This is a genomic window from Heyndrickxia sp. NPDC080065, from assembly GCF_050281185.1.
Taxonomy (GTDB): Bacteria; Bacillota; Bacilli; order Bacillales; family Bacillaceae_C; genus Heyndrickxia.
On record NZ_JBNNWS010000001.1, the window covers coordinates 202763 to 318105 of the forward strand.

The 115343-nt window shown below is 35.5% G+C and carries 91 protein-coding genes, 2 pseudogenes and 1 riboswitch (1 of these 94 cut by a window edge); of the genes and pseudogenes, 26 read left to right on the forward strand and 67 right to left on the reverse strand.

Annotated elements, in window-relative coordinates; translation table 11 throughout:
* Positions 1–361 precede the first annotated feature (361 nt).
* The 3 genes from ACQKP0_RS00975 to ACQKP0_RS00985 are packed head-to-tail and all read left to right on the forward strand — an operon-like array spanning position 362 to position 4060.
* On the forward strand, positions 362–1525 hold the full coding sequence (locus tag ACQKP0_RS00975; protein ID WP_427403938.1) for an NAD(P)/FAD-dependent oxidoreductase: 1164 nt from the start codon (positions 362–364) through the stop codon (positions 1523–1525).
* 58 nt (positions 1526–1583) lie between these two features.
* On the forward strand, positions 1584–2549 hold the full coding sequence (locus tag ACQKP0_RS00980) for an ornithine cyclodeaminase family protein (protein ID WP_427403939.1): 966 nt from the start codon (positions 1584–1586) through the stop codon (positions 2547–2549).
* 41 nt (positions 2550–2590) lie between these two features.
* A complete protein-coding gene (locus ACQKP0_RS00985) occupies positions 2591–4060 on the forward strand; it encodes a sodium/proline symporter (RefSeq protein ID WP_427403940.1) in 1470 nt (489 codons plus the stop codon).
* Positions 4061–4147: 87 nt separating this feature from the next.
* Here ACQKP0_RS00985 and ACQKP0_RS00990 read toward each other — a convergent pair whose 3' ends face one another.
* Both ACQKP0_RS00990 and ACQKP0_RS00995 read right to left on the reverse strand, forming a co-directional pair.
* A complete protein-coding gene (locus ACQKP0_RS00990) occupies positions 4148–5737 on the reverse strand; it encodes a Na+/H+ antiporter NhaC family protein (protein WP_427403941.1) in 1590 nt (529 codons plus the stop codon).
* Positions 5738–6235: 498 nt separating this feature from the next.
* Positions 6236–7564, reverse strand: coding sequence for a polysaccharide biosynthesis protein (locus ACQKP0_RS00995; protein ID WP_427403942.1), 1329 nt, complete (start codon positions 7562–7564; stop codon positions 6236–6238).
* 193 nt (positions 7565–7757) lie between these two features.
* Between ACQKP0_RS00995 and ACQKP0_RS01000 the strand changes: the two genes are divergently transcribed.
* Entirely contained in the window at positions 7758–8342 is a 585-nt protein-coding gene (locus ACQKP0_RS01000) for a biotin transporter BioY (protein ID WP_427403943.1), read from the forward strand.
* Between the two features lie 105 nt (positions 8343–8447).
* Here the strand turns inward: ACQKP0_RS01000 and map are convergent, their stop codons facing one another.
* Positions 8448–9191 carry a type I methionyl aminopeptidase gene (map, locus tag ACQKP0_RS01005; RefSeq protein ID WP_427403944.1) on the reverse strand — a complete coding sequence of 248 codons (744 nt, stop codon included), beginning with the start codon at positions 9189–9191 and terminating at the stop codon, positions 8448–8450.
* 377 nt (positions 9192–9568) lie between these two features.
* On the opposite strand from map, the gene ACQKP0_RS01010 reads away from it, so the two are divergent.
* Positions 9569–10015: a C40 family peptidase gene (locus ACQKP0_RS01010; protein WP_427403945.1), complete on the forward strand. Its 447-nt coding sequence runs from the start codon at positions 9569–9571 to the stop codon at positions 10013–10015.
* Positions 10016–10075: 60 nt separating this feature from the next.
* Here ACQKP0_RS01010 and abc-f read toward each other — a convergent pair whose 3' ends face one another.
* The 4 genes from abc-f to ACQKP0_RS01030 all read right to left on the reverse strand — a co-directional run bounded on the left by abc-f (position 10076) and on the right by ACQKP0_RS01030 (position 14104).
* Entirely contained in the window at positions 10076–11956 is a 1881-nt protein-coding gene (gene abc-f / locus ACQKP0_RS01015; protein ID WP_427403946.1) for a ribosomal protection-like ABC-F family protein, read from the reverse strand.
* 368 nt (positions 11957–12324) lie between these two features.
* Positions 12325–12459, reverse strand: coding sequence for an RAxF-45 family protein (locus ACQKP0_RS01020; protein ID WP_427403947.1), 135 nt, complete (start codon positions 12457–12459; stop codon positions 12325–12327).
* A gap of 102 nt (positions 12460–12561) precedes the next feature.
* Entirely contained in the window at positions 12562–13512 is a 951-nt protein-coding gene (locus ACQKP0_RS01025; protein WP_427403948.1) for a Gfo/Idh/MocA family protein, read from the reverse strand.
* A gap of 58 nt (positions 13513–13570) precedes the next feature.
* Positions 13571–14104 carry an RNA polymerase sigma factor gene (locus ACQKP0_RS01030; RefSeq protein ID WP_427403949.1) on the reverse strand — a complete coding sequence of 178 codons (534 nt, stop codon included), beginning with the start codon at positions 14102–14104 and terminating at the stop codon, positions 13571–13573.
* Between the two features lie 429 nt (positions 14105–14533).
* On the opposite strand from ACQKP0_RS01030, the gene ACQKP0_RS01035 reads away from it, so the two are divergent.
* Positions 14534–16090, forward strand: a complete 1557-nt coding sequence (locus ACQKP0_RS01035; RefSeq protein ID WP_427403950.1) for an ABC-F family ATP-binding cassette domain-containing protein — start codon at positions 14534–14536, stop codon at positions 16088–16090.
* Between the two features lie 350 nt (positions 16091–16440).
* Here the strand turns inward: ACQKP0_RS01035 and ACQKP0_RS01040 are convergent, their stop codons facing one another.
* The 7 genes from ACQKP0_RS01040 to galU all read right to left on the reverse strand — a co-directional run bounded on the left by ACQKP0_RS01040 (position 16441) and on the right by galU (position 23364).
* Positions 16441–17502, reverse strand: coding sequence for a DUF4097 family beta strand repeat-containing protein (locus ACQKP0_RS01040; protein WP_427403951.1), 1062 nt, complete (start codon positions 17500–17502; stop codon positions 16441–16443).
* Positions 17499–18056 carry a DUF1700 domain-containing protein gene (locus ACQKP0_RS01045; RefSeq protein ID WP_427403952.1) on the reverse strand — a complete coding sequence of 186 codons (558 nt, stop codon included), beginning with the start codon at positions 18054–18056 and terminating at the stop codon, positions 17499–17501. The genes ACQKP0_RS01040 and ACQKP0_RS01045 overlap by 4 nt, the downstream gene beginning before the upstream one ends.
* On the reverse strand, positions 18043–18372 hold the full coding sequence (locus ACQKP0_RS01050) for a PadR family transcriptional regulator (protein ID WP_427403953.1): 330 nt from the start codon (positions 18370–18372) through the stop codon (positions 18043–18045). Before ACQKP0_RS01050 ends, ACQKP0_RS01045 begins: the two co-directional genes overlap by 14 nt.
* A 329-nt stretch (positions 18373–18701) precedes the next feature.
* Entirely contained in the window at positions 18702–19841 is a 1140-nt protein-coding gene (locus ACQKP0_RS01055) for a DEAD/DEAH box helicase (RefSeq protein WP_427403954.1), read from the reverse strand.
* 108 nt (positions 19842–19949) lie between these two features.
* Positions 19950–20939 (reverse strand): NAD-dependent epimerase, encoded by a 990-nt coding sequence (locus ACQKP0_RS01060; protein WP_427403955.1) that lies wholly within the window; start codon positions 20937–20939, stop codon positions 19950–19952.
* 26 nt (positions 20940–20965) lie between these two features.
* Positions 20966–22276: a UDP-glucose dehydrogenase family protein gene (locus ACQKP0_RS01065; protein ID WP_427403956.1), complete on the reverse strand. Its 1311-nt coding sequence runs from the start codon at positions 22274–22276 to the stop codon at positions 20966–20968.
* Between the two features lie 197 nt (positions 22277–22473).
* Positions 22474–23364: a UTP--glucose-1-phosphate uridylyltransferase GalU gene (galU, locus tag ACQKP0_RS01070; RefSeq protein WP_427403957.1), complete on the reverse strand. Its 891-nt coding sequence runs from the start codon at positions 23362–23364 to the stop codon at positions 22474–22476.
* 248 nt (positions 23365–23612) lie between these two features.
* Here galU and ACQKP0_RS01075 point away from each other — a divergent pair, with 248 nt between their 5' ends.
* Together ACQKP0_RS01075 and ACQKP0_RS01080 are read left to right on the forward strand one after the other, a co-directional pair.
* Positions 23613–24704: a CotS family spore coat protein gene (locus ACQKP0_RS01075; RefSeq protein WP_427403958.1), complete on the forward strand. Its 1092-nt coding sequence runs from the start codon at positions 23613–23615 to the stop codon at positions 24702–24704.
* A 2-nt stretch (positions 24705–24706) separates the two neighbouring features.
* A complete protein-coding gene (locus ACQKP0_RS01080) occupies positions 24707–26473 on the forward strand; it encodes a glycosyltransferase family 4 protein (protein ID WP_427403959.1) in 1767 nt (588 codons plus the stop codon).
* A 672-nt stretch (positions 26474–27145) separates the two neighbouring features.
* On the opposite strand, the gene ACQKP0_RS01085 is transcribed toward ACQKP0_RS01080, so the two are convergent.
* Entirely contained in the window at positions 27146–27742 is a 597-nt protein-coding gene (locus ACQKP0_RS01085) for a hypothetical protein (protein WP_427403960.1), read from the reverse strand.
* Positions 27743–28435: 693 nt separating this feature from the next.
* The gene (locus tag ACQKP0_RS01090) at positions 28436–29527 is read right to left on the reverse strand and encodes a CotH kinase family protein (RefSeq protein ID WP_427403961.1); all 1092 of its coding nucleotides are present in this window, start codon (positions 29525–29527) and stop codon (positions 28436–28438) included.
* A gap of 188 nt (positions 29528–29715) precedes the next feature.
* Here ACQKP0_RS01090 and ACQKP0_RS01095 point away from each other — a divergent pair.
* A pseudogene (locus ACQKP0_RS01095) lies at positions 29716–29790 on the forward strand (hypothetical protein); the annotation flags it as partial.
* A 163-nt stretch (positions 29791–29953) separates the two neighbouring features.
* On the opposite strand, the gene ACQKP0_RS01100 reads toward ACQKP0_RS01095, so the two are convergent.
* Positions 29954–30409 carry a hypothetical protein gene (locus ACQKP0_RS01100; protein WP_427403962.1) on the reverse strand — a complete coding sequence of 152 codons (456 nt, stop codon included), beginning with the start codon at positions 30407–30409 and terminating at the stop codon, positions 29954–29956.
* A gap of 247 nt (positions 30410–30656) precedes the next feature.
* Here ACQKP0_RS01100 and ACQKP0_RS01105 point away from each other — a divergent pair, with 247 nt between their 5' ends.
* Positions 30657–31145 (forward strand): GNAT family N-acetyltransferase, encoded by a 489-nt coding sequence (locus tag ACQKP0_RS01105; protein WP_427403963.1) that lies wholly within the window; start codon positions 30657–30659, stop codon positions 31143–31145.
* A gap of 50 nt (positions 31146–31195) precedes the next feature.
* Here the strand turns inward: ACQKP0_RS01105 and helD are convergent, their stop codons facing one another.
* Positions 31196–33505, reverse strand: coding sequence for an RNA polymerase recycling motor HelD (helD, locus tag ACQKP0_RS01110; protein ID WP_427403964.1), 2310 nt, complete (start codon positions 33503–33505; stop codon positions 31196–31198).
* Between the two features lie 322 nt (positions 33506–33827).
* Here helD and ACQKP0_RS01115 point away from each other — a divergent pair, with 322 nt between their 5' ends.
* Positions 33828–34028 (forward strand): cold-shock protein, encoded by a 201-nt coding sequence (locus ACQKP0_RS01115; RefSeq protein WP_427403965.1) that lies wholly within the window; start codon positions 33828–33830, stop codon positions 34026–34028.
* A gap of 318 nt (positions 34029–34346) precedes the next feature.
* On the opposite strand, the gene ACQKP0_RS01120 is transcribed toward ACQKP0_RS01115, so the two are convergent.
* On the reverse strand, positions 34347–37394 hold the full coding sequence (locus ACQKP0_RS01120) for an ATP-binding protein (protein WP_427403966.1): 3048 nt from the start codon (positions 37392–37394) through the stop codon (positions 34347–34349).
* 273 nt (positions 37395–37667) lie between these two features.
* Here ACQKP0_RS01120 and ACQKP0_RS01125 point away from each other — a divergent pair, with 273 nt between their 5' ends.
* Positions 37668–38219: a 3D domain-containing protein gene (locus ACQKP0_RS01125; RefSeq protein ID WP_427403967.1), complete on the forward strand. Its 552-nt coding sequence runs from the start codon at positions 37668–37670 to the stop codon at positions 38217–38219.
* A gap of 135 nt (positions 38220–38354) precedes the next feature.
* Positions 38355–39317, forward strand: coding sequence for a D-2-hydroxyacid dehydrogenase (locus tag ACQKP0_RS01130; protein ID WP_427403968.1), 963 nt, complete (start codon positions 38355–38357; stop codon positions 39315–39317).
* Between the two features lie 300 nt (positions 39318–39617).
* On the opposite strand, the gene ACQKP0_RS01135 is transcribed toward ACQKP0_RS01130, so the two are convergent.
* The 18 genes and pseudogenes from ACQKP0_RS01135 to ACQKP0_RS01220 form a co-directional block, all read right to left on the reverse strand.
* Positions 39618–40982 carry an aspartate kinase gene (locus ACQKP0_RS01135; protein WP_427403969.1) on the reverse strand — a complete coding sequence of 455 codons (1365 nt, stop codon included), beginning with the start codon at positions 40980–40982 and terminating at the stop codon, positions 39618–39620.
* A 438-nt stretch (positions 40983–41420) separates the two neighbouring features.
* On the reverse strand, positions 41421–42434 hold the full coding sequence (locus ACQKP0_RS01140; RefSeq protein ID WP_427403970.1) for a 3-oxoacyl-ACP synthase: 1014 nt from the start codon (positions 42432–42434) through the stop codon (positions 41421–41423).
* Positions 42431–42847: a MaoC family dehydratase gene (locus ACQKP0_RS01145; protein WP_427403971.1), complete on the reverse strand. Its 417-nt coding sequence runs from the start codon at positions 42845–42847 to the stop codon at positions 42431–42433. Before ACQKP0_RS01145 ends, ACQKP0_RS01140 begins: the two co-directional genes overlap by 4 nt.
* A 15-nt stretch (positions 42848–42862) precedes the next feature.
* Positions 42863–44341 (reverse strand): o-succinylbenzoate--CoA ligase, encoded by a 1479-nt coding sequence (locus ACQKP0_RS01150; protein ID WP_427403972.1) that lies wholly within the window; start codon positions 44339–44341, stop codon positions 42863–42865.
* A 13-nt stretch (positions 44342–44354) separates the two neighbouring features.
* The gene (locus ACQKP0_RS01155; RefSeq protein ID WP_427403973.1) at positions 44355–44960 is read right to left on the reverse strand and encodes a TetR/AcrR family transcriptional regulator; all 606 of its coding nucleotides are present in this window, start codon (positions 44958–44960) and stop codon (positions 44355–44357) included.
* 140 nt (positions 44961–45100) lie between these two features.
* The gene (locus ACQKP0_RS01160; protein WP_427403974.1) at positions 45101–47812 is read right to left on the reverse strand and encodes a tetratricopeptide repeat protein; all 2712 of its coding nucleotides are present in this window, start codon (positions 47810–47812) and stop codon (positions 45101–45103) included.
* A gap of 370 nt (positions 47813–48182) precedes the next feature.
* A complete protein-coding gene (locus ACQKP0_RS01165) occupies positions 48183–49238 on the reverse strand; it encodes an ABC transporter permease (RefSeq protein ID WP_427403975.1) in 1056 nt (351 codons plus the stop codon).
* Positions 49235–49960, reverse strand: coding sequence for an ABC transporter ATP-binding protein (locus ACQKP0_RS01170; protein WP_427403976.1), 726 nt, complete (start codon positions 49958–49960; stop codon positions 49235–49237). The genes ACQKP0_RS01165 and ACQKP0_RS01170 overlap by 4 nt, the downstream gene beginning before the upstream one ends.
* Positions 49961–50277: 317 nt before the next feature.
* The gene (locus ACQKP0_RS01175) at positions 50278–50673 is read right to left on the reverse strand and encodes a VOC family protein (protein WP_427403977.1); all 396 of its coding nucleotides are present in this window, start codon (positions 50671–50673) and stop codon (positions 50278–50280) included.
* 192 nt (positions 50674–50865) lie between these two features.
* On the reverse strand, positions 50866–51096 hold the full coding sequence (locus tag ACQKP0_RS01180) for an excisionase family DNA-binding protein (RefSeq protein ID WP_427404162.1): 231 nt from the start codon (positions 51094–51096) through the stop codon (positions 50866–50868).
* 29 nt (positions 51097–51125) lie between these two features.
* A complete protein-coding gene (locus tag ACQKP0_RS01185; RefSeq protein WP_427403978.1) occupies positions 51126–52982 on the reverse strand; it encodes an ABC transporter ATP-binding protein in 1857 nt (618 codons plus the stop codon).
* 1 nt (position 52983) lies between these two features.
* Complete coding sequence (locus ACQKP0_RS01190) at positions 52984–54708, reverse strand: ABC transporter ATP-binding protein (protein WP_427403979.1); 1725 nt, start codon at positions 54706–54708, stop codon at positions 52984–52986.
* Between the two features lie 335 nt (positions 54709–55043).
* Positions 55044–55676 (reverse strand): NUDIX hydrolase, encoded by a 633-nt coding sequence (locus ACQKP0_RS01195; protein WP_427403980.1) that lies wholly within the window; start codon positions 55674–55676, stop codon positions 55044–55046.
* A gap of 241 nt (positions 55677–55917) precedes the next feature.
* Positions 55918–56085: pseudogene (locus ACQKP0_RS01200) on the reverse strand (twin-arginine translocase TatA/TatE family subunit); the annotation flags it as partial.
* A gap of 179 nt (positions 56086–56264) precedes the next feature.
* Complete coding sequence (locus ACQKP0_RS01205) at positions 56265–56858, reverse strand: histidine phosphatase family protein (RefSeq protein ID WP_427404163.1); 594 nt, start codon at positions 56856–56858, stop codon at positions 56265–56267.
* Between the two features lie 184 nt (positions 56859–57042).
* A complete protein-coding gene (locus ACQKP0_RS01210; RefSeq protein WP_427403981.1) occupies positions 57043–58701 on the reverse strand; it encodes a hypothetical protein in 1659 nt (552 codons plus the stop codon).
* The gene (locus ACQKP0_RS01215) at positions 58701–59483 is read right to left on the reverse strand and encodes an ABC transporter ATP-binding protein (protein ID WP_427404164.1); all 783 of its coding nucleotides are present in this window, start codon (positions 59481–59483) and stop codon (positions 58701–58703) included. The genes ACQKP0_RS01210 and ACQKP0_RS01215 overlap by 1 nt, the downstream gene beginning before the upstream one ends.
* Positions 59484–59766: 283 nt before the next feature.
* The gene (locus tag ACQKP0_RS01220) at positions 59767–60081 is read right to left on the reverse strand and encodes an MGMT family protein (RefSeq protein WP_427404165.1); all 315 of its coding nucleotides are present in this window, start codon (positions 60079–60081) and stop codon (positions 59767–59769) included.
* Positions 60082–60199: 118 nt separating this feature from the next.
* Positions 60200–60244, forward strand: a riboswitch (PreQ1 riboswitch).
* A gap of 8 nt (positions 60245–60252) precedes the next feature.
* Here ACQKP0_RS01220 and ACQKP0_RS01225 point away from each other — a divergent pair.
* The gene (locus tag ACQKP0_RS01225) at positions 60253–60738 is read left to right on the forward strand and encodes a QueT transporter family protein (protein ID WP_427403982.1); all 486 of its coding nucleotides are present in this window, start codon (positions 60253–60255) and stop codon (positions 60736–60738) included.
* Positions 60739–60850: 112 nt separating this feature from the next.
* On the opposite strand, the gene ACQKP0_RS01230 is transcribed toward ACQKP0_RS01225, so the two are convergent.
* From ACQKP0_RS01230 to ACQKP0_RS01260, 7 genes are all read right to left on the reverse strand, one after another.
* Positions 60851–62221 (reverse strand): MATE family efflux transporter, encoded by a 1371-nt coding sequence (locus ACQKP0_RS01230; protein ID WP_427403983.1) that lies wholly within the window; start codon positions 62219–62221, stop codon positions 60851–60853.
* Between the two features lie 35 nt (positions 62222–62256).
* Positions 62257–64437, reverse strand: coding sequence for an ATP-dependent helicase (locus ACQKP0_RS01235; protein ID WP_427403984.1), 2181 nt, complete (start codon positions 64435–64437; stop codon positions 62257–62259).
* Between the two features lie 256 nt (positions 64438–64693).
* Entirely contained in the window at positions 64694–65644 is a 951-nt protein-coding gene (locus ACQKP0_RS01240) for a phosphotransferase enzyme family protein (RefSeq protein WP_427403985.1), read from the reverse strand.
* A 44-nt stretch (positions 65645–65688) separates the two neighbouring features.
* Positions 65689–66276, reverse strand: a complete 588-nt coding sequence (locus tag ACQKP0_RS01245; protein ID WP_427403986.1) for a histidine phosphatase family protein — start codon at positions 66274–66276, stop codon at positions 65689–65691.
* 356 nt (positions 66277–66632) lie between these two features.
* Entirely contained in the window at positions 66633–67892 is a 1260-nt protein-coding gene (locus tag ACQKP0_RS01250; RefSeq protein ID WP_427403987.1) for an exo-beta-N-acetylmuramidase NamZ family protein, read from the reverse strand.
* A gap of 60 nt (positions 67893–67952) precedes the next feature.
* Positions 67953–69626, reverse strand: coding sequence for a serine hydrolase (locus tag ACQKP0_RS01255; RefSeq protein ID WP_427404166.1), 1674 nt, complete (start codon positions 69624–69626; stop codon positions 67953–67955).
* 24 nt (positions 69627–69650) lie between these two features.
* Positions 69651–71426 carry a glycoside hydrolase family 3 protein gene (locus ACQKP0_RS01260; protein WP_427403988.1) on the reverse strand — a complete coding sequence of 592 codons (1776 nt, stop codon included), beginning with the start codon at positions 71424–71426 and terminating at the stop codon, positions 69651–69653.
* 398 nt (positions 71427–71824) lie between these two features.
* Here ACQKP0_RS01260 and ACQKP0_RS01265 point away from each other — a divergent pair, with 398 nt between their 5' ends.
* Positions 71825–73519: a M4 family metallopeptidase gene (locus ACQKP0_RS01265; protein ID WP_427403989.1), complete on the forward strand. Its 1695-nt coding sequence runs from the start codon at positions 71825–71827 to the stop codon at positions 73517–73519.
* 66 nt (positions 73520–73585) lie between these two features.
* On the opposite strand, the gene ACQKP0_RS01270 is transcribed toward ACQKP0_RS01265, so the two are convergent.
* On the reverse strand, positions 73586–74542 hold the full coding sequence (locus tag ACQKP0_RS01270; RefSeq protein WP_427403990.1) for a c-type cytochrome: 957 nt from the start codon (positions 74540–74542) through the stop codon (positions 73586–73588).
* A 302-nt stretch (positions 74543–74844) separates the two neighbouring features.
* On the opposite strand from ACQKP0_RS01270, the gene ACQKP0_RS01275 reads away from it, so the two are divergent.
* The 3 genes from ACQKP0_RS01275 (at position 74845) to ACQKP0_RS01285 (ending at position 78274) form a co-directional block, all read left to right on the forward strand.
* Entirely contained in the window at positions 74845–75192 is a 348-nt protein-coding gene (locus ACQKP0_RS01275; RefSeq protein ID WP_427403991.1) for an ASCH domain-containing protein, read from the forward strand.
* Positions 75193–75970: 778 nt separating this feature from the next.
* Positions 75971–77161: a chromate transporter gene (locus ACQKP0_RS01280; RefSeq protein ID WP_427403992.1), complete on the forward strand. Its 1191-nt coding sequence runs from the start codon at positions 75971–75973 to the stop codon at positions 77159–77161.
* Between the two features lie 168 nt (positions 77162–77329).
* Positions 77330–78274: an aldo/keto reductase family protein gene (locus ACQKP0_RS01285; protein ID WP_427403993.1), complete on the forward strand. Its 945-nt coding sequence runs from the start codon at positions 77330–77332 to the stop codon at positions 78272–78274.
* 99 nt (positions 78275–78373) lie between these two features.
* Here ACQKP0_RS01285 and ytaF (ACQKP0_RS01290) read toward each other — a convergent pair whose 3' ends face one another.
* The 8 genes from ytaF (ACQKP0_RS01290) to ACQKP0_RS01325 form a co-directional block, all read right to left on the reverse strand.
* Positions 78374–79006, reverse strand: a complete 633-nt coding sequence (gene ytaF / locus ACQKP0_RS01290; protein ID WP_427403994.1) for a sporulation membrane protein YtaF — start codon at positions 79004–79006, stop codon at positions 78374–78376.
* Between the two features lie 263 nt (positions 79007–79269).
* Positions 79270–80235: an LCP family protein gene (locus tag ACQKP0_RS01295; protein ID WP_427403995.1), complete on the reverse strand. Its 966-nt coding sequence runs from the start codon at positions 80233–80235 to the stop codon at positions 79270–79272.
* Between the two features lie 125 nt (positions 80236–80360).
* Positions 80361–81005 carry a DUF1232 domain-containing protein gene (locus ACQKP0_RS01300; RefSeq protein WP_427403996.1) on the reverse strand — a complete coding sequence of 215 codons (645 nt, stop codon included), beginning with the start codon at positions 81003–81005 and terminating at the stop codon, positions 80361–80363.
* A gap of 314 nt (positions 81006–81319) precedes the next feature.
* Positions 81320–81928: a sporulation membrane protein YtaF gene (gene ytaF / locus ACQKP0_RS01305; RefSeq protein WP_427403997.1), complete on the reverse strand. Its 609-nt coding sequence runs from the start codon at positions 81926–81928 to the stop codon at positions 81320–81322.
* A gap of 58 nt (positions 81929–81986) precedes the next feature.
* Positions 81987–82220 (reverse strand): hypothetical protein, encoded by a 234-nt coding sequence (locus ACQKP0_RS01310; RefSeq protein WP_427403998.1) that lies wholly within the window; start codon positions 82218–82220, stop codon positions 81987–81989.
* Positions 82201–82755 carry a hypothetical protein gene (locus ACQKP0_RS01315; protein ID WP_427403999.1) on the reverse strand — a complete coding sequence of 185 codons (555 nt, stop codon included), beginning with the start codon at positions 82753–82755 and terminating at the stop codon, positions 82201–82203. Before ACQKP0_RS01315 ends, ACQKP0_RS01310 begins: the two co-directional genes overlap by 20 nt.
* Before the next feature lie 12 nt (positions 82756–82767).
* Entirely contained in the window at positions 82768–87492 is a 4725-nt protein-coding gene (locus ACQKP0_RS01320) for an HAD-IC family P-type ATPase (protein WP_427404000.1), read from the reverse strand.
* Between the two features lie 54 nt (positions 87493–87546).
* Positions 87547–87909 carry a YtxH domain-containing protein gene (locus tag ACQKP0_RS01325; protein WP_427404001.1) on the reverse strand — a complete coding sequence of 121 codons (363 nt, stop codon included), beginning with the start codon at positions 87907–87909 and terminating at the stop codon, positions 87547–87549.
* A 306-nt stretch (positions 87910–88215) separates the two neighbouring features.
* Here ACQKP0_RS01325 and ACQKP0_RS01330 point away from each other — a divergent pair, with 306 nt between their 5' ends.
* A complete protein-coding gene (locus ACQKP0_RS01330; RefSeq protein ID WP_427404002.1) occupies positions 88216–88395 on the forward strand; it encodes a hypothetical protein in 180 nt (59 codons plus the stop codon).
* A gap of 454 nt (positions 88396–88849) precedes the next feature.
* Entirely contained in the window at positions 88850–89512 is a 663-nt protein-coding gene (locus tag ACQKP0_RS01335) for a DUF1232 domain-containing protein (RefSeq protein WP_427404003.1), read from the forward strand.
* 47 nt (positions 89513–89559) lie between these two features.
* On the opposite strand, the gene ACQKP0_RS01340 is transcribed toward ACQKP0_RS01335, so the two are convergent.
* The 8 genes from ACQKP0_RS01340 to ACQKP0_RS01375 form a co-directional block, all read right to left on the reverse strand.
* A complete protein-coding gene (locus tag ACQKP0_RS01340) occupies positions 89560–90318 on the reverse strand; it encodes an ABC transporter permease (RefSeq protein ID WP_427404004.1) in 759 nt (252 codons plus the stop codon).
* Positions 90315–91085, reverse strand: coding sequence for a phosphate ABC transporter ATP-binding protein (locus tag ACQKP0_RS01345; protein WP_427404005.1), 771 nt, complete (start codon positions 91083–91085; stop codon positions 90315–90317). Before ACQKP0_RS01345 ends, ACQKP0_RS01340 begins: the two co-directional genes overlap by 4 nt.
* A 248-nt stretch (positions 91086–91333) precedes the next feature.
* Positions 91334–94453: an efflux RND transporter permease subunit gene (locus ACQKP0_RS01350; RefSeq protein WP_427404006.1), complete on the reverse strand. Its 3120-nt coding sequence runs from the start codon at positions 94451–94453 to the stop codon at positions 91334–91336.
* Between the two features lie 63 nt (positions 94454–94516).
* Entirely contained in the window at positions 94517–96892 is a 2376-nt protein-coding gene (locus ACQKP0_RS01355) for a beta-propeller fold lactonase family protein (RefSeq protein ID WP_427404007.1), read from the reverse strand.
* A 228-nt stretch (positions 96893–97120) separates the two neighbouring features.
* A complete protein-coding gene (nfsA, locus tag ACQKP0_RS01360; RefSeq protein ID WP_427404008.1) occupies positions 97121–97870 on the reverse strand; it encodes an oxygen-insensitive NADPH nitroreductase in 750 nt (249 codons plus the stop codon).
* 253 nt (positions 97871–98123) lie between these two features.
* The gene (locus ACQKP0_RS01365; protein ID WP_427404009.1) at positions 98124–99119 is read right to left on the reverse strand and encodes a S8 family peptidase; all 996 of its coding nucleotides are present in this window, start codon (positions 99117–99119) and stop codon (positions 98124–98126) included.
* Between the two features lie 226 nt (positions 99120–99345).
* Positions 99346–100845 carry a D-alanyl-D-alanine carboxypeptidase/D-alanyl-D-alanine endopeptidase gene (dacB, locus tag ACQKP0_RS01370; protein ID WP_427404010.1) on the reverse strand — a complete coding sequence of 500 codons (1500 nt, stop codon included), beginning with the start codon at positions 100843–100845 and terminating at the stop codon, positions 99346–99348.
* Positions 100846–101232: 387 nt separating this feature from the next.
* Positions 101233–101457 (reverse strand): hypothetical protein, encoded by a 225-nt coding sequence (locus ACQKP0_RS01375; RefSeq protein WP_427404011.1) that lies wholly within the window; start codon positions 101455–101457, stop codon positions 101233–101235.
* A 237-nt stretch (positions 101458–101694) separates the two neighbouring features.
* On the opposite strand from ACQKP0_RS01375, the gene ACQKP0_RS01380 reads away from it, so the two are divergent.
* The 4 genes from ACQKP0_RS01380 to ACQKP0_RS01395 are packed head-to-tail and all read left to right on the forward strand — an operon-like array spanning position 101695 to position 106849.
* Positions 101695–103323: a spore germination protein gene (locus ACQKP0_RS01380; protein WP_427404012.1), complete on the forward strand. Its 1629-nt coding sequence runs from the start codon at positions 101695–101697 to the stop codon at positions 103321–103323.
* Complete coding sequence (locus ACQKP0_RS01385; protein WP_427404013.1) at positions 103320–104546, forward strand: Ger(x)C family spore germination protein; 1227 nt, start codon at positions 103320–103322, stop codon at positions 104544–104546. The genes ACQKP0_RS01380 and ACQKP0_RS01385 overlap by 4 nt, the downstream gene beginning before the upstream one ends.
* A 16-nt stretch (positions 104547–104562) precedes the next feature.
* Entirely contained in the window at positions 104563–105672 is a 1110-nt protein-coding gene (locus ACQKP0_RS01390) for a GerAB/ArcD/ProY family transporter (protein ID WP_427404014.1), read from the forward strand.
* A gap of 55 nt (positions 105673–105727) precedes the next feature.
* Complete coding sequence (locus tag ACQKP0_RS01395) at positions 105728–106849, forward strand: GerAB/ArcD/ProY family transporter (protein ID WP_427404015.1); 1122 nt, start codon at positions 105728–105730, stop codon at positions 106847–106849.
* A 223-nt stretch (positions 106850–107072) separates the two neighbouring features.
* Here the strand turns inward: ACQKP0_RS01395 and ACQKP0_RS01400 are convergent, their stop codons facing one another.
* The 3 genes from ACQKP0_RS01400 to ACQKP0_RS01410 form a co-directional block, all read right to left on the reverse strand.
* Entirely contained in the window at positions 107073–107975 is a 903-nt protein-coding gene (locus ACQKP0_RS01400; protein WP_427404016.1) for a MerR family transcriptional regulator, read from the reverse strand.
* A 236-nt stretch (positions 107976–108211) separates the two neighbouring features.
* Positions 108212–108442: a hypothetical protein gene (locus ACQKP0_RS01405; protein WP_427404017.1), complete on the reverse strand. Its 231-nt coding sequence runs from the start codon at positions 108440–108442 to the stop codon at positions 108212–108214.
* Between the two features lie 204 nt (positions 108443–108646).
* On the reverse strand, positions 108647–109924 hold the full coding sequence (locus tag ACQKP0_RS01410) for an ATP-binding protein (RefSeq protein WP_427404018.1): 1278 nt from the start codon (positions 109922–109924) through the stop codon (positions 108647–108649).
* Positions 109925–110416: 492 nt separating this feature from the next.
* Here ACQKP0_RS01410 and ACQKP0_RS01415 point away from each other — a divergent pair, with 492 nt between their 5' ends.
* Entirely contained in the window at positions 110417–111394 is a 978-nt protein-coding gene (locus tag ACQKP0_RS01415) for an aldo/keto reductase (RefSeq protein WP_427404019.1), read from the forward strand.
* Positions 111395–111592: 198 nt separating this feature from the next.
* Here the strand turns inward: ACQKP0_RS01415 and lhgO are convergent, their stop codons facing one another.
* Entirely contained in the window at positions 111593–112798 is a 1206-nt protein-coding gene (lhgO, locus tag ACQKP0_RS01420; protein WP_427404020.1) for an L-2-hydroxyglutarate oxidase, read from the reverse strand.
* 201 nt (positions 112799–112999) lie between these two features.
* Between lhgO and ACQKP0_RS01425 the strand changes: the two genes are divergently transcribed.
* Positions 113000–113707, forward strand: coding sequence for a FadR/GntR family transcriptional regulator (locus ACQKP0_RS01425; RefSeq protein WP_427404021.1), 708 nt, complete (start codon positions 113000–113002; stop codon positions 113705–113707).
* A 116-nt stretch (positions 113708–113823) separates the two neighbouring features.
* Here the strand turns inward: ACQKP0_RS01425 and ACQKP0_RS01430 are convergent, their stop codons facing one another.
* Together ACQKP0_RS01430 and ACQKP0_RS01435 are read right to left on the reverse strand one after the other, a co-directional pair.
* A complete protein-coding gene (locus ACQKP0_RS01430) occupies positions 113824–114882 on the reverse strand; it encodes a lactonase family protein (RefSeq protein ID WP_427404022.1) in 1059 nt (352 codons plus the stop codon).
* A gap of 43 nt (positions 114883–114925) precedes the next feature.
* Positions 114926–115343, reverse strand: the 3' portion of a protein-coding gene (locus ACQKP0_RS01435) for a 3'-5' exonuclease (RefSeq protein ID WP_427404023.1). The gene runs 200 nt beyond the window's last position; only the last 418 of its 618 coding nucleotides appear in the window; the start codon falls outside the window, past its right edge; it ends in the stop codon at positions 114926–114928.

Sequence of the window (115343 nt, forward strand, 5' to 3'; positions counted from 1 at the left end):
TCGGCGTACGGATTTTGTAGTCTTCGACTGAGATAAAGGAAACACGGTGAGGGACGAGACGATGTTGACTTATCGTAGGGAGGAGACGGAGAAATTCGCTAGCCGATAGGCGCTGAAGCTAGACACTACGAAAAGCGGAAGCGCCTTGATCATCGGCGTACGGATTTTGTAGTCTTCGACTGAGATAAAGGAAACACGGTGAGGGACGAGCCGATGTTGACTTATCGTAGGGAGGAGACGGAGAAATTCGCTAGCCGATAGGCGCTGAAGCTAGACACAGAAGACACTTTTCATGTCTAATATCCTTAGTAAATTTTATGCTTTCTTACCTTTTAAAAAATTTTTTTCGAGGGGGATTCTTGTGAAAAGCGCTGATATTATCATTGTCGGTGGTGGAGTGATGGGTTCTAGTACAGCCTACTCACTTAGAAAAATAGGTTATAACGGAAAAATACTTGTTTTCGAAAAAGATCCAATTTACGAATTTTCCTCCACTTCTCGTAGTGCAGGAGGAATTCGACAATTATATACAACAGACATTAATATTCAGATAAGCCGTTACAGTTTGCAAGTATATAAAAGCTTCCCCACAACTATGGCAATAGATGGAGAACCTGCAGAGATCAACTTCCGCCAACGTGGCTATTTATTCTTAGGAACAAACGATATGATGACTTCACTAGCAAAACAAAAAACTCTTCAAAACAAATATGGTGTTCCATCTGAAGTATTAACCGCACAGGAATTAATCGACATTATCCCTGAACTTAATATCCAAGACTTAGCAGGTGGATTATACTGCCATGAAGATGGATATTTAGATCCCTACTCTGTGATGCAAGGTTATAGAAAAAATGCTCAAAAACTTGGAGTTGAATACATTTCGGAAGAAGTAGAAACCATTTTAACAGAGCAAAACAAAGTAACCGGTATTCGTTTAGTTAATGGGGAAATTTATCAAGCTCCGTTGGTGATTAATTGTGCTGGTGCATGGGGTGTTTATTTAAGTGATAAAATCGGAATACCATTACCGGTTTACCCTTTGAAACGACAAATTTTTCAATTTGATACATCCATTCCTTTAAAAAAACAATTACCACTTACAGTTGATCCGACAGGAGTTTATTTCCGCCATGAAGGTGATAAAATATTAACCGGGTTCTCTGAAGAAACAGAACCTGGCATTGATTTCACTGTCAAGCGTTCACTATTTTATGATGATATGTGGCCTATTTTAGCAAGTCGGATTCAAAATTTCGAAAGTGTTAAACTAACATCTGGATGGGCAGGATTATACAGCTTTAATTCCGCTGATCATAATGCAATCATCGGAGGCCACCCATATATGAAAGGTTATTATATGGCATTAGGATTTAGTGGTCATGGTATGCAGCAAGCACCTGGAGTCGGACAAGGTTTAGCAGAATTAATCTATTACGGAAAATATGAAAATATCGATTTCACCCCACTTCGTTACGAAAGATTTGCAGAGAATGATCTAGTTTTAGAAGATGCAATCGTTTAAATATAGTTAATGGCGCTTCTCCTAAGCGCCTAATTCTAAACAAGGAGGCCTGATCTCTGTGCTAGTATTAAATGAACAAGATATTCTTCGCACTATTTCAATGGAAGATATGATTGACACAATTGAACATGCTTATATGCTTTATGAAAACGAACAATATGAGATGCCTTTAAGAAGTCACATTTCTGATCACGAAAATACGTATTTATTAATGCCTTGTGTAGCTGACCATACTATTGGGATAAAAATTGTAAGCGTTTTCCCTAATAATTACGAATTCCCTGTCACCCAAGGTATCATCATTTTGACTGATCGAAAGAATGGTGCAACAAAAGCAATACTAAATGGGACACTCTTAACGGGTCTGAAAACAGGTGCAGTAAGTGGAGCAGCTATCAAATACTTATCTACGAAAAGCGCAAAAACTGTTGGCCTAATCGGTACCGGTTACCAAGGACTTTATCAATTAATCGCTACATGTACCGTTCGTGATATACAAGATATTTACTTGTATAATCGAACTTCATCTAAACTACCATCATTTATTGATACACTAAAAAATCATCTTAAACCAAATGTGCAAATTCATATTACAGATAATACATTGGAGTTAGTTAAACAATCTGAAATCATTATTACATCTACATCCGCTCATGATCCTGTTTTACCGAATATAAGCAATATTTATAATGGCAAGCTTATTGTTGGAATCGGTTCATATCAACCTCATATGCGAGAATTCCCTGAAAGCCTCTATATGAATCTAGAAAATTTATTCATTGATACTCATGATGCAAAACACGAAACGGGTGATATCATCGATCCTATAAATAACCAATGGCTGAATGAATCACAAGTTATCTCTTTTTCTAAAGTTGTCACTCAAAGAGTAAAGCCAGTATTAACGAATAGTTGTCCTACAGTGTTTAAGTCAACAGGCATGGCTCTATTTGATCTTACTTGTGCTAATGCTATATATACAAAAGCAATTGAACAACAAATTGGAACATTTATTAAGCTATAAATTTTAAATATTCTTTTATTGTTCAAAAGGGGATGAATCATTTGCACACTATTATAATGGTCGAATTTATTCTTTATATCGTATTCATGCTAGTAATAGGGTATTTATTTAGTAGACGGGATATGGGGCATTCAGATTTCCTTCTTGGTGGTAAAAAACTGCCTGGTTGGGCATTGGCTTTTTCAGAAAGAGCAACTGGTGAATCTGCCTGGCTGCTATTAGGATATACCGGATTTGTTTTCGCAACTGGCTTATCAGGGATTTGGGTAGCAATGGGGATTTCCTTAGGAATTATCTTCTCCTGGTTATTTTTAGCCAAACGATTTATGAATGATGCAAATGAATATAAAGTTCTAACCCTACCCGGTTATTTAGCAAAGAGGTTTGGAATTCACGGTAAAATTATTCTGTGGATATCAACGATTCTCATTTTAAGTTTCATGATGTTCTATTTTGGTGCGCAAATAGCAGGTGCTGGAAAAACTCTTTACACAGTTTTCAATATCAATACAACTATTGGAATGATTATTAGTATTACGATTGTAATTATTTTATCGTACGCTGGCGGATTCATTAGTGTCGTTTGGACAGATATGATTCAAAGCATTATGATGCTAATTACACTTGTTGTCCTACCAATTGTTGCACTTTTCCATATATACACAGGGGATTTGTCAATAAGTCATGCGCTACGTACTTCAAGCCCAACCATAAATTCCTGGACAGGGGGAGTAACTGGCTTTGCTCTAGGATTGTTATTATTTAATAATTTCGCCTGGTTTTTTGGCTTTCTTGGAGGACAGCCGCAGCTTAGCTCGCGATTCATGGCTTTAAAAAATAAGAAAGAAGCAAAAACAGGCAGTATCGTCGCAATCGTTTGGACGTTTATGGCATATAGTGGTGCCTTCTTAATTGGCATAACCGCTCTCACCCTTTACCAAAATCATCATTTTGCAGATGTTGAAACCATTTTGCCATATATGGTGATCGATCTCCTTCCACCCTGGATTGCAGGTATATTACTTGCTGGGATACTTGCAGCCATCATATCAACAGCGGATTCACAGCTTCTAGTCATCACGAGCTCTGTCAGCGAGGATATTGTTCGTCATGCATTGGGTAGAAATTTAACTGAAAAACAACTTGTCAAAATATCCAGAATTACAATTATCCTTGCCGGATTATTAGGGCTTTTCATTGCCCTCACCTCAAAATCGTTAGTATATCTCGTTGTCAGTTGGGCATGGGCCGGTGTTGGATGTACATTATCACCAGCCATCATACTTACATTTATTTGGAAACGATATTCAGGGGTAGGTGTTATTGCCACCATTATTTCTGGTTTTATCAGCACGGTAATCTGGATATCAACACCACTAGATGCTATCATTAGTTCTCGATTCACGACATTCTTCATCGCCGCTACTTTCGGAATTGTATTCAGCCTTTTGTTCCCTGAGAAAAAGAAAATCCGTAAAAGCGTAGATCAGATTGAAGAGGTAATTGTGTGAGAGGAAATAAATCATCATACAACTGAAATAGTTTATTAATAAAAACTGACCCAAATTTAGACTGGGTCAGTTTTTCATTATCTATCCCTATACTTTGCCAACAATATCATTTTCGTCTATTGGAATTTTCGCTTTCTTTTTCATGAGTATTGTGAACATTAAAAGGAGTACAATTACCGACACAAAGCCTGCAATGGTACTGCTCGTTATCCCAATAACTAAATAGCCAATACCTGCCATTCCTGCAGCTAATAGAGCATAAGGTAACTGAGTCATAACATGGTCAATATGATTGCTTCCTGCTCCTGTTGAGGAAAGAATAGTTGTATCAGATATTGGTGAACAATGGTCTCCAAACACAGCTCCAGCTAAAACCGCTGCCATTGTTGGGAGTATGATTGACACATCAGTCACTGCAGAAATTTCTCCTGCGATAGGCAAAAGAATTCCAAATGATCCCCATGAGGTTCCCGTAGCAAATGCGATTATACCTGCAATGACAAACATGGCAAATGGCAAAAATGCTACATTCATATTCGAGTTTTTGACGAGTCTAGCTAAATATTTACCAGTTTCTAGTTGTCCAATTAAATCAACGATAATCCAAGCAAATATAAGAATTAATATTGCAGGAACCATTGATTTAACTCCTTCTTTTATCCCTGTAAAAAAGAGCTTAGGCTCCACCGTCTTTTTCTTTAAGCTATGGTGAAAAAAGAAAGCAAGAGTAACAACTAGACCAACTATCCCTCCATAAAATAGTGATTTCGCTACATCCGCATTTTCAAAGATTGTCATTAAATTTTTACTACCGTCTGATGCAGAAGATCCCGTCCAAAGCATCATAATAACTGTTGCAATAATTAATGTAATAAGCGGCCAGATTAAACTTCCAACTGTACCTTTATCGCTAATCGGAATTTTCCCTTTTAACTCCCCAGGGGCAGTTTTATTTGGATCATAGACATGTCCAGTAGTAATAGCACGTTCCTCATGAGTTTTCATTGGGCCAAAATCAACCCCGCGTATAGCTATGATAAACACAAGCGCCAATGCAGCCCAAACATAGAGATTCATAGGAATCATTTGCAAAAATGCAGATAATGGAGCAATATCTGATATCCCATGTGAGATCAGTACTGAGCCTATGATTCCAATAATGTAAGCACCCCAACTCGATATAGGTGCTATTACACATACAGGTGCGGACGTTGAATCAATGATATAGGCTAACTTTGCTCTTGATACACGATGTAAATCTGTTATTGGCCTTGATACCTGACCAACCGCTAATGCATTAAAATAATCATCGATGAAAATAACAATTCCAAAAATTGCAGCCATGATTTGAGCTCCTGCCCTTGTTTTCACACGTTTCATTGCCCATTCACCAAAAGCACGAGTTCCACCAATAATCGTTATGAAGGCGGTTACAACACCTAGTATAATGACAAACAATTCCATGAAAATATTCCAATCATTTAGTTTTCCGTCTGCCCAAAAAATTACTTTTACCGCTTCCCATAAAATAGAGAGTGTATCTAAAATATTTCCTTGCGCCAACAATAAAGCTGCGGCAACGATCCCTACTCCAAGTGATAATAGCACCTTTCTAGTAATAATAACCATCAATATAGCTAATAGTGGCGGCAATAGCGAATAAATCGTATTCTCCATTTTCTCCTCCTTCACAGAAAAGCGCAAGCGCCTTGCTCATCAACGTACGGACTGGGAAAATTGGCAGTAAAATTTTCCTTGGAGGGACTTCGACTGAGATAAAGGAAACTCTTTGGGAGCCCTAGAGAGGGCGAATCGATGTTGACTTATCGTAGGGAGGAGTCCTGAAGTACGCTAGTCGATAGGCGCTGGAGCTAGACACAGCAGACACTTTTCATGTCTAATATCCTTAGTAAATTTTATGCTTTCTTACCTTTAAACAGAGTATTACTGCTTATATCTTTTCAACCTCCCTTTTTCATAATTTTTACCATTAATATTTTCGGATTATTCCATATAATCTGAATTTATTATAATTATCCTTTGTACAGTCTGTCAAATTCATTCTGAGTTTCTAATATTTTTTGTACTTGTATATAGACGTTGTTAAAGTGATTGATTTACTGATAAAGTTCTATATTTTCAACCTATGATTTAGCAAATTCTAAAGCACCATTTTTAGTACAACTCTTTAACCGGCTTTCTAAATATTAATGTCACACCTATTTTCCTGCATACCGTTACATAATGCATCAACATAATCAAAAGGGCTCCCGTATTCATGCCGAGAATAATTCCAATCATATTAAAATGCTGGTTAGATCCTAAAATGTACATCATGACAAACATAACAATCGTTGACCATACAAAATGGAGAAGTGTGTCCTTGATTAATCCAATTCCAATTAAAAAAGCTTGCAACGGAATGGTAAAGAAATGAAATAAGAAATAAGGCCAGAGCATTTGTAAATAAAGCGGTGCTATATCAGAAGCAAAAAACATATGGGTCAATGGCTCGGCAAATACATGAAAAATTATGATGGCAGGAATTCCGTAAATAAATGTCATCAGAATAATTTGCTGCAACAGGCTGCGTAATTTTCCAAAATCCTTTTTTGCATAGGCTTCTGATACAGTCGGTATTAATACAGTGGAAAGGGAATGAGCAATAAATGCGGGAAAAAAGCCGATACTGAAGGCCACACCTGTTAAAAGTCCAAAATGTTCAATCGCCATTGTGCCAGAGAATCCCGCTTTCATTAAGGCGGCTTTTATTAGAAAAGGCTGTATTGCATGGGTAACCGAATGAGATATTCGCATTCCAGTTGTAGGCAGGGATACAGCCATCAAACTTTTCCGAACCGATTTGCCTGTTAGCTTCACATTATTTTTATTTTTAATATATCTAAATTGAAGAAAGAATGTATGTATTAAAAATAAGAAAACAATCAATTCACTCCCAACAAATGTACATAGTGCAATAAATATTGCCTTGTCCATTTCGAACTGAAATAATCTATAAACAATAACAAGTAAGCCTAATTGAACTATCCTTCTTAAAAAGTTAGCCGTTGCAATTTTTCCCATTTGCTGCACACCCATGAAGTATCCTCTCGCAACTGAAGAGAAGGAAATGAGTGGAATTAACACAATGACCAGTCCCCGTATATAAGGATGATAATGATTAAAAACTGGTAGAATAGGCAGGATTATAAGTGATAATACAACTAATACAATGGTAAATAACACGGCAAACCGAATTGCATGCTGGAGCATACTAAAATGATATTTATCTTCCTTTTCAGCAATAAATTTTGAGATCGATACGGGCAATTCCATACTCGCCAAAACAACAATGAAGAAAATAACTGGCAGGATAGACATGTACAAACCCATCCCAACTTCACCAAGCTCATTCGCCAGCACCATATTTATAAAAAATTCAACACATTCACCAACAAATGCCACAATAGCTAACAGAAACGTCCCCTTAAAAAACGTAGTCATACTGTCTCTCCTATTCAAGTAAAACTCGATCAATAATAAAAGATATGAGACAAGTCTAGAAAATATTTTTAAAGTGGGGAAATCTTTAGGAAAAAATATCTCCCCTTATTAATGTTAACTAAAAATAAAATCAGGTTGACATTTCTTCTTAATTTCTATTATTCTGTTACTATAAACTTGAAAGGGGATTTTTATGAAATTTAGGGCAATCGATATTTGTTATGTAGGTTTGTTTACTGCTTTTATGATGATTGGTGCTAATATAACTTCACTAGTTCCGTTTATGGTCATAGGCGGGGTACCAATTACGTTACAAACCTTCTTCGCAATTCTTGCAGGGGCAGTTCTTGGCAGTCGATTAGGAGCAATATCGATGCTTGTTTATGCCATTGTCGGATTAGCAGGCGCTCCAGTTTTTGCTAGATTCAGTGGTGGGATTGGTGAATTTTTAAGTCCATCATTCGGATTTATTATTTCATTTATTTTTACGAGCTATTTCGTTGGGAAAATTATTGAAAAAAATCAGCATTTATATGTATATTTTATCGCTTCGATTGTAGGGTTAATCACCAATTATTTTATCGGTACGAATTGGATGTTCTTTGCTTATAAAGTTTGGGCTGCTGCCCCTGAAGGATTTACATATAAAATGGCGTGGCTATGGATGGCTTTGCCGCTTCCTAAAGATATTATTCTTTCCTTATTTGCAGGATGGATGGCCTATCGACTTCATAAAACAGTGAAGATTAATAGCTTTGTAAATCAGCCAAAAGTATAAATTAAGGAAGTACAGGCTTCTTGATTACTCAAGAGGAAAACATGTAAAAAGGGAACACATCTATTTTGAATGTGTTCCCTTTTGCATTATCTCTATTCCTAACTTTTACAGGGTTAATATAATCGGTTTGTCCTTCGTTACAACAACTGTATGTTCTACCTGGGCTACCAAACTGCCATCCGATGTTTTATATGTCCATCCATCCCCCATTTCAACTACTTCTTCTGCACCAGTAGAAATAAATGGTTCAAAGGCAATGACCATACCTTCCTTAAGTAAATCATTGTCCCAAGGCTCATAATAATTCATAATATAATCAGGCTTTTCATGAAGTGCCCGTCCAACTCCATGCCCAGTTAAGTTCATAATCACCGTGAAGCCGCTTCTTTTTGCCTCGTTCATAACTGCTTTCCCTATTTGATTTTGCTTTGTACCTGCTTTTATTTTTTCTAATCCTTTTTGGAATGCTCTCTCGGCACAATCACATAACTCTTTTATTTCAGGAGTAGACTCACCAACGACAAAGGATATACCGGTGTCCGCATAATATCCATTCAAGGATCCTGATACATCAATATTAACAAGATCCCCTTTCTGGATCACTCGATCCCCTGGAATGCCATGGGCGACTTCATCATTCACACTTATGCATGTATATCCCGGAAAGTCATACTCACCTTTTGGCCCAGATATGGCTCCATGACTTTTAAATAATTCGCCTGCTCGTTCATCTAATTCCTTTGTTGTAACGCCAGGCTTTGTTTGGCTTTTGAGTTCATCTCGAATCAACGCTACTATTTTCCCTATTTTTTTTAAACCATCCAAGTCTTTTTCATCTTTAACAATCATGCTATCTTCCCTTTCAAAAATTGACATAGTCTTATTTTATTATACATTTTTGTTTTCTCAAAGATTGTTGAAATTTCTTACAGTATGAATACTAATCGACCTTTGGTTTTATATTTTTCCCCAAATGAAGTATTTCTTCGAAAAGTGCATGATTAAGAAAAAAGCCTCATAAAGAAAAAAGTATTTATAATCCAAAATTACTCCACTATCTTTCAAAATATCCTCGTAATTACCACAAAAATACAAAAAAATCCGTTCGAAAGGATTAGTTTTGTAATATTTCTGTAATATTTGTTTAAAGTAACTGTAAAAAATATTTCGACAATTATCTGTTATATTATCATTAATAGACAATAAATGACTGAGGTGGCCTATTAATGAAACGTATCGCATCCCTAATTTTAGTAATGATTTTTGGAATCACTCTATTTCTACCAGTTCAATCTGCAAGTGCTGCTTATTCAGCTACAAATGTTGTTAAAGAAGCAAAAAAACATATTGGAACACCGTATAAATGGGGTGGCGTTACTCCAAGTGGGTTTGACTGCTCAGGGTTTGTCTACTATTCTTTTAAACAAAATGGAACAAGCTTGCCTCACTCATCATCTGCTATGTATCAGAAGGGTAAAAAGGTAAGCAAAACAAAATTACAACCTGGTGATCTAGTATTCTTCAATACTGATAATAAAGGTAAAGGTATTACCCACGTTGCGATTTACATAGGTCAGAACCAAGTTATTCATTCAGTAGGTCGGGGAGTTAAAATAGACAGCCTTAATAGTTCGTATTGGAAATCGAACTATGTAGGGGCAAAAAGATTATAGGAAATTAAAGCAGCGATATTCGCTGCTTTTTTTGTTTCTATATATATTGACGATATATCATTAAAAAAGTTTCACCTCAGAGTTCAGTATTTGTTCGAGTAATTCGTATTTTTTATTTCGCTGTATTTCAAAGTCCTTTTTTTCAACTTGTAATGCTTGGATTTTTTCAGAGTCAATAGCTTCTTTTTCTAACGCTTGAATTACCCATTCTAGTTTTGCTTCGATTTCTTCAATTTTTGCTTCTAAATCCTCAATTTTCACATCATCAGTTTTCTTCATGGATAGTTTTTCTACCTTTATTGGAATATCCTTTGATTTGTTTTGTCTCAATTCTTTCATTTTATCCTTTGCCCAATTATAATCACCGTTAAACATGTACACAGATTGATCTTCAATCCAATATATTTTTTTGAAAAGTCGATTGAGGAAATAACGGTCATGGGATACTGCCAGAATCGTTCCATTAAATTCCTCGAGTGCCTCTTCTAATACTTCTCTTGAATCTATATCTAAATGGTTGGTTGGTTCATCTAAAATAAGAAAATTAATATCCTGGTGCATAAGCTGCGCTAATCGTAGACGCATCCTTTCCCCTCCGCTTAACTGATTAACTTTCCTAAACACAGAATGTCCATAGAAAAGGAACTTGGCTAATATATGTCTAGCATCTCCTTCTGTTACACTAATTTCATTACGGAACGTATCAATAACTGTTTCGACGGAAGAGTCATCAAATGTATGCTGTGATAAATAACCTATCTTTAAATTACTCCCTAGAACTGCCTCTCCATTATCTGGCTCTGTTTGATTTAACATTATCTTCAACAAAGTTGATTTTCCGGTTCCATTTTCCCCAATAATCGCTGCACGTTCAAGATATTGAATATGCATATTTACATGTTTAAATAGATTCTTGTTAGAAAACCCTTTGGATACATCGATTAACTTCACCACATCTTTTCCACTTCGATCACCTGCTTCGAAGTCAACATTTATTTTTTTTCGTTCCAAAATCGGTCGATCGATTTTATTCATTCTTTCCAATGCTCTTTCCATATTTCTTGCCCGCTTATGCAGTCCTTCATTCGGTGGATTCGCTCGATTCGCCCATTCCTTCAATCGTTTAATAGCTTCCTTCATTTTCTTGATTTTTTTCTGCTGCTCCTGATATGCTTGAAACTCCTGTAAAAGTCTTTCTTCTTTTTCTTTTACAAAACCTGTAAAATTCGTTTTGTATACTTGAACCTCTCCATCTTCTAAATCGACAACCTGATTTACGACTTCATCTAAGAAATATCGATCATGTGAAATCACTACAACAGTACCTTGATACTCTTTTAAATACATACCAAGCCATTCAATTGCTTGTAAATCAAGATGATTGGTCGGTTCATCAAGCAATAATAACTGAGGATTTTGTAATAAAATCTTACCCAATCCTACCTTCGTTTTTTCACCACCACTTAATGAGGAAAAGGGCTGCTGTAATAATGTAGAAATTTGCAAGCCATTCGCAACACGTTCGAGGCCAGAATCTATTTCATAACCACCCAGTCGTAAAAATTGTTCCTGTAACTCCCCATACTTTTGAATATCACTTTCATTACTATCTATTGCCATTTTCTCCTCAAGTTCTTTCATTTGCACTTCAATATCTAATAAAATTTGAAATGCTGATCTTAACACTTCCCTCACTGTTTGATCATTTTGATTGTCTGGAATCTGTGATAAATAACCGACTATATATCCTTTTTTCCAATGTATTTGACCAGTATCTGGAGTGTCTATTCCAGATAAAAGCTTCATTAATGTTGATTTTCCACAACCATTTCTACCAACCAGACCAATCCGATCTTTATCCTGGATTTCAAGACTTAAATCTTTAAAAATTACATTTCCACCATAAGATTTACCTATTTTATTTACGCTACAAATAATCATCAACAACCATTCCCTTCAAAAAGATAGAAAAGCGCGGGGCGCCGCAGCTCTAGCGTACGGATGAGTGAAATTTGAAGTGCCAATTTCACCTTCGTAGTCTTCGACTGAGATAAAGGAAACACGGCGAGGTAGCTCATGAGCCGATGCCCGCTTATCGTAGGGAGAAGACGAAGAAATCCGCTAGTCGATAGGCGCCTGTAGCTAGACAAATGAAAAAAGCCATAGGAAATAAAATCTCCTATGGCTTAAAAAATTGTAAATTCGAATTCAGGACAAAAAGCTTATTTCCTTTTTAGTCCATAAAAAAAGAGAGCTAGAGCCCTCCCTTAATAAACCGAACTTATATTATAAGTGGGTATAGAGATTTCTCACCGTTTTTCTTTCCATATGAAGTTGCTAAAAATGGGCAGACCTGTCCCGTTAGCAGCTCCAACATGAAAAATCGCACGGCAAATGTAAATGTATTCCATCCATTGCCCGCGAACTAAAACGGCATTATTCATCTCTTCCCCACCTCCTTTAATAATATGTAATTATATTCTAAAATTTTTCAGAATCATTTGCAAGTATTATTTATAAAGTAGATTTTCCAAAACTGGTTTATTTTATTCAGATTGTAACAGCTGTTCTAATACTTTTTGAATATTAAAGCCTTCTTTGAATGTGACAAGACGAGCTGCTTGACCATTCATTCCCTTTATGATTTCACTGATTAAATCTCGATGCTCATTATTTTCTGGAACTTCAATTGCAAAAGGAGCTTTGTCATACATCTCACCTTCGAGTTGACTCCAGTTTTTTAATGCAATTGTTCCTTTGTCACCATAGATTTTAAATGAAATCTCTTCCTTTTTGCCGATACCGCTTAGCCCATCAATTAATAAAGGGACTCCATTTTGCAATTCCATTCTTGCAATAATGCTCGTTTCACAATCGGTTAGATTACTAGGATAGTTAATGTATGTTTTTATATTTTTAGCATCGCCGAATATATCAAGGATTAGCTGTAAATAGTGCGGTGTTATTTCTCGAATAAAACCTCCTTGCTCTCTTCCGGCGATCCATGGGTTCTGCTGCCACGCACGCGGCCATGTTGGGAAATGCATTTTTAATTCAATTCTTTTTACTTCACCGATTGTCTTGCCTGTTACTCGATTCTTTAATTCATTTACGGCATCACTATAGGCTAGTGGAAGATTGATTGCATGTACGACTCCAGCATGTTCAACTGCTTCCAACATTTCTTTCGCTTCATGATATGAATTAGCCAACGGCTTTTCACATAGCACATGCTTCCCAGCATTTGCCGCATCTAATACAATTTGATGATGGAATTTTGGCGGAACAGCAACATATACTAGATCAATAGATGGATTTGCTAGTAAATCTTTATACTCATCGTATAATTCTACCTCTTCTAATTCAGCTTTGATCTTGCTCAAGCGATCAGTATTTGAGTCACAAATGGCCGCGACCATTGTTTTTGGATGAAGAATAAATTGTTTTAATAAACGTTCTCCAATAGCACCTAATCCGATGATTCCTACACTTACCATTCATTACACCTACTTTGAATATTTTTTCTATTCAAAGCATATAGTCAAATCTCATAAATTACAATACCCCAGCTACTTTTCTGCGCAAACGTTCCTTTCCTCTTTTTAAATGGGTCTTTACAGTAGATAATGGCATAGAGGTCCGTTTCGAGATGTCCTTCATGCTGCAATCATGGAAATAATATAATAATAATGACTGTTGGTACCTGCTTGGAAGTTCATCAATCTTTTTTAACAGCTCTTCCTGTAAGCTTTTCTCAAGTACTTTTTTTTCGGTATCGTCTTGAATATCAATTTGTTCAAATGTATCTTTTTTCTCTTCGATATATCGTTGTTGCACGTTTTGTTTTTTCCACTCGTCTTTACACTTATTTAAAGCGATCTTGTATAACCAGTTTTTAAATGAAGAACGATACTCAAAGGAGTCGTAGCCGATAAATGCAGATAGTAGCGTTTCTTGATAAATATCCTCTGCAATCTCCCATTGCTTCATCAATGAATAAATATAGTTTAGTAGTGCCTTTCCATGATTTTTCACGAATAATTCTATATCTACTATTTTTTGTTGTTCTTTATTTAAAACTATTTCCATTTTAGTTGTCTCTCCCTAATAATTTACTTAACTTTTTTTCATTATATAGATCCTTTTTTAAAAGAAACGAAATAGTTTCTTAAATTTACCTTAAATTTTTTCTTAGAAACCTTTAATTTAAATTTTTTTCCCTATTTTAATTAACGAAAAAAAACTTTTTATCCCTACAGTTCGTTACATAATTTATATTTTTCACTTTTAACTATTTTCTAAAGACAAATCATACTCCTTAAATGGAAGAATAGACTCCGTCTTAAGTCTTAAAACCGTTTAAGGCTGGAGGTCGTTTTTGGGTTTTGACGTTATCAGATACGATTAACGACAATTTTTTCTAATGATATTATTTGAAAAACTACTTCATTCTTACTTTTGGATTAGTTATAATTTTTATATGTGTGTAAAGAATATTACTGAAAAAGGTGTATATAAATGAGTATTTTATCGGTTAAAGGTCTCAGTCACGGTTTTGGTGACCGCGCAATTTTTAATGATGTATCATTTCGATTATTAAAAGGGGAACATATTGGTCTTATCGGTGCAAATGGTGAAGGAAAATCTACATTTATGAATATCATTACCCGTAAACTTCAGCCTGATGAAGGAAAAGTAGAGTGGGCAAAAAAAGTACGAGTTGGGTATTTGGATCAGCATGCCGTTCTGAAAAAAGGGATGAGTATGCGAGACGTACTCAAAGGCGCCTTCCAATATTTATTCGATCTTGAAACAGAGATGAATGGTCTTTATGAGAAAATGGGAGATGCAACACCTGAGGAACTAGAAAAAATGTTAGAAGATGTCGGGACTATTCAAGACATTTTAACAAATAATGATTTCTACGTGATCGATGCAAAGGTTGAGGAGATTGCACGCGGGCTTGGACTTGATGATATCGGGCTTGAACGCGATGTTCAGGATCTAAGTGGTGGTCAGAGAACGAAGGTCCTCCTAGCAAAGCTCTTACTTGAGAAGCCTGATATTTTGCTTCTTGATGAGCCGACAAACTATTTGGATGAACAGCATATCGAATGGCTAAAGCGTTATTTACAGGAATATGAAAATGCCTTTATCTTAATTTCTCATGATATTCCATTTTTAAATAGTGTAATCAATTTAATTTATCATATGGAAAATCAAGAGCTTAATCGCTATGTCGGTGACTATGATGATTTCATGAAAGTGTATGAAATGAAGAAGCAGCAATTAGAATCCGCCTATAAAAAGCAGCAGCAAGAGATATCTGAGCTTAAAGATTTTGTTGCAAGAAATAAAGCTAGGGTCTCTACCAGAAATATGGCGATGTCCCGCCAGAAAAAGCTTGATAAGATGGAAGTTATTGAACTTGCACAAGAAAAACCGAAGCCAGAGTTCCGTTTTAAAGAAGGACGTACATCTGGAAAAGTTATTTTTGAAGCAACCGATTTAGTAATTGGATATGATGAACCACTATCAAAACCGCTCAATCTTCGAATGGAACGCGGTCAAAAAATTGCTTTAGTCGGTGCAAACGGAATTGGAAAAACAACATTACTAAAAAGTATCTTAGGGGAAATTAAACCAATTTCAGGTTCTGTTGAGCTCGGTGATTATCTATTAACTGGTTATTTCGAACAAGAAGTGAAACAATCAAACTATAATACTTGCATTGAAGAGGTATGGAATGAGTTTCCATCGTATACACAATATGAAGTTCGTGCCGCACTTGCAAAATGTGGATTAACAACAAAACATATTGAAAGTAAGGTTGAAGTCCTTAGTGGTGGGGAAAAAGCAAAAGTCCGTCTTTGTAAATTAATTAACAAAGATACCAATATCCTTGTTCTCGATGAGCCGACCAACCATCTTGACGTCGATGCGAAAGATGAATTGAAACTTGCCCTTCAATCCTATAAAGGCAGTGTACTGATCATCTGCCATGAGCCGGAATTCTACCAAGATGTAGTAACCGACGTGTGGAATTGTGAAAACTGGACAACGAAAGTCTTTTAATAAGGCTCTTTTCGTATAAATTGTTGTTTTTAGACTATAAACTTAGTCCGTTGATTTCCGCTCCAGACACTTGCTTTCCGCGGGGAGGGATGGGAGCCTCCTCGGCGTTACCGCCTGCGGGGTCTCCCACTTCCCTCTTTTTCCCGCAGGAGTCAAGTGCCCTCCGCTACAATCAACTCAGATTGTTAATAAAATATCACTAAAAAAGCAACAAACTTTACGAAAACTGCCTTTATTAAACAGCTGACTCTTTGAGGGTCAGCTGTATTTTTTTAGTGGATCAAGTTTATAATTATATGCATGAAAAAGCAGCAAGTACCTACTTGTTGCTTTTTCAATAAATTTCAATTTCACCTAAGTTCAAAATCACCTGATGAAGTTCTTACTTTCAGTTGAATTTTACCTGATCCTATTTTTCCAACCATATCATGCTCAGATTTTTCTGTATAGGTAGCCCCGATAACATTAACATCCCCCACTCCAGAACTACCTTTAAAATCAAATGTAAACGGAATTGATTTTTGCTTAGTCTTTATTTTTACTCCCCCGCTAGTCGTTTCTATATCCGTATTTCCAATTTGTTCATTTGGTCCAATTTCAATATCGCCTGAGCTCGCATTCGCGATGATTGTTCCACTTATGTCATCAATATCTATTGTTCCTGATGTAGCTGAAATTTTAGAGTCCTTTGCAGATAATTGCTGAATATTAATATCACCGCTAGTAGATTTCATTGTTACTTTTTCAGCTTCGTTGTTTGTAGCTTGAACTTTCCCACTTGTTACATGAATAGAAAAATTCTTCGCTGCTCTTCCATTATCAGAAGTGATATCTCCACTAGTTGCTTTAAGTGACATATTATTAGCTCGATTTTTTATAGCCTTAATTTGGCCGCTTGTCGCTTCAATAGATAAATCATTGTTTACTTCGCCATCTTCAATTTTTATATCCCCAGAAGTTGATTGGATAGTAGCATTATCCGCTTGAAAATCTGTAATAGTTAATTTCCCTGAAGATGTTTTAACATTCAATGTCTGATACATTTTTTCAGGTAACTTAACATTCAATTTAATACTTTTATAAAATGTAAGTCCCCAGTTAATTTTTTGTTCAACCTTAATTAGCAGTACGCCATTATCTTTTTCAACCTTAAGCTTGTATTCACCCTTTTTCCTTTTTGTTTCTTTCCCCATTAATTCGATTTGAACATCCTTGCCATTTGTTTTTTCTACCACTAAATCCGTAGAGGCAGAATTTATTTTAATGTCATTTATTTCATTACTACTGATCGATTTTTTTTCTGACCATTCAACAGGATTGAACAAAGACCCTTTATAAAAATAAAGAGTTGAAACTGTGCCAATCAGCCCTATTACTAGCAGTATCAAAGCTCCAGTAACCATTTTTTTCATGAGGATTTCCCACCTTTAATTATTTTCAAATTGAATTTAATGTAACGAAGAATAATATTATAAAAGAATTTTCCGACAGTGATCATGGCAATACTTAGTAGTAATCCAAGAGCACATAAAACAATTGAGATAAAGAATTGAAGCATAAAATCTTCAAACCCTGAAAAGAAAATTGATATTACAGCTAATAGCGGTGATATAGTTAGAACAAATGCAGTCACACATAGTCCAAAATATACCCCTATCAGTCCAATAATTGGCCCTAGAAGAAAAACGATATTGAAGAAGCTTAGGCTTATCGTAGCAAGCATTGCTCGAGTAATATTTGGTAAAGAGTGATTTGCTTCTGCCGCATTGATTCGGTAGTCGGCAATTAAATCTTTAGCAATCATTTGTGGATCACCTAATTCCAATACCACTTCTTCTTCACTTTTTCCACTTTCTAACCCTATCGTAAAATGCTCTTCAAAATCATAAAGCATATCTTTACGGTCACGTTCTGGAACTTTTGAGAGATTGCTCTCTAATTCTTTTAAGAACTCAGTTCTCCCCATTTTCCATCCCCTCCTTTATAAATTGATCAACAGCTTCGGAAAATTGCCGCCATTCACTAATTAATCTAAACATATAATCGAAACCTTTCTTTGTAATCGAATAATATTTTCTCGGTGGACCTTCTGTCGATTCCAATAGATAGGTTGTTAAGAGGTCATCCTTGGTTAACCTCCTTAACAATGGATAAAGTGTGCCTTCCGCTACAGTAATTTTACTGGAAATATTTTGCGCCAACTCGTATCCATATTGATCCTTCTTTGAAATTAATATTAAAACGCAAAGCTCCAAAACACCTTTTTTAAATTGAACATTCAAGGAACCCACCTCCTATAAATCAATACTAACTACTATACATTATTCAGTACTGTTGGCTATATCATACCTTACACTACTGAACATTGCAAGGTACTGATTAAAAAAAGGCTGTTTTCCCAAAAAATGTTGCATTTTCGTACAAGATGTAAAAATCCTATCACCAATTGGCTTCGGGGAATCTTATCTTAGAAAGGTGCTTCTTCCTAAATGTTTTGATACAGGTGATTAAGATTTTCACTTTAAAAGCAACAAGGAGGAAATGTACTTTTTTCCTCAAAAAGTTTAAGAAAAGAGCCTAAAAAAAATAGCAGCACCCATAAGAGTGCCTGCTATTCTCGACTATCTACTATTTCCCCTGCAAATAAATACTTTTGAGTAACTGGAACTTCAATTTCTCGGCAAAATTGCTTTAGTTTCCGTTCTTCTCTTTGTGTTACTATGGATATTACTGTTCCCGATGTTGAACCTAGTCTGCCAGTTCTGCCTGAACGGTGAGTATATTGTGAAACATTTTCAGGTAAGTCAAAATGGATCACAAATGGCAGGTTTGCAATGTCTAAGCCTCTTGCTGCTACCTCAGTTGTTAATAGTAATGAGTGTTCTCCTGTCTGAAGCCGATTAATCGCTTTTGCTCTAGCTTCCTTTTTTAGCTCGCTATGTAATTCTCCTACCGAATGTCCTTTAAATTTCATTTTTTCTGTTAGTACATTCAGCTTTCCGATATCATTCAAAAATACAAGGGCTTTCATCGAATTTACTCTATCTAGCTTACTTAAAATATCAATTTTTTCTCTTTCCTCACACACAAAATATATATGCTCAACTTTCCCGCTGTTTTCGGAAGTTTTTACCTGAATCGTTTCTGGATTCTTCATTAATTTTTGAGCCGTTTGAATTGTATGATCCTGAAGTGTTGCAGAAAATAAAATTAATTGTCGTTCACTCAATGTCGATTTGATAATTCCTGAGATCGTTTGCATATATTCTGGTGTAATAAGTTGATCCCCTTCATCTAGAACGATAGATTTTACCTCATGCATTTTTACTTTTTTTTGCTTAATTAACTCGAATATTCTGCCAGGTGTTCCGACAATAATTTGTGGTCTCTTTTTTAATTTTTCCAGCTGCCGCTTCACATTTGCTCCACCAATAAAGGAGGCTGCCTGAATACTGCTGCCAACTGCCCAGGTTTGAATTTCCTGCAGAATTTGCATGACTAATTCCCTTGAAGGTGCAATGATGACTGCTTGTATATTTTTATTTCCTTCATTAATTTTTTCTAATAAAGGGAGTACATATGCTAAAGTTTTTCCGGTACCAGTCGGTGAGCTAGCCACCACATCCTTGCCTTCTAAAATAAGAGAAGCAGTCTCCTTTTGTATGGCAGTTGGATCTTCAAATCCTGCTTTACTCCATGCTTCTTGAAAATGAGGTTTTAACCCTGATAAAAATGGCCATTTACTAGTCATAATACACTCCTTATACCTATTTGAGGCGTCCCATTGATTGAGTTTCACCTTATCATACACTAGATAAGCTTTACATGACAAACTTGTGTTCAATGGGACTTTGTGAATTTAAGAAATATTATAGTACTCTTTAAACCATTCACTAAATTTATTTAATCCATCTTCAATTTTTGTCGTTGGTCTATAATTAATATCCTTTACTAATTCTTCAATATCTGCAAATGTTTCTGGAACATCTCCTGGCTGCATTGGCAGGAATTTCTTTATTGCCTCCTTCCCTAATTGTTCTTCTAGTATCTGGATAAAGTAATGCAGCTGAACTGGTTGATGATTCCCTATGTTATAAATTTTATATGGAGTCGGAGTTTTTGTGTGAGGGCCTTTCTTTATTAAGCGAAATATCGATTCTATTACATCATCAATATAGGTAAAATCCCTTTTCATATTCCCATAGTTATAGACTTGTATAGGCTGCTGGTTAATAATTGCATTCGAAAAAGTAAAATATGCCATATCCGGTCTGCCCCAAGGACCATAAACTGTAAAGAACCGCAACCCAGTTGTAGGAAGTTTATATAAGTGACAATACGTGTAAGCCATTAGCTCATTCGCTTTTTTTGTAGCTGCATATAAGCTAATCGGTTGGTCTACACGATCACTAACCGAAAAAGGAATTTGCTTGTTTTCACCATATACAGAGCTTGATGATGCATAAATTAAATGACTGATTTGATGCATTTTACAGCATTCTAATATATTTGCAAAACCAACAACATTTGCTTGAATATACACATGGGGATTTTCCAAGCTATATCTAACACCTGCTTGGGCAGCTAAATGTATAACTAACTCGAAATCATATTGGTCAAAAATACTTTCCAATAATTCAAGATTTTCGATAGACCCTTTTATAAAAAGGAAATTCTGATATTTTTTCAGCAAACTTAATCGATCGTCCTTTAGGGTTGTGCTATAATAATCATTTATATTATCAATGCCGATCACACTATAGCCTTCATCTAATAATCGCTTTGATAAATGATAGCCTATGAAACCCGCACACCCAGTGACTAATACATATTTTTTAAACTGCTGCACCTCTCCCGTGCTCCTTTTTAATTATTTTATTCAAAATTTGTGTTTCCCACTCCAAAATAACGGTATCCTAATTTAAGCATTTTAAATGGATCAAGTGTATTTCTACCATCAAAAACAAAAGGCTGAGATACTAGATTTATTGCACTCTGCCAATCAATATTAATGATCTCATTCCATTCTGTTACAATTAATAAAGCGTCTGCCCCTTTTAATGCATCTAATGGAGTGGATGCATAATTTATGTTAGGAAATAATTTTTTTACATGTTCTGCCCCTTTTGGATCGTATGCTGTAATAGAGGCTTGGTTTTTTAGGAGAAATTCAATTATTTTAAGGGAGGATGCTTCTCTAATATCATCTGTTTGGGGTTTGAATGTAAGGCCAAGAATAGCAATATGTCTGCCTGAAAGTGTACCAAATACTTGACTCACTTTTTCCATAAACCATTCTGCTTGAGTTTGGTTCACATATGATACAGCCTGTAGTATATGCATCGGATTCTGATTTTCTGCGGCTAGTGTCAATAAAGCTTTAATATCTTTTGGAAAACATGAACCGCCATATCCTATTCCTGCTTGGAGGAAATGAGGACCAATTCGGCTATCCATTCCCATTCCCTTTGCAACTTGATTCACATTCACGCCAATTTGATCGCATAGTCTTGCCAATTCATTTATAAATGAAATTTTCGTGGCTAAAAATGCGTTGGATGCGTACTTAATCATTTCAGCATTTTTAACAGTCGTAAAAATAATCTTTGAGTCTACCTCTTTATATAATTCTTCCATTATTTTCTGTGCTTTCTCAGAATCTGTGCCGATAACAACCCTTTCCGGGTACAAAGCATCATGTAACGCTTTTCCTTCTCTTAGGAATTCTGGATTTGAAACAAGATCGAATGAAATTTCAAGTTTTCTTTTTGATAGTTCATTCAAAATAATGCCTTTTAACTTATCACCTGTTCCTATCGGTACTGTACTCTTAGTGACGATCACTTTATAATCATTTATCAATCTTCCAATTTCTCTTGCCACTTCTTCCACATAAGTTAAATCAGCTTCTCCATTCTCTAAAGAGGGGGTTCCTACTGTAATAAATATTAAATCGCATGGTTCAATACTTTCTTCCAAATTACTTGTAAATGAAATTTTTGCGTCCAATATAAACTCTTTTAGTAATTCTTCTACTCCCTCCTCATAAAAAGGAAGGATTGATTGGTTAAATTGTTTTATTTTTTCTTGATCTTTATCAATGACAGTTACCTTATGTCCATTTTTTGCAAAGATGACACTTGTTGTGGCACCTACATAACCCGCACCGATAACTGCTATTTTCATAAGGGTCACCCATTTCCATCCATTTTCAATACTGTTTACCTAATGGTTTTTGCTATTTCGTACAATGTGTAAAAACCAACTATCATTTGGTTTCGGGGCATCTTTTCTTAGAATATACTTTACATAGAAGCGTTTGCTTATATTATTTAGATTTTCGATTCAACAACATCATCATTTAAGAAAAGAGCGTTATCACTTTAACTTTTATCTTTTAATTCCTCCTGCTTAATAACCTCTTTTAAATATTTTAAAACTTCTTCGTGTAAGTCTTGCCGCTTTAGAGCAAAATCTATAGTTGCTCGTATAAAACCTACTTTATTTCCAATATCATAGCGTTGACCTTGAAAATTATAAGCTAACACTGCTTGAGAAAGGTTCAATATTTTAATTGCATCTGTCAATTGTACTTCTCCTCCAGCACCGGGAGGTAAGTCTTTTAAAATATCAAAAATTTCTGGCCGTAAAATATATCTTCCTAGAATAGCAAAACGAGAAGGGGCTTCTTCCACTTTTGGTTTTTCCACTAAGGTATCAATATTAATGACATTCTCATCAATTTCATTGCCCTTTGGTTTAATAATTCCATAATTCGAAACTTCATCGATTGCTACCTGTTGCACACCTACTACCGTTGAATGATAGCGGTTAAAGACCTCGATCAATTGTTTCAGACAAGGTTTCGAAGATTTGATGATATCATCGCCTAGTAAGACAGCAAATGGTTCATTTCCAACAAAACTTCTTGCACAATAAATGGCATTTCCTAACCCTTTAGGCTCCTTCTGACGGATATAATGAATGTTCGCTAAACTCGATATATATTGAATATCTTTAAGAATTCCATATTTATTTTTCTTTAAAAGAGTTTCTTCTAACTCATAGGATTTATCAAAATGATCTTCAATTGAACGTTTGCTGCGTCCGCTTATAATAATGATATCCTCAATTCCAGATGCGACTGCTTCTTCAATAATATATTGAATCGTTGGCTTATCAACAATAGGAAGCATTTCTTTAGGTAATGCCTTTGTGGCAGGGAGAAACCTTGTACCCAAGCCCGCTGCTGGGATAATAGCTTTGCGAATCATTCCCCTCCCCCTCTCTTCAAGTAGCCCTTTATATTTTCTATGTTAAACAGACTATTAGTGTATGTGGGTTTACCTAGTAATGAGAAATTTATTTAAAAAGACTATTCAAGTTCTTTGCTGCTCGGGCTGAATAATTATCAATAATTGATTAAACTGCCCTATACAATTATTTTCCACAGACATAAGTTAATAAAAAATGGACTAATTCCCTTAAAAATCGATTTATGAATAAGACTAGGAGGAATAGTATGGAGAAAAGCCTAATTGAACCTTGGGTAGAAGATGAACTTACTTATGAATTTTTTGTACCTGATTATATTAAAAAGCTAGCGCAAGAGGTACTTAAAAATTACGATTTTTCTGTTAAGAGAATTCAAATAGTTACAACAAAACCCGATAAAGGCGGTGCTATTTGGAAACTCGAAACAAATTCAGGCCCTAAAAGTTTAAAACTATTACACCGTAGGCCAACTAGAAGTATGTTTAGCTTGGGAGCTCAGGAGTATTTAGTTGATGTTCAAAAGTCAAGAGTTCCCGCAATTATAAAAACAAAAGACGAAAAAAATTATGTTGAGGCGGGAGGAAAACTTTGGTTTGTTGCTGAGTGGATAGAACCTCTAAAACCGGTTACAAAAGATTTGAATGGGGCTAAACAGCTATGCTATGCCCTAGGTGAATTTCATCGGTTAAGCAAAGGTTATGTCCCTCCTAATCAAGCTGAAATCTCTTCAAGATTGCATAAATGGCCCAAATCCTATGAAAAAATGATCAGAAAACTAGACTGGTTTCGAAACCTTGCGAAAGCCTATAATGAAAAGCCTGCAAGTTCATACTTATTAACTGTGATAGATGAATTTGAAGAACAGGCAAAAAAGGGATTAGAATTTCTTAACCAATCAAGCTATTTAGACTTAGTAAAACTGGGAAATGAAAATTGGGGATTAGTTCACCAGGATTACGGCTGGTCAAACGGACAAATGGGACCTAATGGAATGTGGATCATTGACCTTGATGGTGTTGCCTACGACCTTCCAATTCGTGACTTAAGAAAACTAATTAGCGGTACAATGGCAGATTCCTATAAATGGGATGTAACATGGGTTAGAGAAATGATTAAATCCTACCATGAAGCAAACCCATTAAATGCTGAGCTATATGAGATTTTAATGATTGATTTGTCACTTCCTAATGAATTTTATAAAAATATTAAAGAAGTCGTATATGATCCCGAATTATTTTTAAATGAAGAAACAAAGAGATTAATGCAAAGGATTGTTATAACTGAACGGTCAAAATGGCCTGTTCTAAAACAAATCCAAGATGATTGGAAGGGAGAATAATAATGAAAGTATTAATGATTTGTACTGAAAAGCTACCTGTCCCTCCCATATTAGGAGGAGCCATTCAAACTTATATATCTGGTATCCTTCCACATTTAAGTAAACATCATGAAATTACAGTACTTGGCGTTAATGATGAATCTCTCCCTGATAAAGAGACCGTAGATGGAATTCAGTATGTACGTATTCCTGGTAAAGTTTTTGATATATATAAAGAAGGCGTTATTTCTTATGTTGAATCAAATCAATTCGATCTTATTCATATCTTTAATCGCCCTCGCCTTGTCATGCCGGTTAGAAAATTAGCACCTCATTCAAAGATTACATTAAGCATGCACAATGATATGTTTAAACTCGAAAAAATTGATTCTCCAGAGGCAGAAGCTGTAATAGATGAAGTATCAAATATTGTAACGATTAGTAATTATATCGGAGACGTAATAAAGCAACAATACCCACAAGCCGCTTCCAAACTACACACTATTTATTCTGGGGTAGATTCTGAGCGATTTTTACCTGGCAGCCATCCAAAAATGAGAAATATAAGAAATGAACTTCGTAAGAAACATGGATTAGAAGGGAAAACTGTCCTTTTATTTACAGGAAGACTTTCACATAACAAAGGGGTAGACAAATTAGTCAGGGCTCTACCTAAGCTTTCAAGAAGATTTAGAAATTTAGCTTTAGTAATAGTTGGAAGTAATTGGTTTAGTCAAAATGATGTTACTGATTATGTCGCTTATGTAAGAGCGTTGGCAAAAAAGGCGCCTATACCTATTGTTACTACAGGTTTCGTCGCACCAAGTGAAATACAAAATTGGTACGCTGCAAGTGATTTATTTGTATGTACCTCTCAATGGCAAGAACCACTTGCTAGGGTGCATTACGAAGCAATGGCAGCAGGTCTTCCAATCATCACTACAGCAAGAGGCGGTAATCCAGAAGTAATCCTTTTAAGAGAAAATGGTCTTGTTGTGGAACGCCCAGGGGATCCAGATGATTTTGTAGAAAAGATTACAGAAATCCTTTCGAGTACGTCCTTAATGAAAAAAATGGGGGAAAAAGGAAGAGAACTTGCAGTATCTCGATACCAATGGGACAGAGTAGCTTCTGACTTGCTTGCCGTTTGGGAACTGTCTATGCAAGCACCGCTCTCAACTATTGCTCAAGATGCTCCTAATGGAAATATTATTGACTTTGAAGAAGCAAAAGAGATGAAACTTGAGCAAGAGAGAGAGGCAGAGCATAATTCGATACCTGAGCAGGAGAAAGTCTCAGAGCACTATTCACATCGTGAGTATGAAAAAGAGGCAGAACGCTATTCAAGACATGAACGTGAAAGAGAAGAAGCACGTCGTGAGAGACGGGAACGTGAAAGAGAAGAAGCACGTCGTGAGAGACGGGAACGTGAAAGAGAAGAAGCACGTCGTGAGAGACGGGAACGCGAAAGAGAAGAAGCACGTCGTGAGAGACGGGAACGCGAAAGAGAAGAAGCACGTCGTGAGAGACGGGAACGCGGAAGAGAAGAAACTCATCACGAGAGACGGGAACGTAAAAAAGAGCATGCACGTTATACGAGACATGAACGTAAAAGAGATACAAAACGTAATGCGAGTCGGGAACGTGAAAGAGAGGCACAACACCATAGAAGTAGCCATCATCATATAAGAAAGGATCGACGCACAGCCATTAAGAAGGAAAAAATCGTAAAGTCGATTAATTATATTTGGAAGCCAAACAATAATAAGTCAACTTACGTATCCAAATAATAAGAAAAGCGCAAGCGCCGTAGGTCTTGCGTACGGATTTTGTAGTCATCGACTGAGAAAAAGGAGACACGACGAGGGACGAGTCGATGTTGACTTATCGTAGGGAGAAGACGTAGAAATCCGCTAGCCGATAGGCGCTGGAGCTAGACACAGCAGACACTTTTTATGCCTAATATCCTTAGTAAATTTTATACTTTCTTACCTTTTCAGAAAGGAAGAATTTACTTATCTATGCTCCAAAAGATTTTCACAAAACAGGGGCTGTCTGAAAAGTAAGTATCAGACAGTCCCTTTTAAGCTTTATTTTTGGAATACTTCCGTCACTATTGAACATTCGTTTTTTATTCTTATCACACAACCGAAAATGCATATCCCATTTATCAAAAGGCTTGTCCCTTCGCATAATTGATGAAGGAAACTTCTTTCGGGAATACATAAAAAAATGAGCTCGTTTCAGCAGCGTTTCTTCATAAATGTTTCTGCTAAATAGTTTTGTGCTGATATTTAAGATTTACGATTAAAGTGTTAATAAAGTTTAAGAAAGGAGCCTTCGTTAAATAATAAGTTAGGTGCACTAGCTGCCCACCAATGCACCATCTATTTTCGATATGATGGGATTAGTCTGAAAAATAAATTATTCTTCTCCTGTTTTCCATACATAATTAACAGACTTCACAACATTTTCATCTGATCTATTTGAAATTCTTCTTTCTCTTCCACCTGATCCTCGAAATCCATCGGTGCTTCTGTTTCGGCATGTGCTCCTTCTTCGATTGGTACTTCTGCTCCGAGTAGTGCTTCTTCTTCGATCGGTACTTCTACTCCGTCTAGTGCTTCTTCTTCGATTAGTACTTCTTCTCCGTCTAGTGCTTCTTCTTCGATCGGTACTTCTACTCCGTCTAGTGCTTCTTCTTCGATCGGTACTTCTACTTCCTCTAGTGCTTCTTCTCCAACCAGTGCTTCTGCTTCGTCTAGTACTTCTTCTCCAACCGGTACTTCTACTTCGTCTAGTACTTCTTCTCCAACCGGTACTTCTACTTCGTCTAGTACTTCTACTTCGTCTAGTACTTCTTCTCCAACCTGTGCTTCTACTTCGTCTAGTACTTCTTCTCCAACCTGTGCTTCTGCTTCGTCTAGTACTTCTTCTCCAACCGGTACTTCTACTTCCTCTAGTGCTTCTTCTACGATCGGTACTTCTACTTCCTCTAGTGCTTCTTCTCCAACCTGTGCTTCTATTTTGGTCAGTACTTCTTCTCCAATCGGTATCATTATTTTGGTCACCGTTTTCGTTACTATTATTTCCTATATTCTCTTCAGTTTTTGTTCCGGTTATAACTGCTTCATTTTCTTCTTTTATAATGTTGTTTTCCATTATACTTTGTATATGGTCTATATTATAGAAAACCTCTCCATCATCCTCTGTGAGTAAAACTAAATAATTTTGGATGACCTCTAACAATGTGCCCTGTTTAGAATCTTGTTCACCTTCATTGATCTGGATGGATTGATTGGTGAAATTTTTTATTAATCTTATAAAACTATCAGCTTTATGAAATTCTACTTCATCCTGTTCCTCGGAAATAGTTGAGGTAGGATTAGAGTTAGAATTCTCACTTATTCTTCTTATGTGTTCTTCTTTATAATAAACTACTGTATCTTCTATTTTGAGTGCTACATAATCAGATTGAACATCAATCAATTTTCCTGTCTTAGGTTCAGGCTCCCCTTTGTATAATGTTACGTTTTTACCTAAAAGTGAATATGGAAATCTATTAGTTGGACTTTTATTAGATAAATGGGGATTAAGTCGATTTCGATTCTGATAAATTACTTTGCTTTTCTTCATTTTTATCCTCCTTGTTATTTATCCACTAGGGGTATTCATACTGCATATATACGTACCATATATGTTGTTTGTACTAGGATAAATAACCATTTTAATCGAATTCCGACTATCGCCTATTAATCCAACTTATACAGCCTAGATCTTAAATACTCACTCCTCAATTCAATAAAACGATAAATAAAGCTTGGTTCCCTTTCGAAACGTTCCATATTGTCTTTTTCATAAGGATCTTTTGCTACCCAAGGTTTGATTAGGGAATGTAAGTGCTCCACTTTTGGTTTCATATATTCAACAGTATATTGATTATTTAATATTTCCTTTAGAATATTTTGATACCTTTTGCGGAATCCATCTACACTTAATAACCGTGCTGATAACGTATTAAATCCTTGTATTCTTACATAATCCTCTGACATTGTTCTGCCATTTACGTCCCTGCCCCAAGTAGCATCATAATCCCATGGAATCATTTCAAAAATTCCTGTTTCTCCATTACGATACAATGCATAATTATGAACAAATCCATCATAGTTTTGCGTGAATATAACTCCTGCAAGCCAACGTAAATATTTTTCTACATCTAAATAATGAACAATTTGTTTTTCAAATTCTTCCTTTAATAAAGTATTAATTTTAAAAATCATTTCTTGTAAATAAATATCATCCTTGTCCTCCCCACATTTCTTCTCGTACCCTAACTCTAAAGACTTCTTTGTTTCCTTATCCAAATCACTTAATAAAGAAAAGTTGGCATCCCCATCTACAGCATAAAAAATCGATCCATTTGGAAGATTTCTTTTCGCTAAAAATTTTTCATCAACCGACTCTAATTCCAGATAAACTCCTTCCTTACGACCATTTAAATGTAAGAATACATGTCTAGATTGGGGAGAAAGAACTCCTATATCAGAGAAAAAGTCTAAGCTTAGTTTATTTCTAATTAATGAAGGGTCTTTGTATTCAGCATTCAAGTGAATTTCCTTACTTCCTTTATAAAGACTGGGTTTATAAAAAGAAATGTGGTAAGACTTTTTCTGAAGTTTGCGTATATGTGACCCGCGATAAACGATATCAATATCATATTTTTTTTTATTAATGGTTAATGACCCAGACACTGGGTCATCATTCCATAAATCTTTTTTTAAATCCTGAATATCCATCGGATGAATATATAAATGATAAATTAATAGACCGGTATCACCCATCATCTAAGCTCCTTTCTTTTTACTTATTCGTATGAAAAAAAAGGAGGAATGACACATGATACATCTATCTATTTTTTTGAAAATAAACATTTGTCCCATTCATTCCTTAACTTGTGTACGTATGATATATCACTGAAAGGCATTCATAACGTTTGATGATGTTCTTTCAATAAAATAAGGAGGTTATTTTTGTGAGTCAATATACTTCAGATGATATCCAAAAAGCAGTAGCATATGCAGATATGTCAGGGTTAAGCGGCTTTATGGATCAGGAACCTAGCTCCAGCCGAAGATCTAGACGAACTTCGCGCCGAAGGACTTCAAGGAGACGCTCATCTCGCCGTCGTCTATCTTGCTCTTGCAGAGTTACTCGAATTTCACGCCGTAGTACGCGAAGGACTTCAAGAAGACGTACATCTCGCCGTCGTCTCACTTGTAATTGCAGAGTTTCTCGTCGTACTTCGCGTAGAAGAACTTCTCGTCGTACTTCACGCAGAAGATCTTCTCGCCGTACTTCGCGCAGAAGATCTTCTCGTCGCACTTCACGCAGAAGATCTTCTCGCCGTACTTCGCGCAGAAGATCTTCTCGTCGCACTTCACGCAGAAGAACTTCTCGCCGTACTTCGCGCAGAAGATCTTCTCGTCGTACTTCACGCAGAAGATCTTCTCGTCGCACTTCACGCAGAAGATCTTCTCGTCGTACTTCTCGTAGAAGAACTTCTCGTCGTACTTCACGCAGAAGATCTTCTCGTCGTACTTCACGCAGAAGAACTTCTCGTCGTACTTCTCGTAGAAGAACTTCTCGTCGTACTTCACGCAGAAGAACTTCTCGTCGTACTTCGCGCAGAAGAACTTCTCGTCGTACTTCGCGCAGAAGATCTTCACGTAGAACTTCGCGTAGAAGTGAATTTAGGCAGGTCAATAGTGTATTTAGAGACGGAAATATGTGGTCCCTCACATTATCCAACAGAGAATAAGAATAACGAATGCGCCTTCACTATCTTTAGGCACCTGTTCGACATGTTAGGGGGTAATTTCCCCCTATTCTCTTTTTTTATTTTCCTTTAAAATAAACTTAGTACTGATTCTATTTCTAATGTGGGAATCATCTTTTGAAAGGAGATAAAAGAAATTGTCAGTTGAATTAATAGAAGTTGAATTAAATAAAAAAAGTATATTGGAAAATATGCTTCATTTCTATTTAGATGATCTTTCAAAGTATACAAACCAGTTAAAAACAAATATTCATGGAATTTTTGAATACGAAAACTTGGATTCCTTGTTTACAAACCCGAACATAATACCCTTTTTCATTAAATTTAGTCAGGAGATAGTAGGATTTCTCTTGTTCTTTAAAGCTGCTGAAAATGAACATATCGATTATTGTGTAAATGATATCTTTATTTTTTCTCAATATAGAGAAAGAGGTTTCGCTGGACAAGCTGTCAAAAAATTAATCTCTTCCTATCCTGGTACATATTATGTAAAACAGTTAGAAAAAAATCAAAAATCCATTCAATTTTGGAAATCACTCTATGAAGAATTTCAATTAACATATACAGAAGAAGCTATTATTGACTGTGGTGAAAGATGCTGTGCTCAAACATTTATTGCACCATAACAGATAGAATATGTATGTTCAAAAATAAAGGAAGCTAGAAACGAGAGGTTCTAACTTCCAACTATTTCTTTATTTAGAGTCAATAATTCTTGATTTACACGATCCAATAGAAAATTAGATTGTTCTCTACCATAAAATGATAAACGATGGAGTGGTCTTGTCATGGATACATAGAGAAGTTTTATATCAATTTCGTTTTCAATAAAAGTATCTTCCAAAGAACAGATGATCACTGCATCAAATTCAAGACCTTTTGAAAGATGGGAGCTCACGATTACAACTTCACCTTTTTGAATTTCTTCATTCTCTTTTAGAAATTGAATGGGAAGTGTAGAATGCTTTTTAAATAGCTTTGCTAAGTTTTTACATTCTTCAGTTGTTTTACCGATAACCGCAACTGTTTTCATTCCGTCCTTATATAATTCCTTGATCTCTTTTTCAATAGACTGGATAGCGTCTATCTTCGAATCTATTTTATAAAAATAAGGTTTGTTCCCATGACGTACAACTGGCTCAACAATTGGTAAATCTAAATTTAATAGCTGAAGAATTTGATTTGCTGTATTCATTATTTCAATAGTTGTTCGATAACTTTTTTGAAGAGTTTTGTAGCTAGCTCTTGGGAAAATTTCATTCTGAACGAGATTCCAATCCTTAATACCCCGATATGAGTGGATGCCTTGTGCTAAATCGCCGACAATAGTAAACATATCCGTCTCTAGGACACTTTTTAATGCATAAAACTGAAAATAACTATAATCCTGAGCCTCATCCACGACAATATTTTTTACACGTAAAAGCTTATCAATCCCGAATATTTTCCCCTGTAAATAAAGTAATGAAGCCAAATCCTCAATTTCGAACGACCCTTCCGCATCTAATCTAATTTGATAATCAATAAAAAAGTCAATTTCTTGTGGATCAAGTAAATCCTTTGCATACATAGTAAAAAGCTCTTTATTTGTCACTAGCTGCTTATAGTAATAAAACAGGTCGTGCTTAGGAAGCTTTTTAATGTAATTGTTAACTGCAACCCTTACTTCTTTTTTTATTTCATTTAGTGCTTCATCTTTTTTTTCCAATGCCTTTGATATATATTTACGTCGTTTTTCTGGTTCTACCTTACTATATAATGCCTTTTCAAGTTTGTTATCATAAAATGTTGTAATCTTTTCAATCATTCTTTTCTTTTCGGTTCGGACATGGTTTTGGAGCACACGCTTCACTTTGTCTATTCGGTGGTAATATGGTAAATAGCGATATTCATATTCAATCAACTGTCTTAACCTTTTTGCACTATACAATCGAAACTTTGATAAATAAAAATCTTCAGTAGGAAGCAATGTTTTTAAAATATCCTCTAAATATCGATCAATAATATCCCTGAATATTAATGACCCTTTAAAATCAGACACCCGTTTGACTAATTCCGGGTCATCCAGCTCCTGATTAATAAACCGAAGTAGTTTTTCTTCTGGATGCTTAATTTTTATTTTTTTTCCAATACACGAAATAACATAGTCGACAAAGGTTGTTTGTAATATATTTTCAACACCAAGTTCTGGGAGGACTTCTGAAATGTAGTCGATAAATAAGCGGTTGGGAGCTAAGATCATTAATTGGTCGGGTGTGAATTTTTCGGCATATGTATAAATAAAGTAAGAAATACGATGTAAGGCAATCGTCGTTTTTCCACTACCTGCTGCACCTTGCACAATAATCGGTTTGTTTAAATCAGCACGAATGATATTATTTTGTTCCTCTTGAATGGTAGAAACAATCTCTGTAAGACGGTTACTCGCACTTTCTGATAAGGACATTTGCAGCAATTCATCATTTGTCGTTAAATCAATATCACGAATTTCCCGCAATTCCCCTTCTTCAATAATGAATTGGCGCTTCAAAGATAAATTCCCATAGTAGGTATCACCTTCTGATTCATAAGAAACATCTCCCAGCCGGCCATCGTAATATAGATTAGCTATTGGTGACCGCCAATCAACAATAATTGGCTGCTGGGTTTCTTTATCAAAGAGAGAGACTTTCCCTAAATATAAAATTTCCTCTTTTTCAACATTTTCCTGTAAAAAATTAATTCTTGCAAAATAAGGCTTTTCTTTAAACTTTTTAAGTCTTTTTAGTTCATCCCCAGTTCTTTGAAGAAGATTTGCATTTGTTAACATACTCATATAGCTAAAGCTGCTATCTTTTATATCCATTCCTTCTAAAGATTGCTTAAGATTTTCTTTAAATGTTTCTTCATTGGATTCTGAAGCTTTAATGACAACATTCATATACTTTTTCGTAAAATTGAGCCTTTCAACCTCAATTTGAAAATCAGGATGCTGTTTATTTGACATTGTCTAACCCCCTTTTAATGAAATAATCATTAGATAGTCAGCAAGCTAACATCCTACCTCTAAACTGGACAGGAAAAAGTCATGAATTTAAATTGAATTCATGACTTTATTTTTCAATTTATGCAAAAATTCTTGAGACGTAATTGTGATTATATAATATTCAAAATAAATTGTCTAATGTTTTCATTAAATTTTTCTTTTCATGTATACTTTTAATAATTGTGCCAAAAATATAATGTGTATTTACTTATTTATTGGATATTTCCCTAAATTATTTTCGATGTTCGAAAAGAGTGAATATCCGAACTCTGGAGGTATATGAATGGTAACAGGTAAAGTTAAGTGGTTCAATGCAGAAAAAGGCTTCGGTTTTATCGAAGTTGAAGGACAGGATGATGTATTCGTTCACTTCTCTGCAATTCAAGGTGAAGGTTTCAAAACTCTTGAAGAAGGTCAAACCGTCACATTTGAAATCGAGGATGGCGCTCGCGGACCACAAGCAACAAATGTTCAAAAACAGTAAGAAAAGCGCAAGCGCCTTGCCCATCGGCGTACGGATTTCGTAGTCTTCGACTGAGATAAAGGAAACACGGCGAGGGACGAGTCGATGTTGACTTATCGTAGGAAGAAGACGGAGAAATCCGCTAGCCGATAGGCGCTGGAGCTAGACACAGCAGACACTTTTCAACTCTAATATCCTTAGTAAATTTTATACTTTCTACTTTTAATAAAGAGACCCCACTGTGTTGGGGTCTTTTTTATTCAATATATACTCAATAATATTACTCAAAATGCGAGGATTCACAATCAATGAGAGAGCTTATTATATCTTTATTTACTTTTAAAGTGGAATATTAAACGAAACCTCCGTCCCTCCATTTGGGGTGCTGCTAATATGAAGTCCGTGTCCAAAAAGCTGTTTTAATCTTTTATCTGTATTAACAATTCCAATTCCTTGAGTATGCTTTCCTTGTTGAATGAACAGTGCTTTCTGAGTATCTACGCTCATTCCTACTCCATTATCAACAATTTTTATTTCTACCGATTCATCTTGTTTCCTAATTTGAATTTTAATTGTTCCGCCATTAGATCGTTTTAATATCCCATGTTTAAGCGCGTTTTCTACAATGGTTTGAATAGAAAGCGGTGGAACTTGAATGTCTATATTTTTTTCTATCTCCCATTCCACTTTTAGTCGATCCATAAACCTCTCCTTTTGAATATATAGATATGAACGAACTAACTCTAATTCACTTTCTATAGGAACTAATTGATTTAAATTAGAAAGATCAAAGCTTGCATGCAAATAGTTTCCAAATTCATTTAATAAATCAATCATTTTTGGAGGATTTACCTCACTTAATGCTGCAATTGTATTTAATGTATTAAAGAGAAAATGAGGCTTAATTTGTGCCTGCAGCCAAGCAGCTTCCATTCTTATCCTTTCGTTAATAGAAGCCTTCAATTCAGTTAAAGCTTTAATCCTAGCTGTTAATTCCAACTTTTCAACCGGTTTTGTTACATAATCATTTGCACCGAAATAAAAAGCAGTTTGAACGTCCACTAATTGGCTTCTCGCTGTTAAGAGTAAAACAGGTAATTCTGAGATAGAATATCTTTCTCTAATTTTTCGAGTCAACTCATATCCAGACATTTTAGGCATCATGACATCTGATATGACCAAATCCCAATTGCTTTCATTTAATAATGTAAGTGCTTCATTTCCACTTGTACAGGTAACGACATCATATTGTGATGTTAGAATACTTTCTAAAATAGATAAATTGACAGGATCATCGTCAACGATTAATAAGCGTTGATATCCTTTATTATTAGTTATTGATTTTCGATCATTTCTTTGTATTTCTTTATCAATTGTCATAACTGTTGAGGCAACAGACATTAGTGCTTGGCTATAAGCTACAGGAAGTGTGAATGTAAAGGTAGAGCCCTTTCCTAAAGACGATTTCACAAATATTCTACCTCCATGCAAATTAACTAATTGCTCACAAATACTTAACCCGAGTCCAATTCCTCCTGCGATCGCAGTCATACTTGAATCAGCTTGCTCATATGGCTGAAAAATGAATTTTAATGTTTCATCATCAATTCCGATACCATTATCCTCTACATTAATTTCAATCCATCCTTTTTTCTCATATGCAGAAACAATAATATTCCCCTCATTTGAATATTTCACAGCATTATGAACTAAGTTAAATAAGATTTGAAATAATCGATTTTCATCAGCTAATACATATGGGAGTTCATTTGGAATCTTCATTTTAAACGTAATATTTTTACCTTCAACCATAAATTGAAGCATGTCAAACACAGAAGAAACAACGGATGAGAGATTAACTCTTTCCTTATGCAATAAAATTCTTCCTTCCTTCAATCTTGAAATATCCAGAAGATCATTAAGCACCAGTGACATACGCTTACTAACAGATATTAAAACGCGTAAATTCTTTTTATTTTCATCGTTTAGTGGATTTTTTTCATTTTCATAGATCGTCTGAGCAATATTAATTATCCCATGTAGTGGATTTCTTAATTCATGAGAGGTATTGGCCAAGAACTCATCTTTCCTTTTATCAATCTGTTGTAATTTTATAGCTAAATTTCTACTATCATCTGTTGCTTTGAAAAAGCGTTTAAACCAGAATGCTGCAAGACAAATCACACCTATAATGTAATCAAACGGGTAATAGGGAATGTCATAATAATGTTTTTTGAAAACTGCCCAAAGAATATTTAAAGTAATACTAATGGCACCAAGAAGCATATAAATAAAACCTGATTCCTTATTAGTAGCAACTTTCCATAAAATAACCGGTATTAAAATCACTGCTAAATACATAATCAATGCAAAAAATAAGGTGTTTAACAGTGTCTCTGGTAAACTATTAAGACAAAAAAGAAGAAAAATATATATGGTACATAGCCCAGTAAAAATGTGAATGAGTATAGATAGTTTACGTCCTATACTCTCCAATCCATTTTTTTTTAAAAATAAGACTAGAAATAAAACACTTGCTACATATGAAAAATAAATTAATTTAAACCACCAATGAAAATTAATAGATGGAAATAAATAGAGAAGTAGTCTATTATCATCTACTAATACTGATAGTGTTGCACAAAAAAATGTTATAGCAAGATAGATAATTTCTTTTGTCTTACTATATAAAATAAATATGATGATTGCGTAAACACCATGTAAAAATAAGACGACAGAAACCATAAACTGCATAAGGAAAGACATAGTTCTCTCTTTATTAATAGCTGCTGCCGTTCCTAAATGAATCGGTTTATTAATTCCACCAGAATGAAAGGAATAAAAATTAGAAACATGAATAACCAAGTCAATTTTCTTCAACTTATCATTTAAATTTAGCTCAAATGGGCTATAATCTGCGACAGATTCATCTCTATGCTTGGATACTTTCCCCTTTTCAAATACCTTTTTACCATTTATATATACAGATGCGCTTGAGCGAATTTCTTTAAAATACAAGCTTAATTGCTGTTGTGCTTTTTGATTTAATAATATCTGAAGACGATATGTTCCATATCCAAAAGGGGAATCTCCTTGTTTCGTTACTGCTCCTCTCCAATCAGTCGGAACGATAATCCATGAATGTTGAATTTCTGATTCACTACTTTTCGGATCAATAAATTGCTCTGGATAAAATAACCATTCTCCATTGAGTGAGACTGTGCTCACTTCTTGAAGGTCGAGCCCACGTAAATCAAGTACACCTTTTTTGACCTGGGGATTATCCAGCTTCATATTCATTCCTATCCAGCACAAGCGAAAACTTATTAAAATAAAGACAAATATTCCTACTATTATTATTAATTTTTTCTTAGTCATCATAATCATTTATTTCGCCTTCCATAAGGCAAATTCCTTTTCAATAGTCAGATAACGACCTAATCCCATCGAACTTAGTTTCCTTGCAAGGGATCATACTTCTTATTTCGTATATCACTTTATCAATACTTATACTTCTTTTAACAGTATTTTGATATAGTTAAGCTTCCTCTATTTACGTTTGAAAAGAAGTTGTAATAGAATTAGTACACCTCTGAAACATACTTGTTACATTTCCATGTTAAGGTATTACTATCAAAAATATAAAAGGGGAACGCTATTTTGAAAAAGTTCATTTTATCAATTAGTACAGTACTCTGTCTAAGTATTGGAATATCAAGTGCTGCATCCGCAAGTTCAAATACATACATAGTAAAAAGTGGAGATTCATTATGGAAAATTGCACAGAAGAATAAAATTTCTGTCAGTCAGCTTAAGAAATGGAATCATCTCACCTCAGATAAAATTCATCCAAAGCAAAAGCTTGTTATTTCTCAAACAAAACAAGCTTCAACAAAAAAGAAAACTACTACAACTAAAAAGGTAAAGGAATTTACCGTAACGGCTACAGCTTACACTGGTAACTGCAAAGGTTGTAGTGGAATAACTGCTACAGGAATTAACCTCAAAAAGAATCCAAAAATGAAAGTAATCTCCGTTGATCCAAAAGTAATTCCACTAGGATCCAAAGTTTACGTAGAAGGCTACGGTAATGCAATAGCTGGAGATACAGGCGGAGCCATGAAAGGTAAAAATATAGATGTTTTCATTCCTTCTGAAAAAAAATGTCTTCAATGGGGACGCAAAAAAGTTAAAGTGAAAATATTAAAATAGGCTTCAAAGAAAACCAAGTGTTGTTTATATAACACTTGGTTTTTATTATTTCAATAAAGCAGAGTCACTAGTGACTTCTGCTTCTTTTTTTAAGTATAATAGAAATAACATTAATTTTCGGAAAAGAGGGATAGTATGACACAAAGAAAGCTTGTGATTACGCAAAATATTCAATCAGATTTATTCGAAAAGATTAAAGAAATAATCCCGAATTGGGAGATTATAGTAGGGAAAGATCCGGAAATTTGGAAAGAACATTTATACAGTGCTGAAATCATTGTCGGCTGGAAGAAGGAAGTCAAAGATTATTGTATTGATCAAGAATCTAAGCTTCAGTGGATACAAAGCTGGAGTGCTGGTGTAAACAGCTATCCATTGAAAGAAATGAAAGAAAAAAATATTACTTTAACAACAGCCAGTGGTGTCCATGCGTATCCAATTTCAGAAACGATTTTCACCTTAATGCTTGCCTTAACGAGAAAAATCCATACATATGTAAGAAATCAACTAACTAAAACATGGCACCATGCAAACTTAAGTTTAGAAATTCATGGTAAAACGATTGGTATTATTGGGGTAGGCGCAATTGGAAAAGAAACCGCAAAAATAGCCAAAGCCTTTGGTATGAAGGTGATTGGCATTCGTCATTCAGATAATAAAGAAGAGTTCTTTGATGAAATGTATACTTCTGAATATTTAAATACCATTCTTCCACAATGTGACTATGTAATTGTCACAACACCACTTACTAATGACACGTATTATATGTTTGGTGAAAAACAGTTTCAATTAATGAAGGAAACCGCATTTTTCATTAATATTGGCCGTGGAGAGATTGTCGTAGAGAAAGATCTTATTAAAGCGCTTGAAAACAAAGAGATTGCAGGTGCAGGACTAGATGTATTTGAAAAAGAACCATTGTCCGAACAAAGTCCGCTTTGGGATTATGAAAATGTTATTATTACACCTCATACAGCTGGTTCAACGGAACATTACGAATCAAGGGTCATTGAAGACATCTTTATCCCAAATCTGAAACATTATCTTCAAGATAGAACACCTAATTTTAATATTGTTAATTATGAAAAAGGGTATTAATTATTCCTAATGCTCACTATCTCTGGCGCCTGGTTACTAAGGATCCTAAATCATTAGTAACCAGGCGCACATGAGGGAAAATTATCGACCTAAAGAACAAAAGCGCAAGCGCCTTGCTCATCGGCGTACGGATTTCGTAGTCTTCGACTGAGATAAAGGAAACACGGTGAGGTAGTTCAGAGCCGATGTTGACTTATCGTAGGGAGGAGACGGAGAAATCCGCTAGCCGATAGGCGCTGGAGCTAGACGTAAACCTCGCTCTTTATAAAGTTATCCACAGTGCGAATATATTATAATTTCCTAAACGACAAGAACACCTGCAAAAAATTCATGATAAAGTGCTTGAACGGCTTTCCTTTCATTTATCTCTTTCACTCCAAACATCATACTGACCTCTGAAGAACCTTGATTAATCATTTCAATATTTATTTCAGCTTTCGCCAATGCTTGAGAAGCCCTTGCTGCTGTCCCTACGTTTTTTCTCATTCCTTCTCCGACAAGCATGATTAAGGCTAAACCATGTTCTACTTTAACCTCGTCTGCACCTAGTTCATGCATAATATAATCGATAATTCTTTTTTCTATTGATTCATCCAATTGACTTTCCCTAATTATGATGGATATATCGTCTATCCCAGATGGAGAATGCTCATAAGAAATGCCGTAGCTTTCTAAAATTTGCAGCAGCTTTCTGCCAAAACCGATTTCCCTATTCATGAGATACTTACTGACATATATGCTGCAAAAACCTTTATCACTTGCAATCCCAACAACTGGGCCATTAAGTTGTTCTCTTTCATTGACAATTCTCGTTCCGGGAGCAAAAGGATTATTGGTGTTTTTTACATGAACAGGAATACCTGCGCGATAGGCTGGAATCAGTGCCTCATCATGAAATACAGAAAATCCGGCATAGGATAATTCCCGCATTTCACGATATGTAAGCTCGCGTATTTCTTTCGGCCGTGTCACAATGTACGGATTAACCGAATAAACAGCATCAACATCGGTAAAGTTTTCATATAATGTGGCTTTTACGCCATTTGCCAAAACTGAACCTGTGATATCAGAACCGCTTCTTGAAAAGGTTAACACTTCCCCATTTTCGTTATAGCCAAAAAATCCAGGAAAAATTAATACACCTGAACGGGATCTTAAGTGAAACAAACGATTATAACTTTCAGACAAAACTTGTGCATTTCCTGGTTCATCACTGACCAGTAAACCAGCTTCATTAGGATTGATATAACGGGCTTCAATTCCACGTAGTTGGAAATACTCTGCTATTAGCTTAGCGTTTATGTCCTCCCCACTTGCTTTTATCGCCTCTAAAAACATTTCAGGATTTCTTTTATTCCCATTAAACAATTGAATAAAGTCACTCTTTATTTTATTGGAAAATGTTATTGGGAGGTTTAATTCCTGGGCAATGAGTATGTATCGATTAATAATTTCGTTCAATAATTCTGTTGCAGATCCAAACTCCAAATATTTTTTGCCACAAGCAATTAATAGATCCGTTATTTTTTCATCTGTTGGATATCGCTTTCCTGGTGCAGAAACGACAACAATCTTTCTTTCCGGATCTGATATAACAATGTCGAAAACTTTTTTGATTTGTTCACCTGTTGATAACGAGGAACCACCAAATTTCACAACCTTCATCTTCACATCTCCCGTTGTATAAAATATTCAAATAAAATTTAGTTAATATTATCTCTCCTATTGATAAAATAATCAAGACATTTTCTACCCACAGAGGACAAATGTCTTTTTCATGTGTATTCATCTGATCTTATTTCTAATTGAATTTAGTAATTAATGGGGGAAATCGATATGTGATTTCATATTAAAAGCCCCAAGATTTTTTGAAAATGCAGTGATAGAGGGGCTTTCATTTACCTCAAGAGCGGGCTTTCCCTTAGTTCAGGCAATGAAACGCTCTTACATTTACCCTAGAGTGTATCTTTTTGCTTTCTCTGGTTAAAGAAACGCTCTTTCATTCAAATTACCAACAAAAAAAGGTTCAAATCATATACGATTTGAACCAAAATTGATTACCTATTTTAAAACGGGTCAATTATTCTATGAAATTAGTTTTTATTACTCTTTTTCTCCTTTCCATTCAATCACAGTAGCTGCCCAAGTATATCCCGTACCTGCACTAACGGCTACAGCAATATCTCCTGATTGTAATTTGCCTTGTTCACTAGCAAAATGGAGACCTATACAAGGATCTAAGGCAGACATATGTCCGTAATGATCTAAATAGATTGCTTGATCCTCTATTAGATTCAAGGATGATAACAACTCTTTAAACATTGAACGCTTTGTATGGAGCGGCAGTAGAACTTTAATGTCTTGAGGAGACAGTCCGCTTTTTTGCAAAGCTTGACGAATCACTTTCTCAAAATTAGGAACGGAAACAGGATCTAATCTTTCTTTCATACTAGCTGGGTCAACCACATCAATATAGTGCTGACGTTTTTCAACTGTTTCTATACTTGCAAAATGCTTAGACCCTCCTGCAGGAATGAGGACATCGTGATGAAAAGATCCGTCTGTTATAAAGGAGCTTTCTAAAATACGACTCATCCGTGCACCCCTTTTTACCAATGCTGCGGTTCCTCCATCAGCAAAATTAAACATAAATCGTGATCGTGGATTGTGGTAATCAATAATTTGTGATTCCTTACAGCCACCGACAAGCAATATATTTTCAATTGATTCATCCGATTTCAGCATATCTTTAGCAACTTTTAAAGCAATGGGAAAACAGGAACTTACATTCATTATTTCAAAAGCATAAGCATTTTTTGCCCCAAGCTCATACTGAATTTTCGGAGCACATGACCAGACATTGTAGTCTTTATGCGGACTGCCAAAATAAATAACAACATCAATGGTTAAAGGATCGATTTTTTCTAAAATAGGCCTTGCCGCAGCAACTGCTAGATCGGACGCTTGCATTGTATCATCTGCTACATGCTTTTCATAAAGTCCAAATTTCTCGATAATGATATGTTCAGGAATTCCCGTCTTCACAGATAATATCGCTGCCGTTTCTATATTTCTAGGAAAATAGGTGCTTGTTGCTTCAACTCCAATATAGCTCATATCGCTTCTCCTTCCTTTGGAACCATCATAACGGCTGAGCCTGTAAGAACAAGTGTATTTTCTTGATTATGACATTCAGTTAATAGCTTTAAAATTCTTTTTTCTTCAATAAACTCTAGTACAGTAGCTTTCGCAGTAACGGTATCTCCGATAAAAACAGGAGAAGTGAATCGCATCGTTTGTTCCTTATAGACAGAACCTTTACCTGGTAAATGAACGCCTAATAGCTGTGAAAGTAGGCTTGAAGTCAATAAACCATGTGCAATACGCTGATTAAACCTCGTTTTTTTAGCATACTCTTTATCTAAATGAATGGGGTTAAAGTCCCCACTTAGCCCCGCAAACAGAACAATGTCGGATTCTGTTATAGTCTTACTGCATGAAGCTTGCTGACCAATCGTAAATGTTGTCACTCCTTCACCTTCTTTCTATTTAGTTACCAGTTGATTCTTTTGAATTTTTCCTGTTGCATTTTTGGGCAGTTCATCTAAAAATATAACCTTTTTGGGAATTTTGTATTTTGCTAGCATCCGTATACAGTGATTCATAACATCCTCATGAGTGATCATGCTTCCTTTATTTTTCACCACAAAAGCAGTAGGTACTTCTCCCCACTTTGAATCAGGTACACCGATGACTGCAACTTCGTTTACATCAATAAGTTGACTAATGACCTGTTCTACTTCGAGTGGATAAATGTTTTCTCCACCTGAAATAATCATCTCTTTTCTTCTTCCAACAATATATAAAAAACCCTCATCATCTACTTTTGCTAGGTCCCCTGTAAATAACCATCCATCTTTAATCGCTTCGTTCGTTGCTTCTGGTCTTTTCCAATATTCCTTCATAATATTTGGACCTCTTACAATTAACTCTCCAACTTCACCGTCTTGAACTAAATTTCCTTGTGAATCGACAAGTTTATATTCACTAAAAAGGACGGGCTTTCCAATAGAACCCCTTTTTCTGTTCGCATCTTCTTTACTTAACATAAATAATGATGGAGATGTCTCTGTCATGCCAAATCCTTGGCCAAATTGTAGCCCATGATCGTAAAAGGCTTTGATAATTTCATAACGACAAGGAGCGCCACCATTATAAAACCAACGAACCGATCGTAAATTTGTTGTTTGAAAGGAAGGACAATTTAACAAGGCCTGATGAATAGTAGGAACACCCATTACAACAGAAACTTGATGTTCTTCAATCATAGAAAGAGCTTTTTCAGGTTCAAATTTTCCTGGGATGACAATAGTTCCTCCAACAAATAATGTCGGGAAAGCAAATAAACCAATACCTCCAATATGAAATAACGGTAGGAGTATAATCGAACGATCATCTGAGGTTAAATCAATTGCCAGCATATTATTAATTGCATTCCAAAACATATTTTTCTGAGTCAAAACTGCCCCTTTCGGCTTTCCTGTCGTTCCAGATGTATAGCAAATAATAAAGGAAGCGTTTTCATACACTGGATGAAATGAACATGTTGAATCCAGATCTACGGATGCAAAATGCTCTATGTCAACTACATTTTCTACATTAGTAACATCCTGAAGCGATTTTGCCATTTCTAGAAATGGTTCTTCAGCAATTAATAGAGTCGTTTCGCTATCATTTAATTGGAAAATAAGTTCATTAGCTGTTAAGCGAATATTCAACGGAACAGCAATACATTCAATTTTTGCTATTGCAAATAATAAAATGACATACTCTTTTCGATTTTGGGACAATATCGCAATACGATCTCCCTTTTTTACAGCTAAATGATTTTTAAGAAAGGAGGCAGTCCCCCTTATCAATTTCTCCAGTTCGTCATAAGTTATCTGTTCATGTTCTGTGATGATGGCAATGCGATCTGGATTTATATATGCCCGTTTTTCTATCCAATAGGCAATACCCTCCATACATTTCACCTCACTATTGTTTTCTTAATCCTTCAAAAATAAGTGTCATTGCAGATTCAAATACTTCTTCTGGAACATCTTGTTTTTCCCAATAAACCCATCGCATTCCTAAAAATTGGCCAATGGACATTAAGCAATAAGCGATAGTTTCCTGATCAATTGTTTTAAATTCACCTGCTTGGATACCTTCTGATAAGCTTTTAATAAATCCGGTTGCCAGCTTATCGTAATACCATCGATACAATTCTTGATCTACGACAATTGCTTGCTGTACAATGCTGTATAAATTGCTGCGGTTTTTCACCCAATTGAAAAAGGCCTGAAACCCTTTACGTTGTGCATCCTCATAATTATTAGCGGTTTTCATTTCTTCTTTAATAGTTAAACGTAGCTCACGACTATAATGACGTATTAATTCATCAAAGATATCCTTTTTTGAAGGAAAGTAATTGTAAAATGTTCCATGAGACACATCTGCTTCCTGGGTAATATTCACAATAGATGCATCATAATAACCTTTTTTCCCAAACACCTCTTCTGCTGCTCTCAAAAGCTTATCTCTCGTTTCCCACCCTTTCTGCGTAAAGTTTTTTTCATCATAAACCATTTTTTCTGACACCTGAATCACCTCTTAATTTTGATTATAGATTTTTATAAAAAAATAAGTCAATAGATTTTGCGTAAAATATTTCGACATTTCTAAAAATAAAAATTGAAGAATAAAAAAACGCTAGGATTTTTTATTCCTAGCGTTTTTTATTAATTTACTTGATAAGTTTCCTTACTTGCATCTACAATCCATTCGTATTGACGCAGTTTCACCTCGAACAGTGATAATGGATCACGGAAGAGTTCAGGATTTGATTTGATTTTGTTTAACATATTCTCATTTTCTTCACGTTCTGCTAAGGTGAGCTTCACTGTCTTTTCAATTTCTGCTAATGGATTTTGAAAAAACATTGAAATATCCCTGTCTAAAGACGTTTCGAATAATTCAAATTGCATAAGGAACTTATTTGCAATAGAATCAACTACCGCTTGGTAATCCTCATTTTCTACAAATTTTTTATATCTGTTATAAAGCATTGTTTTGTTTTGCTGAAGAGCTCCAAACAGTTTTCCTGCACTCTTTAATAAAACCTGAGATGGTGTATGTCTTAGTAATATATTTACTTTCTCAAATCGGATACCATTCTTCATTCGTTCTGCATCCCGGCGCCAATCATCGAGCACTCGATCATCGCCACACAGCTTTAATCGTTCTTCTCCATACAAAGTATTAAAGCCTTCTCGCATTTCCTCAAGATAGGTCTTGCTTTGGTAAAATTCCTCCTCGGCAATCGTAATCCAATTTTGGATAGAAGTGTAGAATTTCGGTAATGTATTTTTTTGCAAATGATCCTGGATACGTGTATTCATTTTTTCATTAAGTTCCAAATGAATTTTCCGGAAATCACTGTCTTCCTTAATTAAATCGGAACAACTTCTTAGTATATTTGGTATTGATTGGGCTAAATCCTGTTTTATATCATCCTTGATAGAGTGATAGGCGCTTGTAATACTTCGAACTTTTTCCTTTTCCATATCTTGAAGCTGATGTATAGCACCGCCTAGTTTATTAGCCATTTCTTCATCCCATTTAATGGATTCTATTAGATTGTTTTCTAATTGCACCCGTTGATCTAATATATTTGCCATGAATGCTCGTATAAACGATAACATTTTTGAGGTTCGTATTTCTTCCAATTTTAAATCTTTTGTTATTGCTTGAATGAATTTATTCAGTTCATTGATTTCAGTTTGTTTATTGTACGTAATCACACTGGCATATGGAAATTGGGAATGAACTTCTTCAATTAGCATTTTCAATTCTTGATCATTAGAAGAGGTTTCCATTTGATTGATCACAAAATAGAATGGAACATTCTGTACTTTATTTTGCAATTCGATTAAATAACTCAGATTATATTCTTCTGGACTAATCACAACTAGTACAGCATCTGATAAATGTGGATCAGGATTCACTTGATCCCTTTTACTATTGTTCCAACCATTGATCGGTGAATCTAGTAATGTAATCGAATTTTCATTAAGAAATTCAGATGGCAGCTTAAAATCAATAATCGTTTTTTTCGGTGCAATTTCGCGATATTCTTCAGCATTTTCAATCATTCTGATGCCTGTTTGAGTGATTTCAGCGATTTCAAAATCATCATGATCCTTATACATAACGAATGATTCAGAAGGTGAGCCAAATACATGTCCACCTAAAACAGAGTGAATAAAGTCAACTTTTCCCTTTTCGTCAGAACTAGCAACTAATAAATTGTGAGCTCGTAAATCCAATAGCTCACGGATGATCCATTTCAATGAATAACCGACAAGAACCTCTTGATTTTTAGCCCATCCGAGCATAGTTTCGAATAATTTTAAGCTTTCCTCTAAAACATCAATCTCATTTCTTGAATGACAAATTAAATTTTCAGCTTCATGTATTACTGATGTGTTAAAGCTGGAAGGAAAAATTTCTTCCCATGATAGCATAGCAGCGGATGCTGCCAATGCATGTGTGGAATCAGTTATTTTAATCCAGTTTTCCAAATGATATGGAATAATCTTGGATAAATCCTTTAATAGAAGTTTTCCATTTATTAATTCTGCATAAGATTCTTGGTACAAGGAAGATAATTCATGCCATTCTACGTTTCGATCATCCTCAATATTCATAAGAAGATGATTGATTTCTTTAAGCCAAGTTAAATATATTTCCTTCTTTTCATTTCTATAACTTTTCCATAGTGATGAGACTAACTTTTCAAATAGTACCTGATTTTCTATATATAAGGAAATTAATGTTTTACTAAAATAGCTTGGGTCAAATTTACTTGTTTTTCCTTCTTCACTATACATCCTTAATATTTCAAACCATCTTGGTGAAACTGTTCGCGTCGATTCGTTAACTGCTAATTCTACTGCATTTTTCCAGTCTTGATGCTCCTCAAAGAATAAACGGGCGATTTCCGTTATATCGAGATAATCGGGATTGTAGGAAACAGCTTCCTTAATGGTTTCCACTGCTTTGTCCAATTTCCCTTGTTCCTTGTAAACAGAAAACAATTTAAGTAATAATTCTGTTGTTAGAACAGTAGAATCAGAGGTGATTGAACGATATAGATCCTCGGCAGCAGAGAATAAACCCAGCTCGAAATAGGCATCCGCCATATTCATTTGCGCCCATGGTTGTAATTCGTTTTCGATATTTTCCCATTTAAAAATAGCTGTTTCATAATCTTTGTTATGAAAATAAACTTCACCTTGTGCAAATCGAATGAAGGATAAATCGGAAATTTCATTCCTATGCTCAGCTAAATAAGCCTCTCCCAGAACATGAACAGGATGTTCGTACTGTTCATCTTTCATAAATGTGTTTTTATAATATAACTTATCAATTAATAACTCTTCTAAAGTCATTTTATATCCCCCGATATCACATATTTACATAATCATTTAATGCTATTGCTGCTATAAATATGCTTCACTTTTGTAATACTATCTGAAACTTCTATAATAGTTAATTTAGAGTATATTCTTGTACTCTTGTATTCTAACAAATGAATATTTGCAATAAATTTCATTTTACTTTCAATTTTGCTACAGAAACAAGAGACTTAAGTAATACTTTTAATAAACCTGAATATTCAAATCCATACCAATAAAATAGCCAATGAACTCTAATAGTTTAAGGTTACATTGGCGAAATTGTTATATGAAATTAATGGAAAATTTTTCACTTTATTGAACTTAAGGAAATCTAAACCGAGAGTAAAATCAATCAAAGCGGTTATAATGTTCGATACTTTTTCAATGCAAATACATTAAGGGTAATAAAGATTACTGCAAAGATTATCAATGCAAGAATATCGCTGCCAATCTCACTTAAACTAAATCCTTTATACATGACTCCCATTAATGCATCGGCTGCATAGTACATAGGAAGTATTTTACCTATAGCTTGTAACCAATCAGCCATCCCTTCAAGTGGAAAAATCCCTGAAAAAAATACTTGTGGAATAACAGCTATCGGAATAAATTGGATCATTTGAAATTCAGAAGCAGCAAAGGCAGATAATAATGTTCCTAAAGATAGGGCAACAAGTGCAAGCAGCAAGTTAACTAGAATCACATTCCATATAGAACCTACAAGTACCACGTCTAATACATTTATTGAATATAGTATGACAATAATGGTTTGAATAACAGCAAAGATTCCATAACCCACCAAATATGAAAATACAATTTCTCCTCTACGAATTGGAGTAGACATTAGCCTTTCCAATGTACCAGTAGTCCGCTCTTTTAATAAACCAATTCCTGAGATAAGGAAAACGAAAAAGAAAACAAAGAAACCAACTAAAATAGGGCTTAATACATCAAAAAAATCAGTGTCACTACTTCCATAAACATAATGAATATCAATATTCTTTTTCATCAAATCTAGTGACACCATATTTTTATCGATTAATTTTGATTGAGCTTGTGCTGCGACTGCTTGGTTTACCTTCATTTGCAGGGCTTTCGCTGAAGATGGATCACTATTTTTCAATGTTAATTTTAATTTTCCGTCATCTATCTGCAGTAAGCCATCAAGATTGTCATTAACAACTGTATTATCTGATACTTTCTCATAATGTTTTGTATTTATCTTTGAATCTTTTAATACTTTTACAAGTTCTTTATCAACATTAGCTACACCTAATTTAGGTTCAACATCCTTCCCATTAAACAAAAAATACATAAGTGATAATATTAATAATGGAGCAAAAAATAGTAAAGCCAAGGTTCTTTTATCACGTAGCATTTGCTGATAAATTCTTTTGATTAATGCCCATATTCTCATAAGGATGTACCCCCAGCTTTTAAAAATACCTCATCAAAATTGTCTACTTTATATAGAGCTTTCAATTGCTTCGGTGTACCGCTAGTTAAGATACTGCCATCCCTTACCATGGCAACAACATCGCATTTTTCAGCTTCATCCATTACATGTGTAGTCACGATAATCGTTTTTTCTTCTTCATTTTTTAAACGTTTTAATTCATTCCAAACCGACAACCTTAGTTCAGGATCAATCCCAACGGTTGGTTCATCTAAGATTAGAATAGGTGGATCTGGAATTAAGGCGATCGCAAGAGATAACCTACGCTTCATTCCCCCGGAATAAGCAGATACTTTTTTCTTTAGTTCGTTTGTCAGGTTTACTAAGCCAGCTGCATAAGCAATTCGCTTCTTCTGTTCCGTTTTGTTCAACTTGTAAAGAGAAGCAAAGAATCTAAGATTCTCTTCACCTGTCAGCTCTGAGTACAACGCATCTGATTGTGCCATGTAACCAATGTTTTGCAATAATGCTAGATTAGGAACTTTTTCATTTAATACATGAATGCTTCCTTTATCAGCCTTATCCATTCCGACGATCAATTTTACGAGTGTTGTTTTACCTGCTCCTGAAGGACCAATTAATCCGTAAATTTGACCTTTTTCCATGTTCAGATTGATATCGTTCAAGACCACTTTTTTGCCGAAGCTTTTACTGACTTGTTCGATTTTAACGGTGGGGTTCATTAAAAAATCTCCTTTTGTTTTATAACTTTATCTTCAGTTTTCCAGAAGTTTGGTTTCATTTAACTCTTTTAAGGTACATCTTTATCCGAATTTTCGGTTGATGTGGTTCATGCTTCACTTATGAGGTACATCTATACTCAATTTACATGATCATATACTTCATACTGCACTTTTGAGATACATCCATACCAAATGTTCCTGTCGATGTGGTTCATACCTCTTTTGTGAGGTACTCTAAAAAAAGAGGTAATAACTTAAAAAAATAAGGAGCAAAACCACATGATTTCACTCCTTCAATTGTGTTATTTAATTCTATTTCATTTTTGGTAATTCAATTCCCAAGTAATTCCGAATTTATCCGTTACCTTTCCATATCTTGCATTCCAGAACGTATCTTGAAGCTCCATTTTCACTTGTCCATCTTTTGATAGGGCATTATAAATTTTGTTTATTTCCTCGTTGCTTTCAAGATCCAGACCAATTTCAATGTTATTTCCCTTTATTGGCTCGTTCCCAAATACATCATTAAAATAGATCGCAAACCCATTAGGGAAATGCAATTCGGCATGTATGTATTTTCCTTCATGGCCTTTGAACATTTCAATTCCGTCAGCTAGTTTGGTGTTTTGGATTTCCCCATGTAAGACCTCTTGATAAAATTCAATTGCTTCTTTGCAGTTTTCAATAGTAATATGAGGGACAATTTTTTTCATTCTAATTCCTCCGTTTCTTTTTTGTAAAACTTTCGCTATACAAAGTGAAAATTCCTTTTAATTTTGGTTTGTGTTTAAAAAAGCCAAGAACAGGAGAATTAGCACTCATTTTGATTTATCTATAACAAACTAGTTCTTTGGTGACCGTAATCCTAGTAAAAATCCAAGGACAGAACCATAGGCAATCTGAACCTAGTCTTCATCCTTTATATCAGGATCTTCAGGTATTGGTTCATTATTCCATTCCTCTAATAGTTTTTTATGTTTTTCCAGTTGTTTTAGATGATCATTAAATTGTTCTTTATTAATTAAGTATTGCTCCCCATCATAAAGATAACGAATCTTCTTTTGCAGAATCAGCGTTTCGATAAAGGATTCTGGGAGTGATAAATATTCTGCTGTTTCCTTTACTGTTAAATACATATTTGGCACCTCATTTATCCGCCAGGGTTTTAAATTCCACCCTCAACATTTTTAAACTGATTGAAAAACATATTATAGTAAATACCTTGCTTACCCATTAACTCTTCATGATTTCCTTTTTCAACTATTTCTCCGTGGTCGATCACCATAATTGTATCTGCTTCACGAATCGTGTTTAAGCGGTGAGCGATGATAAAACTTGTACGTCCTTCCATTACTTTTAACAAAGCATCTTGAATATGAAGCTCTGTCCGGGTGTCAATGCTGCTTGTTGCTTCATCGAGTATAAGCAATGATGGTTTCGCTAAAATAACGCGGGCAATTGCAAGAAGCTGTCTTTGACCTTGACTTAGATTTCCGCCGTTTTCGGATAGCAATGTGTCATATTGCTTTGGCAGCCGTTTGATAAAAACGTCTGCATTCGCCATAGCAGCCGCTGCTTCTACTTCCTGATCTGTTGCATCAGGTTTTCCGTATTTTATATTCTCCATAATCGTACCAGAGAACAAATACGTATCTTGCAATACAATACCAAAGCATTTCCGTAAACTGTCCCTTGTATACTCACGAATATCTTTGCCATCGAGATAAATCTTTCCACTTGTTACATCATAGAAGCGGGTTAAAAGGTTCACGATTGTTGTTTTACCAGCTCCTGTTGGACCAACAAGAGCAGTACTGCTCCCAATTTTCGATTCAAAGCTGACATTTTTTAATATTGGTACGTCCTGTCGATAGCCAAAGCTAACATTTTCAAAAACAACATGACCTTTAGGATTTGTTAATGTGACTGCTCCTTTTTTATCGGAAGGCTCCTCTTGTTCATCAAGAATTTCAAACACTCTCTCAGCACCAGCAACACCTGATTGCAGTACATTAAATATATTTGCAAGGTCGTTTAAAGGTCTAACAAACTGCCTTGAATAGCTGAGAAAACTCGCAATAACCCCTATTGTTATTAAGCTTTTGACTGCAAGAATTCCACCAACAATTGCGACAATAGCAAAGCCTAAGTTATTTATTACATTCATGATTGGCATTAAGAATCCTGACCAAATTTGCGCCTTTAAACCAACCTGTCTTAGCTTAGCATTAACCTCTTCAAACTCTTCAATCGCTTTTTCTTCATAGTTAAAAGCTTTCACAACCTGGATTCCTGAAATTGTTTCTTCGATATGACCGTTTAATTTTCCAAGCTGGACTTGTTGATTTTTAAATAACACCTTCGTTTTACTCGCAATCGTTCTTGTTAGTAAAAAGACTAAAGGAACGGTAACTAAGCTTGCCAATGTTAAAATTGGACTTAAATAAAGCATCATGATCAATGATCCGATAAGGACAATTGCACCAGACATTAATTGTGTCGTTGATTGTGAAATCGTATTACTCACATTATCGATATCGTTAGAAAGTCTGCTCATTAATTCCCCATGTGTACGTGTATCGAAAAATGAAACAGGCAGTTTCTGCAATTTTTTAAATAAGGAGCTGCGCAAGTTCTTTACAATTCTCTGTGACACGCCTGCCATTAACCAGCCTTGTAAAAAAGTTAGAAGTGCATCAGCTATATAGGCAATCAAAAGTACAAGAATTGTACTTTCCAGCAGACCAAAATCAACTTTTCCTCCTACTGCCATTGCATCAATCGATCGACCAATAAGATAAGGCGCTGACAAAGTGATGATTGAATCTATTAAAATAAATAGGAAAATAGTAGTTAGGAGCTTTCGTTCTTTTCCAAAATAATGCCATAATCGTTTTAACGTGCCTTTAAAGTTCTTCGGCTTAACAACAGGTCCGCCTCTTCCGCCATGACCTCTCATGCCTCCACCAGGTCTTACCATTACACTGGCTTGCCCAGCCCTGTTTTCTTTTTCCCCCGGCATCCTATTCCACCTCTTTTCCTATCTGAGAGTGATAAATTTCTTGGTAAACTCTACAATCTTTTATTAACTCATCATGTGTCCCCGCCCCAGCTATTTCACCATCATCTAAAACAATAATTTTATCTGCATCTATAATAGAGGTGATTCTTTGGGCAATCAAAAGACAGGTTAAATTACTTGCATATTTTTTAAGTGATTCCTTTAATTTCGATTCTGTTACCATATCCAGGGCACTTGTACTATCATCCAAAATAAGGATTTCAGGCTGCTTTACTAATGCTCGAGCAATCGATAAACGCTGCTTTTGCCCTCCTGAAAAATTGACCCCTCCTTGCCCTAATCTCGTATGATATCCTTCAGGTGACTCCATAATAAAATCATGTGCTTGGGACATCATTGCTGCTTTTTCTATTTCTTCCATCGTTGCATCTTCTTTTCCCCAGCGTATGTTATCGATGACAGAACCTGTAAATAAAGTTGTTTTTTGTGGAACAGTCGCGATTTTTTCCCTGATAATTTTCGGATTCAAACCCTTTATATTCTCACCATTTATTTTAATGGTTCCTGAAGTGACATCATAAAAACGGGGGATAAGCCCGATGAGACTTGATTTCCCTGAGCCAGTTGACCCAATGATTCCTACAGTTTCTCCTGGTAAACAACTAAATGAGATATTTTTTAATATCGGATCACCACTTGCTCCATCATAGGAAAAGGTGACATTTTCAAAATCAATTCGCCCCTTTATCGAATCATTTTGGTCCCTATCCTTCCATGACATGTCATTTTCTTCTTCAAATACTTCGCCAATTCTTCCAGCTGATGCCTTTGCCCTTACAAACATATTAAAAACCATTGAAATCATCATTAAGGAAAAAAGAATTTGTGTCATATAGTTTGTGAAGGCAATCACATGTCCCACCTGCATTTGACCATTATCCACTCTTACTCCGCCTATCCAAAGCACTGCTACAATCCCTAGGTTTAAAACTAGCATGATAACTGGACTAAAGATGGCCATGATTCGAATGGCAGAAGTGGATTTTGCTTGAAATTCGTCATTAGCCTTATTAAATTTGTCCACTTCATAATCAAATCGGTTAAAGGCTTTGACCACCCGTACCCCAGATAAGTACTCTCTCATCACACCATTAACATGATCAAGAGCTTTTTGCACCTTCATAAAAAACGGAAATCCTATTTTCATGTTCGAAATGATAATAATAGCAACGATTGGTACAACGACAGCTAATACAACGGCTAGATGAACATTTAATTTGGTCGCCATAATTAAACCACCAATACACAGAAGCGGCGCTTTTACAAAGATCCTCATTAATCCGTTAACAAACACTTGAACTTGTGTCACATCATTCGTTAGTCTTGTTACGAGTGAGGCACGATCAAATTTATCAATGCTTTTAAAGGAAAGGGTTTGAATTTTTCTAAACAGATCAGAACGTAACTCCGCCCCAAAGTTTTGCGAGACAATACTTGCTAAAATACTGCGGGTAGAAGCTGCAATCGCACCCACTACTGTAATCAGCAACATGAATCCTCCGTATTTAAACACATAATTTAAATCCTTATTTGCTACACCAATATCAATAATTTTCGACATGATTGTCGGCTGTAAGAGGTCACATATTGCCTCAAAGGTTAAAAAGATAACAGCTATACTAAAGGATAGCCAATATTTTCGTATGTATTTATTTAAAAACTTCATCCTTCGCCCATCCTTATTTCTGATTTTTCTCTAGTTAAAAGATACCTCCAAACTTGTGAATAGTCACCTATTTTATTCGGTTTCCTAAATAAAATTTTTGAGTGCATACAATAGAGTAGTTTTTGGAATAATGGAATCTGAAGACCGGAACTGTCTTCAAATAATTTTTGTAAGCAGAAAAAAGTCAGACCGGCGAGATAGATCTTTAATTAATCGACGGTCTGACACTTTTGGGAGTATTAATTTGTATTGTTTTTTTACCTCTCTTGTTGAAAATAACTATTACTAATACAATCATTTTATAGAAGCTTCTTTTGTCCAAATAAACATATCGGCTATTTTCGCTTTTGTATTTTCTCCTTAATCCTATTTACTACTGTTATATAATACGAGTATTCATGAGGAACAAATTCATTTTTATTGGCTACCCGATCAATGATGACTTTTTCCCCATCCTTACCGATTTCATACCCTTGTATTTTAATCTCCCCTTTTTCTCCTGTCCATAGTTCATAAAAGTCATTAAAGTTAGCTTTTACAATTCCGGAAACTTCCTCACTTTGTAAAATGTAATCATCAAACGTATACTGACTTTCATATAGAAATACATTGGCTATTTCTCTATCAATAAGATCTCCTCTTGTAACACAATAATCAATGATTCCTAAAGAGATAAGGTCGTTAAAAGAAACATCAATCCCTAATTCTTCTTGGATCTCTCTTATTCCATCAAATACGGTTTCATTAGCTAATAAATGGCCCGCAGCGGTAATATCGATAAGATTAGGGTAATCTTTTTTTCTATCGCTTCGAATTTGAAGAAGAATATAATCTACTTCATTTTCTCTACTGATAAACCAGCATTGAAAGGTTTCATGCCAGTACCCCATTTTATGTACTTCCTCCCGAGTGGCGACACCTATTGGATTTCTATGTTCATCAAATATTTTAAGTTTTTCTGTTTCCATTTTCTTTCCCTCCATAACCTTATTTTATACAATTTGTCTTTAAGTTTTTTAAAAGGATTCTCTTGTTGATTTTCTATAAAAAAATAGCCCTTCATTTGTGAAGAGCCTTTTTAAGTTAAATAGGAGACTTTTTATCCTCACTATTCGTTTTTTCTACATGGTTATTTATTTCTTCTATAGTTGTTTGGACATGGTTAACTTCATTAGTTGAGTTTGTTCCATTACTTTGGTTAAGGTTAGTTTGCTGACTTTTACTACTGTCAGATTCTGTTTCAAAGATTCCTTGAGTAGCGTTTTTGAATTCTCGCAGTGTTTTTCCAGCAGCTTTTCCTATTTCAGGTAATTTTTTCGGGCCGAATAACACTAGAGCTACTGCGCCGATTACAATTATACTTTCAGCATTCAGCATAAAATAACCTCCCTTTAGTGATAACTATATCATTATACAACAATTTTTTATTTAATTATATGAAGAAAAAGATTCCTGCATGGTGGAAATAGAAACTGTTTTTATATGGGGAGCCAAGGAGGAAAAAGGCAGACCATTAGCAGTGTAAATCCATTCGTAGGTCTGACCTTTCTGAAAGTTTATTTTTGTCCAATTCTATTGTACTGCGATAAATGTGAAACTTTATTGAATTCTTTTACTTTCCACTTTTCTTGTTCAAAATGTATATTACTGATACATGCATTTAATAAAGGTTCTTTTCCCGAGTATATTTCTCTATTCGACAGTGTGGATAAAATTGAATGAATGACTGCTCCGTGAGTAACTAGTAATACGTTGGAATCTCTATATCTTTGATTAATTTCGTTTATTCCTGCCATCAATCTTTTTTCTAAAGATATACTGTCTTCTTGGTTTGGGTAATTTTTATCAGGATAAGCAGACATTCTTTCCTCGGCATCCATCCCCTCTGCATCCCCAAATGACCTTTCTATAAATTCATTCATCTCTACAAGAGGCACACGCAAATATTGATTAATGATCTCTGCTGTTTGTTTTGCTCTTTTCAAGGGACTTGTTATGATAACATCCCATTTTGAAGTTTTTAAAAACTCCCCGCATTCTTTAGCTTGTCGAATTCCTGTTGTATTTAATGGGATGTCTGTTCTTCCTTGAATTTTCCCTAACACATTCCAGTCTGTTTCTCCATGTCTTACTATACAAATCTTCGTAATTTTTCTTTCCTCCTTTCAAGTTACTTGTTGTAAAAATAAGAATACCATCTAGACATTAAAAATCATATTTTAATGTTTAGATGGTGTTCATAAAGTATCATTAAAAAACTTCCTTTTGAATAGTTCGAGTAATTGATCCTCATCGGTTTGACATTTCTGGACAAGAGACCGACCCTTTGTCCCTCTAAAGGTTTAACGAGTCTAGGGTCAATCCCCGTTTTAAGGAAATTTTCCAAACGATTAAGTTAATAATGAATGTAATGATGATGTTTATATAGATTCCGTAATGAAATGTTATGCTCAAATAGTGAAGTCCTGCAAAAATGCCTATTGGAATGAATAGGAAGAAGACTTTCCATCCTTCACTTTGCCCGACAGTTTCAAATGCTTCTGAAAATGGGACCGCTTTTTTCAGAACTAAGAAGCAAATCATCGTATATAAAAATGAATTGATTAAAACGATGATTAACTCTGGGACAATCCTTATACCAAAGATTACGATAAAAACAATACTTAATAGTAGGAAAACAGGAACATAGAGTTTGACTAAGAAGGCTTTTAGCGTCCCTTTAAATAATACGGAATAGTCCTTTATTGGCAAGGTTTTATAAATCCATGCCCCTTTGTATTTTCCCGAATATCGCAACATCATGACGATAGTTGGGATAATGATCATGCTGAAATATATGGTTAAATACGAATTCCCAGTCGATAAGTCCTTATAACTTCCCTCTCTCATCGAGGTGAAAATAAAAATAAATGGAATGACGAAGGAGAAACCTAATGAAGGATATACCTTCAATTTGAAATCACGCTCTTGTCTCATCATAAGACTAGTAAAACGAAAAAATGCTTTTTCATCCTTACTCTTGCAAATCAATCTTAAGAACCAATCTTTCCATTTTCTCCGCTTTTTCTCTTTCGTGTTGCCTTGGCTTGATAGTTTTTGTAGATTTTTTTCAAATGCCGGTACTAAACGGAGATAGATCCAAAATGCTATCAATGGAACGAGTAGTGCCAAACTTGAGAAGGTAATATTGAACGATGAAACCTGACCATTCACCAGCCATTCAAATGGTGCTGCGTACCACATTGGAATAATGAACACATGCCACCATTTTGGATTAAGAACAAAATCGAAGTTAATGATTTCAAACGATCGGATGAGAACTTGATAACCAATCATGAGTGCTAAAGATAGGCCAATTTGGACGTAATTAATCAAATCCTTCAGCTTTTCACCATCGAAAAACCTTAGGATAAAGATATACAAAAGTGCAGTAATTACTACAATTAACAAATCAACCAATATTAGTTCGATAATACCAATGATAAAAAACACAATTCCATGCTTAAATAAACCAACAATCATTGGGATAGCTGCGATTGAGACTGTAAGGAAAATTAAATAGATGCTAATATGGACAAACTTCGCTACACTAATAGTTTTTCTGTCAATTGGTTTTGTGTGAAGGATATTTTTATCTCGAACATCCAGCAACACCGAGGAAAAGTCAGAAATCATCGATGTCATAACCATAAACATAGTAATCCCAAAAACAATACTCATTTGAAACATATAATTGTTTCCAAATACGATAAAGGGAATCGTAAAAAGTCCAATGATTACATAAACCCAAAGTGATTTAATAAAGCCGTTCCCGTCTTTTGTTTCTTTCCCTTGCTTCTTTCTTGCATTTTGATTGAATATGGTAGGTACTCTTCTTTGATCCATCATGAGTTTCACTTGCAAAATCTTCCTCATGACAAGATAATTGACACCCATTTTTTCAAACAAACTTTTGAAACGATCAAGAACTTTTAATGTCCGGAAATCTTCCATCAGCACACCTCTTGAACGATAGATACAAATCTTTCACCAATCTCTTTATGCTCATGAAAACCAGTTAGCTGATTAAAGATTTCCTCCAGCGTCCCTTCCTTGTTTTGATTTTGCAGATCTGCAAAGCTTCCGTCAGCAACAATCTTTCCACCATTCAGCAATATAATTCGACTACTGATTTTTTCAACGACATCCATAATATGCGACGAGTAAAAAATGGTTTTCCCTTGCCCAGCAAGCTGACCCAATATCTCCTTAAAAATCATGACACTATTCGCATCTAGCCCATTAATAGGCTCATCTAAAAATAAGATTTCTGGATTATGTAATAGGCTTGAAATAATTAAAAGCTTCTGACGCATCCCTTTTGAATAAGAGGAGATTCTAGCATGATAGACTTCCCCGACACCGAACAATTCCATTAATCTCTTTGCCTTGTAATCTACAAATTCAAATTCCATTCCATATAATTCTCCGATAAAGGTAAGATACTCATGCCCAGTCAGGTTATCATATACTTCTGCAATTTCAGGGACATACCCTATTCTTTTCTTGTATTCTATTTTTCCATCAGATATATCATTACCAAACAACTTCACTTCCCCAGTGTACCCTTCCTCAATTCCAAGAATAATTTTTACCGTCGTACTTTTTCCTGCTCCATTCGGTCCGATATACCCGATAATTTCTCCTCGAGATACATGAAGGTCAATTCCCTGTAAAACTTCCTTAGAACCGTAGTTTTTTCTTAAATCTTTTATGGTTAAAATTTCTTCCCCTATCACCCAGGTCACCTCCGCAAAATTTCCATTTATTTTTATTTTAGCATAAACTTCCTTATTTTTATTAGGCTCTTTTCTGAAACATTGTTGCTTTCTGCAACAAAGTAAAAATCGGCTGAGATTTTACGAAGTAAATATCTAGTAGGATTTTTACGGTTATTTACTACTTTCATAATGAGTATGGGATGATGAAAAGAGCACGAAGCCTATTTATTTAAGGATTAGAGCTATTTACGAAAAGCAACAATCTATGCGAAAACAGCCTTTTATTAAAAAGGATTTATTAAGTACTCTCAGGCCAAAACTGGAATTGTTCAAGATTAATTGCTCCATTAATTTTAAATTCAATTCCTTCGCTTTCTAGAGAAAGCTTTTGTATTTGAAAATATTCATCATCTTGAAAACCGATCATACCTTTTGAATTAACGACCCTATGCCATGGCAGACGGTGTTTTTTACTCATCGTATGCAGGATTCTTACTACTTGTCGTGCTCCTCTTGGACTGCCGGCTAATGCAGCAATTTGACCATAGGTCATCACTTTTCCTTCTGGGATATTTTGAATAATTTTAATGACATTTTCAGTAAATGGTTTCATTTTGGTCCTTTCTTTTATATAAAGGTTATTTTGTTCGGAATGATGCATAAAATTGGATGTTAGTAATGATTGACGAACATTCATTGCATATTATATTATTATAACTTGAGTGTTTAAGGAAGACGTGGTTCGAAACCATCCCACGATAAAAAACTAAGGAGAGAATTGAATATGAAAGTGAAAACGCTTGTAGTGAATGGAATTATTGCTGCATTATATATTGCAGTGTCTTTTTTCATCCAGCCTTTTGGATTTACCAACATACAGTTTCGTTTATCTGAAATGTTTAATCATTTAGTGGTGTTTAATAAGAAATACTTTTTTGGAATTGTATTAGGTGTGATTCTTACTAATTTATTTTTTTCACCAATGCGTGCGTATGATCTCGTATTTGGTGTTGGACAATCGATTATTGCTTTGCTGATTACAATTGTCGTTTCTCGTTTTATTAAAAATATTTGGGCACGTATGGTTGTAAATACGATTGTCTTTACTGTTACGATGTTCTTAATTGCAATCGAGCTTCATTTGGCGTTCGATTTGCCATTCTTATTTACATGGTTAACTACAGCAGTTGGCGAATTCGCTGTTATGGCTATTGGTGCACCAGTTATGTATTTCTTACACAAAAGGGTCGATTTTAAACGTCAGATATAAATAAATTTTACAAAACCCCATTCAAAAAAATGAATGGGGTTTTGCTATATATTCTCTTATTTATTCGGTAAATTTTGTAAGATTGGTCGATAGATAGGGGAGACAATACATCCTATACAGCTTCTTTTATCTCCACACTAGTAAATTTACGTTTCTGAATGTAAATAAGCCTTAATGATAATCCAATGCCTGCTGCAAGTAAGCCGACTGTTAAACCAATCCAATATCCCGGAGCTCCTAGCTTTGTATAATTTGCCAATAGATAACCAACCGGAAGACAAATTAGCCAATAGGCAACCAAGGTCATAATAAAAGCAATATTTACATCCTTATACCCTCTTAATGCAGCCTGAGCGGTGGCTTGAATGGCATCGGAAATTTGGAAAAATAATGCGTAAATTAAAAAGTGTGCCGTTAAGTTAATAACAGCTGTTTCGTTTGAATAAAGACCTGCGACTTTATAACGGAATAGAACAACAAGTAAACCCGTAATAAGCGCAATTAATACAGAAAGATTAATTCCTAGCCAGCTGTAAGTCTTTGCGTCTTTATTGCGCCCAGCACCTACTTCATATCCGACTAGAACTGTTAAAGCAATAGAAACACTTACAGGTACCATATAAAGGAAAGAAACGATATTTAATGCAGACTGATAGGCTGCAACTGTTGTAATGGTAAATTTACTTATTAATATCGTTACTAGAGCAAACATACCTGTCTCAAAAAATGTCGAAAGACCCATTGGCACACCAATTTTTAATATTTCCTTACACTTCGCCATTGAAAATTCTGTAAATTTTGAGAAGACCCTGTAAGAAGAAAATGGATCTTTTGCCCTTACTATATATGCTGTCATACCTGCTATTACCCAATAAGTTATCGAGGTAGCATAGCCCGCTCCTGCACCGCCTAGTTCTGGGAAGCCCCAATATCCATAGATCAGTACATAATTTAAAAAGAAATTTATTGGTAAAGATGCAATCATAATAACCATAACTATACGCGTTTTTCCTAAAGCGTAGATAAAAGACCTTAACACATTAAAAATAAATAGTGGAAGGATTCCAAAACTAAGTCCGACCAAATAATCATGTGCAGTTGCCTGAACACTAGAAGGTAAATCCATTTGGTCTAATAAAGGGTTTAAAAGAAAAAAACCAAGTATGATGACCAGTACTGAAATAGTAATAGATAAGTATATTCCATTCACTACAGTAGATGATATTTCTTTATTTTTCTTTTCTCCATAACGCTGAGCCACAATTGGAGATACCGCCAGCAGAATTCCACTTAGCCCGAGAAAAATCGGATTCCAAATGGATGAACCAATCGCAACTCCTGCCAAATCGGAAGAATTGTACTTCCCAGACATTATGGTATTAAAAAACACCATTGAAAACATACTTAATTGTGTAATTAAGATAGGAATTAATAATATTAATATTTGCTGGATTTTTTCTCGCAAAGAATATGTTTGCTTCATAGATCGTTACTCCTAGACTTAAATAATTTATGAATCTATGTTATTGGTTCTAATAATCCCATCTCCATACATGTTGGGATAGACAACGTTTTGGTGCCAGCTTGGAATCGAATGTTGATGTTATCATCGGCAAGCTGTACGATTTCTCCTTTCCCAAAAACTCTATGCTTTACAGAAGTTCCTAATTTAAGCTGAGCATGATCTTTAATCGCATTTGGGTTATTGGGAATTTTCGACTTATTCGTGCCTGTCTGTACCTTTGTTTTTTCATTTGGTGGGTGAATAATATGTCGTACATTCCTTACAAATGGAGAAGTTTTTGCAGGGCTGCCGTTTTTTACTTCGTATGAAAGCATTTCCAGATTCAGCTCTGCTCGAGTCATTCCTACATAAAATAGACGCACTGCTTCTTCCATCAATTCCGTCTTTCCCTCATCATACATTTTTGTTTCCGCCTTTGAAGGGATGATTCCGTCCACCAAATCAATCATGTAAACTCGTTTAAACTCTAAACCCTTTGAACTATGGAAGGTAGATAGCGTGACGACATTTTTACTCTTTTGATATTTTGACGTTTTCATCACGGATTCCAAATGCTTCAAGCGATGAGCAAAGTCCTCCATCGTTTCAAGTGAATCCGCAATCTCCTCCAGCGTATTTAAAATACTTAATAGATATTCCAAATTAAAGCCCAGTCTTTCGCACATTTTCTCAAGTGCCTTATCGTATCCTAATTCATGTCGAATGAGGCGAATTACTTGGAGTGGAGCCATTCCCTTCATATCCTGAAATACCTTTTTGCATGTTTGCAGCTGCTTCACTTGATAATCCTTTAAAGGTACGAACTTGATAAGGTTATCAAAAACGGATTGCTTGTTAACGATATTCTTTAGTGCTGACATTTGCTGTTTCGTAATATATCCGTTAAATTTCGTGTGTATTTTATCTAAAATATCGGTTCGTTTGTCATTAAAGCTGATCCTCATAAAATTTAAAATATCTTCGACTACCCAATGAGAAAAGAAACGATTATCTGAATCTTTTATATAAAAAGGAATACCGGCACGATCAAATTCGTTGATTAAACTAATAGAAGATGAATTATTACGGTATAAAACCGCTACATCACGATAATCCAAAACTTTCGAAATCTCTTTCACCAAGTATTTTGACTGGTATTTATAGTCTGAAAGACGTTTTATAACGATCGGTTTATGAGAAGGATTTTCTGTAAACATGTTCTTGTTATAACGATTTTTATTTCGTTTAATGAATTGGTTGGCAACATCGACGATATCTTTTGATGACCGATAGTTTTGCTCCATCATAAGGATGGTCGCTTCTGGATATACTTGTTTAAAATCCAACAAATATTGTGGTTCAGCAGCACGCCAAGTATAAATCGATTGATCATCGTCCGCAACGACGCATAAGTTTCTATGTTCTTGTACAAGCTTCTCTATTATGGCATGCTGGACCATCGATGTGTCTTGACTTTCATCCGTAAGAACGTAATCATACCGTTTTTGGTATTTGCAAAGAAGTTCTTTATCTTCCTCCAATACGCTATTCGCTATGGTAAGCATATCATCATAGTCGACTAAAAGTTTTGGAGAACTAGTCTGCTTAAACTTTTCATATTCTATTAAAATTTGCTCTGCTTTTGGAACATCACATGATACGGATGACCATTTTTGTTTTGGAATTAATTTGTTTTTAATAAAGCTAATATAGGTCATTAATTCATCTAATTGGTCATCGGTAATATTCTCACTAACCATGCTTTTATATAATTCTCGCAGAATCAGCTTTTTATTTAACGGAGGGTTACTTTTATCAACAATATTTACTCCTTCAATCAATTGATAAGCTATCCGGTTTCGCTGAAAGTGCTCGCGTACAACTTCAAAAGCTAAACTATGAATCGTTGAAAAATCAACAGGCTGAAGTGCAGGAAAAAAACGTTTAAAGCGATCAACCATATCCATCGCCGATGCCCTGCTAAAAGTAACGGCCTTAATCCTTAATGGATTGACTCCTTTTTCTTCAATTAAATAACCAATTTTCATAATAATCGTTGTGGTCTTTCCTGAACCAGGTGCCGCTAGAAGAAGTAGAGGCCCCTCATTTTGCAGAACGGCCTTTTTTTGGATATCATTTAGTGAAACTCCCAATTGCTTCTGCTTGGAAATAAAAAAATCTTCCCCTGAACTCATTTGATAAACCTCTCTATTATTAATTTCACTTATTATAGATTAGTATAGCCATTTTTATCTATCCATATAATATAACATAGAATTATTTTCGTTTTTCTTTGTATTTTCCATTATAGACTCTGCTGCCTAATTTAGACCGGCTTTTATTTTTTTTGGACCGTTTCTCAAGTTTTTTGGGTGATTTTTTTGCCAAAAATCAGACATTAGGAATTTCGTTTAATACTATAATTAAACTTAATAAAAAAACTTTTCTTCTTTATATTATGGAAAAATTATTTTCTAAACGAATTCGATAATGATTTAGAATTCGAACTTGTTCCTCACTTAATTTGTCTTTATCCCAATACATATGCATCAAATGATATTCAAAGATTTCTTTAAGTTTTAAGAACAATGGAAAATGCTCTAGCATTTCAGATGGAATATTATTTTCCATTAAATAACCCTCAAATATTGATTCAGTTATCGCATGACCATAATCTTTGATATTCCCATTTCCTGAAAAAGAGAATTCTAAGGCTGAATAAATAGGTACTACTAAATCATATAAATAATAATGTTTTTCACAATCTTGAAAATCGATCATAGTAATTTTTGATTGGTCATCAACAAGGACATTTTCTAACCATAAATCAGCATGTAGCAAGCCATATGTAGTGTTATTCTTTTGTAATGCTTGAACTTTTGCAAAAATAGCTTGACTTAGCTCTCTAATGGTTGCTTCTTCTTCAGGGATATACTTCAAAAATTGATACTCTTCATTTTCATACCAATCCCTTAAGTGATCAATCGATTCTTTTTGTTCATATTGCTTGGTAATCCGATGCATAATACCGATTTGGCGGCCAAGTTCTTTAAAAATTTGCGGCCCCCACTTTGAACGTGGCAAATGAATTCCTGGAGCCGCCTTATATAATACGATTCGTTTTTTCTCAGGGAACATGCCAGTTTCAATGATATTTCCTTCTAAGGAATAAATTGCAGGAGAAACACCGACACCATGCTCGAACAAATAATTTGTCCATTTTACTTCTTGAAATTGTTCTTCATATGTTTTGTAATTGGTTATGCGAGCATAGTAATCAGAATTTATACCGCTGCAATGCCACATTTCATTTGTTTTTCCCTCTACATAATGTATTTTAACTGGGTATTTTTCATTAATTACTTTTAAAATGATTTCTTCTTTACTTAATACGATCGTCATTATAGGCACCCTCCAATGTTTAAGTTATACGAACTTTCCGACTATTAAATTCGAACATTTACCATTAAATCTTTATTCCTTTCCCATACTCTGTGAATCTCTAATAATTTCATATCATCAAAGATTAATTGATAAATATCCGGCATATCAAGTTCCTTCCAAAAATGATAATCATATCTATTGTCAAAATGATTTATCATTAACGTCATGATATTGCCATGAGTTCCTATTACAATATTTTTCCCCTTATACCTAACTAATACTTGCTTTATCGCTTCTATTCCTCTTTTTTGTGCGATTAAATTTGACTCCCCACCTTTCCAGTAAAAACTGGGCTCTTCCCATACTTTTCTGATTGCATGACGAAAATCTTCGACAGGATTTTCTGATAAAACTCGTTCTTTAAATCCAGTATTTATTTCAACCTCTTTATCTATGTATTTGGCTATTCCTTCAACTGTTTGTATCGCTCTTTTATATGGACTAGAAATAATATGGTCAATTCTTTGATTTTTGAGTAAATCGGTAACGATTTTTGCATCCTCCCATCCAGATTGTGATAGAGGTCTTCCTACTTCGTCAGGAGTATAATCTGAATGGGCATGACGGACTAAAAATAAATTTGTTTGCATGATTGATCCCCTTACTTAACTTATAATTACTATTTTATTTATACAATATTAACCTATATTTCTATGCTTTAATAGTTGCTTGCCCATGTCTCCGTTATGTGTGCCCTTTCCTTTTGTTTGTGTTACCTTTTTACCATTTTTCGTGCCCTTTCTATGATTTTACGTGACCCTTATTTACTTTTGCGTGACCTCTAGCTGGTTGTGTGCCCTTTCCTTTTGTTTATGTTACCTTTTTACCGTTTTTCGTGCCCTTCTATGATTTTGCGTGACCCTTATTTACTTTTGTGTACCCTTCACCCACTATGTTTTTATTTGAATAAAAAAACTGCCAGTGATCCTAGCAGTCATTAAAAAATTTAATAAAGTAAATAATTCTTCCTCTTTTTCTGAAATGCTTTTAGTTCAGACTTCCATTGGTTTTCAATTTCTTGTAATGAGGTTCCATTGTTGATGGCTTTACGTACCCAGCCATTTCCGATCAGTTGGTCAAAATAGGATATTCCGTTACGATCTTCCGCGCGGAACTCAAATTGATCTGGATAGAGATCGTGAATGGTTTTGACGATTGCTATCCCTGTCTTAACGGATTGATAGGCATTCCGATCGGTAATATGAATTTGAATTCCGCCGGATAGTTGACCGCTAAATTTTGAGGTTGTTGGAGTAAAATAAGCAGCCCTAAACATGACACCTGGAAGCTTGAGATTATTAAGTTTTTGCGCTAGTTCTTCTCCATCAATAAATGGCGCACCAATGAGTTCAAATGGCTTTGTTGTGCCTCTTCCTTCAGAAACATTTGTACCTTCTATAAGTGCTGCACCCGGATAGACAAGTGCAGTATCTAAAGTTGGCATATTAGGTGACGGCAGCACCCATTGAAGGGAGGTCTCATCATAGTACATATCTCTTTGCCAACCTTTCATTTTTACAACCGTTAGATCAGCGCCAATTTTAAATTCTTTATTAAAATACTTCGCTAACTCACCCACTGTCATCCCATGCTGCAATGAAATTGGATACATTCCAACAAATGATGAGTATTTAGATTCGAGCACCGGTCCTTCTACCTTTGTGCCTCCAATTGGATTAGGACGATCGAGTACGATAAATGGAATATTGTTTTCTTTTGCCGCTTCCATAGCATATGCCATTGTATAAATGTACGTATAAAATCTTGCACCAACATCTTGAATATCAAAAACAAGAACATCGATATCTTTCAACATTTCAGGTGTAGGTTTCTTTGTTGTCCCATATAAGCTATATACAGGCAGACCTGTTTTTTCATCGATATAAAATGGAACATAAGCACCTGCCTCTTCACTTCCTCTTACACCATGTTCAGGTCCGAAAAGTGCTACAAGATTGATATTTTTATTATTATAGAAAGAATCGGCAATACTTGTTAATGAGTGATCAACACCTGTCGGATTAGTAATAAGACCTACTCTTTTTCCTTTTAATAATTTGACGTTATCTTTTAGTAAAACCTCTACTCCAAGTTGAAAGGTATTCTCTTTATGTTTTTTATTAGGTTCAGTTGTTTTTGCAATAGCTGAGGATAGGCAGGAAATAGATAAAATAAATGCTAATAAGGCAACAACCCATTTTTTCATAAAAGATTCTCCCCTCTTAATAGGAATAGAAGCGGGACTGTTTCTTCCCGCTTCCCTCAATTAGCGATTACGCAGTTCCCAATCTGTACTATGAAACTGGACTTTAACGTTTTTACCTTTTGTCTCAATTTGCGGATCTAATACGTACCATCCTCTTCCATTTACTATCGGATCTGTCTCATATTGAAAACGAATATATTTCGTTCCATCCGGCAGTTCATAAGACATCTTTTTCCAATTCACACTTGAGCCATTCAAACTTGTTCCTAGTTCAGTCCAATTGTTGCCGTCTTTTGATATAACCACTTTTCCGTAGTCACCATCCTCTTCGAGTCGATACCATGTTTGAAATGTTAATGTCGATGGCTTTTGAATGTTTACTTCAGCTTGTAAAATGGCTTTTTTGTTATCACCGTATCCAGCAAACCAAGCTTTATTTTTCCCTGGGATGGAAACTGGAATGGCATCTGCTGCTTGACGTGCTACAAGTCTGCGTGTTTGATTAGTTGAAACCGTATTACGAGTTGGGTGTACACGGTTTGTTAATAATATAACAATGGTCTTATTTTTAGGACTTATAACCAAGGAAGTACCTGTATATCCTGTATGCCCCATCGTATTAGCATCTGCAAATCCATCCATATACCAACCTTGATTTAGTTCAAAGCCAAGTCCATGATTATCACCTGGAAATGCTTGATTCATATTTTGCTCCATCAATTTTATGGTGGAAGCTTTTAAAATACGAGCATGACCATATTTTCCTTCATTTAAAAATGTCTGCCCTAAAATGGCTAGATCCTTCGCAGTCGAGAATACACCTGCATGCCCAGCAACACCGTCTAAGGACCAGGCCTTTTCGTCATGAACCTGCCCCCAAACGAGTCCTCTCCCGAGCAGTGGCTGGTACTCTGTAGCTGCAACTCTAGACTTTAATGATGCAGGCGGATTATACATCGTATCATTCATACCGAGAGGTTTTGTAATATGTTGTTTTACATATACATCCTCTCTTTGACCAGTTAATCTTTCGACTAGGACTCCTAGTGTGATCATATTTAAATCACTATACGTATACGTAGAACCAGGTGGATTGACAAGCCCATGTTTCAATACAATTTCCAACCGATCCTCTCTCGATGTTCCCATATTATAGATTGGAATCCCCGGCTCATATCCGGAGGTATGAGTCATCAGTTGGCGAATCGTGACCGCTTGTTTGCCATTCTCCGCGAACTCCGGAATATATTTAGCAACTGGATCGTCCAGTTTAAATTTGCCTTCTTCATATAACTGCATCGCTGCAATAGTGGTGAAAAGTTTACTAATGGAAGCTATATCAAATATCGTATCTTTTTTCATCAAAATAGGCTGATCGGATTCTGTAAACTGGTCATCCTTATATCGATACGAATATCCATATGCTTGTTCTTTAACTGTTATCCCTTTTCTTGCTATATGAACGACTGCACCAGGCATCACTTTTTGGCCAATCGCATCATTCATAACCTGATCGATTTCATTTAAAGGTGTGGAGACCATTCCAGCTGCCTCTGGTGAACCAGTATGGAGTACCTGAGATGATGCACCGGGATGGTCCCATGGAGAGTTAGTCGGTACATGGTCCTCTATCTTACTAGCCACTACTTTATTTGGAGATGAATTAAAAATATGACCTTGAGTTGAGAACCAAAGTGTTGTACTTAAAAGAGCAATCGAAACTGTTTTCAGCATGCCTTTTTTCAAAATAATTCCCCCCTATTTATATTGAAGACCAAATCCAAATTGATAAAGCCCCGGTATGGTAATTGGTAGCTTCCCGCTTGGATTGACTTCTCCTACTAGTACTTTTGCCAGTGCGCGTGTGGAGATATCACGATTACCATAAGTTAAAATATTCGCATCCACATTAGGAAAAGCCATAATATCATAAGGGTTTCTCATCGATGCAATGACAACGGGTTTACCCGTTTGTTTCAAAGCTTTGACTAGTAATTGTTGGGCATTATTGGTATTCGCTGTATATGTTGTAACAACGATTATATCGGCATTTTGCGCACGTGTTACGGCAGTCTGAATTTGTTCTGTCGTAGGTGATGTACTGGTACTAAAATCTGATGAACGTAAACCTTTTTCCAAAAGAATGTCTGATAGCCTTTCGGAGTTCGCTGAGGCAGGTCCCGTCACAAATACGTTTTTACCTTTTTTAAGTGGTAGAACATGATTTTCATTTTTAATTAGTGTGATACTTTTTGTAGTTATTTCCTCTGTTGCCTTCAAGTTTTCCGGCAAGCCGATTTTTTTAATGGAATTATTTTTTGTAAATGGATCTTTAATAATGCCTCGTTTATATTTAGCGAGTAAAATCCTAGTGACGGATTGATCTAAACGTTTTTTTCTAATTTTCTTAGATTTCACTGCTTTTAGCATTGCTTTGTAAGCATCCTCTACATCAGGTGGATTGAGTAAAATATCTGCACCTGCATCAAAAGCAGCAACTGGAATTTGATCAGCAGGCAGAACATCTGCCCCTGACATATCTAAACTATCCGTGATAATTAAACCATTATATCCAAGCTGATCACGAAGTACTCCAGTCATAATCGGTTTCGACAATGTCGCAGGCATTCCCGATTTATCGAGTGCCGGGACGACAATATGAGCTGTCATAATGGCATCAATTCCTGATTTAATTGTTGCTTTAAATGGCTTTAAATCAATTTCGTTCAACATTTTCTTATCATGATTAATAATAGGGAGGCCGTAATGTGAATCAACATTTGTATCTCCATGACCTGGAAAATGCTTTCCTGTTGCAATCACATTTTGATTTTGCAAACCAGCTACTTGAGCAGTTCCTAATGCTGCAACAAGATCTGGGTTTTCAGAGTAAGAACGTACACCGATTACTGGATTTTCTGGATTAATATTTACATCTAAGTCTGGCGCGAAGTCCATATTAATTCCAAGACTTTTTAACTCACTTCCCGTGATTTCCGCGGCTTTTTTTGCATAGGAAGCAGATCCTGTTGCCCCAAGCGCCATATTCCCAGGGAAAACGGTCGCAGGTTCAGTGACACGTGCTACAATCCCACCCTCTTGATCAGTTGATATAAATAATGGAATATTGGATTTTTGATTAACAGCAATCTTTTGCAAACCGTTGGAAAGAGATTGAACTTGACTTGAATCTAAAGGGGTACCGATATTTTGTGACCAGTTGAAATAGATGACTCCTCCAATATGATATTTTTCAATGATTTCTTTAAAATTCGCCCCTCCACGTTTTGAATTAATATTCGTTTCAGCATAGTCTGGATCAGTAGGAGTTTTTCCATATGCATGAACGATAAATAGCTGCCCTACTTTTTCCTCAATCGTCATTTGTTTTACTTTACTTTTGACCCATTTCTTTGCGATTTTTTCCTGATTCTCCTTTGGTTTGTCTTTTGCATGTGTATAGTTTGCGTGTGGCAATACAAGAGAAAAAAGCAGCAACAAAGCCATTGTGAGCATCCCCAACCTTTTAGCCATTTGTTTCCTCCCCTTTTGCTTGGAATTTTTTTGAAAGCTTTTTCTTAATTATAGTGTCTATCATCACCTGAATTTTTGTCTATACAACTTTTGTACTCTTTTATTTTAAATTTTCATAGTTTTCAAAATTTAAATCTATGTCTATTCTCATACTAGATTTTCTCAAATAAACGGAAATCATTTTGTTAAAATGCTTTAATAATATGAATCAGGCTTAGAAAAAATGTAAAGTTAAGTTCAATTCATTGGTAATAAACCTACTCACAAACTAGTGCTTTATTAGTTTCAGAGGTTATTAATGCCCAAAAATCAACTAAACTAAAAATAGTCTGAAAGTTACTATTATTCTATCAATTTATCTATTACACTTAACTTATCTTGATAGAGGAGGAGATTGAATGAATAAAAAATTTGTCATACCAATGCTTTTGTCAGCAACTTTAATTGGTGGATCTTTCACAGCCGGTTCAGCATATGCGATCCAAGCCGATGATTCAGGTAATCAGATTGTCAAACAACTGGGGGTGCAAAAAAGCTTGAAATATGATAAAAACCATTCAGTTTTCGCTAAAAAACTTGGAGTTAACAAAAAGAAAGATACGAACGCAATCAATTATGTTGAACAAAATAAGCAAAAATTAAACATGAAAGATCCAGGTAAAAATTTAAAAATCAAAAGAATAGAAATTGATAAATTTGGAATGACTCATGTTCGTTTGCAACAATCAAAAAACGGTCTCCCGGTTGAGGGAGTGGAGGTCATTGTCCATTATGATAAGGATGGGACAGTCCAGACAGTAAATGGACAATACAATAATGATATTGCAGATGCATCTATTGATACAAATGCAACCATTTCTGTTGACAAAGCTCTTGAACAGGCAAAGAAAGCTGTATCTGCACCTGAAGTATTAGACTATGATCCAACACACGATCTCGTTGTATATCCGTTTAACGGAAAAAATTATTTCACTTATAAAGTGAATCTTAATTTCCTTGGTGAACAACCTGGAAATTGGGATGTCTTTATCGATGCAAAAACCGGTGAAGTTGTCGATATGTATAACGAATTAATGCATGCCAATGATTATCAACCAATGAAAGGAATGGGTACTGGTGTTTTAGGACAGAAACGTGAGCTGCATATTTCTAAAAAGAATGATCCTAAATCTGGTAATGGAACGATGTTTTATCTAAAGGATATCAATCATGAACATTTAGGCGGAATTACAACATATGATTTTAAGAATGAATTTGATTCAAGAACAAACCCGCTTCCAGGTGTTTTATTCACAAAGAAGAATAATTCTTGGAATGATGATTATGATCGTGCAGCAGTCGATGCCCATTATAATTCCGAAAAGGTGTATCATTATTACCTTGATCAACACGGGCGCAATTCTTTAGATGGAAACGGAATGGAGATTAAGTCTACTGTTCACTACGGAAGCAATTACAACAATGCATTTTGGGACGGCAGGCAAATGACTTATGGAGACGGTGACGGGCAATTTATGATTTCCCTTTCTGCAGGCCTTGACGTTGCTGCACATGAAATGACTCATGGTGTTACCACCCATACAGCAGGATTAAAATATCGAAACCAATCAGGTGCGCTCAATGAAGCATTTTCTGATATTTTCGGTGCATTAGTAAATGAAGATAGTTGGGAAATTGGAGAAGATATCATGGCTCAGGAATCTAAGGAATCTGGAAGAACAGCCCTTCGAAGCATGAGCAATCCTAGTAAATTCCCAGTAAACGCTAGTTATAAACCTTATGGAAATGGCAGTGGTGTCTATCCGAAGCATATGGATGAATATTATAATCTCCCGCTTAATCTTGATAATGGTGGAGTGCACGTAAATTCTTCCATCATCAACCATGCTGCATACTTAACAGGGGAACAGATTGGAAAATATAAGCTTGGACAAATCTACTACCGTGCTCTAACTGTCTATCTAACTCCTGATTCTAATTTCAGAGATGCACGCCAAGCACTAATCCAGTCAGCAATTGATATTTACGGTGAAAACAGTGATGAATATAAAGCAACAAAAGACGGACTAGACAAAGTGGGAATTACAGAATAATTCGGAACTTAGAATCCTCCTACTGATTTTAGCAGGAGGATTCATTTTTTTAATAATAGGGACTTTTTATTGTGCTTCCTTCAATACATCATCCCAATTAATCGTTCCCTTTTTAATTTGTTCTCTTTTCTTCTTATCTATAACATCATTCGGTTTTCCGCCATTTGGCCAATCTTTATTATGTCCCTTCCATTCTGGACGATCTTTTGAAAGAATAAAAGCAGCTAAGTCTACAGCTTGCTGATTTGTTAATGATCCAGCTTGTCCTGCAGGCATATTTCGTTGAATGTATCCTGCCAATTGGGTTAAACGAGATAGTCCTGCTCCATCATTAAAAGAATTATTCCCCCAAAGAGCAGGTCCACTATTTGTATTTGTTCCAGATCCATCTGCAGCATGACAAGCAACACAGGATTGTTTATAGAGGGAATCCCCATCATTTACATTAGGTTTAGGGACATTTTTCATTTTATTTTGCCCTAACCAAGGCAATTCTGGCTCACCTGTTGGAATCCCTTTGGAAATATAACTCAAATACGAAACAATTGCTCTCATATCTGCACTATTTTCAGGTATTTCTTTTCCATTCATACTTCGAACCATACAACCATTTATACGGTCCTCTATACTCATGATCTTCCCCTCTCTTGGTCTATATTGAGGGTATTTAGCGGTTACACCGACTAATGGAGAAACACTTTGTTCAAGCCCAGCTCCTGCATGACAACTTGAACAAGATAATTTATTCCCCACATAGCCATCTAAAACCGAATTGGTTTCATTGACAATCTTATATCCGCGTTTAATCGCATCCCCGTCAGGTCCTTCAGGAACAGCATCCATATTTGGGGGATTATATGCTAAGGGGTCAGGAATGTTCTCTGAATTTTGATTAGCGTTTTCCGAAACTACAGGTTGTGCCCCATCAACAATTCGATCAGAAATTTTGAGTCCGATCCAAAAAGCAAATATAACAACTAAACCACATGAAAGTATTACACTAGCTATTTTCAATACTCTCACTCCTTCCTCTGTTTAACTAAATTGTATACACCCTCCTAAATTACATCTGTGATTTATATCACACACTATGATGAAACAGATCATCATTAGAAACATTGTCAACAATCTGTCACCTTCTTTCGATATTTCCTAAGAAACAAAATTTTGATTGACATATACTAAGGAGTTAATTTGGATGAGGTTAAGAACATTGGTTATTATATTAATGGAAAATTTTTAAACATTTAAATGGTCGCAGTGATTTCCTCAGAAGAAAAAGGAGTAATATATTATAGAAGAAATAAAATGAAAGGAGTTTTTTTATGAAATACCAAAACGAACAGCCACTTCCACCAAAAACATGTACAATTGAGCGACTTGTCACAAAGCCGTCAGATGTTAACAAAGTAATTGAAGGCAAAAAAACAGCTACACGCAGAAATGGAAGATATGCAGATGTGGGTGAAATAATGGTTTTAAAGGGCAAAAAATTTAGAGTTGAAAGAGTTTATTCTCAAACATTAGGAGAACTGACGAACGCAAACGCTCGTCAAGAAGGCTATGATTCGGTAGAAGCTTATAAAGAAGCAATCTTGTCCTACCATCAAAAAATGCCCTGGCTTCCGGAAATGCGTGTATGGGTTCATGAGTTCAGTTTATTGAATGAGTAAAAAATAAAAATACAAAGTCGGCCCTCAAATAAACAGTCCGCTTATCCGGATAAATGATATGATATCGATAAAGCGAACAAAATTCAAAATATCTATACCAAAGCCCCGGTATGATATAGATAAAGCGAACAAAATTCAAAATATCGATATCAAAGTCCCGGTATGATATCGATAAAGCGAACAAAATCCAAAATATCGATATCAAAGCCCCGGTATGATATCGATAAATCGAACAAAATCCAAAATATCTATATCAAAGCCCCGGTATGATATAGATAAATCAAACAAAATTCAAAATATCGATATCAAAGCCCCGGTATGATATCGATAAATCGAACAAAATCCAAAATATCTATATCAAAGCCCCGGTATGATATCGATAAATCAAACAAAATTCAAAATATCTATATCAAAGCCCCGGTATGATATCGATAAATCGAACAAAATCCAAAATATCTATATCAAAGTCCCGGTATGATATAGATAAATCGAACAAAATCCAAAATATCTATATCAAAGTCCCGGTATGATAAATGGTCCCAAAATCAGAAAAAATGGTCTGCTCTAAATAAATTGGTCCGCTGTACTATAAAAAGTATTGTCTCATTCGCTTATTCCGTTCAATATTCACCTATTAAAAGACCATCCACCTTTTTAATCAAAACATCTTACTATGAAAATATCACTATTTTCATTATCTTTACTTAATATTAACATTTAATATGAATTTTCATTTTATAATGAAATGATGTGATCAAAAATTATAAGATGTGAAAAGGTGAAGCAAACTTTTAGGGATCAAATTTATAGGTTATCTGAAATACTATGGATATCTACTAAGCTCGGTTTAACTTCGTTTGGCGGGCCTATTGCACACCTAGGATATTTCCATGAAGAATATATTCGAAGAAGAAAATGGCTAGATGAACGCAGTTATGCAGATCTTGTTGCATTATGCCAATTCTTGCCGGGACCAGCCAGCAGTCAAGTAGGAATCGGTATAGGTGTATTACGAGCTGGTGTATTAGGTGGTATTGTTGCATTTTTAGGCTTTACCCTTCCTTCTGTAATAGCTCTTATCTTATTTGCTTTAATAGTAAATGGATTAAATATCATGGACACAGGTTGGATACATGGATTAAAAATAGTTGCAGTAGTTGTAGTCGCCCAAGCAATTATCGATATGGCAAAAAAACTGACCCCAGACTTAAGAAGGAAAGCTATAGCCATTTTTGCATTAGTCGGTACTTTAGTTTGGCAATCAGTATTTACACAAATAAGTATTATCCTGATTTCAGCTTTCATAGGTTACCTTTTTTTTAATAAAAGTGAAACTAAAGTAGAATCAACGATTTCGGTACCTTTGTCACGTAGATTTAGTTATATTTGTTTAACTCTTTTCATCGGGTTATTAATCATCCTGCCAATTCTTAGAGAAATAGCTTCATATAAATGGCTGGTACTTTTTGATAGCTTTTATCGTTCTGGTTCGCTTGTATTTGGTGGAGGACATGTTGTACTCCCACTGCTTGAACGTGAATTTGTGCCAACAGGGTTGATTACCAAAGAAAGCTTTTTAGCCGGATATGGTGCGGCCCAAGCTGTACCTGGCCCATTGTTTACTTTTGGAGCATATTTAGGAGCGATTATGAATGGCTGGATGGGAGGTCTTTTGGCAACGATTGCTATCTTTTTACCAGCATTTTTGTTAATTATGGGTACTTTACCGCTCTGGGATTCCCTTCGCAGGAACCCGAATTGTCAAGGCGCATTTTACGGTGTCAACTCATCTGTTGTAGGTATTTTAATTGCTGCTTTTTACACACCAATCTGGACCAGTTCCATATTTACTTCAATTGACTTCGCATTTGGTGCCATTCTTTTTTCAATGCTTGTTTTTTGGAAACTCCCTCCATGGCTGATTGTTCTAACAGGTGCTGTCGGCGGATACCTATTGGGATTTCTTTGATACAGTATGTGTAGATTATTAATAGATAAATGTTCAGTTGTCAAAAAAATAAGGACCTTGAGTCGAATATCCTATATTTTTTTCCTCTGATACCAAATTATAGACACCTCTCATCTTCCTATAGTAATCTTAATTTGGAGTCACGAAATTTTTAAGGAGGGGTATGGAATGGAGTATCGTCGATTAGGAAAAACAGGCTTAAAGGTAAGTGAAATTAGTCTTGGCAGTTGGCTTACATATGGTGGCTATGTGGAAGAGAAAAATGCAACAGCCTCCATAGACAAAGCCTATGATCTTGGAATTAACTTTTTTGATACTGCTAATGTTTATAAGCGCGGGGATGCAGAAGTTGTTGTAGGAAAAGCTCTTAAGAAGTTTCAAAGGGACTCCTATGTGCTTGCGACGAAAGTATTTTGGCCAATGGGTGAAGGACCAAATGACAAAGGTCTCTCTCGAAAGCATGTGATCGAGCAATGTCATGCAAGCTTAAAACGTCTAGACACAGATTATGTGGACATTTATTATTGCCATCGCTTTGACCCTGAAACACCTCTTGACGAAACACTCCGTGCACTTGATGATCTTGTCCGTCAAGGGAAGATCCTTTATGTAGGTGTCAGTGAATGGACAGCAGAGCAAATTAGTGAAGCCGTTCATATTGCTGATAAAAAGCTGCTTGACCGTATTGTTGTAAACCAGCCACAATATAGCATGCTTCAGCGTTATATTGAAAAAGAAGTGATTCCTGTTTCTGAAAAACATGGCATCGGCCAAGTCGTTTTCTCCCCTCTTGCCCAAGGTGTACTTACAGGAAAATACAAAAAAGGTCAGGCTGTCCCCAAAGGAAGTCGTGCCTCACAAGAAAACCTTAATACTTTATTTGGACTGCTGAATGATGAGAACTTGGATAAAGTAGAACAACTAAATGAAGTAGCTTTAGATCATGATCTAACATTGAGTCAATTAGCATTAGCATGGATTTTACGTCAAAACAATGTTTCTAGTGCACTTGTTGGAGCTAGTCGCCCTGAGCAATTGGAAGAAAACGTAAAAGCATCTGGTGTCAAGCTTAATGAAGAAACCCTTTCCAGGATTGAAGATATTTTAATATAAATGAAGTAAATCCCCTGCCAAACAGTTGACAGGGGATTACTATCTTACATATTTAATTTTTTTCATACAAAAGCACCCTACGAATCTCATACATGAAACCTAAAAGAAGGCATTAATAGCAATTACTAGAATGATAGCTCCACTAAGTAATGTACCAAATTGGCCTATTGTAAATTTACCTATTCGAACATCTGCTAATTTAGCGCCTAACTTAACCCCTGCCCAAACACTGATGAAACTACCGACAGCGGCTGTTAACGAAATAGCTAAAGGTGAAAAGCCGAGTAAGCCCGCTCCTAATCCATTAGTGAGTGCATTGGCTGATAACGCAACACCAAGAATCGCAGCCTCCCACCAACTGATATCTCCTGACTTATCTCTGTCTGCAGCTTCCGGATTTCTTAAAATTCCTTCAATGCTATTAGCCTGTTTCTCATCATCATTTTTCACTTTGGAATCCTCATTTTTATGAGGAACCGCCAATAGCATGATACGAATTCCAATAATAATTAATAAAAATGCTCCGATGATTACCGGGAACACCCCTGGAAGAACCTTTGAAAGCCAAAGTCCAAATGATATACCTGCTGCACTCATGAGAAAACAAATCAGTGCAATTAATATATTTGCACCTAACCCAATTCTTATTTTTCGTATTCCATATGAAATTCCTACTCCTAAATTATCAATACTTGATGAAGCTGCAAAGGCTAAAATGATTAACCATGGCATCTGAGACACACTCCTTTTTTCTAAACGGTAAGAATATCACAATCCATTACTTCCCGTTTTTTTTACATTGTATTGAACAAATTAATTGAAAGTGCATGTCTATATCAAAAACTGTTGAGAATACTTCAACACTCAAAGATAATTCGTAAAAAAGTACAAATTGCACATTGATTTAATTGGATGTGATTTAGATTGCAGCAATAATAAAAATGCCTGATTACTGCAATGATTTTATTGCAGTAATCAGACTTTTAAATACAAATTTAGTTATCTTTGCTTACGACACTTTCATTGTCCTGCGACAAAAATTCTTTTAAAGCTTTTTTGTTTTTATCAAAATCAATACTCAGGACTGCCCCTACATCAACACGTTTATCTTCAAAAGAATCTTTTACTGGAATTCTTAAAGTCTCCAATTTTTTTGATGATCCAGTCATTACACCTTTTCCAATTGAAAGGAGTGTTGCGGTGTCTACATTTGTATCAATATATGGTTCGGCAACTCCAAGTAATTTTGGAAGTTTAACTAGACCATTAAGACTGAAAGCTTGATCCTTAATCTTCGACATAATTTCTTGTTGTCGTTCGACACGCCCAAAATCACTCAGGCGGTCATGGCGAAAACGAACATATCCTAACAACTGTTTTCCGTGTAAAACTTGTTTACCTGGATGTAATGTCATACCTATTCCATAGGACATTTCATTTGGGATATCAACTTCAATTCCTTTTGGTGCAAGGATATCTACAATTTTTGAAAACCCTTCAAACTCGGTTATTGCATAATAATTAACATCAATATCAAAATTTTGCTTGATCGTTTTCCTTAATAATTCTGGTCCTCCCAAAGCATAAGCTGCATTTATCTTATACTTTCCATGATCAGGAATATCAACATACGTATCTCTCATAATGGAAGCGAGTTTCAAATCATGAGTGTTTTGATTATAATGAGCAATCATTAATGAATCAGAATTCCCACGATCCCCGCCTCTTGTGTCACTTCCGATTAACAAAATATTAATTTCCCCATACTGCGGCTCAGCACCTTGAAACGAATCTTCAAACGTTGTTCCATTATTCTTAAACTTACCATTTCTCGCCTCAGACAAACCTTTATTATATTGGTAGATACAATAAGCACCTACCGACAATAATAATAAAATAACAAGTAAAAAGAGGTTTCTTAGCCATTTACGTTTAGTTGTCTTTTTTTCTCTTTTTTTCATATTACATTATCACCTATCACTTAGATTAGTGCCTTTCCAAAAATGTTTCTCAAATTCAATATAACTCCGAATATCAGATTTTTTACCAAAATGTCAAATTTAGTATTTTAATGTTTTTATGAGTATCATTTTTTAGATAGTAAATTAATCACAATTTGTACAGCGATAGCATCGTCTAAATAGCCTATCGGAAAGATGTAATCTGGAATAATATCTACTGGTAAAATAAAATAAATTAGTGCACTCCCCATTAAAGCGAGCTCACGTGGAGTCCCCTTTTTTAACCGGAATTTTTCATACATATCTTTCAATTGATTAATAAATGGACCTATGCTGCCTACTTTCTGTAGCTTCTCTCCAAAACTATTTAGAATCGTTTCCGTCCCTTCTTCTGTTTGTACATATTGCTCATATTTGGCCAATTCTTGTTCAACGCTCGCCATAGTAAACTTTTTATCATATAAATTGGAAGACTCTAGGAAATTTTGGATACTGTCAACAGATATATGTATATCTGATTGTGGCTTTTTCTGCGCTTGTTCAATTGGGTAACCAGCTGCTATAAATAAGTCTGTGATAGGAACATCAAGACAGTCAGCAAATTTTTGTAATTGTTCGGGATTTGCTTTTCGTTTACCGTTTATTATCCTTGAAATTGTAGCTGTATCAATTTCAGTGAGCTCACTAAGCTTTCTCATTGAAAAAGACCGCTTCTTCAATATTTCTTTTAACAGCAAACTTAAGTTACTATTTTTTATCCCTTCAGACATCTTTATTTTCCTTTCTATAAATTATTCGATGAGGATTGTAAAAAGATAAATCTAGTGAGAAACGAATCCGTTATCGAAAGAAAATTCAAAATATTAATAGGACTATTGACTCGTAATTCTATTTTATAAAAATGCAATATCTTTATAGTTTGAAAGTAGGTCTTATTAAGAAACATACAATTTTGTTGACGTTTTGTCAACACTTAAAAATCTATTAGACTATTTAGATAATAATACGAATAAAAAAACCGATTTAACCATTACTTAGGCTAAATCGGTTTTTTTATTCGTATATTTATTATTGCAAAATGGACTTAATCTAAGAATGCAGCTGCGGCAATAATCAATAGTAATGCGCCGCTAATTAGTGTACCAAATTGTCCTACAGTAAATTTACCGATTCGAACATTTGCTACTTTTCTTCCTATAGCAACGCCTCCCCAAACAGTCACGTAACTACCGACTGACGCCAAAACACATATTGCCATAGGATTTAATCCAAGCAAACCTCCTCCTACTCCGTTGGTTAGTGCGTTTGCTGAAAGGCCAATCCCAAGAAGTATGGATTCTGCAAACCCAATACCGCCTGATTTTCCTAACTTAGGATTTGTTGTATCTGTTGCAGATTCCCCCCCTTCAATCGATTCTTGGTTTTTACGAGGGATTGCTAATAAAATAATCCTGATACCGATAACGACCAATAAAAAGGAACCAACAACAACGGGTAATATCCCCGGCATAATCTTAGAGAGCCAGAGTCCAAAGTATACTCCTACTACACTGAAGAGGAAACAAATAACTGATATCAACAAATTTGATAAGTGGCTAATCCGAATATTACGTATTCCATAAGAGATACCCACACCTAAATTATCAATACTTGAAGAGAATGTTAGTGCTATTATTAACATCCACGCTGTCATTTCCAATCACCCTTTCGCATTTTTCAACATTAAAATGTTTTTCTTTTTCAAAGCCTATTTAAAACCGTGTCAAAGTAAACCATTTCATTAAATTCATGCGATTAGCCTTTCCTTTTTCACGAACAGAACGAAAGATCTCACCGGTGAAAGATCCCATTTTTTTAGAAATTTCTTTGTGAAGTAATTTATCTTGGGAGGCCATTTTTACACTTATTTCTAGTGCATGTTCAAAATGTTCAAGTGCTGTTTCTAAATGATAGTCAATATCGTTTTCAACCGTTTTTGGGATCATTGTTATTTTCCTCCTCTTGTTCTGCATGTGTAGCTACTAATACATTTACTACTTTTTCCTCATTCGTTATTTCCTGTATGCTTGGTGCTTCCTTATCATCCATAATTTCCTCTTCTATATCAGAGATTTCCTTATCAACTAGTTTCTGCTTTCTTTCCAGTTTTGCTTCAACAATAAGGTCTTCTACTTCTTCCTTAATCGTTTCAATTGTCGATTTAACACTTTTTATTCCTGTATCAACAAGTGGACGAATTTTATCTTTTGCTGCAGGGATTAAAGTGAAAGCTAAGTTTTTTCGCTCCATCTCTTGTTTTATTTCTTCATCGTTCGCAAGTTCTTTATCAAATTTATCCTGCATTCTTTCTAATTTTGCTTCAGCAATAATATCCTCGACTTCTTCCTTGATTGTTTCATAAGTTGATTTCGCTCCCTTTATCCCTGTTTCTGCAAGGGGACGGAGTGTTTTTTTAACTACTGGTAATAAAGCGGCAGTTGCGAATGCTAAAGCAGATCCTATCACAATTTTCCGAATCATTTTCTCACTCCTTTATACTGGTTTTAGTAATGCAGATTCATTGATAACTGGTTGTACTGAATCGGTGGTTCTACGAGAGATTAAATGAATAATAGGTTTTGAAAGTTTAGTTACTGTTCCAGCTACAAGTAAAACAGGTACCCATTGAGTGATGGACAATGGAACCGTGTGAAATATACGGGCTAATGGCGGCACATATATGGCCAATAATAAGACAAGCCATGAAGCCCCTAATGCAGTGACGAAAAAGCGATCCTTCGACCAGTCACGAACCGTTTCCTCTGATCCCTCCTGCCTCCAAGAGAAAGTTTGAATAAGCTGGCCTGCAACTAAAGTAGCAAAAGCTGATGTTTGAGCTACAGCAAGAGGAACTCCAACTGCTACACTGATAGCAAATAAACCTAGTGAACCCGCTCCAAGCAGAAGACCACGTGTAACGACCTTCTTATATAATTCCTTATCGACAATATCTTGCCGTTTCGTTTGTTTTGTTTTATTTCCAGGATTAATAGCCAATATCATAGCGGGTAAAGCATCTGTTATTAGATTCATTAATAAAATTTGTATTGGAACCAAAGGAATCGGTAATCCAGCTATAACTGCAGCGCTCGTAACAAGTACTTCTGCTAAATTCCCTGTTAATAGACATCCAATTGCTTTTCGGATATTACCGATAATCGTTCTACCTTCTTTTACTCCTTCAACAATCGAACCAATATGGTCTTCTATTAGAATCATGTCTGCTGCTTCTTTTGTTACTTCTGTCCCTGTCTGTCCCATAGCAATACCAACATTGGCCTTTTTAATAGCTGGAGTATCATTTACACCATCCCCAGTCATTGCAACAATTTGCCCGCTATTTTGAAAAGCGGTTACAATTCGCAATTTGTGAGCAGGTGTAACACGAGCGAACACAGATGTATCCTTTACCACTTCTTTTAATTCTTCATCAGTAAGTTGATCGATTTCCGGTCCTGTTAAAATTTTGTCCTGTCTGTTCCAAATTCCTGTTAGTTTAGCAATTGAAATGGCAGTAATAGGATGATCTCCTGTAATCATCACTGGTTTCACACCTAAAATTTTAGCTTCATAGATACTTTTCTGTACCTCAGGTTTTGGTGGATCGATCATTCCTACCAAGCCAACAAAGATTAAAGAATCTTCATTTACATCATCTTGCTCCAAATTCTTCCGATTGTATGCAAATCCTAATACCCTTAATGCATTTTTAGCAAACTCTTCGTTTTGCTGTAAAATTACTTGTTTTTCCTTATCCGTTAGAGGAAAAATGTCACCATTCTCCTGATACCATGAACAGCGGTCCAAAATTGCCTCTACAGAGCCTTTGGAAAGCTGGTAATATTCTTGGTCAATATTCGTATGATTACAAATTACACTCATAATTTTTGTTTCCGAATCAAAGGGTTCCTCATGGCTTCTAAACCAATGTGCCATGTCCTCTTTCCATAATCCGGTTTTAGCAGCCAAGCTTAATAAAGCTCCCTCTGTCGGATCCCCTTTAACGATCCATTTACCTTCTTCTTGTTCTAATTTACTATTATTACAGAGAACCCCAATCTGAAGAATTCGTGCTAATTCAGGATTTTCTAATGGATTATTTATGTGTTCATCAAAATCGATATCCTCATCTATCTTTTCTATTTCTAGAGTTGCCGCCACTTCGTGAAAAGATTTCTTATCAATCGATCCAACTGGCTCATATCCATTCCCTGATACACTCCACAGTTGATTGGTCGTTGCAATGGCTTTAACTGTCATTTCATTTTTCGTAAGAGTTCCCGTTTTATCTGAGCAGATCACGGTTGTCCGCCCAAGTGTTTCTAGGCTTGAAAGCTTACGAACAAGTGCATTCTGCTTTTGCATACGGAAAATACCTGCACTTAAAGCAATCGTAATCATAATCGGGAGACCTTCAGGTACGGCGGAAGCAGTAAGAGTAATTGAGGTCGCAATCATTTGCGTAATCGGCAATCCTCTTAGTATACCTGCTAACAGAACAAGTCCTCCTGCAACAAAAGCCCCTTTGATAAACGTTTTGCTTATGGAAGTTACCTTTTTCTGCAAAGGAGTCGCTTCCAGTTCCTCTCCTTTCATCAAGGAAATCATATATCCCATTTCCGTACTCATTCCCGTTGTTACAACAAGACCTAGAGCTTTCCCGCGCGTTACGGAAGTACCCATAAAGAGCATATTTTTCCGCTCTGCTAATGGACAATCTTGCGTGACAACCTCGGTTGTCTTTTCAACAGGCAGGGATTCTCCTGTTAAAGTTGCTTCGTTTATCTCTAAGTTCCAAGAACGAATAATGCGTAAATCAGCTGGGACCCGATCACCTGATTCGATACAGACAATATCACCTGGAACAAGTTCTGTACTTGATAATTCTACTTCTTTACTTTCTCTTATTACTTTACATTTTGGAGATCGAAATTGATTGAGAGCCTCCACAACTTTTTCTGCTTTTCGTTCTTGAAGCGTTCCTATGAACGCATTTGCAACAAGGATTGTTCCCATTGCCAATCCATCAAATACACCACCTGAAAAGAAAGATAATGCCGTAGCCCCGAGCAGAATAAGTGAGGTAAATTCCTTAAATTGCCCTAGAAAAGATACATACCATGGTATGGTCTGTTTTGCCTCAATCTGATTTTCCCCATATTGCTTTCGCAACACCTTAACTTGGGATGTATTTAATCCTTCTTGTTCATTCACTTTAAATGCATTCATAATTTCTTCTTTACTCATTGCGTGCCATGGCATACTTTCCATTTGAGCAGAAATATCTTTAGAGCCCCTCTCAACCTTAACTATTTGAGGACTATCTCTTTTCGGTGCTTCTTTTCTCGAAAAAAGTTTTTCACTCTTTCTCTTCGTTCTAGATAAGAATGTTAATGAAAGGGCATTTGCCATTAAAGCGATAACAGGAGCCGAGAAAACAGCCCCAATGGCTAGAAACTCTCCGATAAAATTCCACATCTTAGTCATACGGAAATGTTGACGAACTAGACCATTTATTTTTTTCGCATATTCCATAGACTGTCGGATATCTGTAATCTTTTTATAGGAAACACTTGGACTTTGGATTGGATTTTTATCACTTATTTGAATGTTATTACCATTCACAAATAAAACTTCTTCCCCCTGTGATCGTAAAGCATCTACACGGTTTGATACATGATCATTAAGCCAACTTCCATCCACGCCATGTTTAGTAAGTGTTTCCCGACTAATATTTAAACTATTTCTTAAAACTCCTACTTTCCATTTGTTCTCAGATAACCAATTAGCTATTTCTATATATTTGGAAGTAAACTCTACTTTCGATCCAATTAATAAGCCAAGACACTTTTTATCCTTTGCGACGAATTGGACAATAAAGCCTTCCTTCTGCATTCGCTTTGCTTCAAGATCGTATTGGGAGGTATCCACACCAAGTTGCTGAACAAACCTCTTGTTTCCGAAAAAACATTTGACACTTTGGATTTTCCCAGTAATACCTTGTTCTTCTTCTTCAAGACAAAAGGCATTTCGCAATGTACGACCTGTTTCTTTCGCTTTCTTCATCACTTCTTCTTTCCATGGATGTTCGCTCTTTTTCATAAGCGAAGATACGGTACACCATAGTTGATCTTCGTTTCCTCCGTAGGAGATACAGCGGAGCTCTTTTGTTTCCGCTTGAAGTATTTGGGATGTATCATCAAATAATATCGTTTTTGTGCGAGACAATTTGGAAAGTGATCCATTTTCCGGAATTAAATACCCTCGCTCCTTTGAAATGAGGTCAGCTTGCCCCCATGCATATTCAGCAGACACAACAGCAGGTTTCGGATTAGCCGCAAGCATAACTGCCATGCCACTTAAAGGATTTCTTGATAAAGCCCAGGTTGCTCCTCCGAGAATCATTCCCCATTTCGATTGTTTCTCACTATACGATTTAATATCGGATGGAAGGTGTTCTTCTCTGTCATTCACATTGCTTTCATTTATATATGTCTGGCTTCGTTTCCAATTTAGATAGTTTAATAGACTGAGACCAGCTAATACAACTATATTTTCACGAACTAGAGCCAGAGCCAGTGTACTTACACCAAGTAATAAATCCGGATTCACCTTTTTGTTGGCAGCTAATTGTTGAAATCCGCGTTTAAGGAAAGGATAGCCTGTTAAAATAGAAACGCATCCAGATAAACAAAAAAGACTAGTGCTATTAGCTAAAGCTGATCTGCCCATAAATAGTTGTTTAATGCCAATGGCGCTTAATCCAACGACAGAGAGTGCTAGAGGAAGAGGTACCTTCTCTTTTGGAGGCTTATCATCCACCTTTTTATAGATTAATTGTGAATCCAAAGGATTTTCTCCTGTTATTAACTTTGGTGAATGATTCGAACCTTCTCTCTCTTCGGGTATTTCAGCTGTAACAGAAAATTCTTCTTCCATTTCTTCATTGGCATGACCTATCACTCCGCCCATAGGCTGTTGCTCAAAGGTCTGGATGATTTGGCATATTTTATGTAATGATATCTTGGAATCATCATAGGTAATAAGTGCTCTACCAGTATCTATAGAGGGACTTACCTTATAGATTCCTTCTACCTTACTAAACTGATCAAAGATTAAATTTGCCATGTTTAAATTGTGTTTAAGTTTATATATTTCAATTCGGATCCTTCCAGGTAAGGACCGAATAAATCTCGTCTTAAATGATTTAGTCTGCATCATAATTCTCCTTATCGTAAAATTAAGGAATTAAATTGATTTACTCTTCGGATGCTAATGCGGACTATTAGTAGAACTTTCATAATTTATCTCCTGATCAGAAAGGTGTTCATTAGCATTAGAAACCCATTTATCCTGAAGTTTAGTTAAGGTATTCTGAATCGTTTCAACAATACCTAAAATAGGCTTAGTCACCTTGACTGCAACTTTTCGTACAGCTTCTTTAACATTAGGTGATTGTTGGTCCATCATTTCAGAATCGGCATCTTGGATCTCATCTTCCTTTCCTAGAAAGACCGATATAGTTTTTACAGCTACTTTTCGTATAGTTGCTCTAGCTTTAGGTGATGCAATAAGTACTGCGGTCACACCAACACCAATTGCGATACCAATAGGGGATTTTATAAAACGAAGCATAATCATTTCTCCTCACATGAATAAATTTTGGTATTAAGAACAAATTTTTTAATACGGAAACTAAACTTCGTAACTGCAAAAAAAATGACATTAATGCCCAAGAAATTTGGTATACATTTCATCACCTCCCTTAATTTTCTAAATATTTATAATAATAAAATATACACCTTTGTTGACGTTTTATCAACACTTTATTTCAAAATTACAAATTTTATGTTAATATTTTTTCAATTTTTTATATTGAAACAGTCACAGATGCTGCGAAAGCTAAATATAATATAAAAAATTTCTCAGGGAGTGTTTATGATGGTGCTAATTAAATGGAGATTCAATATTCTGCCTAAAATCAAATGGAAATCTTTAATAACACCTAAATTTACAAAAGCATTAATTAATATTATTCCTACTCTTGTTGCCACAATATTAGGCGATATTGTCATTCTTTTACTTCGAACCTATCTAGCAAACAGATTTAAGCTATTATGATTCACTCTGCCTCTTATTTAAAGGCTTTATTGAACCTATTGTTGTTGCGGATAAAACCAATTGGCACGTATTCAGCTAGTTAGACCACGTATAGAAATCGCTGCCTACATGCCCCCAGATAATTTTATCTACAGTCACCATTTACAAAAGCCTATAAAAAAATATATGGAGGTGAAAAATACATGAATAAGGATACGAGGCGGGCAATCATGTTTGGAGTAATTCATTCAGTCTTTTTTTTGGAATTAACATTATATTTTACCGTTTTTCATTAAGGCTAAGGTTATAGATAAGATAAACGAGGATGAAAAGGATTTATCATTTTCGTTTAGCATACTGTTCATCTTATTGTCGTAATATATAGAAACACCAAAAAATACTTATATTAACTTATATGCAACATATTATCGGGGAAATTCGAAGTATATTCTATTCCGTAAAGGAGCGAAAGGAGATGTCCAACAAAATAGGTAGAGAACAAAACCTTGGTATATTAATAAAAACATTGTTAAAGGAGCGTTCGCTATCCATGCGAAAGCTTAGTACTCTAACAGGAATTGATACCGCAACCATTTCACGAATCGTTAATAATAAGCAACAAGCCAAACCTTCTCATTTACAGCTTTTTGCCCAGTATTTAGAAGTTCCGTTAGTAAGATTAATGCAAGCAGCAGGGTACAATGTTGAACTACATGAAAATAATTCTCCTTCAGATTTTTATAATTCAGTCGATACGATTCAAGAAATTCTTATTTCTTCTAATCTTTTGGACCATCCATTCAACATGGATCAAATCTATCAGGAATTAGCAAAGTATGAACAATTTGCCCTCACAAAAGAAGGAGAGCAAAAAATATTAGAGGAATATAAAACTAAGGTCGAACAAGTCAGAGGTGCTGGTCCTTTTATAAATGAATTAAATAATATGTATACAAGTTTCAGTGAGGAAAATATCTCAACAGAAAAGCGCAAAATCCTCGGCAGTGTCCTTCTATATTTTATTTTATCAACAGATATTATCCCTGATTACGTTTTTCCATTTGGTTATTTGGATGATTGCTTAGCCGTTCAAATTGGTTTGGAAAGACTTGCAAAACTTGATCATACAAATGATTAAGCTACACCTTCCACGTTATTTAAAGTAAGCAGTAATGGGCGTGGATACTATTTCCACGCCTGAATATCTAACTGCTGGTTCTTATTAAATAAACCTGGATAGATAAGAAATCCTAATATGATGGCGGTTAAGCTGGCTGCAGACATGATCATAAACACAATTAAAAGTTGAAAACGTACAGCTTGAATAGGATCCGCTCCAGCAATGATTTGACCTGTCATCATGCCTGGAAGCTGGACAAGACCAATTGTTTTTTGACTGTCAATGGTTGGGATGAGGCTTGACCGAATCGATTGTTTTAAGATTGGATAGATGGATTGTTTTTGACTGCCTCCAAGTGACAGAACGAGTAAGACTTCATCCTTTCTTATTTCTAATTCACCTTTTAAACGATTTAAAAATAGACTTGCAATGATCATTGAGTTTCCGATGACCATTCCGCTGATCGATATGATGTACTGCGGAGTTGCAGGTACAATATGAAATCCAAGTAAAAATCCTTGTGTAATTAACTCAACAATCGTGAGGGTTATAAAAATTTTCCAAAAAATATTCGATAAACCTTTCCCTCGTTTTGCAGAATTTCTAGCTGCTACTGTAATCATTAGTAAAAGCATTAAGATAATGACAGAAGGGTGTTGAAAACCGAACACCATTTTTAAAATATATCCGACAATTAACAATTGAATGGTTGCTCGGACACTTGTAATAATTAGGTCTCGACCTAGCCCTAATTTAAATGCTGTAGATAGAAAAAGGGCAATGATTACAAAGCCAAAACTAAGTAAAATCGCAAACAAATTCATTCCTTATCCCTCTTTAATTCTAAAAATTGTTTCGTCAGCACTTCCCTTGGCTCATTAAAAAATAGGTGAGTGGGAGCTGCCTCAATTATTTTCCCATCCATAATAAGCCATGTTTGATCCCCGACTCGTTCTGCTTGGGAAAGATCATGGGTGACCCAAAGAATGGTTGTATCTTGTTCACGGTTAATCCGCAAGATGAGTTCTTCCACCTCATGTGCAGAAATAGAATCGAGTGCTGATGTGACTTCATCCAGTAATAAAACAGAAGGATTATTCACAAGAGTTCTTGCAAGGGATAATCTTTGCCTTTGCCCGCCGGAAAGCTCTTTCGCTTCCCGTGATAAAAGTTCTTCTTCTAATCCAACATAGTCCATATACTTTTTAGGATCTTCCAATGTCCTTCCTTGTAATCGTGCCGGTAGAGTCAAATTATGTAACGCTGTTCCTTTAATCATAGTTCCACTTTGAAAAGCAATCCCTACCTGACGCCTAAGCTCTTGGATGTCCCACTCAAGAACTTCCTTTCCATGAATCCGAACCTCTCCTTCGTCAGGGGTGATAAGTAAATTACATAATGATAAGATAGTACTTTTTCCTGACCCTGATGGTCCAATAATCGTTACTATTTCTCCTTTTGCTACCTTTCCGCTAATCCCTTTTAAAACTTTGACAGACTCGTTTTGATTCATAAAAATTTTGCTGACGTTGGTGAATTCAATTTCTAGATTATTATCATTCAGATTGGTTGTTTTTTCTACTTGTTCCATGTTTTATCTCACTTTAATAAAGATTTTTTTCATACGTGATTTGATAGTAAATGACATGGTCAATACGTCATCTCTTTTTATTATTATTTATTTCCATTTTAACATGAATTCAAGCTAAATTATGGACTCTATTTATATCACCATATTTTATTTTCATCTTAAATTTGTATGAAACTTCTACTCTTTTTCATATAATTTTTCAAAAAAATAAGCAGAACATGATCCTGCTTATTTTTTATTGAGTTCAATTACTTTACAGCCTGACTAGTTGATCCAAAGTAATTTTCTTTTTTCCTTTCTACTATTCTCTTCTTTTCGACTGCAGGTTTCCACATCCAATAATATAAAACGGGAACTACTAATAAACTTGTTAATGTTGATGTAATCAATCCCCCGACCACGACCAAGCCTAAAGATTGAGAGATGAGCGTATCATTCTGACCAAAAAAGGCGAGTGGAAGTAAGGTGAATACTGTTGTTGCTGCTGTCATCAGCACGGGTCGGACACGGCTGGCCGTACCTTGTATCACAACGGTATATAAATCTTTTCCTGTCCTTTTTAATCGTTCCATGCGATCAACAAGGACGATGCCATTTGTTGCGACAATTCCAATTAGCATGACGAGACCTGCTAATGCACCTAGATTCCAAGATTGACGGAATATAAATAAGAAGGCGACCGAGCCGATTAATGCAAAAGGCAATGATGAAAGAACGGCTAAAGGTCCACGAATACCCTTAAAAACACTCGTGATTATGAGTAAAACGAGTAAAATTGATATCACTCCTGCAAAACTAATGGACCAAATCATTTGCTGAACCTGCTCTGGAATGCCACCAAACTGGACATGTACACCTTTTGGCAAGTCCAATCCATTGATCATTTCTTTCATTTGTTTGGTTACCCCGCCAATATCCTCCGTAAGTATGTTACCTGTTATAACAGCAATCGGCTGTCCATCCTTTTCACTAATCGTTGTATTTGTGCTAACGTTTAACTTTGCGATATCGTAAAGAGAAATATTTTTTCCGTTTTTATCTTTAAAAGATAGCCTGCCAACCTGCAGCAATAATTCCTGATTCGGATCACTGCCCTGGCTATAGGAAAGGATCACATCTGATGGTTTATGAAGATGTACAGGGATAGCGGATTCCATATTAATCATTTGTAGATTTTCTTGTTTATCTAGTAATGATTCGACTTTAGTTAAAACGGTTTCCTTATCTACTCCTAGTGATGATATTTTTTCCTCATCCAGCTCCACTGTAAAGCGTACTTGCTCGCCTTGTTCACCTTCTCCATATATTTGCAGCCCCTTAATCGTCTGCAAATTGCTTTTTAAAACATTTGCAGCCTTCGACAAATCATTTTGATTGCCACCTGAAAGTACTAAACGAACTCGGGAATCGTCCCCTGCGATCTGTTGATTGGAAACTGTGTAGTTAGCGGTAGATGATAACCGTGTAAGATCATCATTAATTTTTTCAATTAAGTCGTCCATATTAACCCCTTGCTCCGGCGTTACATACACATTAGCGACATTAGGTTGTTCAATCCAGCCGCCTACCTGGTCAAATACATCATCGAAGGTTGGGGTAAAAGAGGAGCCGATGGAAGATGTGAAAGCTTGAATATCTTCATGTTTTCCTAATAATGATTCCAATTCCCTCACTTCTGCATTCATTTGTTCGATCGTCGAACCTTCATCACTTTCAATTTGGATGTTCAGTTCTTTTGCGTGTGATCGAGGTAAAACATTGACTGGAATGAAAAAGGCTCCTACTAACGTAAGGACGAGTGCTGCACATAAACTTGAGAACAAAATCGTCCGCTTTTTCCATAAACGTTCAAGAATAGGTTGAAACCATTGTTCAGTCTTGGGTGCTTTAGATATATATCGCCTTTCCCATGTATAGGCAGCATATGGTGGTAAAAAAATTAAGGAAACCAGCAACGAACATTGCAATGAAATCGTTACAGCCCAAGCAAAACCAAAAAAGGCATCCCCAACCATCGTACCAGTCATCGTTAATGGTAGATACACAGCAATGGTCGTTAATGTGGAAGAAACAACTGCAGGAATCATTTCCTTTACAGCAGAACTTAATACCGATAAAGAATATCTGCCGTTTTGTTCTAGTTTTCGATACATATTGTCTAACACAACAATGGAATCATCCACTACCCTTCCCATTGAAACGATGAGGCCCGAAGCAGTTAGTAGATTTAACGTAATACCCATCCAATGTAATATGGACACTGTTGCAAGGAAACATATAGGCAATGTAAAAAGTATTGCTACTGTAGAACGCCATTCCCGGAAAAAGAAGAAAACACAAAGTACAGAGAAAAATGCCCCTAATGCCCCTTCTATCCATAATCCATTGATTGCTTGAGATACGGATTCCCCCTGATCGGTAATGATGTTTATATTAATGTCAGGATAGGATGCTTGTACTTGCTTTAGTTCTGTTAAAACTTTTTCACTCATCTTGGTAATATCTGAAGATGAAGTTTTATAAAGACTTAATAAAACGCTTGGTTGTGCATTTGTTCTAGTTATCGTCTCTACTTGAATAAAGCTATTTTGAATGGTGGCTATATCTTTTAGTAATAATGTTTTTCCATTTTCATTTTTAAGAACAATGTTTTCCAATTGAGTTTGCTCTTGAGGTGATCCTTCTACATTTAAAAATAGCTGCAGATTTTTCGTTTGGATTTTACCATATGTCCATTTTGCTGATGTATTTTTTAAGGCAGTATTTACGTCTTCAAATGTAAGGCCATATGATAATAATTTCTTATTATTTAACGTAATGACATAACCAGATTTACCGTCTCCTCTAGATTCAATTTTTTTAATACCAGGAATCTGTTCAAGCTGCTGTTGTATTTTATCCGCATTCATTGCTTGGACATCTTCCCCTGTCTTGGATGTCAGGCTGATTTGTATAAAAGGAAACGCGTTCGAATCGATTCTTGAAATTTCCAGTTTACTAGCATCTAAAGGCAGATCTACCATTTGCAAAGAGGATTTCACGTTTTTTTCTGCCTCTTCCATCTGCGTATTTTGTGGAAAAGATAAACTTAAGAAAAGTCCTTGTGGATAAATGGTTGATTCAACCGATTGAAGTCCCTCAACTTCTTTTAAATTTTTGACCATCTCTTTCATTAACTGCTCTTTCTGTGTTTCATCTATTAAACTAGTTGGTGTTTTCAATGTGATCATCAATGTCGAATTATTGATTTGCGGAAGGTATTCTTTCTTTAGTTGTGATGCTGAATATAAACCCCATACAAAAATTAAGAGAATGATAACGGATAAGAGAATCAATCGCTGCTTAAGAGACGATATCAATTTTTTCAATATGTATTCAGCTCCTCGTTCTTATGTGTAGAGCCCCCGTAACGGGAGCTCTAAAATGTTGTTTTATTTATTGTAATGACTATTTTGCTTTTCTTCATATGCCTTTTTCCCCTTCATCGTTGCTTCCCATAATACTTTGTTCAATGTTACTTCATCTGCTTTGTCAGCAGCTGAAAAATCTAAAGTATTAGAGAGCTGTGCTGCCGGTGCATTTTGCCCGTTTATCCGATCAATCGGGTATCTCGGTTCCTCATGTTGATAGGTTGAAAAATCTGGCTTACTCGTAAATGCATTTGACATAGGGATACTGGAAGCATCGAACTGTGTCATTGGTTTCATTCCAAGTATTAATTCCATTGTTCGAAGCATGGACGTCGTATCGTAAAACGTACTATCGAGTTTTCCTGTTTGTGTATACGGACTGATTACTAGTGATGTGGTGCGATGGGCATCCACATGATCCCATCCATTTTGGGCATCATCTTCCGTAATAAAGATCGCTGTATCTTTCCAATATTTTGAGTGAGTCACAGCGTCTACTATTTTACCCACTGCATAATCATTTTGGGCAACCATTGCTTGCGGAGTTAGCTTCCCAACTTTTGTCCCTTGTGTATGATCATTAGGCAATCTTACAATTTGAAGCTGTGGAAGATTGTCATTTTTGACGAATTCATTAAATTCTTTTTCCCATTCTTCTTGTCTGACAAGATCTGAAATATCAAGATTATATCCAGGGTAGCTCGCATCAAAATTGTTTGCGATACTTGGATCAGTGGCAACCCATTGATTTTTCTCTTTATCAAAATCTACAAACTCTCCATAGACACGGTAGCTTACACCAGATCGTTGTGCATTATTCCAAATATATCTTTCTTTAGGATAGGCTGCCTCATTATCTCCTTCCCAATCATAGCCACGGTTTCTACTAGAATAATTGGCCATCCAAGTCTTTTCAGTATAGTCATTTGCTTTTGCTGCTGTTGACCAGTTATGACCTTGTGCACTAATTTCAGCAGTTGCATAGAAATTGTCAAACGTAACAAATTGATTCGTCAATTTATGCAGATTCGGTGTAATGTCTTCGCCAAATGCAGTGAGTCCAGGGTCACCATTTCCTTTTCTTAAATCACCAAATACTTGATCATACGTTCGGTTTTCCTTAATCACATAGATTACATGTTTAATAGGTGATTTTTTATTAGGATTTTTAGGAACTGGATTATTTCCATCGTGTTCATAATTAATCGTGTTGTTTTCCTCCACCTGTTTCGTATATTTCTGTAATTCCTTTTGATTTGGGATATCAATGACTGAAAGCGATCCTTTTATCATATTTGCAATATACTGTCCTTCAGGGTTTGGACCCGCTCCTAACCCTTTTGCATTGGTCACCATGATTTTATTGTCTTGTTCATTTAAATAAACACCTGTCGGATACCAGCCAGTTGGAATCAAGCCTTTAATTTTAGCTTTCCCTTTAGAAACATCTGCAACGATTACATCATTATTGCCGGCATTAGCTATATATAATGTTTTTCCATCTTGTGACACGGTTAATTCATTTGGCTGGCTGCCTGTTGGATCATTCTTTTTAGGCTTTACAGACAACGTTTCCACTACTCGATTCGTACGGCCATCGATAATAGAAACCGTATCATCGTCAGAGTTTGAAATATATAATTCTTTTGTTTTAGGATTTTCTGCAATAGCATTTGGATGAAGTCCTGTTGAAATGGTATCCCTTACTTCCAGCGTATCCGGGTCAACTATAGAGACGCTGCTTTCTCCCCAGTTCGTTACGTACAATTTTTTTCCATCGTTTGATAAATACGCCATATAAGGATTCTTTCCAACAGAGGTTGTTTTAACAATTTTATTCACGGATAAGTCGACTTTTGAAACTGAATGGTCAAGATTGTTTGTTACATAGAGATATAATCCGTTCTCTGAAATAGACATGCCAGCAGGATAGAAATTTGTATTTTGATTGTCTTTTAAGGAAATAGACGCTTGCTCAGCTAATCTGCCATTTGCAAAAGTAAACTTTCGTATTTTATTATTTCCTCCAGCGGATGCATAAAGGTATTTTCCATCCGGAGAAAAAACGACACCAAGGAATAATGATTCAGGAGAAGCATAAGGTATGGTTTGAACAACTTTGTTAGTTGTCGTGTCGAACACTTGCATCGATTGTGTTCCTTGTCCATCATTCGAAACAACTAGATAACGTCCATCAGGACTCATTGCACCACCCATTGGAAAATTCCCTAGATAAACCTGCTCTCCAGCAGGAGTTAGCGTCCAGTTATACGGTGTGACTCCTGTTTGATCTTCTTTGGGGCCTGCAGTACGATTATAAGCAACACCAGCATAAGCTGAAGTTGATGTAATCGTAAGGGCAGCGATAGCGGCGGCAATGACATGTTTCTTTTTCATTTTTCCATCTCCTTTATTTTTGTGATAAATACAAATAAAGTGTAATTGCCGCATATGAATGTTTTGTTATATAAATGTTAAGTTATTTATAAGAATATTGTGATAATTTTACCGTGAAAATAGTCATATGTTGGGGTTTTTTCGTGGATTTTAAAGGGTGAATAGGAACAATTAATCGCGACAAAAAACCCTACTCCTAAAAAATAGGAATAGGGTATACATTATGTTTTACTTTTTATCAAACCCTTGTTTTTGTACATACTCTTTCATATATATACGTCTTGGTTCTGAAAACCTTTCTGCCATTTGGCTTGTCCATGTGTCTTGGCGCTTTCCATTTGTCCGTTCTTCATAATATTGTTGTACCGTTTCGTTATAATCCTCTAATTGTTCTTTTAGAATAGAGGAATCAGGTTGGTATTCCTCTTCATGATAGATATGTTTGAATGGTAGACGCGGTTTTTTATCAGATGTATGGAGCGGATAACCAATCGTCATAGCAAACAATGGTATTACATGTTTGGGAATACGGAGCACTTCTGAAACTTCAACTAAGTTATTGCGTAGACCGCCTATGTAACAAATTCCAAGCCCCATTGATTCAGCTGCCAATGCGGCATTTTGTGCAGCAAGTGCGGCATCGATTACGGCAATCATAAAGCTTTCTGTAGTATCTAATGACTGAGAAACTTCTGTATTTTCCATTTCACCAATTAACTCATGGCGATGTAAGTCCGCACAAAAAATCAGCAGATGACCGTTATTTTCAACATAGGTCTGATCTCCTGCCAATCGAGCAAGTTCTTTCTTCTTTTCTTTATCCTTAACACCAATAATGGTATATGCTTGGACATAACTTGATGTTGAAGCAGCTTGTGCACTTTTAACGATTATTTCAATTTGTTCCTCAGTGAGCGGCTTGTCCTCATATTTACGTATAGAACGGTGATTTAAGATTGTTTCAATGATTTCGTTCAATTTCTGTCCCTCCTGCTGTGCCAATTTGTTAAAAAATATCGTTTAGTTCATTCATATCGCTATTCATTTAATAGGATTAGCATATATTAGCATTTTAACATAAAATATTTGCGTTAAAGTCTAAAGAGAAACAGAAAAAGAAAAGCTCCGTAGAGAGGAGCTTCCCTACAGAGCTAACCATTGTAAAAACCTTCCACTGTCCACCTCAGACGGAAAAAAAGTCCATTTGTCCACGAATAGTGTCAGGCACCGTTTAGTTATATTGGACAGAAAAGGTTTGTGGTGAAAGTTGGAGGCTTTTTGATTCTATTGTTATGGTAATTTCTTTTTCTGTACTTTTTTGGTTGACTGATAGATTTAGAAGGCCGTTTCCTTGGGCCTTTTTGCTAATTCCTAAATCTTCAGTTCTAATGCATAATTGCGCATATAATTCGGCTTCTGTAAAAGTACGGCCGAAGTTTTTTTCTTCTATGTTTTTGATTAAGGCCGCTGCTCCACTTACATGCGGGGTTGCCATGGATGTACCACTGAGCTTGGCATACTTTCCGCCAAGGTATGTGGAAATAATCCCCACACCAGGAGCTACTAAGTCTATTTCGTCGTTCGTATTTGAAAAATCAGCCAGATTCTTTTGTAAATCAACAGCGCCAACGGCTACCACTTCTGAATAACCTGCTGGATAACTAATTTCATCCGTATCATCTCGTCCATCACCGTTGTTTCCGGCAGCGCAAACAACTAATATATTATTTTGAACCGCTTTTTGAATAACTTGATGTTCTTCTTTATCTTCAGGTCCGCCAAGTGACATGGAGATGACAGAAACTTTTTCATCATTTGGTCCTCTCCAGTTAATTGCATATTCGATCGCTTCATTGATCCACTTAACATCTCCCTGCCCATCTCCTCTTAACGCTTTTAATGCTAAAACGCGTGCACGTGGAGCTACTCCAATGGCACCCGCATTATTCGCTGCCGCTAAAATTGTTCCACTAACATGTGTACCATGACCATGATCATCTTGAAAGTCCCCTGTGTTCGTAAAATCTTTACCGTCAATAATTTGATCTTTTAAATCGGGATGAGTTTTGTCAATGCCTGTATCAATAACGGCAATGATAATACCTTCACCATAATTTGCCTCTTCCCATACCTCTGGGGCATGGATTAGCTGAATACCCTCTGGAATGTTTTCTTCGACCGCATCTACTACTTCTAAAAATTTAAAAGGAATCAACATCTTTTCCATCGTAACTTCCCCTTTCATAGATAGATAAATTACTAACATCCCTATCATCTATTTTAGCAGAATCACAATGAATTTAACTGAATTTTCGTAAAAATGGTAAAATTGTACGAGGCATTTCCTTCAAAACTCCTAAAGCACAAGCAAGTTTCCCAAACATCTAAATGATGAAAATTCCTATTACAATCGGGACACAGGACCAGACCCCGCGTCCCACCACCAACTCGGATTATTTCTTTGTATCGTAGTTTGCAATCAATGTAGCAATTCGATCTTGAATTCCTGTTACACTAGAAACGACATAATTATTGATTAAAATAGAAAAAATAATAGGTTCTCCGCTTTTAGTTTTCACATATCCAGATAAGGTACTAACTGCGGTAAGTGAACCAGTTTTTGCAATTACATTTCCTTTCACAGGGGGCTCTTTCATACGATTTCTTAGTGTTCCTCCGACAAAACGATCACTTTCTCCTGCAACTGGTAAAGAAGCGAGATATGCCGGATACCAGCTTTTTTGCTGAATAGCAAACAAAAGTTTCGTAATCTCATTGGCAGGTATCATCGATACATGAGACATTCCGGATCCGTCCCTAAGCATTAACGTTCCTGTGTTTACACCGAGCTTTGATACGGTTTTACGGATAACATCTAATCCTTTCTCCCAGCTTCCTTCACCATGAACAACTTTCCCCATTTCCTTAGTTAGCATTTCAGCATGGCCGTTGTTACTTAACTTCATGAAAGGAATAAATATTTCTTTTAATGGCATTGATTTTTTATCTGTTAAAACCACACTGTAATTGGGTGTTTTTCCTTCTTGAACTACACTTTGACCAATGAATCGAATCCCTTTTTCCTCTAAAGAATGTTTAAAGACATCTAATACATATCCTGCAGGCTCCCAAACGGACATCCACTCCCTTGCAGCGCTTGCACCTACTGGAATCGTTCCTTCCACAACAATAGTATTTGTACCATGCTTTCTTTGAATCGTTATATCTTTCTTTCCGTCCTTTGCAACCGTTACTGCTTTATTAATAATTTTCACGTAATTGGTTTCCGGTGTCAGTTTCCATTCTGCTGGCTTGCCATCTTTAGATGCAGGATTCACATCAACAATTACCGTTCCAGTATCGTAGTCCGTATTAGGCGATAGTGTTAATGCTGAAACTTGCGCACCATAATATTCTGTCTCATCTGTCCAATTCAGATCTTGGGATAGACGAACATCATCATACCATGTATCATCGCCAATAAGATCGCCATGAATTTGTTTAATACCTTTCTCCTTTAATTCATCTGCAAATTGATCGAGGTCCTCTTTTAAAAGTGTCGGATCCCCTTTTCCTTTTAAATAAAGATTACCTTGAAGAACTTTGCCTTTGACTTGCCCATCTGTTAATAATTCTGTAGTAAATTGATAATTTTCTCCGAGGGTTTCCAATGCAGCAGCAGCAGTCAATAGTTTCATGTTCGATGCAGGTCTAAGGCGCATATCCCCAAAGTGTTCATATAATATTTCTCCACTTGTGGCAGATCGAAGACTTACCCCTGCTACTGCCCCATCTAGTTGTTTGTCATTCATAATTTTGTTGATTTGATTCCCTAGCTCGCCATATTCCTCTGATGCATTTACATAGGACGGTTCCTTATTTACATAAGGAAGAATCGCTATCGCCATGATGACAAGAGCAATAAACCATAATTTCACATGATTTTTCCGCATTCCATTTCCCCCTTCCACCTTTGTTGAAGACTGTTTCCGCATAGATTGTTGCTATTTTGTATAGTGGCTCACAACCTAATCTAGCTTGGATTCGGGTATCTTTTTGTGAAAAATTCACTAAGATCTCTAGAAATATGCAATATAAAAGATTTTCGATTCCGAAGCAACAAAGTTTACGGAAAGAGCCTTGTTAAAAAAATGATAGCACAAGAGGGCAGAATATTATTACTATTTCGACTATTTTACAATAAAATAGTTCTTTCGTTTGTCTTTTATATTAGTATAAAAGGTCTTTGTACCCATTAGATTATTAGATGTCTGGACCTTTTTCATCATACAATAAATGCTCATTTTATTTGACTGAAGCTTTCAAATCTAATAGATGGATTATGTTTTACTTTTCCGATTCCGAATGTAAGTACCTATAGAATCGATAAAAAAAAGTAGAATAAAAAAGATTGAGATAAAGAGTTCAACTGGATCCATTACTTTAAAAGGATTAATCCCATTTATAATTGCCTTCGGAAGTGTTAACCCCATTAACATATCGATTCCGATTGATAAAATCATTAATGCCCCCATAACCCCAATACTTATACCTAGTAATTTCACCGCTCAAGTCCCTCCTATACTGTCTTTTAATTTTATTTTCAAAAATCTAGAAAGATTACTTATAAATCCGTTGTAGAAGGTTTGAAAAACCATCTCATGCATTTTTTTACGAATGTTAAGACCCGTTCGTTTTTTCTTATATTGTCCTTTTTCTCTTAAAGTATCTCATTCGTGCATAATTTTTCTTCCTATTGAGAAACATTTGATATATACAATGATGGAAAAAGAGGAATCAATATGCCTTTTTGGTGGAATTTGTATGGAAAGAAAAAGAAGAAACTAAATGTTAAAAAAGGAAAAGATCAAAGCGGAGAAGTAGATTCTACAGCAAATGAAGAATTCGAAAACAATTTAGTTCAAAATGTAAATAAAATAATAGAAATAACCGGAAACAGCTCAGATATTGTTATTCGGAAAATGATGATTGCAAAAAAAGTAAAGATAGCAGTTATTTATACAGACGGACTTGTCGATGGAGTATCAATTAATGACTTTTTACTAGAAGGTATAATTCAAAATAATGATGATGATTTAGGACATCCAATTTCTGCTGCCCATGCACTTCACAGCATCCAAGAAAAAATGATTGCCATTGGCGAGATAAAATCCATTTTTAAATGGGATGATTTATTTTTATCTCTATTATCTGGTGAAACGATTATACTTATCGACGGTGCATATGAAGCCTTAAGTGTAAGTACTGTTGGCGGAGAAAAAAGACAAATTTCAGAGCCTGGGACAGAAACGACTATTCGTGGTTCAAGGGAAGGTTTTACAGAAACCCTTCGAACCAATACTTCACTCATTAGAAGAAGGATAAAAAACCCAAATCTTTGGCTTGAATCAATGAAGCTTGGCACGGTTACGCAAACAGATGTTGCGATTATGTATATTAATGGAATTGCTAATGACAACATTATTAAAGAAGTAAAAACCCGATTAAATCGGATTGATATCGACAGTATCTTAGAAACAGGATATATTGAACAACTTATTGAGGATCAGACATTTACAACGTTTCCTACCCTCAATCATACAGAAAGACCCGATGTTGTTGCAGCTAATCTTTTGGAAGGCAGAATCGCCGTATTTGTAGATGGGACCCCTTTTGTACTTACCGCACCAGCACTTTTTGTGGAGTTTTTTCAGGCAGCGGATGATTATTATTCCCGTTTTGACATTACCTCAGGAATTCGTCTGTTAAGAGCTTTAGCATTTATTATTTCCCTTATCGCTCCATCAGTCTATATAGCAGCTACTACTTTTCATCAAGAGATGATACCAACACTGCTCGTCATCTCTATCGCTGCTCAAAGGGAATCGGTTCCTTTTCCCGCCTTTGTAGAAGCAATCGTCATGGAAGTGATATTTGAAATTTTGCGTGAGGCTGGTGTAAGACTGCCAAAAGCAATCGGACAAACGGTCTCCATAGTTGGAGCACTTGTTATTGGTCAAGCTGCTGTTCAAGCAGGGATCGTTTCTCCAGCAATGGTTATTATTGTTTCTATTACAGCGATCGCAAATTTTTCAATCCCTTCCTTTGCAATGGCAATTTCAGCTCGCTTAATTCGCTTTATTTTCATGGTACTTGCGGCTACTTTCGGCCTTTATGGACTAATTTTAGGGTTAATAGTGATGACAATTCATTTATGTAGTTTACGTTCTTTTGGTATTCCATATATGTCTCCACTGGCACCACTCATTCCCACCAATGTAGGTGATTCCGTGATTCGTATGCCAAAATGGGTGAACAGAGAAAGACCAAGATTAATTAACCAGAAAAACATTGTACGTTCAGGAAATAATCAAAAGCCGCACCCACCTAGCCAAAACCAACCCAATAATAAAAAGGATGAACCTGAATGAAGAAAAAATTGGTAACCTTATGGTTATTAATAATTGTCAGTCTCACACTGCTTACCGGATGTTGGGATAAAAATGAATTAACCGATATTTCTTTAGTAAATGCAATGGGCGTTGACAAAACAGAGGATGGAAAATTTTTAATTACACTTCAAATCATTAACCCTGGAAATGTAGCCGGAAGCCAAGCAGGCGGTGGCGGTGGTGGTGGCGGTGGTATTCCCGTTACAGTCTACAGTTCATCGGGAGAAAATATGGTTGACGCAGCAAGACGTAGTTCAAAAGAAATATCACGTAAAGTGTATTATGCCCATGCCAATCTTATTGTAATTGGAGAGGATTTCGCTAGGGAGGGAATTTATAAAATTTTTGATTCTTTTGAAAGAGATCCACAATTTCGGACTACCGCGGTTGTTGTTATTGCGGAAAATGCCAGAGCAGAGGATATGCTAAAAATGATTACTCCTATTGACAAAATTCCAGCAAATAAAATTACAAAAGCTTTAAAATTTACCGAACAAGCTTTAGGAGAAAATTTGAAAGTAAATATAGACCAAGTGGTTAGCGATTTTGTTAGTTCTGGGAAAATGCCTGTCATTAGTGGATTTAAGATGGAGGGCAATTTCGAGAAAGGAAAAGGACAAGAAAATACACAGACGACTGAAGCTGCAATGCGTTTACAAGCTGGTGGGCTTGCAATCTTCAAAGATGGAAAACTAAAGAACTGGATTTATGGTAAAACTGCACGTGGTGTTACCTTTATTTTAAATAAGATAAAACAAACAACAATAGATATTAACTGGAAAGGAAATAAAAATGCAATTTCCTTAGAAGTTACTCGAGGAAAAACTTCTGTGCGAACAAAAATGGAAAATGATAAGCCCGTAATTATTATTCATACGGAGACAGAAGGTGATATTGGAGAAACAGAGGTACCAGTTGATTTAAAAGATCCAAAAACCATTCATTTACTTGAAGTTGCTGCCACGAAGGAAATAAAAAAAGAAATAGAAAGTACAGTTAAAAAAATCCAAAAAGAAAAATCTGATGTTTTTGGGTTTGGGGATATCATCCATCGAAGTAATCCAAAAGCTTGGAAGAAACTTGAGAGAAATTGGAATGATGTAGGGTTCCCCGCACTTGAAGTAAGAGTAAAGGTAGATACATATATACGTCGAACAGGATTGCGTAATAAATCATATATGTCAGAAATAGGCACTAAATAACAGAAGGTGGTTAAAGGTGGAAAAGGCAAAAATAACAGCCTACCAATTATTTGTATTAATATTTTTATTTGAACAAGGAAGTGCACTTGTAGTTTCTTTAGGAACTGATGCAAAACAAGATACATGGCTCTCAATTTTCATCGCCATGATTGGAGGTCTATTCTTATATCTTATCTACTATCGTCTCTATCTATTTTATCCCGATCTCCCACTAACAAGCTATGTTCAAAAAATAATTGGTCCGTTTTTTGGGAAGCTATTAGGTTGTATTTACTTACTATATTTTTTTTATATTGGAGCAAGAATACTACGGGATTTCGGTGAATTATTATTAACCTTTGCCTATCCAAATACACCTATATTTATTATTATGGCAATGATGACATTGACGATCATGTATGCTGTTCATAAAGGGTTTGAAGTATTGGCAAGAACAGGAGAAATATATTTCATACTTATTTACTTTCTTGCAATATCGGGAGCTATTCTCCTTGTTTCTTCTGGACTAATAAATTTAAACCAATTAAAGCCAGTACTAGAAGAAGGTTTTGGCACTGTAATAAACGTGGCATTTAAGCAATCATTATATATTCCATTCGGTGAAGTAATTGTTTTTTCGATGATTCTTCCTTATTTAAGCAATGTCTCTAAGGCGAAACTTCCCGGCTTATTGGCATTAGCATTATGTGGAATAAACCTTGCCATTACAGACGCCATCAATGTAGCGGTTCTCGGAGAGGATCTTGTGAAACGTTCAGCTTTTCCATTACTAAGTACGATTCAGAAAATTCAAGTAGCAAATTTTTTAGAACGCCTGGATGTTTTCTTTATGCTCTTTTCTATTATCGGTGGATTTTTCAAGATTGGAATATTTTTCTACGCTGGCGTGACAGGTACCGCTGATTTATTCAAACTGAAAAATTACAAAAAGCTTATTTATCCCCTTGGATTAGTTTTTCTTTTCTTATCGATGTCTATAGCCAGCAATTTTTCTGAACAGTTAAAAGAAGGATTAATCGTTATACCTCTTTATATACATCTTCCTCTGCAAATCATCATCCCGCTATTATTACTGATGATTGCATATGTTAAAAATCGAAAGAAGACTATCGAAAAAAATTGCTAGCATGTGCAAAAAAATATTTCAGAAATAAAATTGAAATATCAGAAGGTGACCTACGGTGGAAAAGGGTAAAATAAATGCCTACCAATTATTTGTCTTAGTTTTTCTATTTGAACATGGAAGTTCACTTGTTATTGCTTTAGGCACAGAGGCTAAGCAAGATGCATGGGTTTCTATTCTTTTTGGGATGTTTAGTGGACTATTTTTATATGCTATATACTATCGTCTTTTCCGATTTTATCCTGAAATCCCATTAACATCTTATGTGCAGAAAATAATTGGTCCGTTTTTAGGAAAGATAATCGCTTTTATTTATTTATTATACTTTTTTTATATAGGAGCATTAGTTTTACGAGATTTTGGTGAATTATTATTAACATTTGCGTATCCGAATACACCGATGTTTATTATTAATTCGATGATGATTTTAGCGATTATGTATGCCATTCACAAAGGAATTGAGGTTCTGGCAAGAACAGGTGAAATATTTTTTATCCTTCTTTATTTTCTTGCATTTTCGGGATTTATTCTCATTGTTGCATCTGGTCTTATAGATCTGAGCAAATTAAAGCCAGTATTGGAAGAAGGATTGGGTCACATTCTTCATGCCACTATTACGGAAACAATCTACTTTCCATTTGGTGAAACGATTGTTTTTACGATGATTCTTCCCTATTTAAATATTCCATCTAAAGCAAAATTTGCTGTTATATCGGCAATGGTATTGAGTGGGATAAACCTAACAATTACATCAGCAGTTAATATAGCTGTTCTTGGAGTAGATCTTGTGTCTCGTTCAGCTTTTCCGCTACTAAGTACAATTCAAAAAATTGAAGTGGCTAATTTTTTGGAGCGCCTGGATGTCTTCTTTATGTTCGCCACAATCATTGGCTGCTTTTTTAAAATCGCCATATTTTTCTATGCCGCAGTCATAGGAACTAGTGATTTATTCAAATTGAAAAATCATCTAAAACTTGTATATCCACTCGGTTTAGTTATTCTGTTTTTCTCCATCTCTATAGCCAGTAATATTGCAGAGCATATAAAAAAGGGTACATCCTTTATACCCATTTATATTCATATTCCTATGCAAGTTGTCATTCCCCTATTTTTATTAATGATTGTTTTTATTAGGAATCGAAAAAATAAAGCAGAAAAAAATAATAACACGTCAGGATAGCGAGTAACAAGCAAATAAGTGATTTCCTGAAGTCTCCGATTAATATGCTTATTGGAAAAGAAACGGTGATCGTTGTTAAAGTAGAAATGTAATGGCCACACCGACTGCGCTCGTTTACTCAATGACAATTTGTATTAAGAGTGACTCTTTTTAATTTTAATGGAGACTAATCTTCTATACAGATAAATTCAATCATTTAAAGTTTCTTTAACAGTTCCTTACTTCATGTCCATAGCTTCCACCATTTCCTTTTCTTATTTTTTGCTGCAGCAGCTTGTCTGTAACTTGCTAGCATCGCTTGAAAAACTTCTTCTCTTTTCTGTATTTCTTCTGTTGATTGTTTTAATTCGTTGAGGGATTCAATTAGAAATTCTTGCTGGGCATCGAGTGACTCGGCGATATTTTTTATATCACTCTGTGCATCTTTAACAGATTCAGAAACCTCGTTCAAAACAATCTTGTTTTCATTAGAGGAATCTCCTATTCTTGCCGTTAGCCTTTCGTAAGTAGCTTCCGAACCTTTCGTAATGTCGTTTGAAAGGGTTTCGAATGTTTCAGAAGTTTGTTTCGAAGCATTCATAATTGCTTCGGAAATCTCATGGATTTCTGAAACTCTTTTATCATTGGATCTTTGGATAGATTTTGATATTTCATTTACTGTTTGTAGGAAAGCCATTGAAAGCTCGTCTTTAATTTCGGCTATCATCTCATTTCTGCTAACAACCATCTCATGTTTAAACTCCCTTAGTAACTCTTGTTTGTTGGTTTCAATTACCGTGTAAAATTGCTGAATATTTGGTTTCTGATCTTCCTTTGCCAATTCGTTTGAAATTTCTTGAGGTGCATGAACGGTTATCTCATTAGTCGAGTCGGAGCTTTGATGTAAAGATTTTTCTAATAGGGAACGAATCATGTCCTTGCTAACATTTTTATTTCGCATTTCTTTCACTTTTGTAAGCAAAATAATTTCATTCTCGGTGTAATATCTGGCACCTTGCTGTGTACGGGGAATGACAAGCAGACCATCCAAGTCCTTCTCCCACTGTCTAATTGTACCTGTTGGTATATTTATTATCTTTGAAACTTCCTTTATCGAATACGCTCGTAAAATCTGATTATTATTCATTTCGCCATTCCTTTCTTAATTTTGAATAAATAAAAGATATTAGATTTTACATATATTCTTGATAAAGGAACCCATTTTCCTGCAACATGACAAAAGATATCAAAAATAGAATATATTCAACATATTTATTAATTTTTGTACGAAAATAGTCGTTTTTTTACATCAAAAAGGCGATACCATAAAATCTAAACAGTATCGCTGTTCCTAGTTTTTTTCTTTTGTTAGGTGCTTTTATTTCACGAAATTTTCGGATCATCTTTTGAATCTATATTCATTTGCTCCAGTTCAAGTCTCAACTTCTCAGTTTCTAGCAAAAAGTTCTCATGTTTAAGCTTCTCTAATTCCAACTCTTCCCTAATCAAATTGCTTTTGATCTTGGCATTCTTCCGGATATGAGCTGTCACGATTGCAATAATAGGGATAGAAAAAATCATTATAATTGTAATAATATCAGTAAAATCATCCAAAAAAAATCACTCCATTCATATATATATCTGAATATTAAGTATACAATACATATGAAAAAAATTGAAGATAATGGTGTCAGGCACCACTTATGGACTTTTCACTTATTTTTCCGTCCCATATGGACACTTTTTACGTCTAAATGTAAAACCTTCCCTTTCTGTCCACCATGGATGGAAAAAAACATGAAATGTCCACGGATGGTGTCAGGCACCTTGTTTGGCACTTTGTTTTTTTGCCCTGGGGAAGGTGATTCGTAGTAAGGTTCCGATGCCTTTTGTGCTAGTTACATCAATGCTGCCGGACATTTCATCTATAATTTGTCTTGAAACCATAAGTCCTAATCCTGTGCCCTTTTCTTTTGTTGAATAGAACGGAAGGCCAAAATTTTCAATCGTTTCCTTGCTCATTCCTTCCCCGTCATCGGATATTGATATGTATACATGCTTCTCGTCCATTGTAACTTCTATATCGATTTCCCCGTTCCCATTTGAAGCTTCAATCCCGTTTTTAATTAGATTAATGAATAATTGTTGAACCCTGCTACTGTTTCCGATTAAATAAATAGGAAGCCTTTGAGTAAAATTCAACTGAACATTATTAAGCGTCGCGAAGGAGGATAAAGAACGTACAGCTTGTTTTATTTCACTGATAATATCAAGCTTACATTTCTCATTTGAATGGTTTTTACCAAGTGCTAAATAATCAGCAATAATAGAATTTGCCCTATCCACTTCTTCAATACATATTTTCGTGTATTCCTTTTCCGATGAGGAGAGTCGACTCGACGACTGCAAGATTTGCATAAACCCTCTAATACTTGTCATCGGATTACGAATTTCGTGAGCAACACTTGCTGCAAGCTGACCGATCACATTGAATTTTTCTGCATTTTGAATTTCTTTATGTAGTGTCATTTTTTCAACCTGTGATTCGATTAAATAGATTAGCAGCCATATGATTATCGCATTGACTAAAATAAACAAACAGAACAGCACGATATTGTTCGAAGTCATACTTACTCCTAATAATGTACTGCCTATTAAATAGTGAAGAGTCGATGCAATGGATAGAAATGCCATTGAAATAATCAGTTTTCTTTTTAATGTCCAAGAAAAAAATTGCTTTTGCCTCCCGTATATTATTATGCTGGTGACCGCAACCCCGAAAACAGCAGGCGGCACCCCTTCACCTCCAATGAAAAGGCGTATAACTATGTAAAATACAGAAACGATAATTCCTACTATATTTCCACCATAAATAAAAGAAAGGGACAAAGGGATAAGCCGTAGATCAAGAATTTTGTTTGGATTCAAGTGAACACCAAAAGTCAATGATAGTACAATCGTTATTGCGCAAGTTAATCCAAACATAATTTTATTTCTCAAATCACTTACTTTCCCATTTACAAGCACTAAATATAATACAAAAGGGAAAAGCACCATCAATACCTGAAGCAAGATTCTTTCAAACTGAAATTCCATTTGAACCATATCCCCTTTTTGATAATCTAGCTAAAGCGGCAACCCCTCGAGGGTAAAAAACAGTAATAAGTAAAGTCGGCTATTTGACTTTCCCAATGAAGCCAAATATCAGTCTTTCCTTTAACATTTTTACCCGAGGCTGATCTAGGAACTCGAGCTCTTCTTAAAACTTTGATTTTTCATTAAATATTCGATAGAGGAAAAAGAAAATCCTTTATCAAAATCTTAGAAAAAAAGAATGTTGTATTTGCGATACAGGCACTCTAAAATACTTGCTGACATAAATGCCTGTATTCCGTACAATTGAGAGTAGATGGGATGTACTAAATAGTAAGGCTCTTTTCTAAAACTTTGTTGCTTTTGAAAATAAAAACCAGCATATTCATATTTAGAAAAGATGTCCCGAAACTTAACTTTATTAGGATTTTAAACATTATACAAAATAGCCCATTCTTTACGAAAACAACCAATAGAAAAGGAGTTTTTCATGTCATGCGTACCATGCCTTTAGAAAAGCGGAAGATATCAGCTAGTCGGCTAGTATTAGGTTGTATGGGGTTCGGAGGAAATTGGGACAACAGTCCAGTAACAAATGAAGACCTGTTAATAGCGGAAAAAGCAATAGAAGCTGCTTTATCTTCTGGAATCACGATGTTTGACCATGCAGATATTTATACAAGAGGAAAAGCAGAAGAAGTTTTTGGCAAAGTATTAAAATCACAGCCAAGCTTGAGAGAGAAAATCGTCATTCAAAGTAAGTGCGGGATTCGATTTAAAGATGAGCATACACCTGGAAGATATGATTTTTCTAAAGAACATATTTTAAACTCTGTCAATGGAATATTAAAAAGGTTGGAAGTGGACTATCTTGACATCTTGCTCTTGCACCGACCTGATCCCCTAATGGAACCTGAAGAAGTTGCTGAAATCTTTTCACAGCTTAAAAGTTCAGGAAAAGTGCGTCATTTCGGTGTTTCTAATATGAATAAGGCACAAATTCAACTTCTTCAAACGTATTGTGATGAACCAATGATTGTGAACCAGCTAGAAATGAGCTTACATAAACTTGACTGGGCTGATCAAGGTGTATTAGTTAATCAGAATGCAGGCACAACCACTCATTTTGGAGATGGCTTACTTGAATATAGTATGGTTAATGATATCCAAATTCAAGCATGGTCTCCATTGGCAAGAGGGATTTTTACAGGAAATAAGATAGATCATCCTACTGAAGCCGAGATGAAAACGAAGGAATTAGTTGAAAAAATGGCGAAGGAAAAAGACACAACGAGAGAAGCAATTGTCCTCGGCTGGTTAATGCGCCATCCAGCAAAGATTCAGCCTGTAATTGGTACCACTAATCCTGAACGTATTCAGAATTGTCAGGATGCCATCCGTCAATCCGAATTAATGACTAGAGAAGAATGGTACTCACTTTACGTATCTTCAAGAGGAAACATATTGCCATAATGATGAATTAACCATCTTAGGAAAAACTTTTTGCATCTTTCTAAAGATGAGAGATCGAGGTAAGAAAAGCAGAAATCGGCGAGCTAGCCGATTTCTTTATTCTTCAATTCTATCTTAGATTAAACCTATAAAACATATAAAATCTCGAAATGTAGGAAATAATCATCTATTTAAGATAAAATACGAGTTCCACCGCTATTAAATAGCAACTAAATCTAAATGATCTATATTTGATACAATTTCTTCACCAATTGCGATGGATGCTGTAGCTGCGGGGGATGGTGCATTGCATACGTGAATTGACCTTTTACTTTTTATAATCATAAAATCATCTATTAGCTTTCCATCAATTGATAGTGCCTGTGCACGTACACCGGAGTCTGCTTCTACTAAATCATCCTTTTCTATGTCAGGGACTAATTTTCTTAATGATTCCAAAAATTTATTTTTGTTAAATGAACGGTACATTTCTGCAAGGCCATACTTCATATTTTGTTTTGCAATTTTCCAAAACGCTGGATAAGACAATACATCGTAAATATCGTTCAAGTCAAAGTCTGTTTTCTTATACCCCTCTCTCTTCAATGCTAAAACAGCATTAGGACCTGCATGGATCTCACCATTCGTCATTCTTGTTAAATGTACTCCGAGAAATGGAAATTTCGGATCTGGTACTGGATAGATTAAGTTCTTTACTAAATGTGACTTAGATTCCTTCAGCTTATAATATTCACCCCGAAATGGAATAATTTTCATTTTTGGATCTATTCCTGCTAATTTTGCTATTCTATCACTAAATAGGCCGGCACAATTAATCAAGTGTTTCGTATAAAATGTTCCTCGATTCGTCCCAACAATAATTTCATTATCATTTTCATGAATTTCTTCAACTGCTGTTTCTGTTTTTAGTTCGCCTCCTCGATTTAACATATAATGAGCAAAAGCCTCCGATACCTTTTTATAATCTACTATCCCAGCCATCGGAACCTTAATTGCAGCAACCCCATTGACAGATGGCTCTATATTTTGCATTTGATTTTTATTTAATTTTTCAATCTTTAAACCATTCTCCAGGCCACGATTATACAATTTATCTAATTCTATTAATTCTCTATCTTCAGTAGCGACAATAATTTTTCCACAAATATCATAATGAATCCCATACTCTTGGCAGAAGTGAATTAACTTCTCTCCACCTTCTTTTGCAAATTTTGCCTTTAAGCTGCCAGGCTTGTAGTAAATCCCTGAATGAATAACACCACTATTTCTCCCCGTTTGATGTGCTGCCCATTCACTCTCTTTTTCAAGCAGTAATAGTTTGGCTTTTGGATACTTTTTCATAATGGTATATCCGGTTGAAAGACCGACTATTCCACAGCCTATAATAAGAAAATCATAGTGCATATTCTTCCATCTCCCTTTTCGTTCCCATAAAATATTTGTCAGACAATTTTTTGTTGAAAGACACTAATTTGACAATTCATATTTTTATAACTATTATCATATTAGTATTTTACTTTCTTTTCTACTTGAGCACAATAAAAAATCTGAAATTTCACAATAAAATATGTATGACAATTTTGAATAAAAAAGGACGAAATAAAAATGAAAAAAGAAAAAAACATTTTATCTAATCATATTGTTCGTGACATTATTTCAAAGATTAATAGTGGGGAATTTCCTGTGCACTCTAAGCTTCCCCCAGAGCTAACTTTAGCAAAGAATTATAATGTTGGCCGATCTACAGTTAGGGAAGCACTTAGCGGATTAAAATCCCTTGGAATTCTTTCCTCGAAACAAGGAGGGGGGCATTATATTGGTGAAGTTGACGTCCATTTTTTATTAGAAAATTTTGAGATAAACACAGAAGAGTATTTAGAAATTAAGGCACTCTTTGAATTAAGATATATTTTGGATACAGAGGCTGCATTCTTTGCTGCTGAAAGAAGAACTGAAGAGGATTTAGTGGAATTACGAAAAGCCCTGACCGATTTTAAGCAAACCCTGCTTTCAACAAGTGATTCTGGCCGCGATGCCGATTTCAATTTCCATAAAGCTATGGTAAATGCTACCCATAATCCTTTTATGATTAAAGTATTGCATGACTTATCGGAAAAATATCAAAAAGCTCTAAGTGTTACTCTAAAGCAAAATATCGGACTAAACGAAAAAAGGCATGCAGTATATAAGGAACATGAAGACATTTTGAAAGCCATTGAAGAAGGAAAGCCAGAATTAGCGAAGGTCTATTGTAAAATACATCTAGATAATGTACAGAAAAAGCTCAATTTTTTATATCTTTTTAATCAATAGGCTTGGAAAAATAATAGGAAAGAGCTGACCATATATGAAAAACCTCCCCATGCTTTAAGGGAGGTTGCTTTATAGGAATATTATATTCACATGTTAGGCCATGATTAAAACAAAAACTACCTATTTAAAAATTTAACACACACAGGGTCAGGAACAACCACATCAGACTGAATAAGTGTTAATTTTCCTGTAGTTGCATTTCTTCTATATAGGACAAGATTGCTGGAATTTTGGTTTGAAGCGATAAGAAATTTTTCTGTAGGGTCTAATACAAAATCCCTTGGCCAATCGCCTTCTGTTGGAGTGTGTTCGACAAATTTGAGTTCACCAGAATCTTGATTGACACTAAAAATAGCAATACTGTTATGTCCTCGGTTCGCTGCATACACAAAGCGTCCATCAGAAGAAATATGAATCGCGCTTCCTTGACTATTCTCTGTAAAATTGTCCGGAATAGCAGAAATATATTGGAGCTCTGTAAAACTTCCATCTTCATGATTGTATTTTAATGCCGCGACCTCTGAACTCATCTCAGTCATAAGATAGGCAAATCGTCCATTTGGATGGAAGGTTAGATGCCGTGGACCACTTCCAGGTTTAACAGAAAGATGGTTTAATTCTTTTAATTGACCATAGTTTACTTCATAAGTAATTAGCTGATCAATTCCTAAATCTACAACAGCAACATATTTTTCGTCGGGTGTGAATCCTGCATAATGAACATGTGGTTTTTCTTGTCTTTCTTTGTTCGGACCTGAACCTTTATGCTCAATAATGGACGCTGCTGGTTTTAGGCTGCCATCAACGTTGATTAGATATGCTTCAACCGTTCCTTTATGATAATTTGCTGTCACGACTGTATGGTGTTTATCATCAACGCTTACATGGCAAGGAGAAGCTCCTTCTAATAATTGTTTGTTGATTTCTTTTAATTCTCCCGTTTGTTTATGAATGGAGTAAGCAGCTGCACCACCTAATTCACCTTCTTTTACGACAGAATAGAGAAATTGATTATCATGACTAATCTCCACATATGTAGGATTGTCTAACTTAGCTACAGCCCTAACATCCTGAATTCTTTCTGCTTCTGTATCTAATGTAAAAGTGTAGATCCCTTCGCTGTTCCCTTTTGTATATGTTCCTACATATCCAATAAACTTTGTATTTTCACTCATAGTTATATTCTCCTTTATATCTTACATAATGAAGTATGTTTAGTTATGATACATCAAGCTTTCTCTTTTTAGTTGAAGAAACTAATGAGGATCTGTAATGCCCTGGAGATATTTCTCCCGCTTTTATATTCGTTTTTGAAAATATAGCTTCTAAATCATGCAATCCAAATTCATTTGAAAGTTTGATCATGATCTCAGCACATGCTTGAGCATCACTTAATGCATGATGGTGATTGATGATATCTATATCAAAATGATCACAAATCGACTTAAGTGAGTAACTTGGTTTCCCTGGTATCAATCTTTTAGAAAGCTGATAACTACAGAGCAGTTTACTCTGAACAGGCATGATATTGTAACGATTTAAGTTATCTCTTAATGCATATCCATCAAAAGATAGATTATGAGCAATCATAATTTGATCCTTCAATCTATCTTGTATCGACTCATAAAACGTGTTA

Excerpts from the sequence above, each read along its gene's own strand:
- ACQKP0_RS00990 (WP_427403941.1), bottom strand. The coding sequence starts at position 5,737 with ATGGAGAATACGATTTATTCGCTATTGCCGCCACTATTAGCTATATTG.
- ACQKP0_RS00995 (WP_427403942.1), bottom strand. The coding sequence starts at position 7,564 with ATGACTACGTTTTTTAAGGGGACGTTTCTGTTAGCTATTGTGGCATTT.
- ACQKP0_RS01000 (WP_427403943.1), top strand. The coding sequence starts at position 7,758 with ATGAAATTTAGGGCAATCGATATTTGTTATGTAGGTTTGTTTACTGCT.
- map (WP_427403944.1), bottom strand. The coding sequence starts at position 9,191 with ATGATTGTTAAAGATGAAAAAGACTTGGATGGTTTAAAAAAAATAGGG.
- ACQKP0_RS01010 (WP_427403945.1), top strand. The coding sequence starts at position 9,569 with ATGAAACGTATCGCATCCCTAATTTTAGTAATGATTTTTGGAATCACT.
- abc-f (WP_427403946.1), bottom strand. The coding sequence starts at position 11,956 with ATGATTATTTGTAGCGTAAATAAAATAGGTAAATCTTATGGTGGAAAT.
- ACQKP0_RS01020 (WP_427403947.1), bottom strand. The coding sequence starts at position 12,459 with ATGAATAATGCCGTTTTAGTTCGCGGGCAATGGATGGAATACATTTAC.
- ACQKP0_RS01025 (WP_427403948.1), bottom strand. The coding sequence starts at position 13,512 with ATGGTAAGTGTAGGAATCATCGGATTAGGTGCTATTGGAGAACGTTTA.
- ACQKP0_RS01030 (WP_427403949.1), bottom strand. The coding sequence starts at position 14,104 with ATGGAAATAGTTTTAAATAAAGAACAACAAAAAATAGTAGATATAGAA.
- ACQKP0_RS01035 (WP_427403950.1), top strand. The coding sequence starts at position 14,534 with ATGAGTATTTTATCGGTTAAAGGTCTCAGTCACGGTTTTGGTGACCGC.
- ACQKP0_RS01040 (WP_427403951.1), bottom strand. The coding sequence starts at position 17,502 with ATGAAAAAAATGGTTACTGGAGCTTTGATACTGCTAGTAATAGGGCTG.
- ACQKP0_RS01045 (WP_427403952.1), bottom strand. The coding sequence starts at position 18,056 with ATGGGGAGAACTGAGTTCTTAAAAGAATTAGAGAGCAATCTCTCAAAA.
- ACQKP0_RS01055 (WP_427403954.1), bottom strand. The coding sequence starts at position 19,841 with ATGACTAGTAAATGGCCATTTTTATCAGGGTTAAAACCTCATTTTCAA.
- ACQKP0_RS01065 (WP_427403956.1), bottom strand. The coding sequence starts at position 22,276 with ATGAAAATAGCAGTTATCGGTGCGGGTTATGTAGGTGCCACAACAAGT.
- galU (WP_427403957.1), bottom strand. The coding sequence starts at position 23,364 with ATGATTCGCAAAGCTATTATCCCAGCAGCGGGCTTGGGTACAAGGTTT.
- ACQKP0_RS01075 (WP_427403958.1), top strand. The coding sequence starts at position 23,613 with ATGGAGAAAAGCCTAATTGAACCTTGGGTAGAAGATGAACTTACTTAT.
- ACQKP0_RS01080 (WP_427403959.1), top strand. The coding sequence starts at position 24,707 with ATGAAAGTATTAATGATTTGTACTGAAAAGCTACCTGTCCCTCCCATA.
- ACQKP0_RS01085 (WP_427403960.1), bottom strand. The coding sequence starts at position 27,742 with ATGATACCGATTGGAGAAGAAGTACTGACCAAAATAGAAGCACAGGTT.
- ACQKP0_RS01090 (WP_427403961.1), bottom strand. The coding sequence starts at position 29,527 with ATGATGGGTGATACCGGTCTATTAATTTATCATTTATATATTCATCCG.
- helD (WP_427403964.1), bottom strand. The coding sequence starts at position 33,505 with ATGTCAAATAAACAGCATCCTGATTTTCAAATTGAGGTTGAAAGGCTC.
- ACQKP0_RS01115 (WP_427403965.1), top strand. The coding sequence starts at position 33,828 with ATGGTAACAGGTAAAGTTAAGTGGTTCAATGCAGAAAAAGGCTTCGGT.
- ACQKP0_RS01120 (WP_427403966.1), bottom strand. The coding sequence starts at position 37,394 with ATGATTATGATGACTAAGAAAAAATTAATAATAATAGTAGGAATATTT.
- ACQKP0_RS01130 (WP_427403968.1), top strand. The coding sequence starts at position 38,355 with ATGACACAAAGAAAGCTTGTGATTACGCAAAATATTCAATCAGATTTA.
- ACQKP0_RS01135 (WP_427403969.1), bottom strand. The coding sequence starts at position 40,982 with ATGAAGGTTGTGAAATTTGGTGGTTCCTCGTTATCAACAGGTGAACAA.
- ACQKP0_RS01140 (WP_427403970.1), bottom strand. The coding sequence starts at position 42,434 with ATGAGCTATATTGGAGTTGAAGCAACAAGCACCTATTTTCCTAGAAAT.
- ACQKP0_RS01150 (WP_427403972.1), bottom strand. The coding sequence starts at position 44,341 with ATGGAGGGTATTGCCTATTGGATAGAAAAACGGGCATATATAAATCCA.
- ACQKP0_RS01160 (WP_427403974.1), bottom strand. The coding sequence starts at position 47,812 with ATGACTTTAGAAGAGTTATTAATTGATAAGTTATATTATAAAAACACA.
- ACQKP0_RS01165 (WP_427403975.1), bottom strand. The coding sequence starts at position 49,238 with ATGAGAATATGGGCATTAATCAAAAGAATTTATCAGCAAATGCTACGT.
- ACQKP0_RS01170 (WP_427403976.1), bottom strand. The coding sequence starts at position 49,960 with ATGAACCCCACCGTTAAAATCGAACAAGTCAGTAAAAGCTTCGGCAAA.
- ACQKP0_RS01175 (WP_427403977.1), bottom strand. The coding sequence starts at position 50,673 with ATGAAAAAAATTGTCCCTCATATTACTATTGAAAACTGCAAAGAAGCA.
- ACQKP0_RS01180 (WP_427404162.1), bottom strand. The coding sequence starts at position 51,096 with ATGTATTTAACAGTAAAGGAAACAGCAGAATATTTATCACTCCCAGAA.
- ACQKP0_RS01185 (WP_427403978.1), bottom strand. The coding sequence starts at position 52,982 with ATGCCGGGGGAAAAAGAAAACAGGGCTGGGCAAGCCAGTGTAATGGTA.
- ACQKP0_RS01190 (WP_427403979.1), bottom strand. The coding sequence starts at position 54,708 with ATGAAGTTTTTAAATAAATACATACGAAAATATTGGCTATCCTTTAGT.
- ACQKP0_RS01195 (WP_427403980.1), bottom strand. The coding sequence starts at position 55,676 with ATGGAAACAGAAAAACTTAAAATATTTGATGAACATAGAAATCCAATA.
- ACQKP0_RS01210 (WP_427403981.1), bottom strand. The coding sequence starts at position 58,701 with ATGGAAGATTTCCGGACATTAAAAGTTCTTGATCGTTTCAAAAGTTTG.
- ACQKP0_RS01220 (WP_427404165.1), bottom strand. The coding sequence starts at position 60,081 with ATGAAACCATTTACTGAAAATGTCATTAAAATTATTCAAAATATCCCA.
- ACQKP0_RS01225 (WP_427403982.1), top strand. The coding sequence starts at position 60,253 with ATGAAAGTGAAAACGCTTGTAGTGAATGGAATTATTGCTGCATTATAT.
- ACQKP0_RS01230 (WP_427403983.1), bottom strand. The coding sequence starts at position 62,221 with ATGAAGCAAACATATTCTTTGCGAGAAAAAATCCAGCAAATATTAATA.
- ACQKP0_RS01235 (WP_427403984.1), bottom strand. The coding sequence starts at position 64,437 with ATGAGTTCAGGGGAAGATTTTTTTATTTCCAAGCAGAAGCAATTGGGA.
- ACQKP0_RS01240 (WP_427403985.1), bottom strand. The coding sequence starts at position 65,644 with ATGACGATCGTATTAAGTAAAGAAGAAATCATTTTAAAAGTAATTAAT.
- ACQKP0_RS01245 (WP_427403986.1), bottom strand. The coding sequence starts at position 66,276 with ATGCAAACAAATTTATTTTTAGTCCGTCATGCCCATTCAGATTATACT.
- ACQKP0_RS01250 (WP_427403987.1), bottom strand. The coding sequence starts at position 67,892 with ATGAAAAAATGGGTTGTTGCCTTATTAGCATTTATTTTATCTATTTCC.
- ACQKP0_RS01255 (WP_427404166.1), bottom strand. The coding sequence starts at position 69,626 with ATGCTGAAAACAGTTTCGATTGCTCTTTTAAGTACAACACTTTGGTTC.
- ACQKP0_RS01260 (WP_427403988.1), bottom strand. The coding sequence starts at position 71,426 with ATGGCTAAAAGGTTGGGGATGCTCACAATGGCTTTGTTGCTGCTTTTT.
- ACQKP0_RS01265 (WP_427403989.1), top strand. The coding sequence starts at position 71,825 with ATGAATAAAAAATTTGTCATACCAATGCTTTTGTCAGCAACTTTAATT.
- ACQKP0_RS01275 (WP_427403991.1), top strand. The coding sequence starts at position 74,845 with ATGAAATACCAAAACGAACAGCCACTTCCACCAAAAACATGTACAATT.
- ACQKP0_RS01285 (WP_427403993.1), top strand. The coding sequence starts at position 77,330 with ATGGAGTATCGTCGATTAGGAAAAACAGGCTTAAAGGTAAGTGAAATT.
- ytaF (WP_427403994.1), bottom strand. The coding sequence starts at position 79,006 with ATGCCATGGTTAATCATTTTAGCCTTTGCAGCTTCATCAAGTATTGAT.
- ACQKP0_RS01295 (WP_427403995.1), bottom strand. The coding sequence starts at position 80,235 with ATGAAAAAAAGAGAAAAAAAGACAACTAAACGTAAATGGCTAAGAAAC.
- ACQKP0_RS01300 (WP_427403996.1), bottom strand. The coding sequence starts at position 81,005 with ATGTCTGAAGGGATAAAAAATAGTAACTTAAGTTTGCTGTTAAAAGAA.
- ytaF (WP_427403997.1), bottom strand. The coding sequence starts at position 81,928 with ATGACAGCGTGGATGTTAATAATAGCACTAACATTCTCTTCAAGTATT.
- ACQKP0_RS01310 (WP_427403998.1), bottom strand. The coding sequence starts at position 82,220 with ATGATCCCAAAAACGGTTGAAAACGATATTGACTATCATTTAGAAACA.
- ACQKP0_RS01315 (WP_427403999.1), bottom strand. The coding sequence starts at position 82,755 with ATGATTCGGAAAATTGTGATAGGATCTGCTTTAGCATTCGCAACTGCC.
- ACQKP0_RS01320 (WP_427404000.1), bottom strand. The coding sequence starts at position 87,492 with ATGCAGACTAAATCATTTAAGACGAGATTTATTCGGTCCTTACCTGGA.
- ACQKP0_RS01325 (WP_427404001.1), bottom strand. The coding sequence starts at position 87,909 with ATGCTTCGTTTTATAAAATCCCCTATTGGTATCGCAATTGGTGTTGGT.
- ACQKP0_RS01330 (WP_427404002.1), top strand. The coding sequence starts at position 88,216 with ATGGTGCTAATTAAATGGAGATTCAATATTCTGCCTAAAATCAAATGG.
- ACQKP0_RS01335 (WP_427404003.1), top strand. The coding sequence starts at position 88,850 with ATGTCCAACAAAATAGGTAGAGAACAAAACCTTGGTATATTAATAAAA.
- ACQKP0_RS01340 (WP_427404004.1), bottom strand. The coding sequence starts at position 90,318 with ATGAATTTGTTTGCGATTTTACTTAGTTTTGGCTTTGTAATCATTGCC.
- ACQKP0_RS01345 (WP_427404005.1), bottom strand. The coding sequence starts at position 91,085 with ATGGAACAAGTAGAAAAAACAACCAATCTGAATGATAATAATCTAGAA.
- ACQKP0_RS01355 (WP_427404007.1), bottom strand. The coding sequence starts at position 96,892 with ATGAAAAAGAAACATGTCATTGCCGCCGCTATCGCTGCCCTTACGATT.
- ACQKP0_RS01365 (WP_427404009.1), bottom strand. The coding sequence starts at position 99,119 with ATGGAAAAGATGTTGATTCCTTTTAAATTTTTAGAAGTAGTAGATGCG.
- dacB (WP_427404010.1), bottom strand. The coding sequence starts at position 100,845 with ATGCGGAAAAATCATGTGAAATTATGGTTTATTGCTCTTGTCATCATG.
- ACQKP0_RS01380 (WP_427404012.1), top strand. The coding sequence starts at position 101,695 with ATGCCTTTTTGGTGGAATTTGTATGGAAAGAAAAAGAAGAAACTAAAT.
- ACQKP0_RS01385 (WP_427404013.1), top strand. The coding sequence starts at position 103,320 with ATGAAGAAAAAATTGGTAACCTTATGGTTATTAATAATTGTCAGTCTC.
- ACQKP0_RS01400 (WP_427404016.1), bottom strand. The coding sequence starts at position 107,975 with ATGAATAATAATCAGATTTTACGAGCGTATTCGATAAAGGAAGTTTCA.
- ACQKP0_RS01410 (WP_427404018.1), bottom strand. The coding sequence starts at position 109,924 with ATGGAATTTCAGTTTGAAAGAATCTTGCTTCAGGTATTGATGGTGCTT.
- ACQKP0_RS01415 (WP_427404019.1), top strand. The coding sequence starts at position 110,417 with ATGCGTACCATGCCTTTAGAAAAGCGGAAGATATCAGCTAGTCGGCTA.
- lhgO (WP_427404020.1), bottom strand. The coding sequence starts at position 112,798 with ATGCACTATGATTTTCTTATTATAGGCTGTGGAATAGTCGGTCTTTCA.
- ACQKP0_RS01425 (WP_427404021.1), top strand. The coding sequence starts at position 113,000 with ATGAAAAAAGAAAAAAACATTTTATCTAATCATATTGTTCGTGACATT.
- ACQKP0_RS01430 (WP_427404022.1), bottom strand. The coding sequence starts at position 114,882 with ATGAGTGAAAATACAAAGTTTATTGGATATGTAGGAACATATACAAAA.